This window comes from Metabacillus idriensis, from assembly GCF_050483325.1.
Taxonomy (GTDB): domain Bacteria; phylum Bacillota; class Bacilli; order Bacillales; family Bacillaceae; genus Bacillus_P; species Bacillus_P idriensis_A.
Genome location: NZ_JBCMYF010000008.1, coordinates 115,344 through 230,686, shown reverse-complemented (window position 1 = coordinate 230,686; position 115,343 = coordinate 115,344). Strand labels below are relative to the sequence as shown.

117 protein-coding genes and 1 pseudogene (2 of these 118 cut by a window edge) are annotated in these 115,343 nt (G+C 40.2%); 21 read left to right on the top strand and 97 right to left on the bottom strand.

What is annotated here, in order from left to right; genetic code table 11:
- The 3 genes in view from ABEQ24_RS05980 to ABEQ24_RS05970 are tightly spaced (at most 26 nt apart) and all read left to right on the top strand, a layout consistent with a single transcriptional unit that may run on beyond the window.
- A protein-coding gene (locus ABEQ24_RS05980; protein ID WP_430005904.1) for a translocation protein TolB crosses the window boundary here: on the top strand, positions 1-349 show its end. The gene continues 869 nt to the left of window position 1, outside the view; 349 of the gene's 1,218 nt are visible here — the last part of the coding sequence; its start codon lies off the left edge, out of view; its stop codon occupies positions 347-349.
- A gap of 26 nt (positions 350-375) precedes the next feature.
- Positions 376-651, top strand: a complete 276-nt coding sequence (locus ABEQ24_RS05975) for a hypothetical protein (RefSeq protein WP_430005903.1) — start codon at positions 376-378, stop codon at positions 649-651.
- Between the two features lie 20 nt (positions 652-671).
- Complete coding sequence (locus ABEQ24_RS05970) at positions 672-1,043, top strand: rRNA methyltransferase (protein WP_430005902.1); 372 nt, start codon at positions 672-674, stop codon at positions 1,041-1,043.
- Positions 1,044-1,591: 548 nt separating this feature from the next.
- Here the strand turns inward: ABEQ24_RS05970 and rbsK are convergent.
- From rbsK to ABEQ24_RS05890, 16 genes are all read right to left on the bottom strand, one after another.
- Positions 1,592-2,473 (bottom strand): ribokinase, encoded by an 882-nt coding sequence (gene rbsK, locus ABEQ24_RS05965; RefSeq protein WP_430005901.1) that lies wholly within the window; start codon positions 2,471-2,473, stop codon positions 1,592-1,594.
- 34 nt (positions 2,474-2,507) lie between these two features.
- On the bottom strand, positions 2,508-3,788 hold the full coding sequence (locus ABEQ24_RS05960) for a TRAP transporter large permease (RefSeq protein WP_430005900.1): 1,281 nt from the start codon (positions 3,786-3,788) through the stop codon (positions 2,508-2,510).
- Complete coding sequence (locus tag ABEQ24_RS05955; protein WP_430005899.1) at positions 3,789-4,289, bottom strand: TRAP transporter small permease; 501 nt, start codon at positions 4,287-4,289, stop codon at positions 3,789-3,791.
- Positions 4,290-4,352: 63 nt separating this feature from the next.
- Positions 4,353-5,423, bottom strand: a complete 1,071-nt coding sequence (locus tag ABEQ24_RS05950) for a TRAP transporter substrate-binding protein (protein ID WP_430005898.1) — start codon at positions 5,421-5,423, stop codon at positions 4,353-4,355.
- Positions 5,424-5,436: 13 nt separating this feature from the next.
- Positions 5,437-5,913, bottom strand: a complete 477-nt coding sequence (locus ABEQ24_RS05945; RefSeq protein ID WP_430005897.1) for an RpiB/LacA/LacB family sugar-phosphate isomerase — start codon at positions 5,911-5,913, stop codon at positions 5,437-5,439.
- 104 nt (positions 5,914-6,017) lie between these two features.
- Entirely contained in the window at positions 6,018-7,037 is a 1,020-nt protein-coding gene (locus tag ABEQ24_RS05940) for a LacI family DNA-binding transcriptional regulator (RefSeq protein ID WP_430005896.1), read from the bottom strand.
- Between the two features lie 293 nt (positions 7,038-7,330).
- Positions 7,331-7,636, bottom strand: a complete 306-nt coding sequence (locus ABEQ24_RS05935) for a Zn-ribbon domain-containing OB-fold protein (protein ID WP_430005895.1) — start codon at positions 7,634-7,636, stop codon at positions 7,331-7,333.
- A 5-nt stretch (positions 7,637-7,641) separates the two neighbouring features.
- Positions 7,642-8,778 (bottom strand): thiolase domain-containing protein, encoded by a 1,137-nt coding sequence (locus ABEQ24_RS05930; RefSeq protein ID WP_430005894.1) that lies wholly within the window; start codon positions 8,776-8,778, stop codon positions 7,642-7,644.
- On the bottom strand, positions 8,775-10,256 hold the full coding sequence (locus tag ABEQ24_RS05925; protein WP_430005893.1) for a class I adenylate-forming enzyme family protein: 1,482 nt from the start codon (positions 10,254-10,256) through the stop codon (positions 8,775-8,777). Before ABEQ24_RS05925 ends, ABEQ24_RS05930 begins: the two co-directional genes overlap by 4 nt.
- A complete protein-coding gene (locus ABEQ24_RS05920) occupies positions 10,244-10,732 on the bottom strand; it encodes a PPC domain-containing DNA-binding protein (protein ID WP_430005892.1) in 489 nt (162 codons plus the stop codon). Before ABEQ24_RS05920 ends, ABEQ24_RS05925 begins: the two co-directional genes overlap by 13 nt.
- A gap of 27 nt (positions 10,733-10,759) precedes the next feature.
- Positions 10,760-11,530, bottom strand: coding sequence for an SDR family NAD(P)-dependent oxidoreductase (locus ABEQ24_RS05915; protein WP_430005891.1), 771 nt, complete (start codon positions 11,528-11,530; stop codon positions 10,760-10,762).
- 32 nt (positions 11,531-11,562) lie between these two features.
- Positions 11,563-12,897 (bottom strand): TRAP transporter large permease, encoded by a 1,335-nt coding sequence (locus ABEQ24_RS05910; protein ID WP_430005890.1) that lies wholly within the window; start codon positions 12,895-12,897, stop codon positions 11,563-11,565.
- The gene (locus ABEQ24_RS05905) at positions 12,894-13,385 is read right to left on the bottom strand and encodes a TRAP transporter small permease (RefSeq protein ID WP_430005889.1); all 492 of its coding nucleotides are present in this window, start codon (positions 13,383-13,385) and stop codon (positions 12,894-12,896) included. Before ABEQ24_RS05905 ends, ABEQ24_RS05910 begins: the two co-directional genes overlap by 4 nt.
- Positions 13,386-13,402: 17 nt before the next feature.
- On the bottom strand, positions 13,403-14,404 hold the full coding sequence (locus ABEQ24_RS05900; protein ID WP_430005888.1) for a DctP family TRAP transporter solute-binding subunit: 1,002 nt from the start codon (positions 14,402-14,404) through the stop codon (positions 13,403-13,405).
- On the bottom strand, positions 14,404-15,165 hold the full coding sequence (locus ABEQ24_RS05895) for an IclR family transcriptional regulator (protein ID WP_430005887.1): 762 nt from the start codon (positions 15,163-15,165) through the stop codon (positions 14,404-14,406). The genes ABEQ24_RS05900 and ABEQ24_RS05895 overlap by 1 nt, the downstream gene beginning before the upstream one ends.
- A 331-nt stretch (positions 15,166-15,496) precedes the next feature.
- Positions 15,497-16,315 (bottom strand): glycerophosphodiester phosphodiesterase, encoded by an 819-nt coding sequence (locus ABEQ24_RS05890; RefSeq protein WP_430005886.1) that lies wholly within the window; start codon positions 16,313-16,315, stop codon positions 15,497-15,499.
- A 214-nt stretch (positions 16,316-16,529) separates the two neighbouring features.
- Here ABEQ24_RS05890 and ABEQ24_RS05885 point away from each other — a divergent pair, with 214 nt between their 5' ends.
- Positions 16,530-17,537: a hypothetical protein gene (locus ABEQ24_RS05885; protein WP_430005885.1), complete on the top strand. Its 1,008-nt coding sequence runs from the start codon at positions 16,530-16,532 to the stop codon at positions 17,535-17,537.
- Between the two features lie 44 nt (positions 17,538-17,581).
- Here the strand turns inward: ABEQ24_RS05885 and ABEQ24_RS05880 are convergent, their stop codons facing one another.
- On the bottom strand, positions 17,582-19,003 hold the full coding sequence (locus ABEQ24_RS05880) for an alanine/glycine:cation symporter family protein (RefSeq protein ID WP_430005884.1): 1,422 nt from the start codon (positions 19,001-19,003) through the stop codon (positions 17,582-17,584).
- A gap of 173 nt (positions 19,004-19,176) precedes the next feature.
- Here ABEQ24_RS05880 and ABEQ24_RS05875 point away from each other — a divergent pair, with 173 nt between their 5' ends.
- A complete protein-coding gene (locus tag ABEQ24_RS05875; RefSeq protein ID WP_430005883.1) occupies positions 19,177-19,485 on the top strand; it encodes a hypothetical protein in 309 nt (102 codons plus the stop codon).
- A 198-nt stretch (positions 19,486-19,683) separates the two neighbouring features.
- Here the strand turns inward: ABEQ24_RS05875 and parC are convergent, their stop codons facing one another.
- On the bottom strand, positions 19,684-22,104 hold the full coding sequence (gene parC, locus ABEQ24_RS05870) for a DNA topoisomerase IV subunit A (RefSeq protein ID WP_430005882.1): 2,421 nt from the start codon (positions 22,102-22,104) through the stop codon (positions 19,684-19,686).
- 4 nt (positions 22,105-22,108) lie between these two features.
- On the bottom strand, positions 22,109-24,073 hold the full coding sequence (parE, locus tag ABEQ24_RS05865; protein WP_430005881.1) for a DNA topoisomerase IV subunit B: 1,965 nt from the start codon (positions 24,071-24,073) through the stop codon (positions 22,109-22,111).
- 318 nt (positions 24,074-24,391) lie between these two features.
- On the opposite strand from parE, the gene ABEQ24_RS05860 reads away from it, so the two are divergent.
- Entirely contained in the window at positions 24,392-24,598 is a 207-nt protein-coding gene (locus tag ABEQ24_RS05860; protein ID WP_430005880.1) for a hypothetical protein, read from the top strand.
- 190 nt (positions 24,599-24,788) lie between these two features.
- Here the strand turns inward: ABEQ24_RS05860 and ABEQ24_RS05855 are convergent, their stop codons facing one another.
- Positions 24,789-25,202, bottom strand: a complete 414-nt coding sequence (locus tag ABEQ24_RS05855) for a CoA-binding protein (RefSeq protein WP_430005879.1) — start codon at positions 25,200-25,202, stop codon at positions 24,789-24,791.
- A gap of 115 nt (positions 25,203-25,317) precedes the next feature.
- On the opposite strand from ABEQ24_RS05855, the gene plsY reads away from it, so the two are divergent.
- The 3 genes from plsY to ABEQ24_RS05840 all read left to right on the top strand — a co-directional run bounded on the left by plsY (position 25,318) and on the right by ABEQ24_RS05840 (position 27,506).
- Entirely contained in the window at positions 25,318-25,902 is a 585-nt protein-coding gene (gene plsY / locus ABEQ24_RS05850; RefSeq protein ID WP_430005878.1) for a glycerol-3-phosphate 1-O-acyltransferase PlsY, read from the top strand.
- A gap of 112 nt (positions 25,903-26,014) precedes the next feature.
- Positions 26,015-27,133, top strand: a complete 1,119-nt coding sequence (locus ABEQ24_RS05845; protein WP_430005990.1) for a CapA family protein — start codon at positions 26,015-26,017, stop codon at positions 27,131-27,133.
- A 70-nt stretch (positions 27,134-27,203) separates the two neighbouring features.
- Complete coding sequence (locus ABEQ24_RS05840) at positions 27,204-27,506, top strand: HesB/YadR/YfhF family protein (protein ID WP_430005877.1); 303 nt, start codon at positions 27,204-27,206, stop codon at positions 27,504-27,506.
- Positions 27,507-27,517: 11 nt separating this feature from the next.
- On the opposite strand, the gene ABEQ24_RS05835 is transcribed toward ABEQ24_RS05840, so the two are convergent.
- From ABEQ24_RS05835 to acnA, 7 genes are all read right to left on the bottom strand, one after another.
- Entirely contained in the window at positions 27,518-27,820 is a 303-nt protein-coding gene (locus ABEQ24_RS05835) for a hypothetical protein (protein ID WP_430005876.1), read from the bottom strand.
- Between the two features lie 8 nt (positions 27,821-27,828).
- Positions 27,829-28,245 carry an acyl-CoA thioesterase gene (locus ABEQ24_RS05830; protein ID WP_430005875.1) on the bottom strand — a complete coding sequence of 139 codons (417 nt, stop codon included), beginning with the start codon at positions 28,243-28,245 and terminating at the stop codon, positions 27,829-27,831.
- Between the two features lie 121 nt (positions 28,246-28,366).
- Positions 28,367-28,597, bottom strand: a complete 231-nt coding sequence (tlp, locus tag ABEQ24_RS05825) for a small acid-soluble spore protein Tlp (RefSeq protein WP_430005874.1) — start codon at positions 28,595-28,597, stop codon at positions 28,367-28,369.
- A gap of 96 nt (positions 28,598-28,693) precedes the next feature.
- Complete coding sequence (locus ABEQ24_RS05820) at positions 28,694-28,837, bottom strand: acid-soluble spore protein N (protein ID WP_070877360.1); 144 nt, start codon at positions 28,835-28,837, stop codon at positions 28,694-28,696.
- 68 nt (positions 28,838-28,905) lie between these two features.
- Entirely contained in the window at positions 28,906-29,046 is a 141-nt protein-coding gene (locus ABEQ24_RS05815) for an FbpB family small basic protein (RefSeq protein WP_430005989.1), read from the bottom strand.
- A 108-nt stretch (positions 29,047-29,154) separates the two neighbouring features.
- Positions 29,155-29,667, bottom strand: a complete 513-nt coding sequence (locus tag ABEQ24_RS05810) for a redoxin domain-containing protein (protein WP_430005873.1) — start codon at positions 29,665-29,667, stop codon at positions 29,155-29,157.
- A 158-nt stretch (positions 29,668-29,825) separates the two neighbouring features.
- Positions 29,826-32,552, bottom strand: coding sequence for an aconitate hydratase AcnA (acnA, locus tag ABEQ24_RS05805; RefSeq protein WP_430005872.1), 2,727 nt, complete (start codon positions 32,550-32,552; stop codon positions 29,826-29,828).
- Positions 32,553-32,794: 242 nt separating this feature from the next.
- Here acnA and sspO point away from each other — a divergent pair, with 242 nt between their 5' ends.
- Positions 32,795-32,944, top strand: coding sequence for a small acid-soluble spore protein O (gene sspO / locus ABEQ24_RS05800; RefSeq protein WP_070877357.1), 150 nt, complete (start codon positions 32,795-32,797; stop codon positions 32,942-32,944).
- Positions 32,945-32,986: 42 nt separating this feature from the next.
- Here sspO and ABEQ24_RS05795 read toward each other — a convergent pair whose 3' ends face one another.
- A complete protein-coding gene (locus ABEQ24_RS05795; RefSeq protein ID WP_430005871.1) occupies positions 32,987-33,250 on the bottom strand; it encodes a hypothetical protein in 264 nt (87 codons plus the stop codon).
- 130 nt (positions 33,251-33,380) lie between these two features.
- On the opposite strand from ABEQ24_RS05795, the gene ABEQ24_RS05790 reads away from it, so the two are divergent.
- The 6 genes from ABEQ24_RS05790 (at position 33,381) to ABEQ24_RS05765 (ending at position 35,767) form a co-directional block, all read left to right on the top strand.
- Positions 33,381-33,527 (top strand): small acid-soluble spore protein P, encoded by a 147-nt coding sequence (locus ABEQ24_RS05790; protein ID WP_430005870.1) that lies wholly within the window; start codon positions 33,381-33,383, stop codon positions 33,525-33,527.
- A 261-nt stretch (positions 33,528-33,788) separates the two neighbouring features.
- A complete protein-coding gene (locus tag ABEQ24_RS05785; RefSeq protein ID WP_430005869.1) occupies positions 33,789-34,193 on the top strand; it encodes an Hsp20/alpha crystallin family protein in 405 nt (134 codons plus the stop codon).
- Between the two features lie 140 nt (positions 34,194-34,333).
- Positions 34,334-34,513: a hypothetical protein gene (locus ABEQ24_RS05780; RefSeq protein WP_430005868.1), complete on the top strand. Its 180-nt coding sequence runs from the start codon at positions 34,334-34,336 to the stop codon at positions 34,511-34,513.
- A gap of 256 nt (positions 34,514-34,769) precedes the next feature.
- Positions 34,770-34,928 (top strand): YflJ family protein, encoded by a 159-nt coding sequence (locus ABEQ24_RS05775; protein ID WP_430005867.1) that lies wholly within the window; start codon positions 34,770-34,772, stop codon positions 34,926-34,928.
- 147 nt (positions 34,929-35,075) lie between these two features.
- Positions 35,076-35,270 (top strand): hypothetical protein, encoded by a 195-nt coding sequence (locus ABEQ24_RS05770; RefSeq protein ID WP_070877352.1) that lies wholly within the window; start codon positions 35,076-35,078, stop codon positions 35,268-35,270.
- A gap of 71 nt (positions 35,271-35,341) precedes the next feature.
- Positions 35,342-35,767: a DUF2621 domain-containing protein gene (locus ABEQ24_RS05765; protein WP_430005866.1), complete on the top strand. Its 426-nt coding sequence runs from the start codon at positions 35,342-35,344 to the stop codon at positions 35,765-35,767.
- A 57-nt stretch (positions 35,768-35,824) separates the two neighbouring features.
- Here ABEQ24_RS05765 and ABEQ24_RS05760 read toward each other — a convergent pair whose 3' ends face one another.
- The 3 genes from ABEQ24_RS05760 to ABEQ24_RS05750 all read right to left on the bottom strand — a co-directional run bounded on the left by ABEQ24_RS05760 (position 35,825) and on the right by ABEQ24_RS05750 (position 37,597).
- On the bottom strand, positions 35,825-36,304 hold the full coding sequence (locus ABEQ24_RS05760; protein WP_430005865.1) for a CcdC family protein: 480 nt from the start codon (positions 36,302-36,304) through the stop codon (positions 35,825-35,827).
- Between the two features lie 110 nt (positions 36,305-36,414).
- Positions 36,415-36,774 (bottom strand): response regulator, encoded by a 360-nt coding sequence (locus tag ABEQ24_RS05755; protein ID WP_430005864.1) that lies wholly within the window; start codon positions 36,772-36,774, stop codon positions 36,415-36,417.
- 115 nt (positions 36,775-36,889) lie between these two features.
- On the bottom strand, positions 36,890-37,597 hold the full coding sequence (locus tag ABEQ24_RS05750) for a cytochrome c biogenesis CcdA family protein (protein WP_430005863.1): 708 nt from the start codon (positions 37,595-37,597) through the stop codon (positions 36,890-36,892).
- 268 nt (positions 37,598-37,865) lie between these two features.
- Between ABEQ24_RS05750 and ABEQ24_RS05745 the strand changes: the two genes are divergently transcribed.
- A complete protein-coding gene (locus tag ABEQ24_RS05745) occupies positions 37,866-38,045 on the top strand; it encodes a Spo0E family sporulation regulatory protein-aspartic acid phosphatase (RefSeq protein WP_430005862.1) in 180 nt (59 codons plus the stop codon).
- Between the two features lie 71 nt (positions 38,046-38,116).
- On the opposite strand, the gene ABEQ24_RS05740 is transcribed toward ABEQ24_RS05745, so the two are convergent.
- The 6 genes from ABEQ24_RS05740 to yneA form a co-directional block, all read right to left on the bottom strand.
- Positions 38,117-38,335: a YneF family protein gene (locus tag ABEQ24_RS05740; protein ID WP_070877347.1), complete on the bottom strand. Its 219-nt coding sequence runs from the start codon at positions 38,333-38,335 to the stop codon at positions 38,117-38,119.
- Between the two features lie 85 nt (positions 38,336-38,420).
- Entirely contained in the window at positions 38,421-38,867 is a 447-nt protein-coding gene (gene sirA, locus ABEQ24_RS05735) for a sporulation inhibitor of replication protein SirA (protein WP_430005861.1), read from the bottom strand.
- Positions 38,868-39,007: 140 nt separating this feature from the next.
- Positions 39,008-41,014 carry a transketolase gene (gene tkt, locus ABEQ24_RS05730; RefSeq protein WP_430005860.1) on the bottom strand — a complete coding sequence of 669 codons (2,007 nt, stop codon included), beginning with the start codon at positions 41,012-41,014 and terminating at the stop codon, positions 39,008-39,010.
- Between the two features lie 175 nt (positions 41,015-41,189).
- Positions 41,190-41,420: a DUF896 domain-containing protein gene (locus tag ABEQ24_RS05725; protein ID WP_430005859.1), complete on the bottom strand. Its 231-nt coding sequence runs from the start codon at positions 41,418-41,420 to the stop codon at positions 41,190-41,192.
- 63 nt (positions 41,421-41,483) lie between these two features.
- Entirely contained in the window at positions 41,484-42,134 is a 651-nt protein-coding gene (locus ABEQ24_RS05720) for a YneB family resolvase-like protein (protein ID WP_430005988.1), read from the bottom strand.
- Between the two features lie 13 nt (positions 42,135-42,147).
- A complete protein-coding gene (gene yneA / locus ABEQ24_RS05715; RefSeq protein WP_430005858.1) occupies positions 42,148-42,459 on the bottom strand; it encodes a cell division suppressor protein YneA in 312 nt (103 codons plus the stop codon).
- Positions 42,460-42,620: 161 nt separating this feature from the next.
- Here yneA and lexA point away from each other — a divergent pair, with 161 nt between their 5' ends.
- Complete coding sequence (gene lexA / locus ABEQ24_RS05710; RefSeq protein WP_070877342.1) at positions 42,621-43,241, top strand: transcriptional repressor LexA; 621 nt, start codon at positions 42,621-42,623, stop codon at positions 43,239-43,241.
- 95 nt (positions 43,242-43,336) lie between these two features.
- Positions 43,337-44,794 carry a hypothetical protein gene (locus ABEQ24_RS05705; RefSeq protein WP_430005857.1) on the top strand — a complete coding sequence of 486 codons (1,458 nt, stop codon included), beginning with the start codon at positions 43,337-43,339 and terminating at the stop codon, positions 44,792-44,794.
- 51 nt (positions 44,795-44,845) lie between these two features.
- Here the strand turns inward: ABEQ24_RS05705 and glnA are convergent, their stop codons facing one another.
- From glnA to hflX, 4 genes are all read right to left on the bottom strand, one after another.
- Entirely contained in the window at positions 44,846-46,180 is a 1,335-nt protein-coding gene (gene glnA, locus ABEQ24_RS05700; protein WP_430005856.1) for a type I glutamate--ammonia ligase, read from the bottom strand.
- Between the two features lie 66 nt (positions 46,181-46,246).
- Positions 46,247-46,651: a MerR family transcriptional regulator gene (locus ABEQ24_RS05695; RefSeq protein WP_430005855.1), complete on the bottom strand. Its 405-nt coding sequence runs from the start codon at positions 46,649-46,651 to the stop codon at positions 46,247-46,249.
- 86 nt (positions 46,652-46,737) lie between these two features.
- Entirely contained in the window at positions 46,738-48,006 is a 1,269-nt protein-coding gene (locus ABEQ24_RS05690; protein WP_430005854.1) for an aminotransferase class I/II-fold pyridoxal phosphate-dependent enzyme, read from the bottom strand.
- Positions 47,999-49,282, bottom strand: a complete 1,284-nt coding sequence (hflX, locus tag ABEQ24_RS05685; protein WP_430005853.1) for a GTPase HflX — start codon at positions 49,280-49,282, stop codon at positions 47,999-48,001. Before hflX ends, ABEQ24_RS05690 begins: the two co-directional genes overlap by 8 nt.
- Before the next feature lie 181 nt (positions 49,283-49,463).
- Here hflX and ABEQ24_RS05680 point away from each other — a divergent pair, with 181 nt between their 5' ends.
- Positions 49,464-50,066: a trimeric intracellular cation channel family protein gene (locus ABEQ24_RS05680; protein WP_430005852.1), complete on the top strand. Its 603-nt coding sequence runs from the start codon at positions 49,464-49,466 to the stop codon at positions 50,064-50,066.
- 96 nt (positions 50,067-50,162) lie between these two features.
- Here the strand turns inward: ABEQ24_RS05680 and spoVK are convergent.
- From spoVK to ABEQ24_RS05660, 4 genes and pseudogenes are all read right to left on the bottom strand, one after another.
- A pseudogene (gene spoVK / locus ABEQ24_RS05675) lies at positions 50,163-50,981 on the bottom strand (stage V sporulation protein K); the annotation flags it as partial.
- A gap of 356 nt (positions 50,982-51,337) precedes the next feature.
- Positions 51,338-51,562 (bottom strand): RNA chaperone Hfq, encoded by a 225-nt coding sequence (gene hfq, locus ABEQ24_RS05670; protein WP_070877335.1) that lies wholly within the window; start codon positions 51,560-51,562, stop codon positions 51,338-51,340.
- 27 nt (positions 51,563-51,589) lie between these two features.
- On the bottom strand, positions 51,590-52,540 hold the full coding sequence (gene miaA, locus ABEQ24_RS05665; protein WP_430005851.1) for a tRNA (adenosine(37)-N6)-dimethylallyltransferase MiaA: 951 nt from the start codon (positions 52,538-52,540) through the stop codon (positions 51,590-51,592).
- 112 nt (positions 52,541-52,652) lie between these two features.
- On the bottom strand, positions 52,653-53,030 hold the full coding sequence (locus ABEQ24_RS05660) for a YmaF family protein (protein ID WP_430005850.1): 378 nt from the start codon (positions 53,028-53,030) through the stop codon (positions 52,653-52,655).
- Positions 53,031-53,209: 179 nt separating this feature from the next.
- Here ABEQ24_RS05660 and ABEQ24_RS05655 point away from each other — a divergent pair, with 179 nt between their 5' ends.
- Complete coding sequence (locus tag ABEQ24_RS05655) at positions 53,210-53,689, top strand: hypothetical protein (RefSeq protein WP_430005849.1); 480 nt, start codon at positions 53,210-53,212, stop codon at positions 53,687-53,689.
- A gap of 35 nt (positions 53,690-53,724) precedes the next feature.
- Here the strand turns inward: ABEQ24_RS05655 and mutL are convergent, their stop codons facing one another.
- The 52 genes from mutL to ABEQ24_RS05395 form a co-directional block, all read right to left on the bottom strand.
- Positions 53,725-55,566 (bottom strand): DNA mismatch repair endonuclease MutL, encoded by a 1,842-nt coding sequence (gene mutL / locus ABEQ24_RS05650; RefSeq protein WP_430005848.1) that lies wholly within the window; start codon positions 55,564-55,566, stop codon positions 53,725-53,727.
- A 16-nt stretch (positions 55,567-55,582) separates the two neighbouring features.
- Complete coding sequence (gene mutS, locus ABEQ24_RS05645; protein ID WP_430005847.1) at positions 55,583-58,171, bottom strand: DNA mismatch repair protein MutS; 2,589 nt, start codon at positions 58,169-58,171, stop codon at positions 55,583-55,585.
- Between the two features lie 173 nt (positions 58,172-58,344).
- Positions 58,345-58,890 carry an outer spore coat protein CotE gene (gene cotE, locus ABEQ24_RS05640; RefSeq protein ID WP_070877329.1) on the bottom strand — a complete coding sequence of 182 codons (546 nt, stop codon included), beginning with the start codon at positions 58,888-58,890 and terminating at the stop codon, positions 58,345-58,347.
- 780 nt (positions 58,891-59,670) lie between these two features.
- Positions 59,671-60,102, bottom strand: coding sequence for a RicAFT regulatory complex protein RicA family protein (locus ABEQ24_RS05635; RefSeq protein WP_309191666.1), 432 nt, complete (start codon positions 60,100-60,102; stop codon positions 59,671-59,673).
- A gap of 3 nt (positions 60,103-60,105) precedes the next feature.
- Positions 60,106-61,635 (bottom strand): tRNA (N6-isopentenyl adenosine(37)-C2)-methylthiotransferase MiaB, encoded by a 1,530-nt coding sequence (gene miaB / locus ABEQ24_RS05630; protein WP_430005846.1) that lies wholly within the window; start codon positions 61,633-61,635, stop codon positions 60,106-60,108.
- Between the two features lie 256 nt (positions 61,636-61,891).
- Entirely contained in the window at positions 61,892-63,070 is a 1,179-nt protein-coding gene (locus ABEQ24_RS05625; RefSeq protein ID WP_430005845.1) for a glycine C-acetyltransferase, read from the bottom strand.
- Between the two features lie 154 nt (positions 63,071-63,224).
- The gene (tdh, locus tag ABEQ24_RS05620) at positions 63,225-64,265 is read right to left on the bottom strand and encodes an L-threonine 3-dehydrogenase (RefSeq protein ID WP_430005844.1); all 1,041 of its coding nucleotides are present in this window, start codon (positions 64,263-64,265) and stop codon (positions 63,225-63,227) included.
- Between the two features lie 201 nt (positions 64,266-64,466).
- Positions 64,467-65,333, bottom strand: coding sequence for a 2-oxoacid:ferredoxin oxidoreductase subunit beta (locus tag ABEQ24_RS05615; protein ID WP_070877325.1), 867 nt, complete (start codon positions 65,331-65,333; stop codon positions 64,467-64,469).
- Positions 65,334-67,073: a 2-oxoacid:acceptor oxidoreductase subunit alpha gene (locus ABEQ24_RS05610; protein WP_430005843.1), complete on the bottom strand. Its 1,740-nt coding sequence runs from the start codon at positions 67,071-67,073 to the stop codon at positions 65,334-65,336. It abuts the gene before it with no gap.
- Positions 67,074-67,308: 235 nt separating this feature from the next.
- Positions 67,309-68,226 carry a dipeptidase gene (locus tag ABEQ24_RS05605; protein ID WP_430005842.1) on the bottom strand — a complete coding sequence of 306 codons (918 nt, stop codon included), beginning with the start codon at positions 68,224-68,226 and terminating at the stop codon, positions 67,309-67,311.
- Positions 68,227-68,764: 538 nt separating this feature from the next.
- Positions 68,765-69,025 (bottom strand): stage V sporulation protein SpoVS, encoded by a 261-nt coding sequence (spoVS, locus tag ABEQ24_RS05600; RefSeq protein WP_029281188.1) that lies wholly within the window; start codon positions 69,023-69,025, stop codon positions 68,765-68,767.
- A 199-nt stretch (positions 69,026-69,224) separates the two neighbouring features.
- Entirely contained in the window at positions 69,225-70,019 is a 795-nt protein-coding gene (locus ABEQ24_RS05595; RefSeq protein WP_430005841.1) for a TIGR00282 family metallophosphoesterase, read from the bottom strand.
- Between the two features lie 92 nt (positions 70,020-70,111).
- The gene (gene rny, locus ABEQ24_RS05590) at positions 70,112-71,674 is read right to left on the bottom strand and encodes a ribonuclease Y (RefSeq protein WP_070877321.1); all 1,563 of its coding nucleotides are present in this window, start codon (positions 71,672-71,674) and stop codon (positions 70,112-70,114) included.
- A gap of 368 nt (positions 71,675-72,042) precedes the next feature.
- On the bottom strand, positions 72,043-73,080 hold the full coding sequence (gene recA / locus ABEQ24_RS05585; RefSeq protein WP_307435764.1) for a recombinase RecA: 1,038 nt from the start codon (positions 73,078-73,080) through the stop codon (positions 72,043-72,045).
- Between the two features lie 316 nt (positions 73,081-73,396).
- Positions 73,397-74,653 (bottom strand): competence/damage-inducible protein A, encoded by a 1,257-nt coding sequence (locus tag ABEQ24_RS05580; RefSeq protein ID WP_430005840.1) that lies wholly within the window; start codon positions 74,651-74,653, stop codon positions 73,397-73,399.
- Between the two features lie 25 nt (positions 74,654-74,678).
- Entirely contained in the window at positions 74,679-75,257 is a 579-nt protein-coding gene (pgsA, locus tag ABEQ24_RS05575; RefSeq protein WP_430005839.1) for a CDP-diacylglycerol--glycerol-3-phosphate 3-phosphatidyltransferase, read from the bottom strand.
- 72 nt (positions 75,258-75,329) lie between these two features.
- A complete protein-coding gene (locus ABEQ24_RS05570; protein WP_430005838.1) occupies positions 75,330-76,223 on the bottom strand; it encodes a helix-turn-helix domain-containing protein in 894 nt (297 codons plus the stop codon).
- Positions 76,224-76,241: 18 nt separating this feature from the next.
- Entirely contained in the window at positions 76,242-77,033 is a 792-nt protein-coding gene (locus ABEQ24_RS05565; protein ID WP_223442480.1) for a DUF3388 domain-containing protein, read from the bottom strand.
- Between the two features lie 465 nt (positions 77,034-77,498).
- Positions 77,499-77,756, bottom strand: coding sequence for a DUF3243 domain-containing protein (locus ABEQ24_RS05560; RefSeq protein WP_430005837.1), 258 nt, complete (start codon positions 77,754-77,756; stop codon positions 77,499-77,501).
- Positions 77,757-77,837: 81 nt separating this feature from the next.
- Entirely contained in the window at positions 77,838-78,560 is a 723-nt protein-coding gene (gene ymfI / locus ABEQ24_RS05555) for an elongation factor P 5-aminopentanone reductase (RefSeq protein ID WP_430005836.1), read from the bottom strand.
- Between the two features lie 84 nt (positions 78,561-78,644).
- Positions 78,645-79,931, bottom strand: a complete 1,287-nt coding sequence (yfmH, locus tag ABEQ24_RS05550) for an EF-P 5-aminopentanol modification-associated protein YfmH (protein WP_430005835.1) — start codon at positions 79,929-79,931, stop codon at positions 78,645-78,647.
- The gene (gene yfmF, locus ABEQ24_RS05545; protein ID WP_430005834.1) at positions 79,928-81,211 is read right to left on the bottom strand and encodes an EF-P 5-aminopentanol modification-associated protein YfmF; all 1,284 of its coding nucleotides are present in this window, start codon (positions 81,209-81,211) and stop codon (positions 79,928-79,930) included. The genes yfmH and yfmF overlap by 4 nt, the downstream gene beginning before the upstream one ends.
- A gap of 155 nt (positions 81,212-81,366) precedes the next feature.
- A complete protein-coding gene (locus tag ABEQ24_RS05540; RefSeq protein ID WP_430005833.1) occupies positions 81,367-82,584 on the bottom strand; it encodes an MFS transporter in 1,218 nt (405 codons plus the stop codon).
- 157 nt (positions 82,585-82,741) lie between these two features.
- Entirely contained in the window at positions 82,742-83,686 is a 945-nt protein-coding gene (locus tag ABEQ24_RS05535; RefSeq protein WP_430005987.1) for an ABC transporter permease, read from the bottom strand.
- A 15-nt stretch (positions 83,687-83,701) separates the two neighbouring features.
- Positions 83,702-84,748 carry an ABC transporter permease gene (locus tag ABEQ24_RS05530; RefSeq protein ID WP_430005832.1) on the bottom strand — a complete coding sequence of 349 codons (1,047 nt, stop codon included), beginning with the start codon at positions 84,746-84,748 and terminating at the stop codon, positions 83,702-83,704.
- A complete protein-coding gene (locus ABEQ24_RS05525) occupies positions 84,745-86,274 on the bottom strand; it encodes an ABC transporter ATP-binding protein (RefSeq protein WP_430005831.1) in 1,530 nt (509 codons plus the stop codon). The genes ABEQ24_RS05530 and ABEQ24_RS05525 overlap by 4 nt, the downstream gene beginning before the upstream one ends.
- 257 nt (positions 86,275-86,531) lie before the next feature.
- Positions 86,532-87,578 (bottom strand): BMP family lipoprotein, encoded by a 1,047-nt coding sequence (locus ABEQ24_RS05520; RefSeq protein ID WP_430005830.1) that lies wholly within the window; start codon positions 87,576-87,578, stop codon positions 86,532-86,534.
- 103 nt (positions 87,579-87,681) lie between these two features.
- Positions 87,682-88,407 (bottom strand): GntR family transcriptional regulator, encoded by a 726-nt coding sequence (locus ABEQ24_RS05515; RefSeq protein WP_430005829.1) that lies wholly within the window; start codon positions 88,405-88,407, stop codon positions 87,682-87,684.
- A 402-nt stretch (positions 88,408-88,809) separates the two neighbouring features.
- Complete coding sequence (locus ABEQ24_RS05510; RefSeq protein WP_430005828.1) at positions 88,810-91,173, bottom strand: DNA translocase FtsK; 2,364 nt, start codon at positions 91,171-91,173, stop codon at positions 88,810-88,812.
- A gap of 187 nt (positions 91,174-91,360) precedes the next feature.
- Positions 91,361-91,585, bottom strand: coding sequence for a YlzJ-like family protein (locus ABEQ24_RS05505; protein ID WP_430005827.1), 225 nt, complete (start codon positions 91,583-91,585; stop codon positions 91,361-91,363).
- Positions 91,582-92,334, bottom strand: a complete 753-nt coding sequence (locus ABEQ24_RS05500; protein ID WP_430005826.1) for a ClpP family protease — start codon at positions 92,332-92,334, stop codon at positions 91,582-91,584. The genes ABEQ24_RS05505 and ABEQ24_RS05500 overlap by 4 nt, the downstream gene beginning before the upstream one ends.
- A 125-nt stretch (positions 92,335-92,459) precedes the next feature.
- Positions 92,460-94,124 carry a ribonuclease J gene (locus tag ABEQ24_RS05495; protein WP_430005825.1) on the bottom strand — a complete coding sequence of 555 codons (1,665 nt, stop codon included), beginning with the start codon at positions 94,122-94,124 and terminating at the stop codon, positions 92,460-92,462.
- 434 nt (positions 94,125-94,558) lie between these two features.
- Positions 94,559-95,431, bottom strand: coding sequence for a 4-hydroxy-tetrahydrodipicolinate synthase (dapA, locus tag ABEQ24_RS05490; protein WP_430005824.1), 873 nt, complete (start codon positions 95,429-95,431; stop codon positions 94,559-94,561).
- Positions 95,432-95,467: 36 nt separating this feature from the next.
- A complete protein-coding gene (gene dapG, locus ABEQ24_RS05485; RefSeq protein ID WP_430005823.1) occupies positions 95,468-96,682 on the bottom strand; it encodes an aspartate kinase in 1,215 nt (404 codons plus the stop codon).
- A gap of 70 nt (positions 96,683-96,752) precedes the next feature.
- Positions 96,753-97,796, bottom strand: a complete 1,044-nt coding sequence (asd, locus tag ABEQ24_RS05480) for an aspartate-semialdehyde dehydrogenase (RefSeq protein ID WP_430005822.1) — start codon at positions 97,794-97,796, stop codon at positions 96,753-96,755.
- A gap of 139 nt (positions 97,797-97,935) precedes the next feature.
- A complete protein-coding gene (gene dpaB / locus ABEQ24_RS05475; protein ID WP_430005821.1) occupies positions 97,936-98,535 on the bottom strand; it encodes a dipicolinate synthase subunit B in 600 nt (199 codons plus the stop codon).
- A complete protein-coding gene (dpaA, locus tag ABEQ24_RS05470; RefSeq protein ID WP_430005820.1) occupies positions 98,532-99,434 on the bottom strand; it encodes a dipicolinic acid synthetase subunit A in 903 nt (300 codons plus the stop codon). The genes dpaB and dpaA overlap by 4 nt, the downstream gene beginning before the upstream one ends.
- Positions 99,435-99,694: 260 nt before the next feature.
- Complete coding sequence (locus ABEQ24_RS05465; protein ID WP_133311028.1) at positions 99,695-99,952, bottom strand: YlmC/YmxH family sporulation protein; 258 nt, start codon at positions 99,950-99,952, stop codon at positions 99,695-99,697.
- Between the two features lie 81 nt (positions 99,953-100,033).
- On the bottom strand, positions 100,034-101,275 hold the full coding sequence (locus tag ABEQ24_RS05460) for a M16 family metallopeptidase (RefSeq protein WP_430005819.1): 1,242 nt from the start codon (positions 101,273-101,275) through the stop codon (positions 100,034-100,036).
- Between the two features lie 56 nt (positions 101,276-101,331).
- Complete coding sequence (locus ABEQ24_RS05455; RefSeq protein WP_430005818.1) at positions 101,332-102,291, bottom strand: polysaccharide deacetylase family protein; 960 nt, start codon at positions 102,289-102,291, stop codon at positions 101,332-101,334.
- Positions 102,292-102,406: 115 nt separating this feature from the next.
- The gene (gene pnp / locus ABEQ24_RS05450) at positions 102,407-104,524 is read right to left on the bottom strand and encodes a polyribonucleotide nucleotidyltransferase (RefSeq protein ID WP_430005817.1); all 2,118 of its coding nucleotides are present in this window, start codon (positions 104,522-104,524) and stop codon (positions 102,407-102,409) included.
- A gap of 266 nt (positions 104,525-104,790) precedes the next feature.
- Entirely contained in the window at positions 104,791-105,060 is a 270-nt protein-coding gene (gene rpsO, locus ABEQ24_RS05445; RefSeq protein WP_070877293.1) for a 30S ribosomal protein S15, read from the bottom strand.
- A gap of 124 nt (positions 105,061-105,184) precedes the next feature.
- Positions 105,185-106,135: a bifunctional riboflavin kinase/FAD synthetase gene (ribF, locus tag ABEQ24_RS05440; RefSeq protein ID WP_430005816.1), complete on the bottom strand. Its 951-nt coding sequence runs from the start codon at positions 106,133-106,135 to the stop codon at positions 105,185-105,187.
- A gap of 41 nt (positions 106,136-106,176) precedes the next feature.
- A complete protein-coding gene (truB, locus tag ABEQ24_RS05435; protein WP_430005815.1) occupies positions 106,177-107,091 on the bottom strand; it encodes a tRNA pseudouridine(55) synthase TruB in 915 nt (304 codons plus the stop codon).
- A 76-nt stretch (positions 107,092-107,167) separates the two neighbouring features.
- On the bottom strand, positions 107,168-107,524 hold the full coding sequence (rbfA, locus tag ABEQ24_RS05430; protein ID WP_070877290.1) for a 30S ribosome-binding factor RbfA: 357 nt from the start codon (positions 107,522-107,524) through the stop codon (positions 107,168-107,170).
- A 15-nt stretch (positions 107,525-107,539) separates the two neighbouring features.
- Positions 107,540-107,818, bottom strand: a complete 279-nt coding sequence (locus ABEQ24_RS05425) for a DUF503 domain-containing protein (protein WP_070877289.1) — start codon at positions 107,816-107,818, stop codon at positions 107,540-107,542.
- The gene (infB, locus tag ABEQ24_RS05420; protein WP_430005814.1) at positions 107,815-110,001 is read right to left on the bottom strand and encodes a translation initiation factor IF-2; all 2,187 of its coding nucleotides are present in this window, start codon (positions 109,999-110,001) and stop codon (positions 107,815-107,817) included. The genes ABEQ24_RS05425 and infB overlap by 4 nt, the downstream gene beginning before the upstream one ends.
- A gap of 19 nt (positions 110,002-110,020) precedes the next feature.
- Positions 110,021-110,323: a YlxQ family RNA-binding protein gene (locus ABEQ24_RS05415; protein ID WP_070877287.1), complete on the bottom strand. Its 303-nt coding sequence runs from the start codon at positions 110,321-110,323 to the stop codon at positions 110,021-110,023.
- 4 nt (positions 110,324-110,327) lie between these two features.
- The gene (gene rnpM, locus ABEQ24_RS05410) at positions 110,328-110,603 is read right to left on the bottom strand and encodes an RNase P modulator RnpM (protein ID WP_133311035.1); all 276 of its coding nucleotides are present in this window, start codon (positions 110,601-110,603) and stop codon (positions 110,328-110,330) included.
- A 13-nt stretch (positions 110,604-110,616) separates the two neighbouring features.
- Entirely contained in the window at positions 110,617-111,750 is a 1,134-nt protein-coding gene (nusA, locus tag ABEQ24_RS05405; protein WP_430005813.1) for a transcription termination factor NusA, read from the bottom strand.
- Positions 111,751-111,786: 36 nt separating this feature from the next.
- Positions 111,787-112,260, bottom strand: coding sequence for a ribosome maturation factor RimP (gene rimP / locus ABEQ24_RS05400; protein ID WP_430005812.1), 474 nt, complete (start codon positions 112,258-112,260; stop codon positions 111,787-111,789).
- Positions 112,261-112,580: 320 nt separating this feature from the next.
- Positions 112,581-115,343, bottom strand: partial view of a PolC-type DNA polymerase III gene (locus ABEQ24_RS05395; RefSeq protein ID WP_430005811.1) — the 3' portion only. 1,539 nt of this gene lie beyond the right edge of the window; 2,763 of the gene's 4,302 nt are visible here — the last part of the coding sequence; the start codon falls outside the window, past its right edge; the stop codon is at positions 112,581-112,583.

Genomic DNA, 115,343 nt, shown 5'->3' with positions numbered 1-115,343 from the left:
ATATACACCAGCAGGTTATGTGGATCTTGATATTGAATGGCTGTCTAAGGACGAAGTCATTGTTTCACGGGCAAAAGAAAATAAAGAGTGGGAAGAGGGTCCAGTCCCGGAAATGAATACCTCTCTATATGTTGTTAACATAAGATCAGGAAATCAAAAGCAGCTTACATACCCTAATAAACATGAAGCAGATACAAACCCACAATTCGTTCATCCATATATTACTTGGATCAGAAAAGGCAGCAATGGAGAAGTTTGGATTAAAGAAGGAATACATGCTCCTGAAAAGCTTTGGCTAGAGAATGTGGATGGGGATTTGACATTTTATAAAAAAACTGACATATACTAACTGATTTCTATCCTTGATAATCGGGATTGATTGAAGGCGATGGCTGGGTACAAAAAACAGGATATGTTTTAAACATTACTACCGCAAGTAAGCATTTTGCTAATGGATTATTGTTAACGTTCCAAAATTGGGATCTTCGTTCTGAAAGTACGACTGTATTAAGTCAATCTAAAAATGTCATATATCGTGTTTGGGTTAAAGGAAAGTATGAACTACCTAAACTGGCAGAAATTATATATAATAACAATACTGTAATATATGATTCTCTAAAAAGAGAAAGAATGACACAGCGTCTAGACTAATTGAGCGGGAGAGAAAAAATATGTGGAAATTAGTAAACGGGAAATTAATTCAACAAACTGATACTTCAAGGGTGAAATTTAGAACGAACGTCAGCAAATCTATCATTGAACAATTAAATACATATGCTGCCGAACACAATTCACATCCTAATTACTTATTGGAAAGCGGATTACAAACTGTGCTGGATCAAGGTGTTATTACTTATAATAAAAAACTCAGACCAAAAGACAGAATTCAATTTAAAACAACTTACGATAAGGAATTACTGACAATGGTTAAAGAATTTGCTAAGACTCATGAATTATATGTTAATGACGTATTAGAATACAGCGTAAACTTTATAAATTTTGATAATCTCAAAAAGAATGGACATAAACACAGAATAGAGTAGGCTGGTTAGTAACCGGTTTAATTTATAACAACGCCCCCACCATAATATATATTATAGGTAGTTAATCTGTAAGATATATAATCCGTCTCACAAGCTAAGTAAACTTAAGATAGTGAGACGAAATGAAAAATTTAAGCATTTCTACTTTAGCTTCATTAAAATTATTAAATTGCTAAATTCATTTATTAACTACATTCAGCTTTAACTTGATTTTTTATTGAATGATAGTTGTATTTCAAATACTCTGGTTCGCTCCATTAGTTTGCGGCAGTTGCCAAACACACATTTAGTTGTAAGTTTGATCTTTATAATTTTTATATGTCCTCTCTTGTTTAGTTTAGTTAGTTTACATAATAAATCTGAATTTAATACATTTCATGAGTCTGGTCTTTTTTATTTTGTATACAGCAGCTTCTCTAATATTTGTTTTATCTCTTATTGTCTGAGAACAATGTTTATATGTTGTTTATTTAGAACATAGTTTAATTTAATTTTCAATTTGTAACCCATTCCGATAAATAAAAAAAACACTGCTTTCAGCAATGTTCTTAACCAAGTCTTTTATTCAATAAGATCTTTTTTACTTCTTCTATAAATGGCATGCCGCCTTGAGCCCCAAATTTCGTCACACTTAGAGCAGCTGCAGCATTTCCAAAACGGCATGCTTGTTCTAGTGAATCTCCTTTACTCAAAGATACTGCTAACGCTCCATTAAAGGTATCCCCGGCGCCTGTAGTATCAACAACTTTCACCCGGTGTGCCTCAATACATTTTTCTTTACCATTTTCAGTAAATATAACTCCTTTAGAACCGTGAGTTACGATCATTTTTTCCTGAATTGGTTTATTGTTTTTAAAATATGTCATTTCATGTTCGTTTGGTGTTAAATAATCAACCATCTCGAGCAGTGAGTTAGGAAGCTTCTCGATTGGAGCTGGATTTAATAAGATTTTCACACTATGTTTTTTTGCTAATTCCGCAGCTTTAATCACTGAGGAGAGCGGTATTTCTAATTGAAGTAATAACAGATCACTTTCAGCTATTACCTCTTCATTCTCACTTATCAATTCTGGGGAAAGAAGATCATTTGCTCCTGGAACAATTATGATGCTGTTATCTTGATTGCTTACTGTAATGGAAGCAATTCCGGTTGAACTTCCTTTTATTACATTCAGATGATCCACTTGAATATTTTCTTTATACAAACGGTCTTTTAACTCTTTTCCGAAATCATCAGACCCGACGCAGCCTATTAAAGTGACATTCGCACCAAGCCGGGAGGCAGCTACAGCCTGATTTGCTCCTTTCCCGCCTGGAAATGTTTTAAATGTTGAGCCTTTTATTGTTTCTCCCTGGACAGGGAAAGAAGAAGCTGTTGTGACTAAATCCATGTTTATACTTCCTACAACGGTTATTCTCGGCGTAATCAATCTTCCACCTCCAATTTATACACAAATATAACGATCATTCTTTTAACAATAAATCAGGTAAAAAAGTAATGATTTCCGGTACAAACATGAACAATAGCAGCAATCCTAACAAGGTCAGTAAAAATGGTATTATTTCTTTAGTGAATTCAATAATGCTGCTGTTTGATATTCCAGTTGCAACATACATAATAACACCTACAGGCGGCGTGATTGTGCCAATCATAACATTTATGGCAAGTATGACTCCATAATGCAGTGGATCAATTTGAAATTGAGCCAGTAAAGGAAGAACAACTGGCGTAGTAATAATAATGATTGCCGTACCATCTAAAAAGCACCCTAGAACTAGTAAGATTATCATTAACAAAAGCAAGATAATGATTGAGGAATCCGATATGGATTGAAATACTTCAAGCAGTCTTTGCGGACCCTGTTCAAAAGCCATGATCCATGCGAAAGGTGCTGATGCCGCTATAATGATGCCGACACTTGCTGTCATTTTAACAGATTCTAATAATTTTTTCGGTATTTCCCGCCATTTCAGATCACGATAGATAAAGATCCCGACAAATAAAGAATAAATAACAGCTATTACTGCAGATTCAGTTGCCGTAAATAAACCTGAGAAAATTCCGTAAATGATGATTATGGGCATTAAAAGTGCCCAAATGGCCTCTTTAAAAGCAAACATGATTTTTTTAAGGCCTGCCTTATTTCTTTTTTCAAGGTTTCTCTTTTTGGCAATAATATAGGCGATCACCATTAAAGACATACTCATCATCAGGCCTGGAATAGCACCTCCTAAAAACAGTTTTCCGATTGAAACTCCTGCTATACTGCCATATAAAATCATAGGAATGCTGGGAGGAATAATGGGGCCAACTGTAGCGCTGGCACCTAAAATCGCTGATGCAAATCCTTTGCCGTATCCTCTTTTTACCATAGAAGGTATCAAAGCTGTGCCTGTTGCAGCAGCATCTGCTACTCCTGACCCTGAAACTCCTGACATAAAAACATTTGATACAACAGTTACGTGTGCCAAGCTACCTCTTATGTGCCCAACAAGTGTTTCTGAAAAATTGATTAACCTCTTTGTAATTCCACCTGCTTCCATTAGTCCTCCTGCCAAAATAAACAAAGGTATGGCTAATATCGGAAAAGAATCCAATCCAAGTGCAAGGCGTTGCGGCAATGTCTCTAATGTTATTGATCCTCCAAATATTACGGCTATAAAGGAAGAACCTAATAGAGCAAAACCAACTGGAACGCCAAGAATCAGCAACAGCAGCAGTCCGCATATCAATAAAATCAGCATTTAGATTTCAACACCTTTGTTTATATTGTTGTTCAGAGTCCAGTCGCCTTTCCAAACACTGCAAGCATCAATTAATGTATAAATAAACATTAGGCTGCAAGAAACAGGTACTGATAAATAAATGATTCCGGTTGGGATTCCTAGACTTGTTGTTGGTACCATCCAGGTTTGTTGTGTTATCGTCCAGCCGTACACAATCATAAATCCAAATAAAGTCAGTAACCCAATTTGTATGGAAAAATAGATGCTTTTTTGTATTTTCTTTGGCAGAATGGTTAATAAAAAATCAATGGCTATATGTTTTTTACTTTTTAATGCAGCTACTGATCCCAATAGCACGTTCCAAATAAAGCAATACCTGGCCAGTTCATCTGTCCATACGATTTGCACCTCAAATAAACGGGCAAAAACTCCAAGTGCTACAGCTATGCACATGATGAGAAAAAATAGACAGGCCGTTATTTCTTCAATGTTTTTTAACATCCATTTTCCTCTAGTCATCTTTTTATCTCCTTATTATTAAGCTGAATCATCTTATGAAAGTTGATCCAGCTTAACATGATATTACTTTTGAGCATCCTTAATCTTTTCATAATATCCATTTCCTAATTTATCCTCAAAAGCTTTATAAGTATCTTTTGTCGCAGCTTTATAAGCTTCAATATCAACGTCAACAACCTTCATGCCACTTTCTTTTAAAAGATTTAATTCTTCTTCATTCGCTTTTAATTGCAATTCAGACATGTATTCACCAGATACAGCCATAGCATCAGTGATCATTTTTTTCTGATCCTTTGTTAATCCCTTCCACCAATTTAGATTAACTGCCGGCAATTCATTCTGTGTCATATGACCAGTTAAATTGACAACATTCTGTACTTCCTGAAACTTATTTGTATAAATTTGATTAATAGAGTTTTCCTGAGCTTCAATAGTCCCCGTTTTAAGAGACATGTATACTTCTGTAATATTCATTGGGGTGACATTTGCTTTTAATAATCTAAATGGTTCTGTATGTGCAGTTGCATCTGGAGTCCTGATTTTTAAACCTCTTATTTTCTCTGGTGTTTCAATTGTTTTATCTCTTGTTGTCACATGGCGATCCCCAACCCACCAGACCGCTTCAGGGAAAATCTCTAATCCAGCTTCCTTGCTTTGTAAAGCAATTTCTTTATAAGCATCTGTTTTTGCCAGTTTTTGAAAGTATTTATATTTTTCTCTTTCATTTTTCCCTTCGATTATATATGGAAGTGTTAATACCGAAGCCTTTGGTACAAAATTTGAAAGAACGGCTGCCGAGGGTATGGTCATATGAATTGTTCCGATCTGTGTACTTTCCACTAAGTCCTTTTCATTACCAAGCTGGCCTCCTGGTATGACCTGCACTTCCATTGTACCGTTTGATTTTTCTTCAATAATTTCTTTAAATTTTATGGACCCCTTATGGATGGCGGATTGGTCATTCGTTACATGTCCTAATTTTATGACCATTTTTTCAGAATCCTTAACTTTATTAGAAGAATTATTCCCAGAGGGTTCAGATCCCGCAGAATTAGCACCGCATCCGGCTAAAAGCAATGCAATAAAAAGAGAGACAAATAAATAGATTTTATACCTTTTCATAGGATTGTTCATTTGGACTCCTCCTCTATTTAGTATTCAGATTTACAATTTTTTGAGCATATTCATTCTCCATCAACTGCAGCTTCCTAACTCTTCTTCTAAATTCTTCTTCAGTACTGAATGCTGCGTTTAAAAAAGACTCAACAAGTTCTGTCATAATGACTGGGCCAATGATTTGAGCACCAATGCACATAACATTTACATCATCATGTTCAACACATTGATGAGAAGAATAAATATCGTGACAAACAGATGCCCGGATACCTGGAATTTTATTTGCTGCTATACATGCGCCTACTCCTGTTCCGCAAACTAAAATGGCTCTCTCTGCTTCACCGATTAGAACTGCCTCACATACTTTTTTCGTAATATCCGGGAAATCTATTGGATCACTGCTAAAACAGCCAAAATCCTCAACCTCATGCCCCAGTTTTTTGATAGCGTTTACAACTTCTTGTTTTAATGGAAAACCTGCATGGTCTCCTCCTACAATAATTTTCATTTTTTATCCTCCTTAAAAAATTATAAGTAAACAATTAACTGATTTAATCAAAAATCCTGTTAAATCAGTTAATCGATTAACTAAACTCACAAAAAATAGATTTATTAAATCTTACAACCGCAAGATTCCCTGATGATCATTGCGGGTTCTAAATAGATAACCTTTTGATTTGTAAGCTCTTTTCCATTAATATTAGCGATTACAAGCTCAGCTGCCTGTGTACCCTGTTCATATGCAGGCTGACTGATAGTGGATAAAGGCGGTTCAACTATGTCAGCCCAATCCGATTCGTCATAGCCGACAATTGCAAGATCCTGTCCTATCTTCAGGTTTGTTTCTTTAATATATTTATAAGCTCCTAAAGTCATAGAATTGTTTGCAATAAAACAGGCATCTGTTCTTTCACCGCTGTTAATAAGCTCCTTCATCAAATCATACCCGCTTTTGATATCAAAATTTCCTATTTTTATTAATTTCTCATCAATTGTCAGACCATAATCTTCCATAGCCCGCTTATATCCAATCAATCGATCTCTGCCAGTACTGTACGTTTGAGGACCTGATATGATTGAGATCTTTTCATATCCATGATTAATTAGGTGTTCAGCTGCAAGATAAGACCCTCTTATATTATTAGTCATGACCGTTTTCATTAAAGCGCTTTCAGGAGATCGGTTTAAAAATACGATAGGAATATTTGCACTTTCAAGGTGTTTTATGTATTCTTCTTTATTTCCTGATGATGAAATAATTAATCCATCAATTCTTTTGCCTATTAAGATATCTAAATACTCCTGTTCTTTCACTGCATTTGATTCAGTGTTGCATAGGAGGATATTATATCCATTTTTATTAGCTTCATATTCTATCCCTCTTACTACTTTTGAAAAAAACGGATTCGTAATATCTGATATTAGGACACCAATTAATTTTGTCTCTTGGACTCTTAAGCTTTTTGCTAAAGCATTTGGCCGGTAATTAAGCGTTTCCATTGCATCGAGTACTTTTCTTTTTACATCTTCACTTACAAACTTTGTATTATTTGTAACATTTGATACTGTTGCAGTAGATACTCCCGCTAAATTTGCTACATCTTTAAGTGTTGCTTTCATTTTCTTATCCAATTTGATCAACCTTCACTGTTATTTAATCGATTAACTAGAATTTATCTTATATTCTGAAAATTGTCAACACTTTAATCGTGGTTAACTTAAAATAAATTTGTTTTTAAAATTGATTTTCGCAGCTTGATCGTCTGCAGTTTTACATCTTACCTTCTTGAATACTCGTAAAATAAAAAAACAAAAGATATTCTCTTTTTGTTTTCCCTTATAATGGATAGGTATTAAATATATAAAAACCTATGGACCACTTAATGACAGTGATTCATAGGTTAAAACCTTTCATATTTTTTTATTCACAAATTAAAAGTGTAAACTCCATCTTCAAATGAAGTCAATTTAACACTGTCGTTTATGCTTACCTCATCTCTTATTCTCCCGGTAACCCGATCTCCCGAGGCTAAATCGACAACAACGATATAATAAGGAGTTAAATGTTTGAATTCTTCAGACGAGATATGAATCTTTGTGAACGAATAAACTTTGCCAGTTCCATCTGTTTGCTGCTGATTGAATTCTGTTGACTTGCATGCCGGACACACAATTCTGGATCGGACTGATGATTTACCGCATGATGCACATACAAACTTTTCAAAGTTCACATTGATCACCGCCTATTCTCGAAAATATGGACTGTTGAATAAGAGCCAGTTCCGCCTAGGTTTTGAGCAAGGCCGATTTTTGCACCGGCTACTTGATTACATGCGTTTCCTCTTAATTGACTTACGATCTGATAAATCTGCGCAATTCCGGTTGCTCCGATGGGATGTCCGCGTGAAAGCAGTCCTCCGCTGGTATTAACCGGCACCTTGCCGCCGTGTTTTGTTAAACCCTGTTCGACCGCTTTCCATCCCTCCCCTTTTTTTGCAAATCCCAGCGCCTCTATTGCCAGAATTTCAGTCATGGTAAAACAATCATGAATCTCGGCAACGTCGATATCATCCGGACCAAGTCCTGCCTGTTCATAGGCTTGTCCCGCTGATTCTTTTATTGCTGTTATAGTCAGAAGGTCTTCGATTTCCTGCGCTTGAGTAGGCCCTGAAGCTTGCGAGGATGAACGCACAACGATCCCCTTAACTCCTCTGGTTAAAATAATTGCTGCTGCTCCGTCTGTAATTGGCGAACAATCAAACAGTCCAAGAGGATCTGTTATCATTCTGGCATTCATTATTTCTTCCAGTGTTGCCGCTTCCCGATATTGCGCCTTAGGGTTGTGAATGGCATAGTCCCGGTTTTTCTTGGCTACCATGGCTAAATGTTTTTTTGACGCATCTGTTTCATAAAAGTACCGATTTGCTAAAATGCCGAAGAATCCCGGAAATGTAAGCCCTGCTTTTTTCTCATTGGATTCAGTGTCCATAGCACCGTTTATTGCCTGCATAACTGTTTCGGTTGATGCATGTTTCATTTTTTCGACACCAGCGACCAATACCGTGTCATAGACTCCGGCCCGTATCATTTCATAAGCATGCCTGAATGCGATTCCCCCGCTTGCGCATGCACCTTCCATCTTTGCAGTTGGAATTGGCCCTAAACCTAAATCATGCGCAATGACAGAACCCAGTATTTCTTGTTCAGCTAGAACACCAGACATGAAATTCCCGGCGAATACGGCGTCTATGCGTGGAAATTCTGCTTCCTTCAGTGCACTTAAACTGGCTTCTAAAAGCAGATCTTTTACTGACCGGTCTCGGTGTGTACCGAACTTGGTCATGCCTATCCCTGATACTGCTGCTTGATTCATGTATGAACACCTCCATGGAGCTGTTTTACTTCCCGCTTTAAAATTTTTCCGTATGGGCTTTTTGGAAGCTGATCTAAAATCCGAATGACTTTAGGCTTTTTAAAGCTTGCTAAATGCTGCATGCACAGATTGATGAGCTCTTCTTCATCTGCTGTTTCACCGTCTTTAAGAACTACGTATGCTGCGATCTTTTCACCCCATTGTTCACATGGCAGGCCGATGACACATGTTTCTTTTACTGAAGAATGCTTATTTAATACTTCTTCTATTTCACGGGGATAAATATTCAGCCCTCCTGAAATAATGACCTCTTTTTTTCTGTCAACAAGATGGAGGTACCCATTTTCATCCGCCCATCCTAAATCACCTGTGTAAAGCCAGCCATCCTTCAATGTTTCAGAAGTCGCTTCAGGATTCTCCCAATAGCCTTTCATCACGAGTGACCCCTTGCAAATGATTTCGCCGATTTTCCCCTGTTCAACGCTGTTCCCAGCTTCATCAACAATTTTCATTTCCACAAATGAACCTGTTAATCCACAGGATTCCAGGTGATTTTTAAGCTCTTTTCTCGGCATGACCGTAATGGTCATCGGAGCCTCAACCTGGCCGTATGTCTCTACAAAAATATCTCCCGCTTGAGAGATGGCGGCACTCAGTTTGCTTGACGCGATTGGAGAGCCGGCCATATTAATGGTTTTAACATACTGAAGTTTCTTTATATCAAATGCTGTGCTTTGAAATAATAAATTGACAATCGTGGGAACTAAAAATATGACGCTTACTTTGTCCCTGTATATATCCTCTAAAAAATCTTCAGGATCAAATTTGTCATAGACAATTTGAGTTAACCCAAAGATCCATGAAGCATGAGAAAGAAAATTGGAGCCATGAGTCAAAGGCGCAACATGGCCTATGACATCTCCCCATGTAATCTCACAAGACATAGCAAGAGATAAGGCACTTGAAATAATATTTCGGTGTGTCAGCATAACGCCTTTAGGTTTACCAGTTGTGCCCGAGGTGTACATGATGGCAAATACATCATCTTCATTTATTTGCTCGTTAATAACACACTTCTCCATTGCTGCAAGCAGGCCCTCATATTGGTTCGCGACACTGATTTTTCTTATGCCAGACTCTATTTGATTTAGAAGCTTATCTTCTCCGATGACAATTTTAGTCCCTGATTGCTTTAACATATACTCATGCTCTTTTGGATGCAGGCGATAATTAAGCGGAACTTTGATGAAACCGCCAAATGCACACGCCAGATCAAGTTCAATATGTTCAATTCGGTTTGACATTAATGCAGCTAACCGATCACCTTTCTTCATTCCCATGTTCCTCAGAATCGTTACAAGTTTGTATGCACGTTCTCCTAATTGAGCATAAGTGAATGAACGAAAACGATCTTTCACAGCCAATTTAGGACCAAACTGAATAATCGCCTTTTGCGCATAGCCAGCTATTGTTTCCATTCCGGCAGCTCCTCTTTTCCATAAAAATTAAAAATACGGAAGCCCATTTCAGGATCTTTCTCTCTTTTAACAACAGCATTTGAAACAACTGCAACTGTAAATTCAATCGTAATGGCCACCTTGTTTCCGCCTTCTATAAAATGTCCTCCGGATATGGTTCCTGTCTCATCTATAAAGACACCATGAAAATGGATATCTAACCTTCCATCTTCTTTGATTCCTATAAAACCTGTTCCATTTAGCAGTTCAACAGGTCTTGCTTCTTTTATTGGCTTTGTATAAGAAAGCGTGCCGTTTTCATGCTTGAGTTTCATATAGCTTACTGTTTTCAATGAACCTATACACGAAAAACTGCCTGCCTTTATGCCATGCAGTTCACACTGTCTTAAGATTCCTGTCAGCAGATCATCATCTTTTGAGAGCGTTCCTATCAGAAAACTGCTCTTTGCATCATAAACTGAATGAGATTTCCGCATTTCATTCCTCCTGATCTTATCTCTTTCTTAAGCAAAGACAGCTCCGCCGCATACTCTCAGGACCTGCCCTGTCGTGTAGCCTGCTTCAGGAAGGCTGAAGTAGAAGGCGGCTTCAGCAATATCTTCCGGAAGTCCCATCCTTTTTACAACCTGGTTGTCGAGATTATATGCAATTCCTTTCGTGATGGCGGATTCCACTGCTCCTGGTGCAACACTATTGCATGTAATACCATTAGAGCCAAGCTCTTTTGCAGCCCATTTTGTAAGAGCGATGACTCCGCCTTTGCTTGCCGCATAGGCTGGACCTGATCTGCCTTTTAAACTATCAGGATCAAAGCTTGAAACAGCCCCCCCATTTATTCCTGAAATTGAACTAATATTTATGATTCTTCCATAATTGCGTGAAATCATATGAGGGTAAACGACTTTTTGCATGAAGAAAAAAGTTGCTTTTAGATTTGTATTTAAATCCTGATCCCACATGTCTTCAGTCATTTCTTCCAAGTCGAACCTGCTGCATGTTCCTGCATTATTTACTAGAATATCTATACGGCCGAATTCTTGAATCGTCTCGTCTACTACCGTTTGAATCGCCGCAATATCACGGATATCAACTTGATGAGATCTAACTTGTATGTCTGGAAAATGATTTGTGACTTTATCAATCATTTCACTTGCCTCAAGCACATCTACAATCACGATATGAGCTCCTTCTCCTGCAAGACGATAGGCTATTCCCGCTCCTATTCCTCTTGACCCTCCTGTTACAATGGCTACTTGACCTTTAAGCTTTTCCATAAAATAACCTCCTATTTAGTAATAAAAATGGATTAAACTCCGAATAAATCAGGTAAAAATGTAGATATAGCAGGGATATACGTAAGTAACAGCAGCACGATGACAGCTGCGATTAAAAATGGCAGAATTGCTTTTGAAATATGATGAAGCTTTACATTGCCTATGCCACAGGCAACATACAGGTTTATGCCGACAGGCGGAGTAAATAATCCTATAGCCAGATTAACAGTCATAAAGATGCCGAAAACAGTCGGATCGATATTGAAATGAATAATGACTGGAATCAGGATAGGAACGAAGATGTAAAAAGCTGAAATAGCATCTATAAAGGCGCCGGCAATAAGTAAAATAAGATTAATAATCAATAAAATGATAATTGGATTTGAACTGATGGATAAAAGAGAATTGGCCATATTCTCAGCTATTTGTTCTGTTGTAATGATGTAGGCAAACAAAGAGGCAGAACTTACAATTAACATGATAACGGCTGTTTGAGCTGCAGATTCATAGAGGATGCGGTAAATAGTTGAAAATTTCAGTTCTTTATAAATAAAGATCCCTACAAAAAATCCGTAAAATACAGCAATAACTGCTGCTTCAGTTGGAGTGAAAATCCCGCCATAAATACCGCCAAGAATAATGATCGGCATCAGGAGACCCCAAATCGCATCCTTAAAGGCCTGAAATGTTTCTTTAGGTGTTGCTTTCAATCTCTCCTCAAGGGCTGCAGCAACTTCATTTACTTCAATATTTTGTTTCAATAAATCACGTTTTTTCACATAGATTGCGGCTGCAATAAATCCTGCTCCTAATAATAGACCAGGTACGACACCTGCAATAAATAATCTTCCGATTGAAACATTTAATTGATCGCCTGCTACAACAGCAAATACGATCATTGCTATACTTGGCGGGATAACAATGCCGATTGCGCCTGAACTTGCTAATAGAGCACTGGCAGATTCTTTCTTCATTCCATTCTTCACTAATGCTGGAATCAGAATTCCTCCAATTGCTGCTACTGTAGCGGGGCCAGATCCTGAAATAGCAGCAAAAAAGATAGCTGTAAAAACAGTAACCAGAATGATGCCGCTTTTATAATGCCCCACACATACATTTGCAAAATGAATTAACCGCCTGGAAATTCCCGCATACTCCATAATGACACCTGCAAGGATGAAAAATGGGATCGCAAGCAGAGTAAACTTGGCTATACTTGGATATAAAACATCAGGAAGCAAGGTTAAGCTTGACGGGCCCCAATTTAACAAGAGAACTGAAATAGAGGATGCCGCAAGTGCTATTGCGATAGGAATCCTGATCAGGACCAATAGTGCGAAGAGACCGAATAACAAAAGAGCATTCATGCTTTCACCCCTCTTTCTGATTGTTTAGTAATAGTTGCCCATTCGGCAGCACCTGCCTCAATGGCCCGATAGAGACAGAACAGACAGCCTATTGGGAAAACAAGTGAAAACATCCATTGATTGATTCCGAGAGAAGGTGTGATTAAGTTTCTTTCCATTTGAAAACGGACCATTTCATACCCATAATAAGCAAACAGGATAAAAACAGCTGAAATGAGAGCGGTTCCAAAAATAATCAGTATTTTTTGGCCTAACAGACCAGATTTCTCAAACAGCAAGGAAAAGCCAAGATGAGCATTTTTTCTAAGTCCTGCAGCAGCACCAAGGAAGGTGAGTAAGACAAAGAGGTTTATAGTAATCTCTTCTGTAAAGGATAGAGAGTAATGAAAAAAGTACCTGGTTATTACATTAGCAAACGTAATGACAGACATCGTCAGCATAGTTGCGGCAAGAAAAAAGTTTTCAATGCAGCTGATCACTTTTGACATAACCAATCATCTCCTTTTTATTTTTTAAATGCATCAAGCAGTTCTTTTCCCCAAACGTCTTCATACGCGTCATAAATGGTTTCAGATGCTTTTCGGAAGACTTCAAGTTCTTCCTCAGCAGGATAAACAAATTCCATTCCGGCTGCTTTTAATGCCTCAATTTGCTCTTTCTCTTTTTCTCTTGCAAGTTCAATTTGAAATTTATTGGCATGTTCTGCCGCTTCTTTTATGATTTTTTGGTCATCTGAGTGCATGCTGTCAAATTTTTCTTTGTTCATTCCGAAAATAAGAGGATCATAAGAATAGTTCCACATTGTAATATATTGCTGAATCTCTTCAAGCTTCGATGAACTGATGACATCAATTGGATTTTCCTGACCATCAATTGTGCCTTGCTGCAAAGCTGAAAATACTTCTGAAAAAGCCATTGTTGTAGGATCTGCTCCTAAGCCCCTCCAAAGATCTGAATACATCTTAATTCCCGGAATTCGTATTTTCATATTTTCAATATCTTCAGGAGTTTGAATCGGTCTGACACTATTTGTTACCTGGCGAAACCCATTTTGGCCAAAGCCTAAAGGCTCAATCCCGTTTTCAACAAGAATCTCATTTAACGCCTTCCCTCCTTCCCCATTCATTTTTTCATCCACTTCGTTTAAATCTTTAAATAGGAAAGGAGCGCTGACTACACCTAATCGTTTTTCAAAGACGGAATAAATAATTGGAGAATGATAACTAAAATCTGTTGAGCCTTTTAATAGCATCTCTACTCCTTTTGCTGAATCACCTGCAGATAGCTGTTCGTTTGCATATATTTTAGTTTTAATGCGGCCATCTGTCTTTTCTTCCACTTCTTCAGCAAATTTTTCAGCTGCAAGGTACCATGTTGATGAATCATTAACTGTTACTGACATTTTCAAATTATAGCTTTTCTTCTCATTAGAAGTGATTACACTGCTGCAGCCGGCTGCATTCAACAGGAAGATAGCGCTTACAAAAACAAACAGAATCTTTTTCATCAGATTAGAATTCCTCCTTTGCTCACATAACCCAATCTCTTTGAAATCTCTTCTGTGGCGCACAATGCAGGTTTGATAATATCCTCAATCTGTTCATCTGTAAAACGAAAAGCCAGACCGGCAATGCAGAGCGCCCCTGCCAATTCTTTTCTTCCGTTAAATATCGGGAAGGAAATCCCTTTTAACCCCTTCTCCCATTCTTCTTGATCTGTTGCATATCCATTTTCATATATCTTTTTTAATTCAAGAAGCAAGGTTTCTTTTTCAGTTATCGTGTTTTCTGTAAAAGACTTTAACGGATTTTTTGATAAATACCGCTCAAGAAGCTGCTGAGATAAATGAGCCAAGTACAATTTTCCTGAAGCTACACAATGAAGAGGCGCTTGTTTTCCTACATCAAGAACAATTCGGGCTGCCAGATTTGTTTCAACCTTTTCTACATAAAGCACCTGATCTCCAAGATACTGAGCTAAAAGCACGCTCTCCTGAACCTTGTTGGCAATGCTTTCTAAGAATGGCCTTGCCGTTTCAACAATATCAAGCTGATCTTGCGCCTGAAATGCCAGCTGAAACCATTTCTGCGATAAGATAAATTTTTCTTGGTTGTTTTTTGTGATATATCCCAGCTGCTCAAGTGAAGATAAAAATCGGTGCACAGTTGCTTTATTGCTGTCAAGCTTCTCTACTAATTCAATAAATGTCATCGGCTTTTGTGCAATCACTTCTAAAATTCCGAAGGATTTTTCTACTGTTTTAATCACCTCGCTGAAGATAAAAACCCCCTTTACAGTTTCACTATGTAAAACTTTAGTTCCAATATTAGGACAGACGCTAAATATTGTCAATATTAAGAATATTTACACTGTAATTTATTAGGCTCTTGTTATGTCTCATTTTATTCTTGCAAAATAAGAAATGTTTAGAGTCTTCATTCTGACAACGATAAAGGAATACATGTCATCATTTCATATCAGATTGAGTCTGAGCTGTGATTTTATTATTGATTATTTAGAACATAGTTTAATTAAACTATTTTTGGTTTTCTATTTCAAAAAAAGATCGAACCTTTTAAAAAAGGTTCGATCTTTTTTCTTATTTAGGATCCACATAATCCGGATAATCCGTAATAATTCCATCCACTTGCATCTCTATAAGAAAATCTGCCGTTTCTTGGCTGCGGACTGTCCAAGACTGAATTTTCATGCCTTCTTCATGTACTTGATTGACAAGCTCTTTTGTGACGATTGTATAGCTTGGGTTGAAATAGTCGGCGTAAGCACTGAATTCTTTTAATGCTTGCTGTGTCGTATGTAATCGGGATGATGTCAAGACTCCAATCGGTACTTTTGGAAGTAGATCATTCATTTTTTTCATAGATTCAAAATGAAAGGATTGGATAATTGTTTTTTCATTTTGAGGCTTATCTAAGTTTCTCTCTTTCAGTTCAAGAGCAACGCTCTCTTCAATACCTGGGTATAGCTCTGGTGCTTTAAGTTCGATCAATATTCCAACTTTTCCGTGATATCGATCAAGGATTTCATCAAATGACGGGATCTTTTCACCTGCAAATTCTGTGCCTTTCCAGCTTCCGGCATCAAGTTTTCTTAATTCATTGTACGTTAAACTTTGAACGGGGCCGCTGCCATCTGTTGTACGGTCTACAGTCGTATCATGTATCACAACTAATTCACCGTCTTTGCTTCTTTGAACATCAATCTCAATGTAATCAGCTTTCATTTCGACTGCTTTGTCAAAGGCAGCAATCGTGTTCTCAGGTGCATACCCCGAAGCTCCCCGATGTGCTACATTATCAATCTTTGTTTCAGCTGCCTCGGCAAGAGATGGCTGTGCGATTGGACTAATTAACAATGCGAGTGCTATACCCGCTCCCGCTGCCCATTTTTTATTCATGTTATCGTCTCCCATTCATTATTTTTTCCAGCATCATTAGTTTAATAGATCATTGTATATGCAATGTGAAGAGGATATATCAGGACCGTATTATTCCTGTGAATAAGTTTAGGAGATTCGGCATGCTTTCCTTTACAAACATTTATTGGAAAAATCATGCAGTCAAACTGAGTCTTCATGCGTGATAGAATGGGTTTTGAGGAAGTGAATAGGTATGAAAATGGTTCTAATTCTTCTTCTTTCTTTTCCGTTTCTGCTTAGCCTGGACCCTTTGGTCTATGATTCAGACTATCAGGCAAGCTATCAATCTCCTGAAGGAATTATGTTTCTAAGCTATACAGAAGCGTGGGATGAAAAGAAGCTCCAGGAGTTATACAAAGAGCTGATTCAAAATAAGCACGGAGATGAGCTTGACATGCTTCAAGAGGTGCGGATCAGAGGCGGTTCATTGGGAAAATCATCAACTAAAGGAAGCTTTCATGCATTAACAGACAGTATTACATTGTATCAAGGTGATAAATATACTGAAGTATCTTCATTCAAGGATACCCTTTCTCATGAATATGGCCATCATTTTGCTTATCACTACGTGTTTTCCCACCACCTGCCTTTTTCTAAATGGAGTAAAATCAGAGGCATTTCTGATTCTCCCGTCCGCTGGGATGCTTTTTGGAGTTATACAGAAGGTGATCACAAATGGTACCCTCAAGAGATCATTGCTGATGATTATGTCCTCTTATATGGATCTTCTGAAAAAACAGATGTACAAGAGGTCAAGGAAAGCAATGAACCTTTTTATTTAAGAACCCAGCACGAAAATGAACGCATTCCAAATGTGCTTACTAATAAAAAGATGTTTCACTACCTGGAAGAAGCAAGCGGTTTGAAAATCGATGATTCCCGCTACATCAAGACTCCTGAACTGCTTCGTATTAGCGATCAGGAACTGCGTTTTCGGATAGCGGATAAAGATCAAATAGCTTATAAACTCAATCTTGTTTATTATGAAAATGGCGTCAGAAAAGGATCAAAAGAAATTTTAAAAATTTCTTCCAAGGGAACAGAGGAATTAGCCGTATCATTAGAAGATGATTTAAGAGGATCAGCATATTCAGATGTTTCTCTATCGATTGATATCCTTGATTTAAATACTTCCAGAGGCTTTGAAACGGAAACATATCATTTGACGGTTGACCGTAACTTGCTGCTTTCTAAAAGATAGATATAAAAATAAAACACCGATTTTTATTATCGGTGTTTTAAAAATTATTTAGATTTTTCGATTTCATTGTCTCCCCAGCATTCCGTGTTTTTAAGCCCTTTAATGGAGCTTGCTCTAAATACAGGGTTCTTTCCTTCTTTCCGCTGGCGTCCATAATCTTTCAAAACAGCAAAGGCAAGCTTTGATAAGAGCATAATCGCTATAAGATTCGTAACAGCCATCAGACCCATGAATAGATCAGCCATGTCCCATATCAATTGGAAACCTGACACAGAACCGAAAATCACCATCCCGATTACGGCTAATCGGTAAACGAACAGCACTGATTTATTCCCGTTTAAAAATTCAATATTCGTTTCCCCGTAATAGTAATTTCCGATAACCGAACTGAATGCGAACAGAAGGATTGCAACTGCAAGGAATGTACCCGCCCAATCACCGATGTGTGATTGGAGTGCAGCCTGTGTAATCTGAATTCCGTCTAAAGCAGAGTCAGGAGTCGTATCAAACAAAAGAATAAGGAATGCAGTTGTACTGCAAATGATGATGGTGTCAAAGAAAACTCCAAGTGTCTGGATAAAGCCTTGTTTTGCCGGATGAGTTACGCTTGCCGTTGCAGCGGCATTAGGCGCACTCCCCATACCTGCTTCATTTGAAAACAAGCCTCGTTTAATTCCGTTTTCAATAGCTGCTCCAATTCCTCCGCCGACTGCCTGCTCAAAACCAAATGCATTTGAGAAAATCACGGCGATTACAGATGGAACCTCAGTGATATTTGAGATCACAACAACTAGTGCGACACCTATGTAAATTAAAGCCATGACAGGAACAATTATTTGGGCCGCTGCAGCGATGCGTTTCAGCCCTCCAAAAATGATGATTCCTGTAAAGACTGCCAGGATGATTCCCATAACGGTTTTGTTCACGTTAAACGCACTGTCAAATGCAAGAGCGATCGTATTGGCCTGTACCGCATTGAAGATTAATCCGAAACACAAAGTAATCAATACAGCAAACAGAACACCCATCCATTTTGCGTTAAGAGCTTTTTCCATATAGTAGGCTGGTCCGCCGCGGAACTGATCTCCGTCTTTTACTTTGTATACTTGTGCAAGAGTGCTTTCTACAAAACTTGTTGCCATTCCTATTATAGCAATAAGCCACATCCAGAAAACGGCTCCCGGTCCGCCGACTGCAATCGCAATTGCGACACCGGCCAGGTTTCCTGTACCGACACGCGAAGCTGCGCTGATAAAGAATGCCTGCAGGGAAGAAATGCCTCTTTTTCCTTCCTTAGAAGTCATGCCAGGTTCTTTTAAAAGCCTGAACATTTCTCCAAAATATCGAAACTGCACAAATTTTGAGCGAACAGTGAAAAATAATCCAATTCCTACGAGCATATAAATCAATAAGTAAGACCATAAAATGGTATTTCCGCCCGAAATGATGGCATTAAACAAATCCATATAAACCCTCCTGAAAATAATGAATATTTCGTTTTCATGTCAGTTCAGCTAACATGACAAAGGAATAGTATACCACTTTTTGTCGATTTGCAGAGAAAAAACAATAAACTTTTCCCTATGCTTATTTAAAAATGTGCGTTATGATAGTTCTATTATAAAAAAGGAGGAGTGTTATGAGACAATATCTCTTTCTTTTTCTCATTGCCCTGCTCCTGTCAGGTACAGTTCCGCAGGTGCATCATCATCACAATGCTGCTCCTGCTTTTGATCTTGAGGAGCATGTAAAACCATATTCTGCTGATGAAAAAGAGGATCTGAAATTTCCTTTTTTCATAGAACACAATCCGGCTGAAACTGTTTCTTCCCTTTTAGCTGCTGTCATTTCCATTGCCTTCCTTACGGGGTGGCATTTCAGGAAAAAATTTTTACTGGCTGTTTTTTACCAATCCTCTTATTTCGGAAAAACATCGCTTCCATCCTAAAGACTATTTGTAAAGGAGGGCGACGCGATGTTTTGGCTGAGACTTATTATGGTGACAGGTTTTTCATTAACAGCTGTCAGTCTATTTTTGTATCAGGGAATCGAGATTATGCATGCATTCACTGATTACTTTTCAAAAAACAAATAAAGACAATGAAAGACATCCTCTATTTTCTGAGGATGTCTTTTTTAACATTCATTATTTCGTTAAGCCCCATACTTCTTTTACTGATCCTGAATCTCCTTCATCTATGAAAAATGAACCGTTGCTGTAACGATCATTTGCTCTTAAGGTTTGAGGTGCAATTTCTTCAATCTGTCCTTTTTCTGTTTTGATCATAATCGTGACATCCGGCTGAATGATCTGCATGCCGACTAACCGGTGAGGGTTATTTTTAAGCTCGCGCAGCATAATCAGTCCCCGTTTAGCACGTGAGGTTTTTTCAAATTCCTTGAGTGACATTTTTTTAGCGGCCCCTCTTTGTGTAACAATAACCACTTGAGGGATTTCTCCCGCTCTGAATGCGGAACCTCCGACTACGGAATCTCCCTCTTTTAAGTTGATGCCTTTCACACCCGCTGCTCTTGCTCCTACGATGTTCACTTCTTCCTCTGAGAACCATAAGCCATAGCCGAACTGAGTAGCAATAAAGAGATCATCTTTACCAGACGTTACATGCACATCAATCAGGACATCATCATTTTTCAAGTTCAATGCCATTAATGCTTTCGAATATCGCTGTGCTTTATAAAGCTTTAACTCCGTTTTTTTGACCATGCCGTTTTTAGTGACAAACAGCAGGTATTGCTCAGTCGTAAAGTCTTTAACCGGAATGGCTTTTATAAGCTGTTCATCCCTCTCAAGATTCACGATATTGGCGATATGCTGACCAAGGTCCTTCCAGCGGATATCAGGCAGCTCATGAACAGGGCAATAGATGTAATTACCTTTATTCGTAAAGAGAAGAACGACTTCAGTCGTGTTGACGTCATACTTGGCAAGCAGACGGTCTGTTTCTTTCATTCCAAAGTCCTGTCCGTTTGATGCTGCATAGGATCGTCCGCTTGTGCGTTTAATATAGCCGTCTTTCGTTACCGTAACAATGACATCCTCTGAAGCAATCATCACTTCAAGATTGATTTTAATCTCCTGGATTTCATTTTCAATCACAGATCTTCTTTCATCAGCATATGTCTTTTTGATTTTTTTCAAATCCGCTTTGATGACTTGGTATAATCTTTTTTCATTGTTCAAAATTTCAAGAAGGGCTGTGATTTTTTCATCAAGCTCTTTTGCTTCATTTTGAAGGGCTGTAATATCCGTATTAGTTAATCTGTACAGCTGCAAAGATACTATAGCTTCTGCCTGAAGCTCTGTAAACTGAAATTTAGAAATTAAGTTATCTTTAGCATCCCGTTTGTCTTTTGAAGCACGGATTGTCGCAATTACTTCATCAAGAATCGATAATGCCTTAATTAACCCTTCAACAATATGCTGTCTTTCACGCGCTTTTTGCAAATCAAAGTTGGAACGGTTTGTGATAACTTCTTTTTGGTGGGCAATATACGCATCTAAGATTGCCGGAAGAGTCATTAAGGTCGGTCTTCTGTTATGAATGGCGACCATGTTGAAATTGTATGGCACCTGCAGATCACTGTTCTTATAAAGATAGTTTAAGATGCCCTGTGCATCTGCTTCTTTTTTCAGTTCAACCACGATTCGCATGCCTGTACGATCTGTTTCATCACGTACTTCTGCAATCCCGTCAAGCTTCCGTTCAATTCTGAACTCATCCATCCGTTTCACAAGATTGGCTTTATTCACTTCAAAAGGGATTTCGGTGATGACGATTTGCTGCTTGCCGCCTCTTATGCTTTCTATTTCTGCTTTTCCTCGAATGATAATCTTGCCTTTTCCTGTCTCATAGGCTTTCTTAATGCCTTCGATTCCCTGAATGATTCCTCCAGTCGGAAAATCAGGTCCTTTAATCACCGTCATCAGTTCATCCACCGAACAGTTCGGCTGATCGATCCGTTTCATGACAGCATCTATTACTTCACCGAGATGATGTGGAGGAATATCCGTCGCATAGCCTGCTGAAATCCCTGTTGAGCCATTTACAAGCAAATTCGGGTACATAGCAGGCAGGACGAGAGGCTCCTGGCTTGTATCATCAAAGTTTGGCACAAATTCAACGGTTCGTTTATCAATATCCCGCAGAAGTTCGGATGCAATCGGAGAAAGTCTTGCCTCTGTGTAACGCATCGCAGCCGGAGGATCTCCGTCATTGCTTCCGTTGTTTCCGTGCATTTCAATCAGCAGATTGCGGACCTTCCAATCCTGACTCATCCTAACCATTGCGTCATATACGGATGTATCTCCATGAGGATGGTAGTTGCCGATTACATTACCGACTGTTTTTGCTGATTTTCGGAAGTTTTTATCATTTGTATTTCCATCCACATGCATCGCATAAAGGATTCTGCGCTGAACAGGCTTTAACCCGTCGCGTGCATCAGGCAATGCTCTGTCTTGAATGATGTATTTACTGTAACGTCCAAAACGGTCACCTATCACATCTTCAAGAGGGAGATCGCGAAATTTTTCTGGCTGTGTCATTTAGTTATTCCTCCTCTGCGACGGATAAGTTCTCGTTTTCTAAGATGTTTGTTTCTTCATCTAATCCAAATGCAACATTGCTTTCGATCCATTTCCGTCTTGGCTCGACCTTGTCACCCATCAATGTCGTGACACGTCTCTCAGCACGTGCGGCATCATCAATCCGTACACGGATCAATGTTCTCGTCTCAGGATCCATTGTCGTTTCCCACAGCTGATCTGCATTCATTTCTCCAAGACCTTTGTAGCGCTGGATCATATAGCCTTTTCCTATTTTTTTCAGCACAACCTGCAGTTCTTCATCTGACCAGGCATATTCCACAATCGCTTTCTTCCCTGTCCCTTTGCTGACTTTGTATAAAGGAGGCAGTGCGATAAAAACTTTGCCTGCTTCAATGAGCGGCTTCATATAACGGTAAAAGAAAGTCAAGATCAGCACTTGAATATGTGCTCCGTCTGTATCAGCGTCTGTCATGATAATGACTTTGTCGTAATTGCAGTCTTCCACATTGAAGTCGGCTCCAACACCTGCTCCAATAGCATGAATAATTGTATTAATCTCTTCATTTTTGAAGATGTCGGCAAGTTTGGCTTTTTCGGTGTTGATGACTTTTCCCCGTAATGGAAGCACGGCCTGAAAGCGCCTGTCCCGGCCCTGTTTCGCTGAACCTCCGGCAGAATCACCCTCAACAAGATAAATTTCATTTCTTTGAGGATTTCTGGATTGTGCAGGGGTGAGTTTTCCGCTAAGCGTCGCCTCAGACCGTTTTCTTTTTTTTCCGCTTCTTGCTTCCTCACGGGCTTTTCTTGCAGCTTCTCTTGCTTGAAAAGCTTTAATCGCTTTTCTGACAAGAAGTGTGCTTGTTTCCGGATTTTCCTCTAAAAAGTAGGCAAGGTTTTCCGATACGACAGAATCAACGGCAGATCTTGCCTCACTTGTGCCAAGCTTCCCTTTAGTCTGACCTTCAAATTGCAGGAGCTCTTCTGGAATTCGAACAGAAATGATGGCTGAAAGTCCTTCGCGTATATCTGATCCATCAAGGTTTTTATCTTTTTCTTTTAAAATGCCGACTTTTCTGGCGTATTCATTAAATGCACGGGTCATCGCTGTTTTTGAACCAGACTCATGTGTTCCGCCGTCTTTTGTCCGCACATTATTTACAAATGAGAGGATGTTTTCTGAATAACCGTCATTAAATTGAAAAGCAAATTCCACTTCGATGCTGTTTTGTATCCCTTCAAAGGAAACAACATTGTGCAGAGAATCTTTTTCTTCATTCAAGTATGCGACAAAGGCTTCAATCCCTGTTTCATAGTGATAAACGTCTTTTGTCTGATTCCGTTCATCAATCAGCTCAATTTTCAGGCCTTTTAATAGAAATGCTGATTCCCGTAAGCGCTCGCTTAATGTCTCAGCGTTATAGGTTGTTGAACTGAATATAGATGGATCAGGTTTAAAGTGAATGATTGTGCCTGTCTTGCCTGATTTTCCGAGTTTCTCAAGTGTTGTCGCAGGTTTACCGCCATTTTCAAATCGCTGTTCATAGACAAATCCATCACGGTGGATGGTAACGACAACCCATTCAGACAGGGCATTAACTACAGAGGCGCCAACCCCGTGCAGACCGCCGCTCGTTTTATAGCCGCCTTGTCCAAATTTACCTCCGGCATGCAGGACAGTCATAATGACTTCCGCTGTCGGTTTTCCGAGCTTGTGCATTCCTGTGGGCATTCCTCGCCCTTTGTCCTGAACAGACACACTGTTATCTTTATGTATTTTAACGATTATATGATCTCCAAATCCGCCAAGTGCTTCATCAACGGAATTATCGACGATTTCATAGACGAGGTGATGCAAACCTCTCGCATCAGTGCTGCCGATATACATACCCGGTCTTTTCCGCACTGCTTCTAATCCTTCTAATACTTGAATCGCATCATCATTGTAATCAAACTGCTGCTTACCCAAACGATTTAAGCTCCTTTCAAAAAAACAATGTCACGTCAGAGATTGCTGTCATTTAAGAACGTATGTTTCTATATCATATCTCACCATCAGGCAACGTGACAAGCCATGCACCTTTACTCTCTTTCAAGTTTACCATTGTTTAGAAAAAGTGACGTATAAAAAATAAATCTCCAAGCTATATTTTATCTGTTGCTAAGGATTTCGCAAACTAAATCTTAGCAGATACAAGCTGAAATTGAAAATATTTTGGAAAAATGTTGAAAATAATGCCGATTATTTATATCAGTTTGATCCATTGATCCATAAGGAGGCACCTTATTGTCGATTGAACACCCTATTTTAGCAGTGATCAGGTTTACTCCCTCTGCAGGATACGAAATCAAAAGTGAATTTGAGACGATAGCTTCAAGTCTATTTTGGGGAATGAACTATGGGAGCTTTCATTGGAAGCAAAACAGTACTTCATTTATTAACAAGTATCGGAATGATTGTCATCCGCTATGCAAAAATGAACTTGGAAATTGAAATACGCTGGATAAATGTATCTGTTAAAAAGGTGGCTCTTCCGCCGTCCCAAGACCCCCGAAGCATGGAAAAAAACCTTATGGAGAGGCGCCAACGTCATATAAAATTCTGCAGGAGGTTATGCTGTGAAGGAAGGTCATTATAGACAGGCTCAAGCAATAGAAAAATCACAGGGTCACCCCCTGTGATTTCATTTTGTTAAAGCGTGTTCAACTTTAATGCAGCGGTCCATGATAACCGTATAGCCTTTATCTTTTAACAAATGATAGGCTTCCTCATTTACAAGACCTAACTGAGCCCAAAAAACATCGGCATCAATTTCTAAAAACTCCTCTGCAACAGGAAGCAAATGCTCTGACCTGCGAAAAACATTCACAATATCAATGTGACCGTCGATTTCTTTCAAGGAACCAACTGCCTTTACACCCAGAGCTTCCTTAATCGTAGGATTCACTGGAATGATTTCATACCCCGCATCCTGCATTGCTTGACTGACCATGTAAGAAGTGCGGTCTGGCTGATCTGACAGACCAACGACAGCAATTCGTTTGCTCTTTTTTAATATTTTTCCAATTTCTTCTCTGGATGGGATGGATATACTCATAGTAAAAACTCCTTTTGAATGAATTTTTTCCGTTTCTTTTTTATGACGTAGTCTTAAGTGCTAGTTACATGATAAAATAGGTTTATTCAATTATAGATTAAGGAGAGCGGATCCATTGATTATTGCAGCCATTATTATTTTAGCTTATTTACTCGGTTCCATTCCTTCTGGCCTTATTGTCGGAAAAGTAGGATACGGAATTGATATCCGTGAACATGGAAGCGGGAATCTGGGAGGAACAAATACATTCCGTACCCTGGGTGTAAAAGCAGGACTGCTTGTGACCATTGCCGATATTTTAAAAGGAACGCTTGCAGCATCCCTCCCATTCTTTTTTGGTCTGGAAAACGTGCATCCGCTGCTGATTGGAATCTTTGCTGTCATCGGCCATACGTACCCGCTGTTCGCCAATTTCAAAGGCGGCAAGGCAGTTGCTACCTCAGGAGGAATTCTCTTGTTCTCGGCACCGCTTATGTTCGTAACGATGCTTGCTGTCTTTTTCCTCTTCTTATACTTAACAAAGTATGTATCGCTGTCATCCATGCTTACTGGCATCTATGCAATTATTTTCAGCATTTTCATCGGTGATCCGGTATTGATTGTAGTGGTCAGCATTCTGTCCCTGTTTGTTATATACCGTCATCGCGCCAATATTAAACGTATAAGAGAAAAAACAGAACCTAAAGTAAAATGGATTTAAAGCTGCCACCTGGCAGCTTTTTTCACTTTTCGTCCAGCATAAATAGCATTTCCTTTTTTTATCCTATCGTTTATGATAAGGAAAAAGAATCATTATAGGAGAAAACAACATGATGAAGAAATGGATCCTCTCAGCTGTCGTTCTGCTGGCATTAATCGGAGCAGCATTCTTTCTATTGGCTGAACCAAAGGAAGAAAAAGAATACCCTGTGAAAGCGCATTCTGGAATGAATGTCAATCAGCCGCAAAAATCCTTCAAATCCACTGTCACACTCTCGGCAATCGGAGATATCTTAATTCACGGGCGTGTATACAATGATGCTAAAACAGAAAGCACTTATGATTTCAAACCAATGATAAAAGATGTAAAACCTTTGATCGGCAAGAGTGATATCACATTCGCCAATCAGGAAACAATGATTGGCGGTACTGAAATAGGATTATCCACTTATCCGTCATTCAACAGTCCATTTGAGGTAGTTGATGCTTTTCAGGATGCAGGTGTTGATATAGCCGGGATCGCCAACAATCACACGCTCGACCGCGGCGAAAAGGCCATATTGAATGCAACAGACCGCTATGATGAAATCGGGATGCCATATGTTGGCGGGTACCGCAGCAACCAAGATGCAGCTACACCGCGTGTCATCAATAAAAATGGCGTGAAATTAGGATTTCTGGCATATACATACGGCACTAACGGCATTCCGGTTCCAGAAGGAAAACCTCATCTCGTCAACTTAATTGATAAGCCCAAAATGATGAAAGATATTGAAGAGATGAAAAAACTTTCAGATGCTGTCATTGTAAGCATGCACTGGGGAGTAGAATATATCCGGCTGCCTAATGAAGAGCAGCAGGAGCTTGCACAGTTCCTGGCCGATCAGGGCGTTCATTTAGTGATCGGACATCATCCCCATGTCCTTCAGCCGATGGAATGGGTAAAGGGAAAAGACGGAAATAAAACATTTGTCGTGTATTCTTTAGGAAACTTCTTATCAGGCCAAGTTGGTGAGTACAAAGAAATCGGCGGGATTTTCTCCATAAATCTGACGAAAGCACTTACTAATGGAACGAAAACAATGGAACTGACAGACCCAGACTTTGTTCCGACAATTGTCGTTAATCAAAACAATCGCGCTTACCGTGTAAAAGAGCTGAAAAACGTTGATCAGACGCAAAATAAAGAGATACAAGAGCACATGTTTCAGCATTTAAATGAAGAAAATTAAAAGAAATCAGCATCATTCTGTTTTTGATTTGTCTTTTCGTGGTATCGTATGAGAGAAGGAGTGATACTCATTGAATATACATATTAGTGACAAAGCTGCAGAATGGTATCAGAAGGAAATGAATGTTGAAAGCGGAGATTCGTTTCGATTTTTTGTCCGTTACGGAGGAAGCAGCACGATCCAAAAAGGTTTTTCTTTAGGCGTAGTGAAAGATCAGCCAAAGGAAGCCGGTGCAAAAACAGAAAAAAACGGGATCATCTTTTTTATTGAAGAAAGTGACATATGGTATTTCGATCAGAACGACTTGGTCATTGACTTTGATGAAAAAAAAGGCGAACCCATCTTTGATTATAAAAAAACCGCAGATCAATAATCTGCGGTTTTTTAACGTAATCGGAAACGATTGATATGTTCAGCAAGATTATGTGCTTCTAATACCCGAATCTGGACATCTCCCATAAGGTCAAAATGCGGAAAATCCTTGTCATGATGAATCCACTCTTTCCTTAATCCAAATCTCTCTCCCCACTTGATGAGTTTTGGCAAATCAGAGCAGCCTGCTTTTGTAACCGCGTGTGAGGCAGGAAATCTTGGATCTGTCCAGAAATGGGTCAGAAATGCAAGCTCTCCTTTTGCTACCTGCCCTTTCCAATCAGCAAGTTCCTTGCGTTTAATTCCAAATGCCACACAAATCCCTACTTTTTCGCTTTTTCATATGCCGCGTGCCATTCCGGATATTTTTTGCGGATCTGAATCGGCTTGAAATTTTCTTTTTTAACGCACACATGGTTTGAAACGGCCTGAAGAGCCAGTTCTCCGTCAGGTTTGTACATTTCGTAGCCATATGCCACTTTGAAGCCGTTATATTCTTCTATCCAAGTATGTACTTTAACGGTCTCGCCGTACTTCATCGGTTTTTTATACTGAACCTGCAGATCAATAACGGGTGAGATGATTCCTTCTTTCTCCATATCTGCATATGAAAAGCCCAGATCTGAAATCAGCTGCGTTCTGCCCACTTCCATCCATATTAAATAATTGGCATGATAAACGACACCCATCTGATCTGTTTCTGCATACCTTACTTCTATCTCTTTTTTTGAAACATGCATGTGTGTTCTCTCTCCTTATAAAGCACCAAAATTTAGGTCAATGAATAAATATTATCATACCATATGCTCTCTTTTTCATAAAACAAAGGATGTCCGAGTTTTGGACATCCTTTGTTTTTTGTTATTTATAGCCATTTTCGCGTGCAGAAGACTCATCCCTGATTTCAGAACGGAATCCTTCAAGACTCTCTTCACGGCGCTGATTTTTAGCTTCAATGCGAGCTCTTTCTTCGCCGCTTGAAAACTCTGCCGTCTCTTGTGCTTTTTCAATATTTTCGATTGTGTTTTGAACCATATCCTGCAGCTTTTCAACATTATCTGAACGATCGTCTGGATTTGCTTTATAACCCATGTGAACACATCCTTTTTTAAATTTGATTAAAATCAGAAGAAATGCAAACAATATGGTAAGTTTACATAATAATTTTATGGAAACTTCGTTCTAGCATTACTCACCTTTTGTTTGCATTACCTGTGCATGTTCATGTGATTTATTTTGCATTTTTTTCCCTTTATTTCCGCCAAAACCTCTTGATTTCGTTCCAATATGGTTTGGTGTGAAATGGCTTTGTTTGTCATTTGAATTTGTCATGAGCTTTCGCCTCCTCACTACTATCTTCACCAGTTGAGCGGCAAACATGACAGCCAAGTGTTGGGGATTTAGCTGAGCTTATCCAGCAGCCTCTGCTCTACTCTCTCCTCAAGCCGGTTTAAAGCTTCCTGGTCCTTCAGCAGTTCCTTCTTATTTTCAAGAACCAATTCCTCAAATGTCATTTTTTTAATTTTTCTCAAGCTGGACACCTCCATACATAATATATTCAGTTTTGCCATAATCAAGAAAAATAGTACAAGTTTTTAGAAAAAACAAAAAAAGACTGTTCACATTAATAGGAACAGTCTCTCTTACAGTTACATTTCCAGCATCTTTTCCATTGTTTCCTTTGTCATTGCGCCGCGGGAAATATTCATAATGTTTCCTTCTTCATCAAGAAAATAAGTTGTGGGGTAGGAATAAACTTCATATTGAACACTTACTCTTCCGTCCTTATCCAAGGCTACAGGAAAGGTAAGGTTTCGTTTTGAGATAAAAGACTCAACATCTTCTCTGCTTTTTTCAGCATTTGTCATGTTTACAGCAAGCACAACTAAATCATCCGGATATTCATTCTGCAGCTTTTGCATTTCAGGCATTTCCGCTTCGCACGGCGGACACCAAGTAGCCCAGAAATTCACCATCACTTTTTTGCCTTTTAAGTCATCTAATTGAACATTTTCTCCACCTAACATTTCAAGTTCGAATTGGGGCGGCTTATTTCCAATCTCAAGCCCCTCTTTAGGTTCTTTAGGCAAGATTGCAAACCAGACTGCATAGCCCGCTAAAAATACAAGCAGACAAATGGCGAGTATTCGTTTCAATTTCATTTCCCCCTTGCTGCATATCCCTTATAACTCAATTATATGTATATTTGATGGCAGTAGGACAACCACCTGAATACGTTCTATTTTATTAAATCATCTCTTTTTAAAAAGGACAATAAAACAACGAAAAAAAAGGACGGAAACTCCGTCCTTTTCATCATTTAGCCCTTAATTTTTTCACGCAGCACCATTTGAAGAATGCCGCCGTGACGGTAGTAGTCAACTTCAACATCACTGTCAAAACGGACAAGCACTTCAAATTCTTTTACGTTGCCTTCTTCATCAGTTGCTCTTACTTGAACATGATCGCGCGGTTTAACTGTCTCATCAATCAGAACTTCGATTGTTTCTTTACCCGTTAAGCCAAGCACTTCAGCACTTTCACCCTGCTTGAACTGAAGCGGCAGAACACCCATGAAAACAAGGTTGCTTCTGTGAATACGCTCAAAGCTTTCAGCAATGACTGTTTTAATGCCAAGAAGGTTTGTGCCTTTTGCTGCCCAGTCACGTGAGCTTCCCATGCCATAATCTTTGCCGGCAAGAACGACAAGTCCTGTTCCGTCTTGTTTGTACTTCATGCAAGCGTCATAGATAGAAGTTACTTCGCCTGTTGGCCAGTAAGTTGTGTAGCCGCCCTCTGTTCCAGGTGCTACTTGGTTTTTGATGCGGATATTTGCAAATGTTCCGCGCATCATCACTTCATGGTTTCCGCGGCGGGAACCATATGAGTTAAATTCTCTCGGGCTGACGCCTTTTTCCTGAAGGTAACGGCCTGCAGGCGTATCTTTCCCGATCGAACCGGCTGGCGAGATATGATCAGTTGTAACAGAGTCTCCGAATTTTGCAACTACTCGCAAGTTCGTAAGCGGCTCAACTAGACCCGGCTCTGGATTTAAGTTTTCAAAGAAAGGAGGATTTTGAATGTAAGTGGAATCCTGATCCCACTGATACAATGCCTCATCTGTCGTCTGAATCGCATTCCAGCGCTCGTTATCATCAAAAACTCTGCCATATTCCTGACGGAAGAGCTCCGGTGTTACCGTTTGTTTTACGATCTCATTGATTTCGTCCATAGAAGGCCAGATATCGTTAAAGAAAACATCATTGCCATCCTTGTCTTTACCCAATGAATCATTTTTAAGATCAATATTCACTGTTCCAGCTAGAGCATATGCCACAACTAACGGAGGTGAAGCCAAATAGTTTCCTTTTACAAGAGGGTGAATTCTTCCTTCAAAGTTACGGTTTCCTGAAAGAACGGAAGTCACAAGCAAGTCATTTTCAGCAACAGCTTTTTCAATCTCTTCTGCAAGCGGACCAGAGTTCCCGATGCAAGTTGTACAGCCATAGCCGACAACATTGAAGCCCAATTGGTTCATATATGGAAGCAACCCAGAGTTCTCAAGGTAGCCTGTTACAACTTTGGAGCCTGGAGCTAAAGACGTTTTCACATAAGCAGGAACCTTCATGCCTTTTTCAATTGCTTTTTTAGCTACTAAACCAGCTCCAACCAGTACATACGGGTTAGATGTGTTTGTGCAGCTTGTAATCGCAGCAATAGCAATTGCTCCAGTTTTCATTTTTGTTTCTTCTCCGTTTGCAAGCGTTACGCTGATTTCTTTACTCGCTTCAGCTGCTTCTAAACCGAAGCCCTGATTGCCTGCTGGAGCAGCAAGAGCTGTCTGGAACGATTTCTGCATAGCTGACAGAGGAATTAAATCTTGAGGACGCTTAGGACCTGAAAGATTTGCTTCAATTTCAGAAAGATCAATTTCAACAACAGATGTGTAGACTGGCTCTACATCTGGTGAGAAGAACAATTCGTTTTCTTTGCAGTATGCTTCAACAACATCTACAAGCTCTTTGTCACGTCCAGTTAACTTCATATATTCAAGTGATTCATCATCTACTGGGAAGAAACCGCAAGTTGCGCCGTATTCAGGTGCCATGTTGGCAATTGTTGCACGGTCTGCAAGCGGAAGTTGAGGTACACCAGGTCCGAAGAATTCAACAAACTTGCCTACAACGCCTTTTTGACGAAGAACTTGTGTTACTTTAAGTGCAAGATCTGTTGCCGTAGTGCCATTTGGCATTTGGCCAGTCAATTTTACTCCAATTACTTCAGGTACAGGGAAATATGATGGCTGTCCAAGCATTCCAGCTTCAGCTTCAATGCCGCCGACACCCCATCCTAAAACGCCGATGCCGTTGATCATTGTTGTATGTGAATCTGTTCCTACAAGTGAATCTGGATATGTTTCAAATGTGCCGTCTGCACCTTCCACTGCATGCACAACGTTTGCCAGGTATTCAAGGTTTACTTGGTGAACGATTCCAGTTGCAGGTGGTACAGCGCGGTAGTTATTAAACGCTTTCTTTGCCCAGCTCAAAAATTTATAGCGCTCAGCGTTGCGTTCAAATTCAAGTTCCATATTAAATTGCAGGGAGTCCATTGTTCCCGCTTTATCAACCTGTACAGAATGGTCGATTACTAAGTCCACTGTAATTTCAGGGTTAATAACGTCAGGGTTGCCGCCGATATCAGCCATTGCCTTACGAAGTGAAGCAAGGTCTACTACTGCCGGTACACCTGTAAAATCCTGAAGAATAACACGTGATGGCTTAAATGGCACATCAAGCTCTTTTTGCTCTGCCGTTCCCCATTTTGCTAAATTTTCAACATGCTCTTTTGTAATGACTCTTCCGTCTACTTGTCTTAATACAGACTCAAGCAGAACCTTAATGGAGTATGGCAATTTTGAAATATTGCCGACTCCTGCATCTTCTAATGCTTTTAATGAGTAATAGTTGTATGTTTTTCCGCCTACTGTAAAACTTTTACGCGCTTGGAAAACATCGTGATGTGATAATTGCTGTTGTTTCGTCATATGTTTTCTCCCCTTTTAAATCAAAATCGACGTGTGTCGAAACCTCGGTCTCTCCCACCAAATTATTCGCACAATTTCATCTTAATACATGTTTTAACATAAGTAAATAACAATGCTGTTATCAAACTACATAAGTAGTTCTTATAGTTGTAAACTTCAGTACTTTTTTAATATATAGAATTGTAAACGTGCACATCATTTTCTTTAAGAAACAAACACTATATCCATGGGGGTGAAAGACAATGGCAAAACGCAAAGCAAACCATGTCATAGAAGGAATGAATGCTGCTTCTGCTCAAGGAAAAGGGACAGGATATAATGAGGAATTTTCAAATGAGCCTCTAACTGCCGCCCAGAAACAGAATAATAAAAAGCGCAAAAAAAATCAGTAAGAAAACAAGCAAAAAACGACGGGAAATCCGTCGTTTTTTGCCTTATTGATCCTCAATATTCACTTCTGCAACGATTCTTGAGAGATCTTTCCTGTATTGCTCTAATGTTGCACGCTGTGTTTCTGAGGCCACTTCAAGGGCATTGTTAATTTGTTCATATGCTTCATTCACTTCTTCTTTTAAGTGACTGAGCTGAATGCCATAGTCGGAACTGTCAGCTGATAGCTGCTGATACATATTTTCCGCCTGGGCTGTTCCTTGCTGAGCAGCCTGAAAAGCCTGCTGTTTATTCTTATGATAAGGCATATTATTCCCTCCTGTAGTCTTGCTGATATGTAGCTTATTGTTGATCATAAATGGTCATATTATGCAGGCTTTAGCTTGTATGTTTGCACCTTAAAAGTTTCATCCTATTTAGAAAGGATGGTGAAAAAACATGACCAATAAAAATGACAGCAAAGATATGCACAAAAATGCACCTAAAGGCGATAATCCAGGTCAGCCTGAACCTTTAAGCGGATCTAAAAAAGTGAAGAACCGCAACCATACCCGCCAAAAACACAATTCTCATCACGATATGTAAATAAAGCAAAATGAACGGCTCTGCAAAAGGCACCCGTTCATTAATTTTATTTCTTATGCCCAAGCATGAACGATCTTCATTAATAATAAAATGGTTTATATAGCCCCCTCCCATTTCAAAATTGCGTTTGAAAACTCTTCTGTTCATAATTGTAAACCCTTTCACTATTTCAACTCTTCTATATTTGTTTTACTTCCATTCACGCATTGTTTATGAACTGAATAAGATTTAAGTAGTATGGTTTTTGGAGGTCAATATGAGATGGATAAAAAAAAGCGTTCTAAGCCATCTGATCTAAGCTGTATTGAAGACTGGATGAATCAATTTTTCACAGATCCATTCTCAGCTCTGCTTGATTACCATTCTTTCCGTGTCGATTTATTTGAAACAAGTGATGAATACATTGTAGAAGCAGAATTCACAAATGTTAATCCAGAAGATATAAAAATAATAACCAATCAAGAAGCGCTAATTATCTCTGCCTATCCTTCTCTATCTGCAAATGATGACAAAGATCACCTGGAAAGATCCATTCTTCTTCCTTTTTCACTTGAGAAAAAAATGATAGAAGCCTTTTTTTCAAATGACATTCTGGAAGTGAAAATATGTAAAGAAGGCAGCTGTACCCGTTCCGGGTGTCACATCCCTGTCCAATTTACAAATTAAAGCAAGATATTGTCTTGCTTTTTGTTTTGTATAAATCATATAGAGATAGAAGAAAATCCATATTTCCATCTTGTCTAGGTTATGGTTTAGACAAGTCCTTTTCAATTTGCATATTAGTATTGAAAAGGAGCGTGAAGGGTTTGGGTGTATACATTAAAAGTCTCGTCATTCATCAAATTACAGGCGGAACGGTGAATTTCGGAAATTCCATTCATACAGGTACTAATGAAACAAGCGAGACCGTTCAGGATTCAGAGCAGGAAACGAGCGAAACGGCACCAGAAAAGATGCCGCCGTTAAGAGTCCGATTTCTTTTTTGATCCAAATTTTTTCGGTATATGGGTTTGAACATTTATTTCAATTTTTTTGATCTCTTTATGCCCGCAGCGGGTGCATTGTTGATTGTCATTTAAGAGCAGCATACAATTTGTACAATAATACTTCTCCATGTCTTAGCCTCCTATAGAGCAATATATGTCAGGGAGGCTTGAAAGTTTCTTTTTAATGAACAGTCCTAGTTCTGAAAGACCCCTTTTTATCATATTTTCTTCTAACTAAACAAAAAGGGGTTTTCTTATGGCTTATTACGGATCGAAAGGATGGTATGTTAAGAAATTGAGAGAAATGGGGATCACCAAACACCCTGTTGAAAGACGAAAATTGAAATTATACAAAACCTTCGTTCTCCGCAACCTCTATTTTCAGTTCACTCAAGAAACGGATGAAACTTCCTGAGATCAGGAAGTTTCTTTTTATAGGTAATTAGAACTAAATATATAAAATGATTTCATCAAATTTTTACAATAATAAGGAAAATAATTCTTTTTTATAGTCGTTTTTAATCATATAATAAATAAGAAACTGCTGTTAGGAGGAGCGTTTATGTCGTTACTGTATGAAATTCTGTACCTTCCCACAAATTCCGGCACTATTCGTATTGACCTGTCTTACAAGCGCTCTTTTTATATTGCACATGCTGAGCTGCTCGGACATATCTCATCAGGCAAGGACCGAAATAAACGCAATGCGATAAAAAAATCCCTGCTCGCGCTCTCAAAACAGGTTCAGTCCGGTTAAGACAACTTTTCAACCCCTTTTTCGTGGTGTATAATAAAGGCAGATTGCAGGCTGGATCGGGGGTTTAAAAGATGTTAGACGGCTGGTTCCTATGGTTTATCCTTTTTTGGGTCGTTTTCCTTGCAGGGATGCTCGGAATAGGCGGATTTTTTATGTTCCGCAAATTTTTAAAACGTTTACCTAAAGAGGATGGCAAATCAGACCTTGATTGGGAAGATTACTATATACAGCAAACAAGGCACCTGTGGGATGCAAGGCAAAAAGAACTTTTAGAAGACCTTGTTGAACCAGTGCCAGAATTATTCAGAGATATCGCAAGAGCTAAAATTGCAGGCAAAATCGGGGAAATAGCATTAAAGGAAAACGCAGATCAAATCACTCAGGACCTGGTCATTCGCGGATACATTACAGCCACGCCTAAACGAGATCATAAATTCCTGTTAAAAAGGCTTAAAGAAAAAGAAATCGACCATACGCCTTACAGAGCATTATTTTAAGAAAAACACCATATCCTTCTTAATTGAAAAACCCGCCGGAATCCTCTGGCGGGTTTTTCATGTAGCATGAATATTTGGCGGGTTGAGCTGATTTTCCAGTTTCCGGTAGGAAAGATACATGGCAATACGCCAGGGCACAATCATTCCAAATGCCAGAATCCAGAACATACCGCTCAGTTCACCAACGTCTATCGTATTGCTTAAGTAAAATTTCAATGCGATTCTAATAATCAGCAGACCAATTAATATAAACGCAAAAGCTTTAGATCTTTTTAAATAAATTTTGTCTTCCTTCACTTCAAATGTTGATGTTTTAATTAAAAAAATAGAGAAAATACATCCAAGCGTGATCGCTTCCAAAAATTCAAACGGAGTCACACGAAACATAGGATGCAAAAACATCAATGCACCTGTGCTCATAAAGATAGGCGGCAAGATAATCTTTCTGGCACTAGCAGGCTTTTTAGAAGCTCTCATGCGTATCATCATGACACCTAATGCCATAACAACTGCAATAATTGTTGAGAAAATGACCAACTTGATCAATCCTTTTCACGGAGTTCCTTATATTATAATATACTTAGTGAAAAATAAAAAACCATCTCGTCAAATTTCCGATGGTTCTTCGATTTCATTAGAGATTGAATTTAACCAAGAACACGATTGATGGCGTCGTACACTCTCGTTTCATCAAATGGCTTGATGATAAAGTCCTTTGCTCCAGCTTCAATTGCTTCAACGACCATTTTCTGCTGTCCCATCGCTGAACACATAATAATTTTCGATTCAGGAAATTCATTTGTAATTTCTTTTAATGCTTCAATCCCGTTCATTTCCGGCATTGTGATATCCATCGTAACAAGATCCGGCTGCAATAATTGATAAAGACGAACGGCTTCTGCTCCATTTTCAGCTTCTCCAGCAATTTCATGTCCATTGCTTGTCAGTATTTTAGATAATGTCACTCTCATAAACTTGGCATCATCTACGATCAGCACTTTAGCCATGCAAGCTCCTCCTCACAGTGTTACCGAAAGAAATACTACTATTCTATGAGTTATTATATCAAAAAAAGGAGCAGAAGATAGTAAAAACGACCCAAAAAAAAGAATTTTTTTAGGTCTAAAAGCCTGTAAACCCTCCAAACATTCTGCTGAAGACGATAATAATCTGTGTCATCCAGTTAAAAAAGAGCATGATTCCGATCACAATCATCAGAATGCCCCCAAACTTCATGATTTTCAAATTATGTTTACGTATCCATCCAAGTCTGCCAATAAAAAACGCTAAAATTAGAAAAGGGATGGCAAAACCAAGCACATATGCAAGCATATAGAGCATAGCAGATCCTGGATTGCTTAATGTAAGAGCGAATACAGCTGTTAAGATCGGCCCGGTGCAAGGGGTCCATCCAGCAGCAAAAGCAAGTCCTATAAGAACAGAACCGAAATATCCTGATGGTCTGTTTTTTAATTCAAAACGGTGTTCTTTCATTAAGAACTTTGGCTGGAAAACACCTATTATCACTAATCCAAAGAAAATAATGAGAATCGCGCCAATTTGTCTGATTAAATCCTTATATTCAAAGAAGAATTCCCCGATAAAAGAACTGCCAAAACCGAGCGCAATAAAGATCATTGAGAAGCCAAGCAAAAAAGACAGCGTATGGAGAAAACTCCTTTTTTGCAGCATAGCATTTTCTGTTTTGATCTCACCGACCGATACTCCAGTTATGTATGATAAAAAGGCAGGATATAAAGGCAGACAGCAAGGTGAAATAAAAGATAGAAAGCCAGCTCCAAACGCTAAAAACAAGTTCAAATCTGTCATCTGTGGTATCCTCCTTTCTTAGTTGAGTCACATTTCATTCTAGCAAATACATCCAAAGAATAATATGTTTCACTATGTGACATTTTTATGTCAATTCCTTAACATCTATGCAAAAGGATTTCTTCAAAGATCCGATACCTTTATAATAGTCATATACAAATTGATAAAATCCTTATTTTCCCTTCGAATTTTTTTCCAATTTAGGATATAATAGAAATTAATAGCAAGCGGATCGGTTAGAACTTACATACAGAAAGGACAAGTTTTCGTGTCTAAACAAGAATTATTGAAACTTATTGAAAAAAAACGGGCGGAAATGATCGATATCGCAACGAAAAATGGAATTAACTCAAACGTGTCCATTCAATACAGTCAGGAACTCGATCACTTGCTGAATGAATACAATCGTTATAGCTGCAATTCAATGAAAAGAGTGACTTATTCTTAAAAAAACCTAACAAAAAAGCACGCTCAATGCGTGCTTTTTATCATATAAAAATCCCGCATTATACGGAATTTTTATTTTGCTTGATTGTTCATCATTTTCATCATTTGGTTGATTTTCTTTTGGGATGGTTTCATACCCATTTGCATCATCATCATTTTTAACATTTGCTCGTTAATTGGCGGATTTTTCTTCAAGTAACTCATCATATACTGGCGAGCAATGAAAAATCCTAGTGCTACTCCAGCAATTAATGCCAGAACGCCTACTAGAATGACTACCCACAGATCCATCGTATTTCCTCCTTCATGTTGTCTATTTTACAGTGTACTAAACCATAGGATATTATACAACAAATACTCCATAATTTCTGCCTTTTTAGACAAATTTTCTTTCTTTTATCGGTTTTAGCCAGCCGTAACGTTTTGCTTCAAAATCCATAGCTAAAAAACAGGAGTCAATTTTCCTGAGTATTTCAAAAAAGATTGCTTCCATATCAAAGCTTCCAATTGAAGTAACTTCTATATATTGATCTCTTACGCGAAGCAAGGCATTCCCCTGCTTGGATTCACTGTCGATCCGATGATGACCTTCAATATGAGCATAATTGTACCTGTTGATTAAACTTGATTCAAGCATGTGATCTATAGATTCAGCTGAAATAGACTTCGTTACGTATCTGATTTGTTTATATAGGTGATTAAATTCCAGCTGCTCAGGGCTTGTCCGGAGATATTCCTGAAACAGATGGAACAGTTTCGCTTCTCGGCCAAAAAAGTGGTTCGCAAATTCCTCTTCTATTAAATAGACATAATAGTGCCTCATTCTTCCACTCCTCCGAAATGACTGTTATCGTCAATTATAAGGGAACGAAGTATTAGAAATTTGTCTAAATAACAGAGAGATGCAACACTTTTTTTGTCGAAAAAGAGAGAACGATCAAAATCGTTCTCTCTCAGCGGTAATTATAGTTCAAGAAGTGCTTTTACTCTTGCCATTACGTTTTCGACAGTAAAGCCGTATTCTTTCATAATTTTATCTCCTGGTGCAGATGCGCCAAACTGGTTGATGGCTAAAACATCGCCTTCATCACCTGTATAGCGTTCCCAGCCAAGCGGGGCTGCCATTTCAATCGCAAGACGCTTTTTAACCGTCTTAGGCAGAACGGAATCACGGTACTCTTTTGATTGGCTCTCAAATCGGTTCCATGATGGCATGCTGACAACAGCAACATCAATACCCTCTTTTAGAAGTGCATCCTGTGCTTCAACCGCAAGGCCTACTTCAGATCCTGTAGCTAATAACAAGGCATCCGCCGTTTCCTTATTGCTTGGTGAGATTGTATATGCTCCTTTTGAAACACCATCATAGGCAGTTTCAGAAGTGCCTTTTATTGTTTTTAAGTTTTGTCTAGTAAGAACAAGTGCAGTTGGAGACACTTCTGACTCCATTGCAATACGCCATGCTGCAGCCGTTTCATTGCCATCTGCAGGACGAATCACAGATAGGTTAGGCATTGCACGAAGAGAAGGAAGCTGTTCAATCGGCTCATGAGTCGGCCCGTCTTCCCCAACAGCAATACTGTCATGCGTGAATACATATGTCACAGGAAGTCCCATTAGAGCTGCTAATCTTATTGCCGGACGGAGGTAATCAGAGAATACGAAGAATGTTCCTCCATATACTCGCAGACCGCCATGAAGGGCCATCCCATTTAATGCAGCACCCATTGCAAATTCACGTACACCAAACCAGATATTTCGCCCGCTGTAATCCTCAGCCGTGAAATCTGCCGCACCTTTAATCGATGTGTTGTTAGAACCTGCTAAATCAGCCGATCCTCCAAAGATATAAGGAATGTTCTTAGCAAGACCGTTTAATACTTCACCTGATGAGGCACGTGAAGCAAGTGCTTTTCCTTCTTCATAAACAGGAACACCTGCATCCCAGTTTTCAAGCAGCTCGCCTTTAATGCCAGCGTTCAGCTGTTTAGCAAGCTCAGGATATTCTTTTTGGTAGCTGTCGAATAGAGAATTCCATTCTTTCTCTTTTTTAGATCCGAATTGTTCGGCAGATTCCTTGAAATGAGCATAAACTTCGTCTGGAACGTAGAAGTCTTCATCGAATGTCCAAGCGTATGCTTCTTTTGTCAATTTAATTTCGTCAATTCCAAGCGGCTTGCCGTGAACGTCAGACTTGCCTGACATATTTGGAGAGCCGTATCCGATTGTCGTTTTCACTTCAATTAAAGTTGGACGAGTTTCGTCTTGTTTAGCGGCTTCAATAGCTTTAGAAATCTCTTCTAAATTATTGCCGTCTTCAACACGGATAACCTGCCATCCAATTGACTTAAAACGATCTTCAACATTTTCAGAGAATGAGCGATCTAAATCGCCATCAAGAGAAATATCATTTGAATCGTATAATACAACTAATTTGCCAAGCTTAAGGTGACCTGCAAGAGATGCTGCCTCAGAAGAAATACCTTCCATTAAGTCTCCATCTCCGCAAATAGCGTATGTGTAGTGATCTACTACAGGATATGACTCTTTATTGTATGTATGTGCAAGATGACGTTCTGCCATAGCCATCCCTACAGCCATGCCGATCCCTTGTCCTAATGGGCCCGTTGTTGCATCAACACCTGCGGTGTGATGGAATTCAGGGTGCCCTGGAGTTTTACTTCCCCATTGTCTGAAAGATTTAATATCTTCCATTGAAAGATCATAGCCTGATAAATGAAGCAGGCTATATAAAAGCATTGAGCCATGACCTGCCGATAAAACAAAACGGTCACGGTTAAACCATTCCGGGTTTTCAGGATTATGATTCATATATTGTGTCCAAAGTGCATAAGCCATTGGAGCTGCCCCCATAGGCATTCCAGGATGTCCTGAATTTGCTTTCTCGATTGCATCGATCGATAAAGTTCGGATCGTAGCAATAGATAAGTCTTGAATTGAATGTGACATAATTTGATCATCCTTTCAGAAATAACATTCTACTTTCTTATCATAGCTGTACACTCTTTATCATACAACCATTCTGCATGAAATGTAATAGTGCAATAAGATGTGTAAGAAACTATTCTAATGTATTATGTGCAAATTGAAAAGGAATACATCATAAATTGACGTATTCCTTTTATTAATGAAGGTCCCGCTTCTTCTCATCTTTTAATTTTTGAGGTGTAACATCCGTTCCGTTTGGATCGAGGATTGTAACGCCCTTTAATGTATTTTTCATAGAGCCGCGGAACACCTGCAGGTATTCTTGTCTAAGGCTTTGCTGTTCTTTAAGTTCTTCAGCAGATAAACCGGCAGATTTAGCTTTTTTGGAAAGTTCATTAATTCTGGCCATTTTTTCTTTTGAAAGCATGCTGGTAACTCCTTTTTGTAGATTCACTATGCTATCGTACTAAAAACGGCCTGAAAAGACAACTTATTGATCTCCTGTCTGTTTCATATATTCCTGGTATCTTCTATGTACTGTTGCCTTTGAAACATCGTGGCCGAAACCTCTTAAAGTCGCGGCGATTTCGGCAAAAGTCAGTTTATTTTGCTTTAATCGCACGATTTCTGAAACAGGAAGCTCTTTTTTGTCCTTGCCGGGGCTTTCGTGGATATTAGAAAGGTTGTTTTGAGGCTTAAAGCCGTTTTTGACTGCCCGCTGCATACCTCTTTTGATTTTTAAATTGTGAATCTTTCTTTGGTATTCTTCGACAATGCTCACTATTTCAAGCACCATGGAATCAGCCTCTGATAGCAGAAGTCTGCCGTTATGAGTAACTGAGTAAAGAGTTATTCCCTCTTTAAGCAGAAAATGAATGAGAGCAATTCTGGCATTTCCTCTTCCAAGCCTTGTTTCATCCTGGATCAGGACTGCATCTACCTGCTGATTTTTGATGCAGTCGAACAGTTCAAATATCCCGTCTCTTTCTATATCATAGCCGCTGGCCTGTTCTTCAATGACTTTTACAATATTCAGGTTGTTCTGTTCAGAAAGCCTGATTAATTCTTCCTTTTGCCTGATAAGTGATGTTTCCTGTTCTTCTTTCACTGTGCTGACTCTGCAATAGATGATGGCGTTCAGTGTTCTCACTTCCCTATTTCTTGCTTGCTAATTGATTTACCTCATAATAAGCTGTCTTTTCAATTGGAATAAAGACTTGCTCACCAGCCTTAATGACTGCTGTTTCCATTCCGTTTTTTTCCTGGACCCACTCGACAAAATCTGTCTTAGACAGATTATGATGTTCTTTAAATTTATCAGCAATGCTCCAGATGCTGTCCCCTTCAGTAACTTCTATATTTACGTAATGATCCATGCTGTCTTTTTCACCAGTATAAGATAAAGCAAAGACAGCGACAATAACGACAATAAAAAATGAGAGTAAATAAGAAAATGATTCTTTCAACAAAATCCCCACCTTGAAATAGAATGTTTGTTCGCACTTTTGATATTTTCAGTATAATGCGAACAAATGTTTCTGTCAACGCATTTTTTCGAACTTATGTTTGTATGAGCAGGAAAAACATGCTATAATCAACATAAATTACAGGACGCGAGGTGCAAAAGATGACAAAATTATCAAAAAGACAGCAGGATATCTTAAACTTCATCAAATTAGAAGTTCAAAAAAAAGGTTATCCGCCTTCTGTACGGGAAATTGGCGAAGCTGTCGGCCTTGCTTCTAGTTCAACTGTACACGGTCACCTGGCAAGGCTTGAGAGCAAGGGTCTGATCAGACGAGATCCAACTAAGCCCAGAGCTATAGAAATTCTTGAAGAAGAGACTTCACATATTCCGAGAGCAAGCGTCATTAATGTTCCGATTATCGGTAAAGTTACAGCAGGTTCTCCTATCACAGCTATCGAAAATGTCGAGGAATATTTTCCGCTTCCTGATACATTCGCCGCGTCAGATGATCAAGTATTCATGCTCGAAATCATGGGAGACAGTATGATAGAAGCCGGAATTTTAGACGGGGATATGGTTATTGTTAAACAGCAGAAAACCGCAAATAACGGTGATATCGTGGTTGCCATGACAGAAGATGACGAAGCAACTGTTAAACGATTCTTTAAAGAAAAAGACTTCATTCGCCTTCAGCCTGAAAATTCAACAATGGAACCTATTATTCTGCGAAACGTAACCATTCTCGGAAAAGTTATAGGCGTGTACCGTAATATCCATTAAAAATCTTTGCTGCTCAGCAAAGATTTTTTATTTAGGGTTTTATGCACATTAGCAAGGGAAATATAATAGTTGATAAAATTTAGAAGAGGTAGCCTATGATATCTGAACTTAAACCTGATGAAATGATTGTTCAGCGGACAAATTCTCAATTTGTTTTTCCTTTTTCGTGGGCTAAGCACTCCATTAAGCCTTTAATTAAGGAACTCGAAACAAATGGACACGATTTTTTTTCAATCGAAAATAGCAGCCAGCAGACTAAATATTACGGCGGGAGCATTGATATCCCGCATAAACGCTTAAAGCATTATTTTATGCCTTACATTGAACAAATATTATTTCCTGATAAATTCAAAGAAAAAGCTATAAACCGCTATTCCAAACAGCTGAATTTGGAGTGCAGACTTGAGACTGCCCGAAATCTGATTTCCATGAAAGTACTTTCGATTGATATTTATCTTTGTCCATTCTCCATCGGCATGATTACAATTCGAACAGAACCATACAGCAGCGGGTCAGATCTCACCTTAAGCGATGCTCTTGACTATATGGACCATTTCAGAGTTCTCGAACCAGCAATTACGAAGGAAAAAGGAACTGTACTTTATTCAGGTGAAAAGCGGTTTGATAAAATTCAGGATTTTATCTTCCAGGAACTTTGCCCTTATATTGTTCCCTTTATTGAAAAAAACGAAAATGATCAATCAGCCTACTTAGGCAGCCTTCCCTATTTTATTGATGAAAGGATGTTTGTATCCAGTTTATTAATGACTGCTCCTGATGTGAAAATAACAAACAGCGATTTATTTCGAATCGGCCATATGAATGGTTATAATCACAAGAAACAACCATATATTTCTTCGAGTAATCAAAAGTATATTGATAAATACGTAAACGACCATGTTTATGACAGATGGTCCCCTGACAGTTTTCATATTATCAGCGACCATACATTTACGTGCATAAGCAGAGACAGTGAAACTGAAAAGCTGATCGCTGAAGAGATGTACGGCCAGCTTTATTACAATATGATTCTGCATTTATTTTATAAAATTGTTCTTTTAAAACTTTCTTACAGCTATTCACAGCTATATGTCGACCAAAAACAAGATAATATGGACAAATTGATCAGATCGATCACGAATTTCACCGCCAAATATATTTTTTCTGAAATCAGCAGCCGTTCTGAAGGACAAGAGCTCTCTGTCATGATGAAAGACCGCTTTAAAATAGAAACCCTTTATAAAGAAGTAAAAAACACGATGGACAGTCTCTATCAAAATCAGGAAAAGCTTGCAAGCAAACGTCATAATTCTTTATTGCTGATTTTAACGACCTATACCGTTATTTCCGGGATTTACGGAATGAATCTGGTGATTGAGGACTGGCGGGGGAAAATTGAGTGGAGCAAGCTTGCTGGATATTCCGTCTTTGAATATATTTCCCTCGTTGTAGCTTTATCTGGGATTGCGGTAGGAAGTGCACTTGCCGGGCTTGCCATCATGAGGCTGCTTAAAGACTATTTTGATAAGCGAAAATCAGAAAACCTTGACTGATAACGAATGAATAAAACCCCCTCAGCATCTGCTGAGGGGGTTTTAGCGATATTAATATTGAGACATATACTGTTCTCTTTCCCAAGGGTGTACTTGAGTGCGGAACATATCCCATTCAATTTCTTTTGCTTCCATGAAGTGCTCGAACAAATGCTCTCCAAGTGCATTGATGATGACTTCATCTGTTTTTAACAGATCAAGAGCTTGTGCAAGTGTAGCGGGAAGATCCACGATACCGTTTTCTACACGCTCTTCTTTTGTCATGACATAGATGTTGCGGTCAATCGGTTTTGGAGCGGCAAGCTTGTTTTTGATTCCGTCAAGGCCTGCAGCAAGCAATACAGACATTGCTAAGTATGGGTTTGCAGACGGGTCAACGCTTCGCACTTCTACACGTGTGCTTAGACCGCGTGAAGCTGGGATACGAATTAACGGACTTCTGTTTTGTGCTGACCATGCAACGTAGCAAGGTGCCTCGTAGCCTGGTACTAAACGTTTGTAAGAGTTAACTGTCGGGTTTGTAACAGCCGTAAAGTTCGGTGCATGCTTAATGATGCCGGCGATGAAATGTTTAGCTGTTTCGCTTAATTCAAGGTCGCTGTTTTTGTCATAAAAAGAATTCACGCCGTCAGTGAACAATGATAAATTCATATGCATTCCTGATCCGTTTACACCAAACAATGGTTTCGGCATAAATGTAGCATGCAGACCGTGTTTGCGGGCAATCGTTTTAACAACAAGTTTAAACGTTTGGATATCATCACAAGCTTTTACTGCACCGGCATATTTGAAATCAATTTCATGCTGTCCAGGTGCTACCTCGTGGTGAGAAGCTTCGATTTCAAAGCCCATCTCTTCAAGCTCAAGCACGATGTCGCGACGGCAGTTTTCGCCAAGGTCTGTAGGAGCTAAGTCAAAATAGCCGCCATGATCATTTAATTCAAGAGTAGGTTCGCCTTTTTCATCAAGTTTGAATAAGAAGAATTCAGGCTCTGGTCCAAGATTAAAATCAGTGAATCCAAGGTCTTCCATTTCTTTTAGCATACGTCTTAAATTGTTACGAGGGTCTCCGTCAAATGGAGTTCCATCCGGGCTGTAAATATCACAGATAAAACGGGCTACTTTTCCTTTTTCAGAAGTCCATGGGAAGATGACGAATGTATCGATATCAGGGAAAAGATACATATCAGACTCTTCAATGCGGACGAAGCCTTCGATTGAAGATCCATCAAACATACATTTGTTGTCTAAAGCTTTTTCAAGCTGACTTACCGGGATCTCAACATTTTTAATTGTTCCCAGGATGTCCGTAAACTGCAAACGGATATATTTTACGTTTTCTTCTTGTACTAATCGTACAATATCTTCTCTCGTATACTTTGCCATTTTGAAAAATCCTCTCCTAACACTACCAAGATATATTTATTTTAATTTAAGTGAAGCTCACATTCATCAGTGAAAAAATCTCGACATATCACCTTGTCTGAGAGATGATCTTTGAAAACGCCCTGCCTGCATAAGCTCAGCTTTCAGCAATTTTCGCAGTTCAGCATCAGAAAGATCCGGTTTTTCCACTTTCTTAGGTTGTTCATCATTCGGCAATTCAAATCGTTCTTCTTTTTTAGAAAAGATTTGCTTTATGCCAGCCATATTGACGCCTTGTTCAATAAGGCTTCTGATTTCAAGCAGTGTGTCTACATCATTAAATGAAAATAATCGTCTGTTTCCTTCTGTTCTTGCAGGAAAAATCAGGCCATTTTCTTCATAATATCGAATTTGTCTGGCAGAGAGCTCTGTCAGCTGCATGACAATTCCGATCGGGAATAAGGGCATCGTGCGTCGAATTGTATCACCCATTGTATTCCCTCCTTTTCTTAACTTATTCTTATTATATTCCATGTCATATAATGTGTCAATAACATGTTAGGAAAAATGACATCAATTTATATGCGGATTAGTTCTTTTTGCAGAAGATGATCTATAGCTGAACATATGGCAATTTTCACATGAGAATAAGTTAATCCTCCCTGTACATAGGCTGTAAATGGCGCACGCAGCGGTCCGTCTGCTGAAAGCTCAATGCTTGCACCTTGAATAAATGTACCTGCAGCCATTATGACATCATTTTCATAGCCCGGCATATAACTTGGATATGGTGTTACATGCGAGTTAATCGGGGAAGCATACTGAATGGCCTGACAAAAAGCAACCATCAAATCCGCCTGATTAAACTCAACCGATTGAATGAGATCAGTTCTGACAGCATCCCAGGATGGATTTGTTTTGAGCCCTGCCATTTCAAGGATTGCCGCAGTAAATACTGCCCCTTTTAGAGCTTGAGCGACCACATGAGGCGCAAGGAAGAAACCCTGATACATTTCCTGAAGACTATATAGAGAAGCACCCGCTTCTGCTCCGATGCCCGGTGATGTCATCCTGTAAGAGCATGCCTCAATTAAATCCGTTCTTCCTACTAAATAACCGCCTGTCTTAGCGAGTCCTCCGCCTGGATTTTTAATTAGAGAACCAGCCATTAAGTCCGCGCCTGCATGACACGGCTCCAGCTCCTCCACAAATTCTCCGTAGCAATTATCAACGAAAACCACAATATCTTTCTTTATTGATTTGACAAAATCAATCATTTCTTTAATTTCAGCAATTGTATATGACGGCCTGGTTGCATAACCTTTTGAACGCTGAATGCCGATCATTTTTGTTTTATCTGTTATAGATGCTCTGACTGCTTCAAAATCAACGCTTCCGTCAGCTTTAAGATCCACTGCTTTATAGCCAATTTTAAATTCACTGAGAGAACCGACTCCGCTCCCGCGAATTCCGACAATTTCTTCAAGAGTATCGTATGGTTTACCCGTTATGTAAAGAAGCTCATCAAATGGACGAAGAACTCCAAACAAGGCAATCGAAATAGCATGTGTGCCAGAAATTATTTGAGGGCGCACAAGTCCCGCTTCTCCCCCGAACACATCAGCGTATATTTTTTCAAGAGTGTCCCGGCCGTGATCATCATAACCGTAGCCTGTTGAAGGGATAAAATGCGAATCACTGACTCTGTGATCTCTGTAGCTTTTCAGGACACGATATTGATTGATTTCCATTCTTTCGTCGATTTCTTTATGAACCTGAGCGATTTTTTCTTCTGCCTGTTTAGAGAGCTGTGATAGTTTCTCACCAAATTTTAATTGTTTAAACATTGCTGCTGCCCTTTCTATTGTACATCTGTATATACCCGGCAACTGAGTGCGAGGGCAAATAATGTCCTTGTATTTCGTAGTGGTTAGTTTCTTCATTAAATATAAAATGACCGACCATCGTTTCAGTCTTTATAAGGGACAGCAGCCTGCCTTCACTTGCAGGAACTTCAATCCTGAATGGTTCCATTTGTTCAACTGATACAGATTGTATCTTCTTTTTAAGAAGGCTGATATCACTTTCACTGAAAGCACTGATTTGAACATGCTCAGCTTTAGGCGATGGAACAAATTCAACTGACTGTTTATCTTTTTTATTATACACTGTCAAAACCGGTATGGCTGAAACCTTCAATTCATCCAGCAGCTTGTACACCGTTTTTTCATGATTTTGATAATCATCGTTCGAACTGTCAACGATATGCAGAATGAGATCTGCTTCTTTTACTTCTTCTAAAGTGGAACGGAATGCGGCAACTAAGGTAGTCGGCAAGTCCTGGATAAAGCCAACGGTATCTGTAAGCAAGGCTTGATACCCAGAAGGAAGCGTCATTTTTCTGGTCATTGGATCCAGCGTAGCAAACAGTAAATCTTCTTCAAATGTGCCTGCATCTGTAATCCTGTTAAAAAGAGTGGATTTGCCTGCATTGGTATAGCCGACAAGGGCAATTTGGAATGCCTGATTTTTCTTTCGTCTTTCGCGGTAACGGTTGCGGTGGCTCACTATAGCAGAAAGCTGAACTTTGATTTCATGTATCCTGCTTCTAATATGCCTTCTGTCGGTTTCAAGCTGAGTTTCACCTGGTCCTCTTGTGCCGATTCCACCGCCTTGGCGGGATAAGTTGATGCCCTGTCCGCTCAGCCTCGGCAATAAGTATTGAAGCTGCGCAAGTTCAACCTGCAGCTTGCCTTCTCTCGATTTGGCGCGAGTCGCAAAAATATCAAGAATTAATTGTGTCCGATCGATGATTTTAATATCAAGTGCAGCCGTCAAATTACGCTGCTGGCTCGGGGAAAGCTCATCGTTAAAAATAATTAAATCCGGTTCAAGCTCTTCTGAAAGAGCAAGCAGTTCCTCAACTTTGCCTTTACCTATGTATGTAGCCGGATGTATTCTTTCTCTCTTTTGAGCCAGCTGAATCATCACTTCGCCATTTGCTGTTTTCGTTAAGGAAGCAAGCTCGCTCATTGTATATTGAAAGGCCTCGTCATCTAATTTAGGAAGCTGACAGCCAACCAGAATGACTTTTTCGGTTTCAGAATATATGTTCTCTTTCAAACGTGTATCATCCTTTTCAGCAATAATTTTGCATTACCATCATAACAAAAAAAACAAGAATTCACTAATTGTTTCCTATACACAAAGGTTTATGAAAGAAAATGGTTGCATTTCTCCATAACGCCATATAAAATCAAGACGGTTACATCTAGAGAGCGTATTGGCAAAGGGGATTCAGGCTATGACATGGGAAGTATTAAGCATCATTGGAACGATTGCATTTGCTGTCAGCGGAGCGATTGTTGCAATGGAAGAAGAATATGATATTTTAGGGGTCTATATATTAGGAATCGTTACCGCGTTTGGTGGCGGCGCAATCAGAAATTTGCTGATCGGGGTTCCGGTATCTGCGCTTTGGGAACAGGGAATGCTTTTTCAAATTGCTTTGATTGCGATGACAACCGTTTTTTTATTTCCGAATAACTTACTTAAACACTGGCAGAAATGGGGCAATCTAACGGATGCTGTTGGATTATCCGCTTTTGCCATTCAAGGTGCCCTATATGCAACACAAATGAATCATCCGATAAGTGCAGTTGTAGTAGCCGCTGTCTTAACGGGCAGCGGAGGCGGAATGATCCGTGACCTTTTGGCAGGCCGCAAACCGCTTGTGCTAAAATCAGAAATTTACGCAGTATGGGCTATCCTTGCAGGTCTTGTCATCGGATTTGATCTTGCAGAGTCTCCCATACAGCTGTACTCCTTATTTGTATTGATAGTGGTATGCCGAGTTCTCTCTTATACGAAAAAATGGAGTCTGCCGAATAAATCTCTGCATCATTAAGGTAAGCCGCGCCAGCCGGCTTGGAGTGCTGCATCTGATATGATTTTTTCAGTAAGAATAATTGCTGACACGAGAATAAAGCCGCAGATTGCGGCTTTATTCTTTTATGACGAGATCCTGGCTTTTGATGGTCACCAGGTCATCCCGCTGATATTGATCTGATGAAAGCAGTCTCATCGCCTGGGATCTGATTGATTTCTCGATGACATTACGGACGTATCTACCGTTTGAAAACTTGGCAGGAGCCATGTTTGTTTTAACCATGTTCAAATGGTCACGAAGTTTCCATTCTGCTTCTTTGCTGAATGAATATTCCCTTTCAATCATCATTCTTTTCGATATTTCCATCAGCTGTTCTACTGAATAATCCGGAAAATCCACGACAAGGGGAAACCTTGAATGAAGACCTGGATTAAGGGACAGGAAATGATCCATTTCTTTCGAATAACCTGCTAAAATCAGGACAAATTCATGCTGCTTATCTTCCATATGCTTAACAAGCGTATCAATCGCTTCTTTGCCGAAATCCTTTTCTCCTCCGCGTGCAAGTGAATATGCTTCATCTATAAAAAGAATCCCGCCAAGCGATTTTTTGATCAGATCTCTTGTTTTTTGTGCTGTATGGCCAATGTATTCTCCGACTAAATCTGCCCTTTCAGCTTCAATCAAATGTCCTTTCGAGAGCACATTCATTTGAAAAAACAATTTGCCTATCAGCCGGGCAACAGTTGTTTTTCCTGTTCCGGGATTTCCTTTGAACATCATATGAAGAGATTGTTTTCCTGCTTTTAGACCTTGTTCCTCACGCTTTTTGTTAATATAAATCCAGGCATAAATTTCTTTTAGCATCCGTTTCATTTCTTCCATGCCTACAAGAGTGTTTAATTCAGCTTCCATTTCATTTAGAATGACATGCTGAGGCTGTGTTTTCGGGATTTTTATTTCATAAGTTGATGTTTCGCTGATTTTCTCTTGATACGTCTTTTTTTGCCCATTTAAAATCACATTAATTTGACCATTGTTTTTAAATGTGACTGCTTGATCCAAAGATGTTCACCTCACATTCTTCTACTACTATACGTTGCACAGGGCAAAATCGTGACAAATGCCTATATAAAAATATGAAATTAATTTTTTGAGTTAAAAAAAATGTTGATACATGCGATGTTTTGTTGGATTATGCGCTTTCCCGAGAAATATTTTTCTTATTACCTGTAATTTTAAATCAAAAAAAAGCAGCCTCCAAAGTGCTGAAGGCTGTTTTCATCTCTCTATTCTAATTCAAGGGATACATTTTTCTGAGGTGCAAATGTTGAGATTGCATGCTTATAAATAAGCTGCTGCTTTCCTTCTGTTTCTAAAAGAACCGTAAAGTTATCAAATCCTTTGACCAGCCCTCTTAATTGAAAGCCGTTCAGCAGGAAGACCGTTACAAAGGTACCGTCTCTGCGGATATTATTTAATACTTGATCTTGAATATTTACTGTTGTTTTCATGTTTCGTCCTCCTCTTTTCTCTATGTGTTATGTATTCGCGCTTAAATTAAGCTTTCCTGCTATATATGTAAAAATTTCATTGAATCTCAGTTTCATATCCAGCGGCCCGCTCATATCAAACCATTTTACATCCATTTTATTGCGGAACCAGGTTAGCTGGCGTTTAGCATATCTTCTGGAATTTTGTTTAAGCTGCTCTTTTGCATCTTCAAGGGAAACAGCACCGTCAAAATAGGCATACAATTCTTTATAGCCTATCGCCTGAATCGATTGACAATCCCTGATACCAAGATCATAGAGATTTTTCACTTCTTTAATCAGGCCTTGATCGATCATCAGGTCTACTCTTAAATTAATTCTTTCGTAGAGCTGTTCTCTTTCCATTGTAAGACCTACAACCACGACATCATACAGCAGAACCTTCTCCTGTTCAGCAAGAAAATCAGTCATTGATTTGCCTGTACAATGAAAAATCTCAAGCGCCCTGATAACACGCCTTACATTATTGGGATGAATTCTTCCGGCAGACACAGAATCAATTTCAGCGAGTTTTTCGTGTATCGCTTCACAGCCAAATTCGGCCGCTTCAGCTTCAAGCTGTTTTCTGAATGCTGGATCAGAGGCGATGTCAGTGAACTGATAGTCGTATATGACAGATTGAATATATAGTCCGGTTCCCCCGACAATGATAGGCATTTTGTTTCTGGAATGAATGTCTGAAATTAATGGACGGACCATTTCCTGAAATTCAGCAGAAGAAAAATCCTCTTCTGGATTTTTAATATCGATAAGATGATGCTGTATGCCGTCCATTTCATCCTGACTTATCTTTGCAGTGCCTATATCAAGACCGCGGTATACCTGCATGCTGTCACCGCTGATAATTTCGCCGTTAAGTTTTTTTGCGAGCTGTACACTTAAATTGGTTTTGCCAACAGCTGTCGGTCCAATAATTACGACCAGCTTCTCTTTCTTCAACTTGCAACCACTCTTTCATTCCTAATAGTCTGCTTTTCAACATCTTATCACTTTAAATCAGTGAATACCAGTTTATTATTTCCAGTTTTCTGTTCTGCCAAACGATGGATAGTCAATAACCGATTGGTCCGCTTGTTCGTCCATTAAATAAATGCTGGTGAACAGGCTTCTGCTGTTCAGAATAGACAACGCCCCCAAATTCGACAGGCTCGGCTTCTGTATAGTTCCTGTACGTTTTCCCGGAAAATAAGTGATAGTGTGTTCCATCCAGCATTGGAATAGGAGGCCCTGTTTTTGCATAAAACCGGTGATAATGCTGATTATCAAACGTTGTTAATCCTTCAACATAATGAAAATGCCGGTCATAAGAATTTCCATTCAAAGGTTTTGAAAACCCAAGAACATAATGATAATGATTTTCTTTTAATTCAGTGACTCCCTGATAAAAATGGGCATGCGGAACCGGGAGCTGCTGCCTGTAATGGTCCAATTGAAAACACCCCTTTTCTCTTGCTCTTTCAGACTATGAATGAATAAGGAATTAGGCACATGATTGAGGTAAAAAAATGCTGCAGTCCAGGAAATATAGATTAATTATTATTTTTCAGTTTTAATCCGGAATTTGAGGGAATTTAATCAGTAAATTCATTTAGTAGGAGGTCCTGCAGCATGTTTCAGCTAGAGGATATGATCACATTTTTTTGGGCTTTCTTTTTTGTGCTGCCAATCGTAGCATTTATTCATCAGCTGGGACACTTTGTCTTCGTTTGGATGTTTGGAGGCAAAGCCGTTTTTATTCTCGGCAGAGGAAGACTTCTTTTCAGAATAGGGAAACTAGAAGTCAAACAATACTATTTTTTAGATTCCTTTTGTCAATACGACAGTTTGAAATGGGATAATCGCTACACACACGCATTTGTCTATGCAGGCGGGTCTCTGTTTAACCTATCAGCCATATTAATTGTCAACACAATGATTCATAACGGAATTCTCGAACCGCATATCTTTTTCTATCAATTTGTTTATTTTTCCGTTTACTTTGTATTCTTTTCCTTGCTGCCATTTAAATACTCAGAAAATCACTCATCTGACGGGCGGTCAATATATGATGTAATCAAGTATGGCAAAAGCTGCAGTCAGCTTGATTAGAAATAGATAAAAGGAAAGCCTGCCGGCTTTCCTTTTTACATGATGCGCTTAAACATCTTTTCCATCTCATACGTAGAATAGTGAATAATAATTGGCCTTCCATGCGGACAAGTAAAAGGATCTGTTGTTTTTCTTAGCGTTTCAAGTAAAGCAAACATGTCATCATTGCGGAGATGATGATTGGCTTTAATGGCAGCCTTGCAGCTCATCATGATCGCAGCTTCTTCACGCAGCTTTTTAATATCAGCCTGTTTATGATCAAGCACTTCCTGAATAATTTCCTCAATTAGCTCCCGCTCGTCTCCGCGCGGGAACCATTGCGGATGAGAGCGCACGATAAAACTATTTCCGCCAAATGGCTCAAGGAAGATTCCCACTTCAGACAGTGCCTGCATTTTCTCGGCTATGATCAATGCTTCATCTGCTGAATAGTGAATCGTAATCGGAACAAGGAGTTCTTGCACTTCCGTTGCAACTTGTCCAACTTTTTCTTTAAAGTATTCATAGTTGATTCTTTCCTGAGCCGCGTGCTGATCGATAATATATAAACCAGTCTCGTTTTGGGCAAGAATATACGTTCCGTGCATTTGGCCGATCGGATATAGAACTGGAACTCTTGGTTCAGCCTCTGCAGGTTTCGGTTCTTCTTCATAAAAATCAGCAGGCTGTTCCTCGTAAGGTTCAAATTCTTCTTCGATAACGGGAGGATTTTGTTCTTTGATAGCCTCTTCTGATTCCGCAGCTTCATCCAGTTCGATCACCGGCTTTTCCATGACATGCTGAACAGGCACAGCTGACATCGGCTTTTTTTCAGCATGACTGAACGTAAATGTCTGTTGTTCATCAAACCTTTTTTCTGTCCGCTTTGGAAGAACAGCTTCAGGAATCAGCTTTTGATGAGAGAATGCTTCTTTAATGCCTGCTGTAATCAGTTCATTCAATTCAGTCTCTTTGCTTAACCTGACTTCCATCTTGGCAGGATGAACGTTAACGTCGACCAAAATGGGATCCATGGTGATTTCCAGAAAGACAATTGGGAACCGGCCGATTGGAAGCAGGGTATGATAGCCTTGCTGAATGGCTTTTACAAGCGGATAGTTTTTAATAAACCTGCCATTTACGATTGTTGATATATAGTTTCTGGATGCTCTTGTGATTTCAGGCAGAGAAATATAGCCTTTCACTTCAAAATCAAGAGACTGTAAGTTAATAGGAATCATTTTCTTTGCGATTGACAGTCCATAAATGCCGGCAATAACTTGACGCACATCGCCGTTCCCGCTCGTATGCAGCATTTGCTTTCCGTTATGAGTCAGCTTGAACGAAATGGACGAGTTTGACAGGGCCAGACGGTTGACAACATCTGTAATGTTCCCAAGCTCGGTATGAACAGTTTTCACATATTTTAACCGGGCTGGTGTGTTGAAAAACAAATTCGTCACAGCAAGGTCGCTGCCTTTTCTGCTTGAAGCAGCCTCGTGGATCTCTACCTTTCCTCCTGAAAGAACCATTCTTGTCCCTGCACCAGACCCTGTGCTTGTTTTTAATTCTATATGGGAAACAGATGCGATACTCGGCAAAGCCTCTCCCCTGAATCCCAAAGTCCGGATCCGGAAAAGGTCGTTTTCGTCTTTGATTTTGCTTGTAGCATGTCTGTGAAAAGCATTCAGACAATCCTCAGGCAAGATGCCGTCTCCATTATCAATGATGCGGATCTTGCTTAAGCCCGCTTCTTCTATTTGAATTTCAATGACAGTACTGCCGGCATCAATGCTATTTTCCGTTAATTCCTTTACAACAGAAGCCGGACGTTCGACAACTTCTCCGGCGGCTATCTTATTTGATAGTGAATCGTCAAGGCGAATGATTTTCCCCATGCTGTTCACCTCTTCATTATTTTAATTTTTTTTGGATTTGATAGAGTTCATTCATTGCATCAAGCGGCGTCATTTCAAGCAGGTTAATGGCCCGCAGCTGCTCAAGCACCAGCATGTCTTTTTTCGGAACCTGTCTGCTCTCTTTTTTCGCAGGCTGTTCATTAAAAAACGAGAGCTGGGCATCATCGCTTTTAAACGCTTCTGTCTTCTCCATGACCGAAGCAGGGACCTTTACTGTCTGCTCGGCTTCAAGGCTTTCTAAAATTTCTTTTGCTCTCTCAATCAGTTCCGCCGGAAGCTCTGCAAGCTCGGCAACATGAATTCCATAACTTTTATCTGCCGGACCTTCCTTGATTTTGTGCAGAAAAACAACCTTGCCGTTATCTTCTATTGCCGATACATGAACATTCTGAAGCTGAGGCAATTCGTCAGCAAGGCTGGTCAGCTCATGATAATGTGTAGAGAACAGCGTTTTGGCACCGATATGATGGTGAATATGTTCAATAATGGCCTGGGCAAGTGCCATTCCATCATAAGTAGAGGTCCCCCGTCCAATTTCATCAAATAGAATTAAGCTGTTTTCCGTGGCATTGACTATGGCATTTTTCGCTTCAAGCATTTCAACCATAAAGGTACTCTGTCCTGAAATTAAATCATCAGCAGCGCCAATTCTGGTGAAAATCTGATCAAAGATCGGCAGGACAGCTTCTGAAGCAGGAACAAAACACCCGATTTGAGCAAGAATAGACGTCAAAGCAACCTGTCTCATATATGTGCTCTTACCGGACATATTTGGTCCTGTAATCAAGAGCATTCCGCGTTCTTTTGAGAAATAACAATCGTTTGGAACATATTCCTGGGAATTCATTACTTTTTCAACAACCGGATGTCTGCCGTCCTTAAGGAACAGCTCCTGATCTGAAAAAGAAGGTTTGGAATAATGTCTTTTTTCACTGATGACAGCAAAACACTGCAGCACATCGAGCTCACTTATGCATCTTGATAAAGATTGAAGTCCTGGTATATATTCCTTCACTTGCTCCCGAAGTGTCACAAACAATTCATATTCGATATCCACCATTTTTTCTTCTGCTTCAAGAATGAGGGTTTCTTTTTCCTTAAGCTCAGGTGTAATGAATCTTTCAGCGTTTGTCAGTGTTTGCTTCCGTGTATATCTGCCTTCTTCAAGCAAGTGGATATTCGCTCTAGTCACTTCGATATAGTAGCCGAATACTCTATTGAAGCCAATTTTCAGCGATTTAATGCCTGTACGCATCCGCTCTTGCTGTTCAAGCTCTGCTATCCATGATTTGCCGTTTCTGCTGGCATCCCTGAATTGATCGAGCTGTTCATGAAAGCCGTCTTTCATGATGTTGCCGTCTTTGATCGACAGCGGCGGATTCTCTACTAATGCTGCATCAAGCATGTCTGTCAGTTTTGTACAAGGATCAATTTTTTCTGCAATAGCATTTATTTGATTATGCTTTACTGATTGTAAGACTTCTTTTATTGCAGGCACCTGCTGCAACGATTTCTTCAGCTGGATTAAGTCTCTGGCATTCACATTGCCGAATGCCACTCTGCCGGCGAGCCGCTCAAGATCATAGACTTCTTTCAGCCGTTCTCTGAGGTCTTCGCGTTCAAAATAGTGATCAAGCAAGGATTGAACCATTTGAAGACGGCTTTCGATTTCATTTTTAGAAAGCAATGGCCGATCGATCCATTGCTTGAGCATTCTTGCCCCCATTGCGGTTTTTGTCTCATCAAGCAGCCACAGCAGCGACCCTTTTTTGCCTTTAGAACGAATCGTTTCCGTCAATTCCAAATTGCGCTTTGAATACAAATCAATTTTCATGAAATCCTGTAGCTGATAGACTTTTACTTTTTGCAGATGATCAAGGCTTCTCTTTTGCGTTTTCTGCAAATAGTTGTGAAGTCTGCCGAAGGTTTCTTTTAATCTAGTATCTTCCAGGTGACCAATGATCGCTTCCATTTTCTCTGTGCCCGCATCGATTTCAAACGAAACGGTCACTCTGGATCTTTCAGCGATTTTTTTTATATATGATTCCGGAAAATCAGGATGCACAACTAATTCCTTTGCACCCAGAGAATACATTTCATTAATAATGTCATCTATATGATTTAACAAGGTCACTTGGTTTTCTCCAGTGGATAGATCTGTAACGGCGAAACCAAACTTAGAAGGAAATTCAGTTACAGAAGCTAAGTAATTATTTTCCCGCTCCTGAAGACCTTTTCCGTTCATAACCGTTCCTGGCGTAATCAGCTGCACAACTTCGCGGCGGACAACACCCTTCGCCTGTTTTGGATCTTCTGTTTGTTCACATATGGCCACTTTGAAGCCTTTTTCAATTAATGATTCTATATATCCGGGAGCAGAATGATAAGGTACGCCGCACATTGGAATACGCTCGGCTCCCCCGCCATCTCTGCTCGTTAATGTTATTTCAAGTTCAGCAGATGCTCTTTTGGCATCTTCAAAAAACATTTCATAAAAATCGCCTAAACGAAAAAATAAAAAGGCATCCTGATACTCTGCCTTTATTTTTAAATATTGCTGTATCATCGGCGTATATGTAGCCATTGTAATCCCCCATTGCATTTGCGTACGTTTCAAAACAAACTTTATTATAACATACATAGGGGATTTTTTGCGGTGGCGAATCCCGGAAGGCTGTCCCAAAATATGCTGGAAATTTTTTAGAGAATCCTATAAAAAAAAGAAAAACCAGGAAGATAATTCTCCCTAGTTTCCTTTTATTCTTCGTCTCCGCCTACTAAAAATTCGGGATTCAGATCTTCAAATTCATCATCAAGATCTTCTTCCCAGTCTTCATCCGCTTCTGCAAAGGCTTCTGTATTAATTGCAACAACGACCTTTGTCTCACCGACCACTTCTGCTAAAAATTCACGCTCAGCCGAAACAACAACCTTGCTTCCATTTGGAGAAATATTAACCTCCATACAATTCGGCTGCTGCATCACTTTTGCAATGACTTCATGCTCATCGTCCAGAAAGTTGTTATCTTTATATTTCAACTTAATGACGTCCACATATGAAACTTTTTCAGTGACAACTTCTGTTTTCGTATTATCAGCATACGAATACCATACGTTGATGTCGTAAGTACCTTCAACCTCGACTGTTTTCCCAACCTTTTTTGCATCATATTTATGGTTGATCAACCAGCCTCCTAGAATGCTTGTTGGTTTTTGCGAAGGAGCAATGCTGTGCGTGGATTGAGTAAACTTCTTCCCTTTCGCAACTATCGCTTTTGTAATTATTTCTCTGTATTCAGCCATTCGTACATACCCTCCTCAATCAATCTTCATTTAATCCAATGCTGGGCTAGTATGGTTTGTGCTGCTAATATAAAGGAATAAATAATAGGTTCCACCAATACATGAATCGGTATAGTTCATTGTATGCGTGTACGCCCAGATATGTGCCTAAATTTTGAAAAGAAAAAGTGAAATTGTCCAGTCATTTCAGTTGGGCACTAAGGTTTTGGCAGCAAAGGGGTTCTTTCCCTTTGCTGCTGGCTTCTGGCTTATGTGATTATTTAGAACATAGTTTAATTAAATATCAATTAATTGAAATTGGTGTGTTTTCAGCTGTTTTTTTGAGATAAAAGCATAATGTTAATCTCGATGAACTCTTAATTCGAATACATTAGTTTAAAAGAATCTGCAAATTTGCTCTCTTAAATAAAAAGGCTCTTTTCGTAAGGATTGTTGTCTTTAGTCTAGAAGTTATAACCATAAGTGGTGCAGCGAAAGGAACTTCACTTCTTCTTGGAGAATAGATGGGATTGGATCATTTCATTTTACAGCTGGCATTCTGGAATTTTGTTCTCATAACAGGCGGTTGATTCCACTTTTCCGTGCAAAAATCAAAAGGGTGGAATCATAGCACGCGGTTGATTCCACTTTTCCGATCAAAAAACAAATTAGTGGAATCATAGCGTGCATTTGTTTCCACTTCTCTGCACAATAACCAAATTTATAGAGGATAATCAAAAACAACAATCTATGGGAAAAAGCCAATAAAAAAACACACTGTTTTAACAGTGTGTTCCTCTTTTAGTGACAGGCTGACCCTGGTGAATTATTTAGTTTTGAACCTGTTTCACCGCTTAACAGGTCTCCGCCGGTTGTGCGGATGATTTCATCTGTCACATGGTTTGAGATCGTGACTGCAATCAATTGAAGCAAATCGTTCACTTCAACTTGAGATTCTTTGAATTCCTGAATAATAGGAAGTTCATCTAATTCTGCCTGAATTTTATCGATTTTGTCTTCTACCTGCTTCAGTGCTTCCTGCTTGCTGTAATGCTGGAAGTTAACAGCCTGTTTTTGAAGACTTTTAATGCTTGCTACTTTTTCGCGGATTTTTTGGTTCTCATTGATTTGTGCTTCCGCTTTTTTGAAAAACTCAACTTCTTTCGTATCAGCAACCATTTGTGCTAATTCACGGGCTTTTGCTACGATTTCTTCTTTAGTATATAATGACATCCCCTATTTCACCTCAATCGCTTCTTCTACCATTTCCCCATCTAAAGACCACGTTTTTGCTTTGTTTATTTTCACTTTGACTATTTGGCCGACAGCAGACTTTGGACCTTTAAAGTTTACAAGTTTGCTTTTTGTTGTATAGCCTGCAAGTACTTCAGGGTTGTTTTTGCTTTCCCCTTCTACAAGCACTTCTACAACCTGGCCTTCGTATTCAAGCATTTTTTTTGCTGAAACTTCTTTTACAAGATCATTCAGCTTTTGAAGGCGTGCTTTCTTTACTTCCATTGGAACATTATCCTGCATTTTCGCAGCAGGTGTTCCTTCACGCGGAGAGTAAATGAACGTATACGCACTGTCGAATTCAACTTCACGGTACATAGACAGCGTTTCTTCAAATTGCTCATCTGTTTCATTTGGGAAACCTACAATGATATCAGTAGTTAAAGAAGCGGTTGGAATCGCTTCCTTAATTTTTTGCACTAAAGTCATATATTTTTCCCGGTCATATTTGCGAGCCATCAGCTTCAGAATCTCAGAGCTTCCTGACTGGACAGGCAAATGAATATGATCAAGCAGGTTGCCGCCTTTAGCGAGCACCTCAATCAGATGATCATCAAAATCACGCGGATGACTTGTTGTGAAGCGGACTCGGGCTACATCGATTTTCCGGATTTCATCCATTAAATCGCCGAGGCCGTATGAAATGTCCTCAAAATCCTTCCCATAGGCGTTAACATTCTGGCCAAGGAGTGTAATTTCCTTATATCCGCTTGCAGCAAGCTGACGCACTTCCTGAATGATTTCCTCAGGGCGTCTGCTTCGTTCTTTTCCGCGAGTATAAGGAACGATGCAGTACGTACAGAATTTATCACAGCCAAACATGATATTGACCCATGCTTTGACATTTCCTTTACGCTCTCTTGGAAGGTTCTCGATAACGTCCCCTTCTTTAGACCAAACTTCAATGACCATTTCTTTTGACATGTATGCGTCTTTAAGAATATTAGGCAGGCGGTGAATGTTATGCGTTCCAAAAATCATGTCAACATGCTGATGTTTTTTCATGATTCTTGTGACAACTGATTCTTCCTGGGACATACATCCGCAAACTCCGATTAATAATCCTGGTTTTTCTCTTTTTAGAGACTTAAGATGGCCGATTTCACCAAATACTTTGTTTTCTGCATTTTCACGGATGGCACATGTGTTCAGGAGAATTACATCTGCATCTTCTGTTGTGTTTGTAGCTTCATAGCCGAGTGCCATGAAAATTCCAGCCATGACTTCAGTATCGTGTTCGTTCATTTGACAGCCATATGTGCGGATCAGAAATTTCTTTCCGTTCCCAAGGCCCCTGAACTCTTCTGAAATGCTGAAATCATTTTGGTATTTCACTTCCTCTTTCCCGCGCTTTTTAGCATCCTTTAAGGAAGGAGGCATATAAACGGCTTGGAAATACTTACTGTAGTCCTTTTCGGATTTTTTGTCCGCCGGATTTACCTGTGTATTTTCCAAACGCTGCTTTTCATTCATGTAAAACAGTCTCCTTTCAAGCCCTTCTAACCCTACTCTCCAAGTGAGAGTATACCAATTTTATAGTATATATGTTCTTAATGAACAAAACAATATAGAAATCAAGAAAGGACATACATATATAGTAAATGAAACGGGTAAAAAAGAAAAGCGGAGCCTTCCGCATTGTCCGGGTTAAAGAGAAATCAGGAGCCATCATTTTTAGCTTCGCTGATTTTACAGCTCCAAAAAAGAGAGGCCAAAGCCTCTCTTTCCATTACTTCAAAATGTTTAATTCTTTTGCAGCTTTTTCAAAGATATCCAAAGCTTTCTGAAGTTCCTCTTTTGAATGCTCTGCCGTTACGATGGTGCGAACGCGCGCCTGTCCTTTTGCCACAGTCGGGAATGCAATCCCCTGTGCAAAGACGCCATATTCTCTGAGCTTATCAGAGAATTGATGAGACAGTGCTTCATCGCCCACGATGACAGGCGTTACAGGTGTTTCGCTTTTACCTGTATCAAAACCGAAATTTTCAAGGCCTTTTTTGAAGAATTTAGCGTTATCCCAAAGCTTATCTATCAGCTCAGGCTCTTCTATAAGAACGTTGATTGCTTCAATACAGGCAGCAGTTACTGCTGGAGGATGAGATGTACTGAATAAAAATGGACGTCCTTTTTGAATCAGGTAATCAATCAGTGTGCGCGTGCTTGCTACATACCCTCCAAGAACACCTACAGCTTTACTTAATGTCCCTACCTGAATATGCACACGTCCGTCAAGACCGAAATGGTTGACTGTGCCGCGGCCGTTTTGTCCAAGCACACCTGAAGCATGTGCATCGTCAACCATAACCAGTGCATCGTACTTTTCGGCAAGTTCAACAATTTCAGGCAGCGGTGCAATATTTCCATCCATCGAAAAGACGCCATCTGTAACGATTAAGCGGACTCTGTAGTCTGCTGATTCTTTTAACGCTCTTTCCAAATCTGCCACATCAACATGGTTATATACTTTGCGTGCAGCCTTTGTTAAACGGATGCCATCAATTATTGAAGCATGGTTCAGAGAATCTGAAATCACTACATCTTCTTTTGTCAAAATAGATGAAAGCACACCCTGGTTTGTTGTAAAGCCTGATTGAAACACAAGTGCTGCTTCTGTATGCTTAAATTCAGCAAGCTTCGATTCAAGCTCTTCATGCATGGTAAACGTACCGGCGATCGTTCTTACAGATCCGGTTCCGGCTCCAAATTTCTCTGCAGCTTTGATTGATGCTTCAACAAGTCTGGGATGGGTTGTTAAACCTAAATAATTGTTAGAAGATAACTGAATTAATTCTTTGCCGTCAATGACAACTTTTGAAGCCTGATCTGATTCAAGCGGAATCAGCGTCCGGAATGTTCCTTGCTGTTTCATTTCGTCAAGTTCTGCCTGCAAATATTCAAAGCCTTTCATCATAGCCCCTCCAATTTCATTCTGCTATTTTCCCTATAACAGTCAGTAAAGTCCCGGCTTTTTATGGTTATGTATATTGTTTTAAAACTGAGCCGGGTTTACTGCCAGTACAGCTTATCAACAGGGAGATGAATCCCCCTGCTGGAATAATATATTATGGGTGTAATACGACTTTACCACATTTCCCTTCGATCATTAAATCGAAGCCTTTTTTAAATTCATCTAAAGAAAAATGATGAGTAATCAATGGTGTTACATCAACTTGCCCTGATTTTAATAGTCTTGAAACCTGCTGCCATGTTTCATACATTTTTCTGCCTGTAATTCCTTGTACCGTGATTCCTTTAAACACGATATCGTTGGTAATATCCAGTTCAACCGGACGGACAGGAAGACTCAGGATTGAAACACGCCCGCCATTTGTGACCATTTTGAATCCTTGATCCATCGCAATTGGATGCCCTGACATTTCGCAGACGACATCCACTCCATTCCCGTCTGTTAATTCATTGATTCTAGCCAAAGGATCCTCGTTTTTTGAATCAATGACCGTTGTTGCTCCCATTTCTTTTGCTAAATTTAACCGGTAATCGTTCAAATCAAGCGCAATGACCTGAGAGGCTCCAGCTGCTTTTGCAACTCCGACAGCCATAATCCCAATAGGCCCGCATCCAATGACAGCAACACTTTTCCCTGCTACATCACCTGCTAAAACAGTGTGAACCGCATTTCCCATCGGTTCTTGAATGGATGCTACATCAAACGGCATCTCTTTTGGATTTTTCCAAAGATTCACTGCAGGCAAAGCCACATACTCTGCAAAGCAGCCGTCTGTATCCACACCAATTATTTTCGTGTTTTTACAAATATGATACTGCCCTGTTAAACATTGAGGACATTCGTAGCAGACTAAATGTGTTTCAGCGGAAACAAAATCTCCGATCTCAACGCTTGTTACTTTATTTCCTTTTTCAACAACTTCTCCAGAAAATTCATGGCCAAATATATAAGGAGGGTTCACTCTGCTTTCAGACCAAGCATCCCAAGTATATATATGAACATCTGTACCGCAGATTGAAGTTGCTTTTACTTTGATTAATACTTCATTTTCTTTAATCTGAGGGATGTCAACCATCTGCAGCTCAGCACCAAAACCTCTGTGATGCTTAACGATTGCTTTCATTTTTCCATTCACAATGAACACTCCTTGCTCCAAAAACCTTCTATTTTTATTAGTATATATGAAATTTTATCATCCATAAATATTGGTGTAAAGATGACTGTCCACCCTGTATAGACGTTTGAACACATGAGGGGAAATCTCGATTTTTTTTTTGTAAAACATAAACTAAGGGCAAAAAAAAAACGTCTATCATTAAGATAGACGTTTTTTTCATTACATAAACTCTGAAAGCAATTCATTGAATTTCTCTTCGCTGATTTGCAGATCAGCGTGTGATAAAGGCGTTTCACTGTAGTTATGAACAAGCTCCTGATAAGAAGGCTGATTCTTGTTCTGATAAATTAAACCAGTAACAAGTCCGTTTTTCTCCATCAGTGTCTGCATGGCTGTCATGCGGTTTGATGGATCATACCCTTCAATATCACTCAGCTTTGTAAGATTTTCTTTAAACCAGTCATACGTGTTGATTTTGTTGTAAGTGACACACGGACTGAAAACATTGATTAATGAGAATCCTTTATGATTGATTCCTGCTTCAATGATGGACGTTAAATCTTTCAAATCAGTTGAAAAGCTTTGTGCTACAAACGTCGCTCCTGCCGTAAGAGCCATCTCCATCACTGATAAGGAGGATTCGATTGATCCTTTAGGCGTGCTTTTCGTTTTGAAGCCTACATCACTACGCGGAGATGTTTGGCCTTTTGTTAATCCATAAATTTGATTGTCCATTACGATATATGTGACATCAATGTTTCTTCTGATGGCGTGAATCGTATGGCCCATTCCGATGGCAAATCCGTCGCCGTCGCCGCCAGATGCGATAACGGTCAAATCTTTATTCGCCATTTTGACGCCCTGTGCGATTGGAAGTGAACGGCCATGTATGCCGTGGAAACCGTATGCGTTAATATAACCCGAAATACGCCCTGAACATCCAATCCCTGAAACTACAGCAAGCTGATCTGGCTCAAGTCCCGCATTTGCAGCAGCACGCTGAATCGCCGCTTGTACGGAGAAGTCTCCGCAGCCAGGACACCAGTTAGGCTTTACATTGTTTCTAAATTCCTTAAACGTCGCCATTTAGAACAACTCCTTGCATTTTGAATGAACTTCATGCGGCAAGAGCGGATTTCCGTCATACTTTAAGATACTGGAAATTTTCTCTGCATGACCTACATTCATTTTTATTAGACTTGCGAGCTGTCCAGTTGCATTATTTTCAACAACTACAACCTTTTTAGCTGCCTTCACAAGCGGAAGCATCTCATCAGCCGGGAATGGATGAAGCAGACGTACGTGGGCATGATTTACCTTTACACCGTCTTCTTCAAGGCGGACCATCGCTTCTTCGATTGTGCCTCTAGTAGAGTTAAACCCTACAAATAATACATCCGGCTCAGGGTGAGTCAGATTTTGGTGGACAGGTGTGTCAAAACGCATATTGGACAGCTTCCGCAGACGTTTGTCCATCTGTGCTTTACGGTTCGTTGCCACTTCAGAAGGTTTGCCTGTTTCATCATGTTCAACTCCTGTAACATGGTGTATGCCGTTTTTCATGCCTGGCACTACACGCGGTGAAACGCCATCTTCTGTTACTTCAAATCGTTTAAAGTATCCTTTATTTTCAATCTCAGGCAACTCGCTGCCCTGTACAAGCTTTCCTCTTCGGATTTGGATTTTATCATATTGAAGCGGTTCTACTGTCTGTTTTCCAAGTGACAGCTGAAGATCTGTCAGCAAAATAACAGGACATTGATATTCCTCTGCTAAGTTGAACGCCTCAATTGTATCGTAAAATGCTTCTTGTACTGTGCTTGGCGCCATGACGATTTTCGGAATTTCACCATGCGTTCCGTAAATCATTGCCATTAAATCGGATTGCTCCTGCTTCGTCGGAAGTCCTGTACTTGGTCCCCCGCGCTGCGTATCAATGATGACAAGCGGCTGCTCTGTAATGCCTGAGAGTCCGATTGCTTCCATCATCAGAGACAGCCCCGGTCCTGCAGAAGCGGTTAATGTGCGCGTGCCTGCATAGTTTGCACCTATTGCCATGGTACAAGCGGCAATTTCATCTTCCGTTTGAATGACAGTTCCGCCGAAATCAGGAAGCTTTTTAATAAGATATTCCATGATTTCAGAAGCAGGTGTAATTGGATAGGCAGCCATGAAGCGTGCTCCGCCTGCAACTGCGCCAAGTGCGATCGCATCGTTGCCGATCATGAACATCCGTTTCATCCCGTCTGCTTTTTCCAGATACATGTCATCACGGTCAAAGTTCAGTTCTTGTTTCATATAATTTGAGCCTTTTTCAATGGCTTCTAAATTCTTTTCAACAATTTGCTGGCCTTTTTTGCCGTAAATCTCCTGTACAACATTTTGAAATTGTGCTGTTCCAAGATCAAGCACAGCACTGGTTGCTCCGATTGCAACCATATTTTTCATCAGTGACGTGCCTAATTCTGTCGCAATCTGGGTGAACGGTACGGAATATAATACTGCGCTGCAATCGTCAGGTATGACTGGATTAAATTTAGAATCAGCAATAACAAGACCGCCCTTGCGGAGTTCATATACGTTCACATCGATTGTTTCCTGATCAAAAGCTACTAATATATCAAGATCGTCCGATATGGCGCGAACTTGAGTTGTACTGACACGGATTTTATTATTTGTATGCCCGCCTTTAATTCGAGATGAAAAATGGCGGTATCCATATAGATAATATCCCATTCTGTTTAATGCGATTGAAAACACTTCTCCGGTACTTTCAATACCTTCACCTTGCTGCCCCCCAACTTTCCATGAAAGTTGACTGATCATGTGCCTTACACCCCTTCTTAAGAAACACTCCTATATTTTTCGCTCTTTTAGAGCTATTACACACATTATTAAATATTGTTAGAATATGTACTAAACGTTTACAATTGTAGAACGAACATGAGAAAAAAACAAGCGTTTAAAGGAAATAAACATGTTTTTTGTGTTATTTTTTTGATTTTTGCGAATTTTATATTCATTCATTCCAATATCCCTTATATGCAATAGAAGACTTGATTTAAAAAGGAATGGATTCAGCAAAATTTTTGTATATAAATTTTTCAACCTGGCTTTGTGAATAATGTTTTAAGAGTGTATTTAACAAGTAAGGATACTGCTCATACCCTTCAAGCCCTTCTATCGTTTCATCTATCCCGTCAAAGTCAGATCCAAGCCCTACTGCATTTTCGCCTGCAAGCCCGCATACGTAATCCAAGTGATTAAGAAGATGCTTCATGGAAGCCCTCGGCCTTGAAGAAGTGAATTGCGGCACGAACGTTATGCCGATCAGCCCGTTTTTTTCAGCAATTGCTTTAATTTGATCATCTCTTAAATTTCTTGGATGCGGACAAAGTGCATATGAATTTGAATGACTGGCAATCGGATGGTCTGCAAGCTGAATCACATCCCAGAAGCTTCTTTCAGAAAGATGTGACAGGTCTGTCCACATATGATACTGATTTAATTTCCGGACAACATCCCTCCCATAAAAAGATAAACCGGCATTTCTCGTCTCAAGAGCTCCATCAGCCAGTAAATTGGCAAAGTTCCAGGTCAGACCAGCAGACCTGACTCCAAGCTGCTGAAAAATGGCAAGAAGGCCTAAATCATGTCCAATCGGCTCACAGCCTTCAAGTGTTAAAATGGCTCCAATCTCATCCTCCTTTAATGCAAGGAGATCCTGTTTAGTCCGAATATGGATAATCTTTTCATATTTATTAATAATCCGATTAATGAAAATGGAGGCCTGAGCAAAAGCAACTTCTAATTTATTTGCGGCTTCAACAGGTATAAAGATGGCAAAACATTGGACTTTTGCTCCAAACTGAAAGAGCTTTTCAATAGTGACATGCAGATTCAGATCATTCCATTCACTGATTTCAGGCCTGCGCCACAATTGATAGAGCAAATCACAATGAGCATCAAAAATTCGCACGTCAGCATCTCTCCTAAAGATAAATAAGGGCTGTGATTGAAAAAAATGGCATTTACAGAAAAAATGGTCCCTCTCTGATCTTCATGCAGTTGTAAAAATCTAACCTATGGTGTTTTTGAAAGGCTGTTTTCGCATAGATTGTTGTTTTTGATTATTGTGCAGAATCAAATGCACGCTATGTTTCCACCTTTTTGGTTTTTGCACTGTAAGGTGGAATCAACCGCATGCTTTGTTTCCACCTTTTTGGTTCTTGCACTGGAAGGTGGAATCAACCGCATGTTATGTTTCCACCTTTTTGGTTTTTGCCCTGGAAGGGGAAATCAACCGCATGTTATGTTTCCACTTTTTTGGTTTTGCACTGGAAGGTGGAATTAACCACATGATATGATTCCACCCTTTTGTTTTTTGCACTGTAAGGTGGAATCAACCAATTCCCTCACTAAAAACAACAATCCTTAAGAAAAGAGCCTTTTGAATAGACTCAAATAAAAACAAACCTGTTTGCGTGACCCGCAAACAGGTTAATCATTTTGTCTATTTAACGTGGCTCAATAATTAATTTAATGGCCGTACGTTCTTCTCCATCAATGAGAATATCCGTAAAGGCAGGAATACAGATTAAATCCACACCGCTTGGGGCAACAAACCCTCTCGCAATAGCTACTGCTTTAACAGCTTGGTTAAGTGCTCCAGCTCCAATTGCCTGGATTTCAGCAGCGCCTCTTTCGCGCAGGACACCTGCTAGTGCTCCCGCTACAGAGTTAGGATTGGACTTTGCTGAAACTTTCAATATTTCCATTTCTAGTATCCCCCTTATTTTTCAATAGATCGTGAATGTACGTTGGATCATGCCTTATTAGATCTGTTCTGAGGGCCCATCCCCTTTATGAAGCCTTCTGAACCTCTTTCACAGTCATTCCATTGATACTATATTCACTAGAGGGAACTAGTATTCCTGCTTGTTTTACTATTTTTTCTAAAATTTCTAAATATACATTCTATTCAAAAAACATATGATCGTCATTAATTAAAATGCGGTCAATTTTAACAGCTTTGCCGGTTTTATCTTGAACATCAATGACGACAGCACTCAGCTGCGCCTTGCCTTCTGTAACTTCAAAACGCACAGGAAGGCTTGTGAGGAAGCGTTTTATGACAGCATCTCTTTCAACTCCCAGAATCCCATCATAAGGACCAGTCATGCCTGCATCTGTAATGTAAGCAGTTCCTTGATCAAGAATTCTCTCATCTGCCGTTTGAACGTGTGTATGCGTTCCGACAACTGCCGTTACTTTTCCATCCAAATACCAGCCCATAGCCTGCTTCTCACTCGTGGCTTCTGCATGAAAATCCACAAAAACAATGGACGTTCTTTTTTTTGCTTCTTCAATCAGCTCATCTGCTTTTTTAAACGGACAATCAATCGGCGCGAGGAACGTTCTTCCCTGTAAATTAATCACTGCGATTTCTTTGCCGTCGCATGTTATATATGTAATCCCCTTACCCGGCGTCCCTTCTGGAAAATTCGCAGGGCGAATCAAGTTAGGGTAATTATCAATGAATTCAAAGATCTCCCTTTTATCCCATGTATGGTTTCCCATTGTAACGACCTGAGCCCCAGCCTGATTCAGCTCGTGATAGATCTTTTCCGTAATCCCTTTTCCGTGTGCCGCATTCTCTCCGTTTACAATCGTCAGGGACGGTCTATATTTCCGTTTCAGCTTTGGCAAATATTCTTTAATCATCTCTCTACCTGGAGATCCGACTACATCTCCTACAAATAATAATTTCATGCTTCCATTAACCTTCTCTCAAAATAGTGTCTGCTTACCCTTAAGTTTTGCACAGTTTGCAAAAAAAATAAAGCGATGCAGAAGGCATCGCTTTATTTCGCATATTCAACAGCTCTCGTTTCTCGGATAACTGTTACTTTAATATGACCTGGATAATCTAATTCTTCTTCAATCCGTTTGCGGATATCCCTTGCTAAACGGTGTGCCTGAAGATCGTCAATCGTATCCGGTTTTACCATGATACGCACTTCACGGCCTGCCTGAATGGCGAACGATTTTTCTACGCCTTCGTAAGATTCGGAAATCTCTTCAAGCTTTTCTAAGCGGCGAATATAGTTTTCGAGCGTTTCGCTTCTTGCGCCGGGGCGTGCTGCAGATAAAGCATCTGCTGCCGCGACCAGTACGGCAATAACCGAAGTCGGCTCCTGATCGCCATGATGCGAAGCAATACTGTTGATCACAACCGGGTGTTCCTTGTACTTCGTAGCAAGTTCAACCCCAATTTCAACATGGCTTCCTTCTACTTCATGATCAATCGCCTTACCAATGTCATGCAATAAACCTGCACGTTTGGCGAGAGTAACATCTTCACCCAGTTCTGCAGCCATAAGTCCTGATAAATAAGCGACCTCCATGGAATGCTTTAATACATTTTGACCATAGCTCGTTCTGAATTTCAGACGGCCCATAATCTTGATTAAATCTGGATGAAGCCCGTGAACACCAACTTCAAATGTTGTTTGCTCACCAACCTCGCGGATGTACTCATCAACCTCACGGCGTGATTTTTCAACCATTTCTTCAATACGTGCTGGATGGATGCGTCCATCTTGAACAAGCTTGTCTAAAGCAATTCTGGCTGTTTCCCTGCGGATTGGATCAAATCCAGATAAAATTACTGCTTCTGGAGTATCATCAATAATGAGGTCAATACCAGTCAATGTTTCAAGTGTTCTGATGTTACGCCCTTCACGGCCAATGATGCGGCCTTTCATTTCATCATTTGGAAGGTTAACGACAGATACCGTAGTTTCAGCTACATGGTCTGCAGCACAACGCTGGATTGCAAGGGAAAGAATTTCTTTCGCTCGTTTATCCGCTTCTTCTTTCGCACGGTTTTCGCTTTCTTTAACAGTTACAGCGATGTCATGCGAAAGCTCATTTTCAACCTTTTCGAGAATGATCTGCTTTGCCTCTTCGCGAGTCAAGCTGGAAATACGTTCAAGCTCTGATTGCTGTTTACGCACCATCTCGTCCACTTTGCTTTCCATCTCTTCAATATGCTGTTGTCTTTCATTTAGAGAATCTTCTTTTTTCTCAAGCATGTTCTCGCGCTTGTCTAAAGATTCATCCTTACGATCAAGATTCTCTTCTTTTTGTAATAAGCGATTTTCTTGTTTTTGCAGCTCATTTCGTCGTTCACGAATTTCTTGCTCTGCTTCTGTCCGAAGCTTGTGAATATCATCCTTTGCCTCAAGCAACGCTTCTTTCTTCGTTGCTTCAGCATCACGCTTCGCATCTTCAAGAATTTGCTCAGCAGTACCTTTCGCACCGGCAATTTTCGCTTCTGCAATGGATTTACGAACAAAATAGCCAACAACTGCACCGACGATTAGGCCAAGCAAAATGGAGATGATCATTGTAATGGGATCCATCATTTCACCTCCTCTTGCTATGAACTTGTTTCTTGCTAGATTTAAGTGTCGGCATGTATATTGCAAAACGTTCTTCAACATACAGCACAAAGCTTAAGGGTTTCATGGAGACCTTGCAGCACCTGCTGCACAGATCAACATTTGCTTTCATAGTGCCTCGCTAAAAGTTCTAACAAAATAATAATACACCCTAATTGTAAATGTGTGAAATTTTCTTGTCAAGCCTGTCATTCAGGCGTTTTTAATGCAATTGGGAATTTTCAGGCATTGCCTTACATTTCTTGAACAGGAAAAGTCAGGATTCTCTATCGATTGGATCGTGAATTTTGATTTCTCATATACAAAAAAGAGGCGATAATCGCCTCTTTTTAATCTTCCAGTAAATCTAATTCTTCTTGACCATCAGGGGCAACGGCAACTTCATCCAGCCCGTAGTGGCTGCGGATCTTTTCCTGGATCTCTAAGCGGATGCTAGGATTCTCTTTAAGGAAGATCTTTGCGTTTTCTCTTCCCTGGCCTAAACGCTCTTCATTGTACGAATACCAAGAGCCGCTCTTTTGAACAATATCAATTTCTGTTCCAAGATCGATGATTTCGCCTTCTTTAGAGATTCCTTCTCCGTACATAATGTCAACTTCTGCAACACGGAAAGGAGGTGCAACTTTGTTTTTGACTACTTTGATTTTCGTTTTATTTCCGACCATCTCATTGCCCTGTTTCAGTGTTTCGGCACGGCGGACCTCTAAACGTACAGAAGAATAAAACTTCAGCGCGCGTCCGCCTGGAGTTGTTTCAGGATTACCGAACATAACTCCTACTTTTTCACGGATCTGGTTAATGAAAATGGCAATCGTTTTTGATTTGCTGATTGCTCCGGATAATTTACGCAATGCCTGAGACATAAGACGTGCCTGCAAGCCGACGTGAGCATCTCCCATTTCGCCTTCGATTTCAGCTTTTGGAACTAATGCTGCTACAGAGTCAATGACCAGAATATCCACTGCTCCGCTTCGGACAAGTGCTTCTGCGATTTCAAGCGCCTGCTCTCCGGTATCCGGCTGGGAGAGAAGAAGTTCATCTATATTTACACCCAGCTTTTGAGCATATACAGGATCAAGGGCATGCTCTGCATCTATAAATGCAGCCTGTCCTCCTTTTTGCTGTACTTCTGCAATCGCATGAAGAGCAACTGTTGTTTTACCCGAGCTCTCAGGTCCATATATTTCTATAATTCTTCCACGGGGATATCCGCCAACCCCAAGTGCTGTATCAAGTGCAAGTGAACCGCTTGGAGAAGTAGAGATCTTCCGGTCAGTCTGTTCACCGAGTTTCATAATTGAACCTTTACCAAATTGCTTTTCTATTTGTTTCAGTGCCATATCTAAGGCAGCTTGACGATCGCTCACTGAGTTTCCTCCTTTAGTTATCAACCTATTAATAATATACCTTTTATTTGAACGTTTGACAAGTAAAAAACGAACATTTATTCGGTTTTTTTACAGGCTGAATCAGACTGAAAATTCTCATTTCTCTTAAAGAAAATAAAAATTTGCTGCCTATTTAACAGCTAAAATACTAAATTGTGTTTTTTGCAGGAGTATCTTGTTGTTTCGATTATAAATGTTAACCGCTGCTTTCCGCCACAATCCACTAAAGTTTATAACATCTAGTTTAATAGCCGCAATGTTTACGAAAAAGCCAATAAAAAAAGAAAAATACAGCTTATTCCGCTGTATTTTCCAAAAGAGTTTTTATAAGCAAGTGACAGCCATATTTCACTGTACGCCTGCGAATGGCGTTGCGGCTGCCTGCAAGATGAAGGAGAACGACCTTAGCCGGCTGCCCTTTTAATGCCAGTCCGATATAGACGGTTCCAGGTTTTTTCCCTTCAACAGGATCTTCCCCGGCAATGCCGGTAAAACTTATCCCGATATCACTATTTGTCAGCTGCCTGATTTGTTCAGCCATTTCTTTGGCACATTGTTCACTGACAGCCCCGTGCTGATCAAGCGTTTCTTTAGATACATTTAATATGGATTGCTTTACTTCATTTGTGTAGCAGACAATTGTACCTTTAAAGACATCAGATGTACCTTTGACGGCTGTCAGCTGATCTGAAAAAAGCCCTCCGGTTAAACTCTCGGCTGCTGAAATTGTCATGCTGTTTTGTCTGAGATGCCTAAGCACTTCATCAGCAAGGGTTGTCTGGTCATATCCGTAGAAAAAGCCGCCAACCCTGCTGTTTATTGTTTTTTCCATTTCATTGATAAGCCGCACAGCCTCAGCCTCATTGTGATGGCGGGCAGTCAGCCTGAGCGTTACTTCCCCGTCACCCGCAAGAGGTGCAATGGTCGGATTGGATTGCGCATCGATCAAATCCTGGATATCTGTCTCAAGCTGCGATTCGCCTATGCCAAAATAGCGGAGTACCCTCGAGATAATTTTATCATTTTGGCCAAGCTTCTCTCTGAAGTATGGAAGTCCGAATTTTATAAACATCGGTTTCATTTCGCTTGGAGGACCAGGCAGCAGCATATAAATCCGGCCATCCGCTTCTATTGCCATTCCTGGCGCCATCCCGTGCTCATTTTTCAATACATGAGAATCCTCAATGATCCAAGCTTGTTTTTTATTGTTTTCAGACATGCTTCTTTTTACTTTAACAAAATAGTCTTCAATGCTGCGAAGGGCCTCTTCATCCGTGACAAGCTTTTTGCCAAGGATATTTGCGATTGTTTCTTTCGTTAAATCATCTTTAGTCGGTCCAAGACCGCCTGTAAAAATTATAACGTTCGAACGTCCTTTTGCAGTCTTAACTGCCTGCTCAAGTCTTGCAGGATTATCACCGACAACCGTGTGATAATAGACATTAAGACCGTTTTCAGCCAGCTGCTGAGATAAAAACTGGGCATTGGAGTTAACAATTTGCCCAAGAAGCAATTCTGAACCTACTGCGATAATCTCTGTTTTTGACGTCATTTGAACTCCTCCTGCGAATGAAGAATTACTTGGAATTCAGTAATGCGGCTTTGTTTTTTGCAAAATAGTCCCATCCTGAATATACCGTAAAGAATAATGCTACCCATAATGCGATGTCTGCAAACGGGAATGAAATGAAGACAAATGGAATATTGTGCAAAAGCAGGGCTGATATCGCGATAATCTGAGCCCATGTTTTAATTTTCCCGAGCATATTGGCTGCAACTACTTCACCTTCGCCTGCAAGCACAAGACGCAAACCTGTAACAGCGAATTCACGGCTGATGATGATAATCACAATCCAAGATGGTGCAAGGCCAAGCTCAACTAGGATAATCAGCGCTGCAGATACAAGCAGTTTATCTGCAAGCGGATCTAAAAATTTCCCTAAGTTTGTCACCATATTAAGCTTACGCGCATAGTAACCGTCTACCCAGTCCGTTGTAGACGCTATAATAAATAATATCGCTCCTGCCAGGTGTGTCACTGGAATGGGAGCATCTCCGATATATAAGGTGCCCCAGTCAAAAGGAGCGAGCATAATCACCATGAAGACTGGGATTAAGAGAATTCTTGAGATGGTAATGCGATTCGGTAAATTCATGTTTTTTCCTCCAGATAATAAAAGTATGTATCAGAAAATATAAAAGAAAGAAAAGCCATCTTGAAGATGACTTTACTCCTTAGTATATACAATCTGCATATCTTGTCTTACAGTTTTTTTCGGATCAATCTGATATTCCACAGGCTTTCCATTCACCTTAATTTCAGCAGCCGAAGCATTTCCGATGACGATAAATGCTTCTGTTTCATTCGTAAAGTCATGAGCCTCGGTTTGATCTTTCTTCAGCATGCCGCTGTAGAATTTTTTTCCAGATGCATTACGGATCTCAATCCAAGTCTGCCCTTTAGAGGTAACTTCAAGTTTAAATTCTTTGGCTTTTTTGAGTTCGTATACCGCTTTTCTGGCTGTCTTTTCTTTAAATGCAAGTTCAGAAGTCAGTTCTTCAGGTTTCTCCTCTTCAGGCTTTTCTTCTTTGGCTTTTTCATCATCTGCAGCTTTCTCTGCTGTTTCTTTGGAGTCAGCAGCATCTTCGCCATTATCAATTGAATCGTATTCATTTTCGCCGTTTGAAATTTGCTGAGCCTGATCTTCCGTTTCTTTTGCACCATCCGGCTTGTCCTTTTGGACAAAAATCCAGATCACGACCGCTACTAATAATACCAATACGATTATTAAGATCCTAGGCAAAATTTCCAAAGCCTTGGACGCTGACTTTGGCAGCTCTTTATGTGTTTTAACCCTTGAAAGCTCAGGAGTTTCATCTGAATGTACAACAGGTATTTCATTCTTATGCTCATCGAAAATCCGGTCCGGATCAAGTCCCACTGTTTCAGCATACTGTTTAATAAATGCCCGCACATAGAAATTCCCCGGCATGACGCCGTAATTGCCTTCTTCAATTCCAATCAGATACCGCTTTTGAATTTTTGTCATTGCCTGGAGATCGTCAAGACTTAACTTCCGCTCTTCTCTCGCCTGCTTAAGTCGATTTCCTAGTTCACTCAACCATAACACCTTCCATATCTAAAAATCAAACCCGGAAAAACTCGATTCATCAAACATTTGAGGGCCAGATGCTTCCTCATATGTAATCTTTTCATCCGGATCGTTTCGAAGTTCAATTATATAGTCAAAATCATCAAGTGTATACTCTGTATTTTGTACAAACATATCAGGATGCTCGACAACTTTTGTAGCAGACAGCCTCATGATTTCTCTCACAAGCTGCAAATGTTTTTCAGAGCCTCTTCTTGTGGAAACAATCCCATCAATAATAAATACATTATCAACACTGTATTCATCTGCAATGAGCTGGCTTCTGATTGTCTGTTTTAATAAAGTTGAAGACACAAAAAGCCATCTTTTGTTAGCACAAACACTTGATGCGACAATTGACTCTGTTTTGCCGACGCGGGGCATGCCTCTTATACCGATCAATTTGTGGCCTTCCTGTTTATATAATTCAGCCAAAAAATCCACAAGCAGGCCAAGTTCGTCTCTGACAAAACGGAATGTCTTTTTATCATCTGCATCACGCTGTATGTATCTTCCGTGCCGGACTGCAAGTGTATCTCTTAATTTCGGCTTGCGCAATTTCGTTACTTTAATATGATCCATCGTATTTAAAATAGATTCAAGCCTTTGGATCTGCTCGTTATTAGAACACTTAAGCAGCAATCCCCTGCGGCTGTCATCCACACCATTTATTGTCACAATATTTATAGAAAGCATCCCGAGAAGCGAAGAAATATCGCCAAGAAGTCCGGGACGGTTTTTTTGAATTTCATACTCTAAATACCATTCCTGCATCTCCAAAAAAGGACCCCCTTTAAAAACCAGGTCTGTTACACCTATATCCTTATCATAAAGCATTTTGTTGAAAGAGGAAAGAATAATTCCTTGACAATAAAAAAGGGGGTATGAGGACCTAGAATGCACTGTTTGTTTTACCAGTTACTGGTCTATTGCTTTTCCCATCGAACAAAATGAAAGAGAAAAAAAGAATGTTGTTTTTTCTTTAATATATAAGGCTCTTTTCGTAAAAATTGTTGTTTTTAGACGAGATGATAAACTATAAGTGGATTGCAGCGGAAGGAACTTGACTCCTGCGGGAAAATAGAGCGAAATGGAAGACCCCGCAGGCTCGCCGAGGAGGCTTCCACGCTCCCCGCGGAAAGCAAGTTCCTGTAACGGAAAGGAACGGGCAGCATTATTAATCAAAAACAACAATCAATGCGAAAACAGCCATATATAAAAAAAGAGAGGACCTGCGTCCCCTCTTTATCTTGTACCGTTATTTTGCACAAGCTTAACCATCATGTTTGCGATGGCATGCTGCTCGTCTTTAGAAGCTACGCTCCAAAGATCAGCAAGAACTCTTTCCTGATCATTTTTCGGATCAACTTGTTTCGCTAAGTAATCGCCGATTTCGTAAGCCAAGTCATTAACAGCTTCCGTTTTCATGCCATCTCCTTCAGCGTGGTGCAGACGGTCGCCGAGGAAGTTTTTCCATGAATCCCAGTTTTCTAAAACAGACATTATAACCCCTCCTAATTAAGTGGAATACAATGTTAGTTTGTCTTGCATGAACCGATTTATACGGTTAGGCTAAAGAAAAATTTATGTATGCCATCCGCCGTTTACAGAAAGCACTTGCCCTGTAATATAGCTTGCCCGCTCTGATGATAAAAACAAAACAGCTTCTCCAATCTCCTCCGGCTTTCCGATTCGGCCCATAGGAATTTCATCTTTAAGATCAGAGAGCTCATCCTCTGAAAAAGCCTGAAGCATGTCTGTGGCAACCGCTCCAGGCGCAATCGCATTTACCCTGATGCCCGAAGGAGCCAATTCTTTTGCAAGAGCTTTTACAAATGTATTTTGTCCGCCTTTAACCATACTGTATAAGACTTCACATGAAGCACCAATTTCTCCCCAAATGGAAGAAATAACTATGATGCTGCCTCTTTTGTTTCTAACCATTCCAGGAATCAGTTCTTTAGTAAGCATATATGGACTTGTTATTTGAAGCTGAACCATCTGGTGAATTTCCGCGTCTTTTAAATCTGTCATTAAACCGTAGAAACTCTTCCCGCTGTTTAAAACGAGCAAGTCGATCGGATGATCTAGCTGATCGCAAAGTCTTTTTACGCCTTCCGCCTCTGAAAGATCTGCTTTTACCGGTATGCAGTCACCTGTCAGCTCCAGTTCCTTCATAAGCTGTATCACACTGTCTTCATTCTTGTGATAATGCAGATATAATTGATATCCTTCCCCTGCAAGCTTTTTGGCAATAGCTTTTCCGATTCCGCCGCTTGCACCAGTAATCAATGCTGTTTTTTTCATTTTTTTCTCCTTAAAATATTAGCTGTCATCTCTTTTTTGCTTTATAGATCAGCCAGATAAAAAAACATCCTTTAAAAGGATGCTTTACTTCGGCACTACTTGACAGACTGAAAATAAATTCTCGTCAATTACTTGATTCAGCGTATGGTGAATATCGTCATTTGTCAATTGTTCAAGCGTCGGGACAACATCAAACAAATTCATTTCGTTAAAGGAATAACGTGTAAACTGGTTCGCGATGTATTCCGGTGAATTAATTGCTCTTAAAAAAGAGCCGATTTTCTTTTTCTTGGCGTTATCGAGGCGATCTGCAGGAATACCGTCCTGTTTAGCTTTCAGCAGCGTGCTCTTTATTTCTTCAGCAAGCTGATCGGGCTGATCTGTATCTCCGCCTATCATTGCAAATCCAAAACCGCTTTCTTCCGTGTAATCAAAACTGAACGTGTCATCAATAAGTCCATTCTCATAAAGGTGGGTATAGGTGTCTGTGCTTTTGCCGAAAACCATATCAAGAATCAGGTTCATGCACAGTTCGTGTTTTAATAGCTCATCACCTGACCGGTCTGCCTGTTTAGCCTTCAGCCCGACTAAACACTTAGATGACTGCACATTCATTTTCAGCTTTTCTAATGGTTTTGCTACAGTATCCGGTTCATCCACTTCAGCACGCTTGATTTCAGATTGAGGTTTAAACTCTTTTTTATCCTGATTTTCACGGATTTGAGAGAGAATTTGTTCAGGGTCAATTGGACCTACAACAAAAAGCAGCATATTGCTTGGATGGTAGAACGTATTGTAGCACTCGTAAAGAAGATCTTTCGTAATTTTGGAAATCGATTCAACGGTTCCGGCAATATCAATACCTACCGGATGGTTATGAAACATATTCTGAATTAGTCCAAAATAAAGTCTCCAGTCAGGATTGTCATCATACATATTGATTTCCTGTCCGATGATGCCCTTTTCTTTTTCAACCGATTTTTCAGTAAAATACGGCTCTTGAACGAAATCGATGAGCGTTTCTAAATTTTTTTCAACATTTGACGTACTTGAAAATAAGTAAGCCGTTCGGGTAAACGAGGTAAAGGCATTAGAAGAAGCACCCTGTTTGCTGAAATCCTGAAAAACATCGCCGTCTTCTTTTTCAAACAGTTTATGCTCTAAAAAGTGAGCGATCCCATCCGGAACTAATTTCATTTCATTTTGATCAAGAGGCACAAATTGATTATCGATAGAGCCGTATTTTGTTGTAAACGTTGCATATGTCTTATTAAACCCTTTTTTAGGAAGAACATATACATCAAGTCCATTTTTCATTTTTTCATAAAAGAGCTCTTCCTGAAGCTGATCAAACTTTATGGATTTTGTCATTGTGCACCCTCCATTCCTTTTAAGAAATAGATCGTATCCAGCTGGATTTTCTTAGCCGCTGCGATGATTTCCTCTTTTGTTACCTTTTCAATTCCCTGCAGATATTTATCAAAAGGTTCATTAATATTGGAAAGAACATTATGATATAGAACTTCAACAGAGCCGTATGATGTATCGATTGTTTCAAGCAGCTGATTTTTAATGACTGCTTTAGTCTGATCGATGTCTTTATCTTCAAAATCTCCATTTTTCATAGCTTCGAGCTGTTCTTTGATAATCGTTACCGCCCGCTCATAATTCGCAAATTCAATTCCAGACATCACCATTAAGAGCCCTTTATGACTCTCGACTCTGGATGCCGCATAATAAGCAAGGCTTTCTTTTTCGCGGACATTGATAAATAGCTTTGAGTGCGAAAATCCGCCGAAAATGCCATTGAACACTTGCAGTGCATAATAAGTGTGATCTCCATAAGTGCAATTTGTGCGGTAGCCGATGTTCAATTTACCCTGTTTAACATCCTGATCTTCCATTACTTCATTCGGTTCTGTGATCTCTTTTTCGGTAATGGATTTTTCTACAGTCTGATGAGAATTTTCATTAAAAGCGAAAAACCTTTTTGTATATTCACTGACTTCATCAGCGGAGACATCCCCGACAACATACAAATCCATTTTATCTTCTTTTAAGGCTTTTTTATAATACTCATACAAACTTGAAGAAGTAATTTTTTCAAGATGATCGATTTCTCCATTGACATGCAGGCGATAAGGTTCATCTTTGCACATTTCCTGGACAAGTCTTAAATTGGAATACCTCATTTTGTCATCATATACAGCCTGAATGCGCTGTTTCAGTGTGCGTTTCTCCTGATTAATAATTTCATCAGGAAAAGAATCTTCTTTCACTACAGGAGACAATATGATTTCCGACAGCAGCTGCAGCGCTTTTTCAAGCAAGGGTGTCTGATCTGATAAAAAGCGTTCATTTGCAACTTCAATCCGGATCGAAATGATATGATGATCGCCTTTTTTAGATAAATCTACAAACAAAGTTGCCCCGTAAAGCTCATCTAGATGCTTTCTTAGCTCTGTGCTCGTCGGAAAAGATTTTGTTCCCCGCTGCAGCACATAAGGAAGCAGAGCTCTGAATGTGACATCCTCTTCGTTCAGCGGTGCAAGCATTTTAAATACAAGTGAATTTGTTTTGAATTTATTCGTTTGAACGGTATGCAATGTTAACCCATTAATTGATTCTATTTGTTCTTTTAAAAATTCCATTGTGACCCTCCTCGCGTGGCAGATTCCATTTTATTTTTTCCTGTTTTCTAATTTAGCGTATGGATTCATTCTAGTAATTATATCAACTTTAGGATAATTAAGGAAATGTTAACCCTGAATTAAAAAGAAAAGACGCAATGCTGGAAAATTGCGTCCTATGCTTGCTTTAAGGCAAGTTTCGATTCTTTAGAAGGTTTGATAAAGAAAAGCGCAATTAAAACAGCAAGCAAACTCACACCAGCAGAAACATAATAAACTAAATGATCTCCTGCTGACATAATGTAGGCATAAACAGGCGGTCCGGCCGCAACCCCTATAAACCTCATTGAACTGTAAATCGATGTAATGGTTCCCCGTTCTTCCTTTTCCACTCCTTCTGTAATCAGAGCGTCAAGTGCAGGCAAAGAGACCCCGATTCCAATTCCGCTGATAATTAAAAAAAGTATTAAAAATGTAAAACTATGCTGTATTCGGATGGCAATAAAAGAGACAGTCAGAAGTGCCATTCCAAACGAAATGACAACTTTCATAAGCTGTTTGTTCTGACCGATTTTTCTGCCTGCTATAAAAGAGCTGATCGATAGCGCAAGCAGAGGAACGGCAAGCATGGCTCCTTTATAAATTCCTTTAATGTTATATTGCTTTTCCAGTGTATCAGACAAATAAAAAAGCACCCCAAATAAGATAAACATAATAAAGCAGCCGATTGCAAAAATAGCATAGAGCCATCTGCCCTTTTCCTTAAAAATCCCTCTTACGCAGCTTAAAAATTCTTTAATGGACTGATTCTCTTTTTCCTGTTTTGGTATTTTCACCAAAAAAAAGACAAGCGCTACACTGATCAGACTGAAAAAAGGAATAAACCAAAAGGGCAAAAACCAAACAAAGGTTGCAAGCAGCGCGCCGATGATCGGGCTTAAGACTTTTCCGGCTGTATTTGCTGTTTCAATAAGCCCGAGTCCTGAACTCACTTCTTCATCTTGTTCAAACATATCGCCGATAAGAGGAATGACTACGGGAGCAGCTCCCGCTGACCCAATTCCCTGCAGAACACGTCCGAGAAGAATAATCTTAAAAGGATCATCCATTGTCCATGAAGCCCAGCCTGATACGGCCCCGCCTGCACCAGCAATAAGCAGACACGGAACCATGACTAATTTTCTTCCGAAACGGTCAGACAAATAGCCTGCAACAGGTATGAGGAGAATGGCAACAACTGAATATACGGTAATGATGAGAGACACTTGAAATGATGAAATCCCCAGCTGTTTTTCAATCAGGGGCAATACTGGTATTAACATGGAATTTCCAAGAGTCATCACTAATGGAACAGAGGATAACGCGATTAAATCAAGCTTCTTTTTTGCTCCCATTCTTTTCACCTTTGCTTCTTAGTATCTTGCATTTGCATTGATTAGATTTTGCCTCTAAATAAAAAAAGTATACTCTGATCCTGATAAGACATACTTTCTCTTGATATAAAAAAAGCGGCCAAGCCTCATAAACTTGAGGCCTGACCGCTTCTGCTGATCAGCGTTTTCCTTTTTCGTAAGGAGTTCCCAGCGCTTTTGGTGCATCCGCACGTCCTATAAATCCAGTTAAAGCTAAAATGGTTAAAACGTAAGGAGTAATTAACAAGTACATAGTCGGTATTCCTTCAAGCAATGGCAGCTGTCCGCCGATCACGCTCAGACCTTGAGCGAGCCCGAAGAATATGGCAGCACCCATAGCACCAAGCGGATGCCATTTACCGAAGATAAGAGCAGCAAGAGCCATGAATCCCTGTCCGCTGATTGTTGCATGGCTGAAATCACGGGCAATGATTGTCGCGTATACAGCACCGCCGACACCAGCAAAAGCCCCGCTTAAAATAACGCCGATATAGCGCATTTTCACAACATTTATCCCCATAGTATCTGCAGCCATCGGATGTTCTCCAACTGCACGCAGACGAAGTCCAAATGGCGTTTTATACATAACGAACCAAACAGCAAACGCCGTGATAATGGCAATATATGTTGTTATATATCCGTTTGAGAAAAATAACGGTCCAATAACAGGAATATCGCTGAGGAAAGGGATATCCATTTTGCTGAAACTTTCTGCGATGCGGTCTGTTTGTCCTTTTCCGTAGAACAATTTTACAAGGAAAAGAGATAAACCAATGGCAAGAAAGTTAATAGCTACCCCGCTTACAACCTGATCGGCACGGAATGTGATGGATGCTACTGCGTGAAGAATGGAAAGCACAGCTCCGGCAGCCATTGCAACTAAAATAGACAGCCAGGGAGTTGCATCCCCAAGTGCATCGGCATATGTCAGGTTAAAAACGATGGCAACGAAGGCTCCAATAACCATCAATCCTTCAAGCCCAATATTAACAACTCCTGACCGTTCACTGAACATGCCTCCAAGTGCAGTGAAAATAAGCGGAGCGGCAACGAATAACGCTGTAGGGATGATGAGTTCTAGCATCTGTAGTATGCTCACTTATTTCCCCTCCTTTTTGAAACGCAGTAAAATCCAGCGAATGAAATAGCTTGAAGCAACGAAAAGAATAATCAAAGCAATGACAATTTCAACAAGCTCATATGGCACGCCGGCCTCAGATGGCATATTCAGCGCACCAACCTTCAATCCGCCGAATAAGGCGGCTGCGAAAATGATGCCAAGTGCTGTGTTTCCTCCTAAAAGAGCTACAGCGATTCCGTCAAATCCAACACCTGTAAACCCGCCTTTAACAGAAACATACTGGAATGTTCCAAGCCCTTCCATCGCACCGGCGATTCCTGCAAATGCTCCGGAAATGACCATCGAAAGAATAATATTGCGGCTGACATTCATACCTGCATATTGTGCAGCATCCTGATTAAATCCAACTGATCTGAGTTCATATCCTTTAGTTGTCTTCTCAAGCAGGAACCACATGACTAGAGCTCCAATCAAAGCAAGGAATATTCCATAGTGCATTCTTGAATAGTCTGTCATTGTCTGAAAGAATTCAGAGCTTAATGAAGCAGAAGGGAAAATGTTTTCCGACTTATCCCCTTTATCAGATAAAACATACTGAATTAAATGATTTGTTAAATATAAGGCAATATAGTTCATCATAATTGTCACAATGACTTCGTGAACCTTAAATTTTGCTTTTAATAACCCTGGAATGAAACCCCATAGTGCACCTGCAGCAGCAGCAACGATGATTGCAAGCGGCAAATGGATGATTTTTGGAAGCTCAAATGCAACTCCTACCCATACAGCTGCAAACCAGCCTACAATCAGCTGTCCTTCTACACCGATATTAAATAAACCCGTTCGGAATGCAAAAGCGACAGCAAGTCCTGCAAAAATATATGGAGTTAACTGGCGGATTGTTTCGCCGATATAGTAGGTATCTCCAAAGATTCCGTTCCACAATGCTGAGTAGCCGGCTACTGGATCATATCCGGTTACGAGCATGATGACCGCTCCGCAGATCAATCCCAGGAAAACGGCAATTACGGGTACGATAATATTAAAATAGCGCGCTATATTCATGATGATGCACCTGCTTCCCTGCGGCTGCTTCCTGCCATAAGCAAACCAAGCTCCTGCTCAGTTGTTTCTTTCGGACTCACAATCGCAACGATTTTTCCTTCATAGATAACTGCGATCCTGTCGCTTACATTCATGATTTCCTCAAGCTCAAATGAAATGAGAAGGACGGCTTTACCTTTATCTCTTTGTTCAATTAAGCGTCTGTGAATAAATTCAATCGCACCGACATCAAGACCCCTTGTCGGCTGTGCAGCAATCAATAAATCAGGATCTCTGTCAACTTCACGGCCAATAATGGCTTTTTGCTGATTTCCTCCTGACAGGGAACGTGCATTTGTTGAACTGCTTGGAGTTCTGACATCAAATTCCTTGATCAGTTTTTCTGCTTTGTCATAAATCGCTTTAAAATTCAGCACGCCTTTTTTTGAATAGGGCTTTTGATAATACGTTTGCAAAACCATATTTTCTCCGACCGGAAAATCAAGAACCAAGCCATGTTTATGACGGTCCTGTGGAATATGGCCGACACCGGCTTCAGTTATCTGACGGGGACGCTGATTTCTGATGTCTTTTCCATTTAATAGAATGGAACCAGACTCTGAATTCATTAATCCGGTAATTGCTTCAATCAATTCAGATTGACCATTGCCGTCCACTCCCGCGATTCCTACAATTTCACCTGCTTTAACTGATAGATTCAATGAATCTATCACCGTTACATTTCTGCTGTCTTTGACAGTTAAGTCTTGGATTTTCAGAACTTCTTCAGCTGGAACAGCTTCTGTCTTTTGAGTCGTAAAAAGAACTTCTCTCCCAACCATAAGTGCTGCGAGTTCGTTTGGATTTGTCTCAGCAACATTTACAGTGCCAATGCCTTCTCCTTTTCGGATAACCGTTACGCGGTCACACACTTCCATAATTTCTTTCAGTTTATGAGTAATCAGTATGATTGATTTGCCTTCTTTGATCAGTGTTTTCATAATGCCGATTAATTCTTTTATTTCTTGCGGTGTAAGGACTGCAGTCGGTTCATCAAAAATTAAAATTTCAGCTCCCCGGTACAGCGTTTTCAGTATTTCTACACGCTGCTGCATTCCTACTGAAATATCACTTATTTTTGCAGATGGATTAACAGCAAGTCCATATTTTTCTGAGATTTCTTTTACTTGCTTTTCTGCATCCTTTAAGTTGATTTTTCCTGTTTTAACAGGTTCATTGCCAAGAATAATATTTTCAGTTACGGAAAAATTATTGACAAGCATGAAATGTTGGTGTACCATACCTATTCCCAGATCATTAGCAATGTTAGGGTTAGTAATGTTTACTTTTTTGCCATTTACACGGATTTCACCTTTTTCAGGCTGATATAGACCGAATAAAACGTTCATTAAAGTGGATTTCCCTGCGCCATTTTCACCCAGAAGCGCGTGAATTTCACCCTTTTTGACCTGTAAATTGATATTATCGTTTGCGACGATTCCCGGAAATTCTTTGCGGATTCCAAGCATTTCAATGACATATTCCAACATGATCACTCCTTTTCCTGAAGCTCATTGATGATTAAGATGATAGATGTTAGGAAATTTATGTTTACCCTTACATAACCAGTTAATTGACTCCCTTTTTACTTTTAAAATCACCAACTAAAAATCTATAATTCCATCACTCAAAGATGTGCAAATCGACCTAGTTTTCTATTATAGACTTTTAGTCAGGCGACTTTTCAGGCTAATAAAAAGGCTAGGAACAAACTAGCCTTTTTATCAGTAATATAGTTCAGTGCTTATTCAAATGGTACTTTAATTTCACCGTCGATGATTTTTTGCTTGTATTCATCAACTTTAGCGATAACTTCTTCAGAAAGGTTATCTTGTGTAGGGGCAATTCCTACACCGTTTTCTTTAAGTCCGTACTCAATGATCTCTCCGCCAGGGAAGTCGCCGCCTTTAGCTTTTTCAGCTAAGTCTTTAACAGCAACGTCAACGCCTTTAACCATAGAAGTAAGTGTTACGTTGAAGCCGTCGCCTTCGCCAAGCTCATGCTGATCGCGGTCAACTCCGATAACCCATGCGTCTTTGTCCGGATTTTTCGTTTTTAAGTCAACTGCTGCAGTGAATACGCCGTTTCCAGCTCCGCCTGCTGCGTGATAAATGACGTCTGCGCCTTGACCGTACATGATTTCAGCAACTTGCTGCCCTTTAGCTGCATCACTGAATGTTCCTGCATACTGAACGATAACTTCTGCATCAGGATTAGCCGCTTTAACGCCTTCGACAAATCCAACTTCAAACTTTTTGATTAATGAGCCTTCCATGCCGCCAACAAATCCTACTTTGTTTGATTTTGTTGAAAGTCCTGCAGCAACACCGACAAGGAATGAGCCTTCATGCTCTTTAAATGTGATGCTTGCAACGTTAGGCTTGTCTACTACACTGTCAACGATTGCAAAGTTTGCATCTTTTTGCTGATCCGCAATTTTAGTCACAGCATCTGTCATCAAGTAGCCGATTCCATAAACTAAATCAAATTTTTGACGAACTAGTTTGTTTAAGTTTGTTTCATAGTCTGCGTCGCTTTGAGATTGAAGGTAATCAAATCCGCCTGTTCCTTTTTCAAGGCTGTTGTCTTCACCGTAAGACTTAATGCCTTCCCATGCAGACTGGTTAAATGATTTGTCGTCAACTCCGCCTGTATCCGTTACCATTGCAACAGAATAGCCTTCTTTTTTGTCTCCGCCTGCATTGTCTTTATCTTCAGATGATCCGCAAGCGCTCAGCAATGTTCCTGCAGCAAGTACAAGTGACAATGTTAAACCTAATCGTTTTTTCACTTTCATTTTCCCCCTATTATTCATTTCAAATGTTTGTTAACAAGAGCCTTTGTCCAAAACACCTTCGTCCTTGGAACCACCTCCTTAAAATAGCAAACGTTTATTACAAGCGCTTTCTTACTACATGGAAACTAAATTGATCAGCGCGGAAGTAATTCAGTGAGAATAAAACGGGTTGATCATTTTCATCAAAATGCATTTGTTTTAAACACAGCAAAGCGGTTTCAGGATCACATTCAAGGATTGGGGAAATCTTATCGTGGTACCCGATTGGTTCTATATGAGTTACGGCATACGAAATATAGCGGCCAGCCTCGTCATGGAGCAATTCAAACAGCGATTCCTGCTCATGAATGAATGACTGTGGAAGAATCTGTCTTGGAATTTTGTCAAGACAATAAACGACCGGCTTTCCATTCGCCGTTCTGACGCGTTCAAGCAGAAAGATATCGTCGTTTGGACGGCATTTAAAGCGTTTTACATCTTCCTCGGTAGGGCTGTTAACTTGTGAGGATAAAAAGATTGTGCCAGGAACCATATTGGCCTGTTCGATCATTTCTGTAACACTGTTAAGCTGCTCAATTCCAGAAGTAAACAGCGGTTTGGAGTTGATGAACGTTCCGACGCCATGGCGGCGAATGATAACGTTCTCTTCTTCGAGAATGCGAAGCGCTTCTCTTAATGTTGCGCGGCTGACTCCGAGTTTTTTTGAAAGCTCAAATTCAGATGGAAGTTTTTCTTTTTCTACATATGTTCCATTTTCAATATCTTCTTTAATTTTATCAATTACTTGCAAGTATAAATGACGGTTATCTGTTTTTATGGTCATATTAAGCCTCCGTCTAATCGTTTCAATCCAGAGATCAGACATCTGATGTTATACCCTTTCTCTAATCGAAAATAATATACCATGTATTCTGAAATAAATAAATAGAAATTTATTAAATTTGTCGAAAATTGATAGCCCTTTCTCACTAGTGTTTCTCTTTTCCTAGAGATTTCATCACAAAATATGCTCTATTATTCTATTCATTATTTACTATTTTCAGTTATTTTTTTTCATTTTATAAAAGATTGTGTTTAAAGGTAACCGTTGCTTTCCGCGGTCCGGCATTACGCCTCTGCCTCCCGCAAAAGTCATTGTCCATGCAGCACAGATCCAATCAAGAATTAAATAACAGCACAAGTTAAGAAAAATTGCCTAAAAAAAAGAAAGGCACAGCGCCTTTCTTTACGAACTTACTTCATCATAATGATCTTTTGACAGCAGCACTTCTCTCGGCTTGCTTCCTTCATACGGGCCGACAACCCCTCGGTCCTCCATTGCATCAATAAGTCTTGCGGCTCTCGTATACCCTACTCTGAATCGTCTTTGCAGCATGGATACAGAAGCTGTCTGCATTTCCAGAACGAGCTGAACGGCGTCATCGTAAAGATCATCACTGACTTCTTCCTTTACTTCCGGAGTTTCGCCAGGTATCATTTCCTCCTGATATTGAGCTCTTTGCTGAGAAATGACATAAGAAACAACCTGCTCGACTTCTTCATCTGATAGAAATGCTCCCTGCACCCTGACTGGTTTTGATGCCCCTACAGGGAGAAACAGCATATCTCCTCGGCCAAGAAGCTTCTCTGCGCCGCCCATGTCAAGAATGGTTCTTGAATCAGTCTGTGACGAAACGCTGAATGCAATTCTGGATGGAATATTGGCTTTAATTACTCCCGTAATAACATCAACAGAAGGACGCTGTGTGGCAATAATTAAATGTATGCCCGCTGCCCGAGCCATCTGTGACAGACGCGTGATGGAATCCTCTACATCAGATGAAGCTACCATCATGAGATCTGCAAGCTCGTCCACGATCACGACAATATATGGGAACTCAGGATTTTTTGTTCCTTCTTCCAGGTTGGATCTTCTAATATAATCATTGTAGCCTTCAATATTTCTTGTCCCTGTATGAGAGAAAAGCTCGTATCTTCTTTCCATTTCATTGACAACCTTTTTTAAAGCTTGAGATGCTTTTTTAGGGTCTGTCACAACAGGCGCAAGCAGATGCGGAATTCCGTTATACACATTCAGCTCTACCATCTTCGGATCGATCATCATCATTTTTACTTCATGAGGCTTTGCTCTCATCAGTATGCTTGTAATAATGCCGTTGATGCACACACTTTTCCCGCTTCCAGTAGAACCGGCAACTAGAAGATGAGGCATTTTATTCATTTCTGCAAGGACGGCATCTCCTGATATATCTCTGCCAAGTCCCATAAGAAGCTTAGCTTCAGGACGGTCATTTGCTTTTGATTCGAGAACTTCGCGCAGGGATACCATGGCGATTTCAGAATTAGGAACTTCAATTCCAATGGCTGATTTCCCTGGAATCGGCGCTTCTATCCGAATATCTTTAGCAGCAAGCGCAAGAGCTAAATCATCGCTAAGATTCACAATTTTACTTACCTTAACGCCTACATCAGGATATACTTCATATTTCGTAACCGCAGGACCTAAGTGAACCTGCGTCACTTTTGCTTTCACGCCAAAGCTTTGAAATGTTTTTTCAAGCTTGCGCGCATTTTCATAGATATTCTTTTTATCTGTTTGCTGGCTGTTGACCTTGGGCTGTGACAAAAGGTCCAGGGAAGGCAGCAAATAAGATTTATTTTCTACTTCAGTAAATGTAATCGGCGGGACTGAAGGTTCATCAGCCGTTTCGGTTTCAGTTTTCTTTTTCGGTGTTCTGACAGAAGGTTCGGGTTTAACCTGTTCCTGTTCCTGCTCTTGATCAAACGCTTTGATTTCCAGTTCATTTCTGTCTGCAAAACTTGAAATAATCGGCTCAACATGAATGATTTCTGCCTCTTCTTCCTCTGCAGGATCCTCCTTATGCCTTCGCTCTTTTTTTGCCTTTTTAGGTTTCACAGCTTCTGCTTTTTTCGCATTTTTAATCGATTGCGGCAGATTTTTCATATCCTCGTAAAAAGCGATTGCCTGTGTTTTCATAAAACGAAGAAATGGCGCAACGATTTTCCCTAGTGTAGAACCGAGAGATCTTCCGGTAATCAGCACAATGCCAATTAATATTAATATAAAAGAAATAATGCGGGACCCCGCTGCTGCAAATAAATAATAAGATGCTGCAAAAAGAATGGCTCCAATCATTCCTCCCCCAAGATCAGGCGTTCTTATCTGTCCATTAACCTCCATGAAAAAAAGTTCCCATGTATTTGTTATGACACTCGGAGAAGAGAGGGCGCCTTTTTTGGTAAGCATCTGAAACAGCGTGACATGACTTAAAAGCAGGATAGCGGACAAGATGCAATACAGGCCGACAATCTGCCTTGAAAATAATGACGGCCATCTTCGGTTCCACATCACATAACCTGATAGAACGAGCATGCCGATTAAAGCTGCCATATACCATTCACCAATAAAAAATCTGAATAAGTGAACGAACGTTTTTCCGACAAATCCTAAATTTGAAATCGCAATCAGCGAAATTGCGAGCAGGACGAGCCCGATAAGTTCAAATTTGAGCGTCTGCCGCCAGTCATCCCCTGTTTTTTTCTTTTGTCTCCGTTTTTGTTTTGCCATTAGTTATCACCTATGTATAAAATTTGCTAATGGCTGATTTCGCATCAACAGCTGTGAATCAGTCCAAGCATTTTAGTAAATATCCTATCAGAAACAGATACACTAGCGAAAAAAGCCTTTTATAAACAAAGAAAGCAGCCAATTGCAGGCTGCGGGCATGTTTGTGTAAAGATATTATAGCATATTATCAGGAAAACGAGAATGTCATAGAAATTTTTTGTCCGGGAGAATATTGTTCATTTAGATAATCTTGCGGATCTGTGCTTAAAAGCCTGACAATTTCATATTGGTTCTGTTCTGTCTGTCTTACTACCATTTGCAGACCATTCATTTCAATGGTTGAAACACTCTCAAAATCAGCTGTTTGTACTGGGAAAATGAGCTCTTCAGGCATGGATGTGTATAATATCATTGCAGCATTTGCTCCTCGCCTGATTCGTCTTTCTTGCCGATTAATTCATTCAGCTTCATAATCGCCTGGCCGACACCGCCGACTCCGTCAATAAGTCCATAATCTACAGCATCATTTCCAACGACATTCGTTCCAATATCCCTTGTTAAGTTGCCTTTTGAAAACATAAGTTCTTTAAACTTTTCTTCTGTAATATTTGAATGTTTCGTAACAAAATTAACAACGCGGTCCTGCATTTTGTCCAAATACTCAAACGTCTGCGGCACTCCAATGACCAGTCCGGTTAATCTGACCGGATGAATCGTCATAGTCGCTGTTTCTGCAATAAAAGAATAGTCGCATGAAACGGCAATCGGCACGCCAATGGAGTGGCCTCCTCCTAAAACAATGGAAACAGTAGGCTTTGATAAGGATGCAAGCATTTCTGCTATTGCAAGACCTGCTTCAACATCTCCCCCAACCGTATTCAGCACAATCAGGAGTCCTTCTATTTTAGGATTTTGCTCAATGGCCACGATTTGCGGGATAACATGCTCATATTTAGTTGTTTTATTTTGAGGAGGAAGCTGGATATGCCCTTCAATTTGCCCGATGATTGTCAGGCAATGAATTCTTGCATCCTGGGATAATTGCGGAACATTCGTCTGGCCAAGCTGCTGTATTTTTTCAACTAAAGAAGGTTCTTTCCCCTCTTGTTTATCCCCATTTGGTTCAGAATTTTCCTGTATGTAGCGGGAATCTTTGCTCATGTAGCTTCACCCTTTCTTTCTTCAATGACTTTATTATTCGCAGGTATTCCTGAAAACATTCGAAAGGGGATAAATTAAGACTTGCATTTCAGACAAAAAAAAGAGCCTTAAAAAAGGCTCTATCATTAAATCTCCATGATAATCGGCAAAATCATCGGTCTGCGCTTCGTTTGTTCAAATAAGAAACGGTTCAGCGCCTCACGGATATTTAATTTAAGTGCAGACCATTCAATTCCGTGGCCCTGCATGCTCTTTTCTACAATTTCTGTCACCATCTCAGAAGCTTTTAAAATCAGTTCTTCCGATTCCCTTACATAGACAAATCCTCTCGAAATGATCTCAGGACCTGAAATCATCACTTTTTTAGAGCGGTCGAGGGTGACAACGACAATGAGAATCCCATCCTGGGAAAGAAGCCTGCGGTCTCTCAATACGATGTTCCCGATATCTCCTACTCCAAGACCGTCAATCAGTACATTTCCTGAAGGAACTTTGGAAATGGATTTCACTTTATGCTGAGAGAACTCAATGACGTCGCCTTTTTCAACAACGAAAATATTTTCTTCTTCCATGCCGGCGGATTTTGCAAGTTTAGCATGTGCTTTTTGCATTTTGTACTCGCCGTTGATCGGAATAAAGTATTTCGGTTTCATCATATTCAGCATTAATTTTAATTCTTCCTGACTGCCGTGGCCTGATACATGGATTTGTTTTTGTCCGAAAATGACATTCGCTCCAGCACGGTACAGCTGATCGACTGTTTTGGAAAAATGAAGCTCATTTCCCGGTACAGGTGTTGCAGAGATGATAACAGTATCATCTTTTTCAATCCGAATTTGTTTATGAGCACCTTTTGCCATACGGGTTAAAACCGTGAGAGGTTCTCCCTGATGGCCTGTTGTCAGAATGGCTACTTCATTTTTAGGATATTTATCGATATCTTGGACGGGTATGATTAAATTTTCACTTTCAGTGATGTATCCTAAATTTTTCGCAATTTCATAAATATTTTTGATTGAATTTCCAAGCAGGACAAGCTTTCTTTTATTGTCAGATGCAGCTTCAATCACTTGGACGATGCGATTGATGTTTGAAGCATAAATCGCCACAATCATTCTTCCATTTGCATTGTACATCGCATCTGAAATTTCATTGCCAACAACTGTTTCCGAGGCTGTAAACCCTGGACGCTCTGCATTTGTACTGTCTGATAGGAGGCACAGGACGCCTTTTTCTCCAATCAGCGCCATTTTGCCTAAATCAGAGCTTGTATTAAGTACAGGTGTAGTATCAAATTTAAAATCCCCTGTATGTACAATTGCTCCAAGTGAAGTGTGGAAGCAAACTCCGACTGAGTCAGGAATACTGTGAATCGTTCTGAAGAAAGACACATGAACCCCATCAAAATCTAAAACAGTAGAAGAATCAACTTCTTGATAATCTGCTTTTTGCTTCGGATTTAGTTCTTTTACCTTTTGTGACACTAACGCAAGAGTCAATTTCGTGCCATAGACTGGAATCGACAGATGTCTCAGCACATAGAAAACGCCGCCAATGTTCTCGTCGTGACCGTGAGTTAAAAAGATCCCCTTCACCCGATCTGCATTCTCCCGCAAGTATGTAATGTCAGGAATGACCATATCAATCCCTAACATCCCGGCTTCTGGATACATCAATCCGGCATCAACGATAAAGATGTTATGATCGATTTCAATGACATACAAATTCTTGCCGATTTCTCCAACTCCGCCTAGGGCAATAATCTTGATGTTTTCTGTCTGTTTATTCAATTGGTAATCCTCCTTGAACCCGTCCAATACAACTAATGCCTATTATAACTGATGAAAGAAATGGAATACAAGGAAATAATCTCTTGGGAGCTCCGGAAATGAAAAGAAAACGAGTCCATTTTCATATTTTGAGATCAAAAAAGAGATTGGGACATAACGATAATCTCCTGAATTAAAGCCGAACATTGAGCAGTGCATAAACCATTAAAGAAAAGGACCATTTTCGCATAGGTTGTTGTTTTTCACGATAAATAATGTCCGATCTTTTGCTGCAATCCTCTTTAGCTTTCTAAGATTCAGTACTGCAGCAACAATATTCATGAAAAGAGCCAAAGAAAAAAATCCGAACTAAAACGAAATTCATGTTGGAATTTCACATAATAGTTCGGATTTTCTTTGGCTAAAAACCTTTTTGTCCCAGTCTCTTCTTATTTTCAGATGGAATGGATGACGTTCGTCAATTCATTTCGTTCTGTTTCAGTTAATGAGACGAGCGGCAATCTTACAGGTCCTACGTCAAGTCCTTTGAGCTGAAGAGCCGTTTTAACAGGTGCCGGATTTGGTGCTTTGAATAGCTGTTTCATTACAGGAAGCAGCTGGCGGTGAATTGCGCCCGCTCTTGCATTTTCTCCCGTGTTAAAAGCAGTTATCATTTCCTGCATTTCGTTTCCGATCACATGTGATGCTACAGAGACAACCCCTGCCCCCCCAATAGAAAGAACTGGAAGAGTCAAACCGTCATCTCCTGAATATAAAGCGAAGTCCTCCGGTGTTTTTGAAATTATTTCTGCCATTGCATCCAAATCACCGCTTGCTTCTTTCACAGCAGTCACATTTGGAAGCTCTGCAAGGCGGGCGATCGTATCTGGAGAAATACTTACTACTGTACGTCCAGGTACATTGTAAATCATAACAGGAAGCGCAGTTGCCTCTGCAATTGTTTTAAAATGCAGGTAAAGACCCTCTTGATTCGGCTTATTGTAGTAAGGTGCTACAAGCATCACTGCGTCCACTCCTGCAGCCTCTGCTTTTTTTGTCAAATCAATTGATGCTTTCGTGTTGTTGCTTCCTGTGCCTGCAATAACAGGCACTCTGCCGTTTACTTCAGATACTACATGCTTAAATAAAGCGATTTTTTCTTCTGAAGTAAGTGTGGGAGATTCCCCTGTCGTTCCTGCCACAACTAATGAATCTGATCCATTTTGAATTAGGAAATTCACCAGCTGTGATGTTTTAGCAAAATCAATGTTTCCATTTTTATCAAATGGGGTTACCATGGCTGTAGATATCTTACCAAAGTCAATCATTGTGACACTCCTCTTTTTTTCACTTGAATCTTAGTGTTAGTCCGAGAGATCAAATGCTTCATGCAAAGCGTTGACTGCATTAATCATATCCTCTTCTTTTACCAATACCCAAATTGTTGTATGACTATCTGCGGATTGAAGAATTTGTATGCCCTGTTCAGACAGTGCGGTTACAATTTTAGCCGTTACACCGGGCACTCCGGCAATACCCGCTCCAACGGTAGAAACTTTTGCACAATGCCTTTTGACGGCTGGTTCATAATCCATGCCTCTTAAAATTTCAATCGCAGCATCTGTTACATCTTCTGAGACCGTATAGATGACAGATCTTGGCGTGATATTGAAGAAGTCGACACTGATTCCAGCACGCGCCATGGCTTTAAATACCTCAGTCTGCACCTCGTATTGCCCTTCTTTGGCAGATACATGAATCTGTGTGACATTTGAAACGTTGGCGATGCCTGTGATCAGTCTGTCATTAATGTCACTCCCGAGATTTTCGGAATGATGGGAGGTAACAAGTGTTCCAAGACCATCTGAATAGGTTGAACGGATTCTGATTGGCACTTTTGCCTGCATGGCAATTTCAACAGCCCGCGGGTGAATCACTTTAGCCCCCTGATAAGCCAGGTTGCAAATCTCTGTATAGGTGACCGTTGTAAGAGGCTTTGCATTTTCGACTATTCTTGGATCTGCAGTCATGACACCTTCTACATCCGTAAAAATATCAATGAATTCTGCTTCAAGAGCTGCTCCGAGCGCAGCTGCGGATGTATCGCTTCCGCCTCTGCCGATCGTCGTGATGTCCCCGCTTTTAGTTGCACCCTGGAAGCCGGCAACAACGACCACATCATTGTAGTCAAGCTCTCTTCTGAGACGCTCGCATTTCATATCAAGAATCTTTGCATTTGTATAGTCTTCATTTGTTAAAAATCCTGCCTGTGCTCCGCTCAGTGAAGACGCTGCAATTCCTTCTGACTTCAGCATGCTTGTGAAAACAACTGAAGAGATTGTTTCACCGCATGATAAAAGCATATCCTGTTCTCGCTTTGAAATCGAAGCAGAACCGCCGTATAAAAGATTTAAAAAAGAATCTGTTGCGTACGGGTCTCCGTTTCTGCCCATTGCTGAAACAACTGCAACTACTTTATACTGCTCTTTTAATGCATCACTTATATGTTTTAATGCCATTTTCCGGCCATGATCATCTTTTACAGATGTTCCGCCGAATTTTTGAACGATTATTTTCATCCTTACACCCCGACTCTATACGTAAGAGAAGAGAGCAGGTATTATGTACCCTCGCTCTCTCCTATCCTGCTTATACTAATTTCAATTTAACAAGACTTTCTGCAATCTGAACAGAGTTCCATGCAGCACCTTTTAAGAGATTATCAGACACGACCCACAAATGGAAGCCATTTGCACGATCAGGATCTTTGCGGATGCGTCCGACAAATACATCATTTTTCCCAACACAGTCAGCAGGCATTGGATATGTTTGTGTAAGCGGATCATCCTGAAGAGTAACTCCAGGTGCAGCTTTTAATAGTTCATGAATGTCAAGTACACTGACAGAATCTGAATCAAGTTCAATGTAAACAGATTCAGAATGACCCGTCACAACCGGAATTCGCACACATGTAGCTGCAATTTCAAGGTTTGGCATGTGCATGATTTTTTTCGTTTCATTCATCATTTTCATTTCTTCGAAAGTAAAGCCATTTTCTTCAAACTTGTCAATTTGAGGAATGGCATTAAAAGCGATCTGGAAATGCTTTTTGTCGCCTTTTACAGGGAGAATTTCAGGAGTGAATTCTTCGCCTTTCAAGATTGCTTCTGATTGAGTTTTTAATTCTTCAATGGCAGCAGCGCCGGATCCTGATACTGCCTGGTATGTCGATACGATTACTTTGTTTAAGCCGTGAGCCTGACGCAAAGGTTCGAGGGCAGCAACCATTTGGATCGTAGAGCAGTTTGGATTGGCGATAATGCCGTTATGTTCGTTTAAATCTTCCTCATTTACTTCTGGAACGACAAGCGGTACATGTTCATCCATGCGGAAGGCACTTGTATTATCAACAACAATTGCCCCGTGCTTGACAGCTTCAGGAGCAAACTCTTTAGAAACACTGCCGCCTGCGCTGAAAAGGGCGATTTGAACACCTTCGAAGCTGTCAGGACTTGCAGCCTGAACTTCATATTCCTCTCCTTTAAACATCACTTTTTTGCCGGCTGATCTTGCAGAAGACAATAAAGTCAGTTTAGAAATAGGAAAGTCCCGCTCTTCCAAAGTCTGCAGCATTTGCTGTCCCACTGCGCCTGTTGCGCCAAGGACAGCAACATGATATCCATTAGTATTCATGAATCAAAACTCCTTCCGCGAATATCCGTATACAACCCGGATTAACTTCATCTCATAATGTGTATTAGTTTATCATAGACCAGGTGTATTCATTATACAACCATGATTTTTCTTGCCTTCTATTCTATCAAGAAGCAGGCTATTCGTCATCACGAAATTTTTCAATGATCACCGGCTGAAATTGTGAATGGTCTAATGCTGCTTCTACTGTTTCTAATAATAAGTCCATTTTAGCCACTAAAGAATTCGGCTTTTTAAAAGGGGCATCCTGGCCAAACGGAATAAAATAAATATTCTTTGCGGCCATCAGCTTCATCAGATTGGCACCGTTTAAACCAAGTCCGTCATTCGTCGAGATGCCAAGTACTACCGGTTTGTGATTTCTTAAAGTAGCCTTTGCGGCCATCAGCACCGGTGATTCTGTCATCGCATTTGCAAGCTTGCTCATTGAATTTCCGGTCATAGGGGCAACAACCATGCAGTCAAGCGGAATTTTCGGCCCGAGGGGTTCTGCTCCTACAATGGAATCAATGACTTTATGGCCTGTCAGTTCTTCAATCTTCTTTATCCACTCCTCACCTTCGCCAAATCTTGTGTTAGTGAATTTCACCGTATTTGTGACGACAGGCATGACATCTGCTCCTTCGTCAATCAATCGTTTAATCTGCGGATAAACGGCATCATATGTGCAGTGTGACCCCGTTAGCCCAAATCCGATTCTCTTGCCTTTAACCTTCATGATGATGACCCCTTTCTTTTGGAGAATTCCTCTGTAAGCAGCGCCGCCAATACATTTGCCACAATCTGGCCGGCCGTTTTTGGAGCGACTATCCCCGGAAGTCCCGGTGCGAGCAATGCTTTTATGCCCCTTTTTTCAGCATATTTAAAATCCGTTCCCCCAGGCTTTGATGCAAGGTCAATGATCAATGTGTGAGCCGGCATTTTTGAAATCACTTTTGCCGTCACGATGTGATAAGGAATTGTATTAATGCAGATGTCTATTTGAGAAACTTCTTTTTCAAGATCCTCAAGCTGAAAAGACTCAAGTCCCATTTCTATAATTCGTGCTATATGTGAAGACTTTCTTGCTCCCACCTTCACTTTTGCGCCAAGTGCTGAGAATGTGCGCGCAACACTCATACCTACCCGTCCGAGTCCAAGTACGGCAATTCTTGAACCGTGGATCGTAAAATCAGTGTGCTGAATAGCCATCATAATGGTTCCTTCTACGGTCGGAATAGAATTGTATATCGCAACATCATCTCTTTCAAAAAGCTGAACAAGTTCTCGGTTTGTTCCATCAATTATTCCATCTAAGTATGGATTGCTGATTCCAGAATAAATGATGCAGTGAGGAGGTGTTCTTGCAATCATCTCCTCCGTTAACACTACTTCTTCATTTGAGAAGATTGTATCGACGTGCCCTTCTAAATTCGTTCCGGGAACAGGCAGAATAATGACATCTAATCCTTCAAATTGCACTTCGGCAAGCTTTAATTTCGCGGCTCCGGTAAATCCATGATCCAGCTGGTCAAAGCCTACTAAAAAAAGCTTTGCATCAAGTTCAGTCAATTTCCGTATGACCTCCAGCTGCCGGGCATCTCCTCCAATGACTGCTATGTTAAGTCCTGTTAACATACGGCCCTTTCACCTACTTTTTCGCGATGTATATATTCATATTGATTAAATCCTGATTGAACTTACTTAAACATCTTATGTAATATCAGCGGGCGGGGTGATAGACTTTCCTGCATATAATTATGAGTCAGGCAGTTAACTTTCAGCATGTTAAAATCAGCAGCAGAAAAGCTTCGGACGGCACAGAAATAAGGGTTCGGTTTTCTGCATGCTCTCAGAAACTGATTCCATAGAAAAAAGCGATTGGCGTCCAATCGCTTTCACTCTAAAAGTTTTATTTGCTCATCTTCAATGTCTAGAATAATCATATCTGTGCCGATCTTTTTAATGTGAAGCCAAGGGACTCTTATTTCGCCTCCCTGCTTTCTGAACCCAAACCATTTGACAGACGGAATGACAAGGGCGGTTATTTGACCGGTCTGTTCATTAATCTCAAGGTCGGTCTGTCCTAAAATCCCCAATCTCTCAGCTCTTTTCACATCAACAATTTCTTTACCGCTCAGCTCGCTCAGCCGCATGAAATCACCATCCTTTTTATCATATATATCCATTTGGACATAAAAAAGACCTGCAGGAGAATACCTGCAGATCTTAACTGATTATTGGTTTAAAGCAGAAGGAAGCTTTCCGTCCGGGCTGATCAGAGCAATAGAGTAGTCATCTGTAAATAATTGTTTTGCGAGTGCATTTACATTATCTGCAGTAACTTCATTAATCTTCTCAATCATTTCATCCAGGCTGCGGTGACGGCCAAGAAGAAGTTCGTTTTTACCGTTTCGGCTCATACGGCTGTTAGTGCTCTCTAAGCTGAGCATCAAATTGCCCTTCATTTGCTCAATGCTGTTTGTGAGCTCTTTTGAAGTGATGCCTTCTTTTTTCAATGTAGCAAGTGTTTCCTGGATCGTTTCAAACAGAACATCAAGCTGAGCACGTCCTGTGCCGCCATAAATCGTAAGCATGCCATTATCCTGGTAAGAAGAGTGATAAGAGAAAACGGAATAAGCAAGCCCTTTTTGCTCACGGACATCCTGGAACAGTCTTGAGCTCATGCTGCCGCCAAGTACGTTATTTAATACGATCAGGTCATAAATTTTTTCGTGGCCGACTTGAAGTCCGTCAAAGCCGATGCAAAGATGAGCCTGCTCTGTATCTTTTTTGCGCGCAAGCTTATGAGTCATGAAATCAGGTGCACCAATTTCAGTTCCCTTTTGAGACGTCTCAAACGAACCGAATTGTCTTTCGACCTCTGAAATGAAGCTTTCTGATATATTGCCTGCTACAGAAATCACGACGTTCTCTGGAGTGTAATATTGATCCATATACTCTCTCAATGTGTCGCTCTCGAATTTAGCAAGCGTTTCTTCAGTTCCCAATATCGGATATCCGAGCGGATGATCGCCGTATGTTGCTTTGCTGAGCAAATCATGAACGATATCGTCCGGAGTATCTTCATACATTTTAATTTCTTCGTAAACAACATTTTTCTCTTTTTTCAGCTCAATGTCATCAAACGTTGAGTTGAAGAACATATCTGCAAGCACTTCAAGCGCATAGTCAGAATGTTCATCAAGCACTTTTGCATAATAGCACGTGTATTCTTTTGAAGTAAAGGCGTTTACTTGACCGCCGATGCTGTCAAATGATTCAGCAATTTCCCGTGCTGATCTTGTTTTTGTGCCTTTGAAAAACATATGCTCTAAAAAGTGGGAAATCCCATTGTTTTTTTCATTTTCGTTTCGTGAGCCTGTGCCAATCCACACCCCGATTGCAACTGATCTAACGTGGGGAATATTTTCGAGCACGATTCTTACACCATTTTGGCATGTATACTTTTTAATCAAACTTGTTCCTCCTATCTATCTGTAAGCTCCAAGGATCTGTAATTGTTGTGAACATGTTATTTAGATGCAGGCAGCCGTTCTTCATCCATGAGCATTGAGACAGAACCGAAAGAATGGCCCTTCCGTTTTATTGACTGAATCAATGTTTCTAAACTTCTAGACGAGGAATCAGTAGGGTGCATGAGAATCATAGCACCATTATGAACCTTTTTAAGGACGCGTTCAACTAAAACACCGGGTTCGGGCTTTTGCCAGTCAATCGTATCAACTGACCAAAGGACCGTATCCATCTTAAATTCATCTGCTGCTGTAATCACGTCCTGCCTGAAGCTTCCGCTTGGAGGTGCGAACCAGACTGGGACAGTGCCTGTTATCTCTTTAATGACTTCATTTGTTGAACCAATCTGTTTACGGATTTGGTCTGTTGTGATTCTTGCCATATCAGGATGTGAATAGGAATGATTCCCGATTTCATGACCTTCTTCTTTTAGTTTTTTGACAAGTCCCGGATTTTCTTTTGCCCATCTTCCTTCAAGGAAAAAAGTAGCTTTTACTTCATGCTTTTTAAGCACTTCAAGCATAGCTTGCAGATATTCATTTCCCCAGGCAACATTAATGAGAAAAGCAACCATGGATTTATCAGGGTGCCCTCTGTAAATGGGAGCAGGCGGCAGGTCGGCTAAGTGAACTTTAGGCTTGATCTGTCTGAAGACAAGCTGCTTTTCATTGAACTTCCCTTTTTTCTTCATTTTTTTATACGATTCATCAATATCAACGGTTATGCCATTGTAGCCGGGAGTAGCTTTCCAGACTGTATGTATATGAGCATCCTGTGCAGGCTTTTCATAGTCCTTTGCCTTTGCAGCTATCGCCTGATAAAGCTCATCGGGCTGTTTTACAGCAGAAACCTCTTCAACTTTTATTGTAGACACATAGGCTGATGTATATGGATTCTGTATAACAGCACCTGTTACGATCATAATGAGCGCAATGCTTACTAAATGGAATCTCTTCATGTTTGTCATCCCCCTTTTTACTAGAAAATATGTACAAAGGGGACAAGGTAGAACATGATGAAATACAGGAAAAAATGCAAAAAGAAGCCAGACTAGTTTCTCTGGCTTCTACACTTTAAGAATTTTGCTTTTCTTTTTCTTTCTCCTCACGAAGAACTGCTTTTCTAGAAAGATTGACGCGACCTTGTTTATCAATTTCAGTTACCTTCACAAGCAACTCATCACCGATTTTAACAACATCCTCAACTTTTCCAACGCGCTCTTCTGCGAGTTCAGAAATGTGTACTAAACCGTCTTTGCCATTGAATATTTCAACGAAAGCACCGAACTTTTCAACGCGCTTCACTTTTCCTAAATACATTTGTCCAACAACAACTTCACGGACAATGTCTTCAATAATTTGCTTCGCTTTTTGATTCATTTCCTCATTCGTTGACGAAATAAAGACCGTTCCGTCTTGTTCAATGTCAATTTTAACGCCAGTTTCTTCGATGATTTTATTGATTTGTTTACCGCTAGGTCCGATAACATCGCGGATTTTATCAGGATTAATCGCCATCATTAAGATTTTAGGAGCATATTGAGACAGCTCAGTGCGAGGCTCTTTGATCGTTGCAAGCATTGATTCAAGGATTTCCATGCGTCCTTTTTTAGCCTGAAGAAGAGCTTCTTCTAAAATTTCACGGGATAATCCCTCAATTTTAATGTCCATTTGAAGGGCAGTTACGCCTTTAGCCGTTCCTGCGACTTTAAAGTCCATGTCTCCAAGATGATCTTCCATTCCCTGAATATCAGTCAGCACTGAGTAATGCTCTCCTGATTTTACAAGCCCCATTGCAATCCCTGCTACAGGAGCTTTAAGAGGAACACCTGCATCCATCATGGCAAGTGTGCTTGCACAAATACTTGCCTGTGAGGTTGAACCGTTTGATTCAAGCACTTCTGATACAAGACGGACTGTATACGGGAAATCCTTTTCAGAAGGAATGACAGGCTCAAGTGCTCTTTCGCCGAGTGCGCCATGTCCGATTTCACGGCGTCCAGGTCCGCGCATAAATCCAGTTTCCCCTACGCTGAACAGCGGGAAATTGTAATGATGCATAAAACGTTTTGTTTCTTCAATGCCAAGACCGTCAAGAATCTGCACATCTCCAAGTGCTCCAAGCGTACAAATGCTCAGCGCCTGAGTTTGTCCGCGTGTGAACAGACCTGAACCATGTGTGCGGGATAATAATCCAACTTCAGAAGAAAGCGGGCGGATTTCATCAATTCTCCGTCCATCCGGGCGGACTTTATCTTCCGTGATCAAACGGCGGACTTCTTGTTTAACTAATTTAGAGAGAATTTCTTTCACTTGTTTAAGAGTGTCAGCTTCTGCTTCCTGCTCTTCAAAATGAGCAACGACTGTTTTCTTCACTTCATTAATCGCTTCTTCGCGTGCATGTTTTTCCTGCACTTGAATCGCTGAAAGCAAGTCTTTTTCAGCCATTTCACGGATGCTTGTCTCAAGATCAGCATCCAGAACATATAGTTTCACTTCTGATTTTGCTTTTCCTACTTGAGCTGCAATCTCTTCCTGGAATGCAATCAGACGCTTAATTTCATTATGACCAAACATAATCGCTTCAAGCATGATTTCCTCAGGAACTTCATTTGCTCCTGCTTCTACCATGTTAATGGCATCTTTTGTGCCTGCAACAATTAAGTTGATATCGCTTTTATCCATTTGATCAACTGTCGGATTGATGACAAATTCATTATCCACACGGCCGACAACAACGCCTGCAATCGGACCTTCAAACGGAATGTCAGATACAGTCAACGCAAGGGATGAACCAAACATTGCAGCCATTTCAGATGAACAGTCCTGATCGACACTCATTACAATACTGACAACCTGTACTTCATTGCGGAAACCATCTGCAAACAGCGGACGCAATGGACGGTCAATCAGACGGCTTGCAAGAATTGCTTTTTCACTTGGGCGGCCTTCACGTTTAATAAATCCTCCAGGAATTTTCCCGACGGCATACAGGCGCTCTTCGTAATTGACAGTCAACGGGAAAAAGTCAACTGTTTTAGGTTCTTTTGATGCTGTTGCTGTACTTAATACAGCTGTGTCTCCATAGCGGATCAGTGCCGCGCCGTTAGCCTGTTTTGCCAGCTGGCCAACTTCTACGGTCAATTCTCTTCCAGCCCAATCAATGGAGAACACTTGTTTTTCTTGTCCCATATAAGAATGAACTCCTCTCGTCATATAAGTCACAACATACAATTATGTATTATTATGAACCATTTAAATTCAACATATCAATGTTATTCCGGTATGTAAATAGATCGTGTGAAAATCTTATTGTTTATTCTTATAGAATATTTAAATTTTCGCATTCATTCAAAAGCAAGCGCCTGAAACCCCAGTCTGAAATGATCAGACCAAAACACTCCGCTTTTCTTATTTTAATACACTAAAAAAGCGGGAATTCTCCCGCTTTTCAAAGATTATCGGCGTAAACCAAGCTTGTTGATTAGATCGCGATAACGAGTTACGTCATTATTGCGCAGGTACGTCAAAAGATTACGGCGTTTACCTACCATTTTCAAAAGACCGCGACGTGAATGGTGGTCTTTCTTATGAACACGTAAATGTCCATTAAGATTGTTAATATCCTCAGTTAGGATAGCGATTTGAACTTCTGGAGAACCAGTGTCCGTATCATGCGTTCTGTACTCAGTGATAATTTCATTCTTACGTTCTTGAGTGATTGCCATCCTATTCACCTCCTTCATTTAAAAACCCCAATTACCGAGCAAACGTTGGTGAATCGTTTTGCCAAGCAATGGTTATAAAAGTTACAAGTATTAGAATACTATTATTCGCGGAATAAGGCAAGTGTTAATCTTGCAGATCTTGAAAAAATTGCTCAGCGGAAGCTTTGTCTTTTCCGATCTGCTGGATCAGTTCGTCAATGGAACCGAATTTTTGCTCGCTTCTTATCCGTTTATACCAGAATATAGAAACATTCTTTCCATATATAGATTTATTAAACTCAAAAATATGGACTTCTATGCTTGGTTTTAGTTTTTTTTCATCGTAAAAAGTAGGTTTGTAGCCAATGTTGCATACTCCATTGTAAATCTCTTCCCCTAATTGAAATCTGACAGCATATACCCCTGTAGGCGGGATGATATATGCCCCGTCAAGCTCTACATTAGCGGTTGGAAACCCGATTGTTCTCCCGCGCTTATCTCCGTGTATCACAGTTCCGTTTACCTTGTGAGGCCTGTTCAGAAGACGTGATGCATACTCCACATCCCCGTTTCTCAGTACCTCCCTGATCAAAGTTGAACTGATTTTCCGGTCATGATCTGTCTGCTTCGTAATTGTCGTCTGTTCAAAAGCGCTTCTTGAATGAAACGGCAAGGTTTCCATCGTTCCTTTGCCAAGTCTTCCATAAGAATAATCAAAGCCTGCAATCACGTGTTTTACATTCAGGCGGATAATATATTGGTCTACAAATTCCTGGGGAAGCAATGCTGCAAATTCTTCGGAAAATTGAACGATAAAAAGATAATCAATTTTAAGCTTCTCAACTAAATCAATTTTGTCCTGGATGGTTGTAATCGCTTCGACGTGCTGAATATTTTTTCTTAAAACGACCGAAGGATGAGGATCAAACGTCATAACTGCACTTTTTAATCCTTTTTCTTCTGCAGTTTTTTTTGTTGTCAATATAACTTCCTGATGCCCACGATGAACGCCGTCAAAATAGCCAAGCGCCATTGCCAGCTGGGGCATTTCTAAGTCGTTTAAAGAGTGCGGATGCGTTAGTTTGATCGTTTTCACTCGTGTTTCACCTTTTCTGTATCAGCTTTCTTCCCCCCGTGTCAGATGACAAGGACTTTGGAAGGTTTAAGGAAGTGGTTTTTTTCAGGATGCTGCTTGTAAATAGCAAGGCAGGTTCCCTGTTCATCATATACGGCAATGGATTCCTCAGGCCCATACTGTTCAAAACCAGACGGAACCTCAAGCACCGCACCATTTTTCACTTTCTTTGCTAATGTATCATTTATGGACAATTTGGGCAAATGATTTAAAGCTGTACTGATTGGGATGAGTATGTCCTGCAGTCTGCCCTCTTCTGCCATTTCCTCGATGTCTTCAAAGGTGTGGCATTGATCAATTAAAAACGGTCCTGAAGCTGTTCTGATTAAATGAGACATATGGGCAGGAAAGCCCAATTTTTCACCAATCATGACAGCAAGCGTTCTTACATATGTACCCTTGGAACATTGAACTTTAAAACGGAAAGAAACGGTCTCTTCTTTGATTTCTATGTCAGATAATAGGGTCATTTCGTGAATCGTGATTTTTCTGGATGGGCGCTCAATCGTCTGCCCTGCTCTTGCATATTCGTACAGTTTTTTTCCGCCTATTTTTACCGCTGAATACATCGGAGGCACCTGATCGATTTCACCTGTAAGAGACTTCAGCACTTCTGCGGCATCTTCTTTAGTAATAACCGCATCCACTTTCTTCTTTTCCACAACTTCACCGGAGGAGTCCTCTGTCGTTGTGGAGAAGCCAAGAGTAACTTCTGCTTCATATGTTTTTGATGCTGCCGTTAAATATTCTACAATCTTGGTTGCCCGTCCAAGGCAGACAGGTAGAACTCCTGTGACATCTGGATCAAGCGTTCCGGTATGACCGACTTTTTTGGTTCTGGCAATTCGTCTCATTTTAGCCACACAGTCATGTGATGTCATTCCGGCAGGTTTATTTATTAATAAAACACCTTCCATTGCACGGTTTCCGCCCTTCTTCATCTAAGTAAGATTACATAAACGAAAAGGATAGACTGATGTCTATCCTCTCCCATTAATCTTCCTGCTTGTTTTCTTGATTAATTTCGTGGATCAATGTTTCGATCCGGTTTCCATAATCAACGGATTCATCAAATTCAAAAAGGATTTCAGGTGTTTTTCTCAGCCTTATGCGCTGTCCGATTTCAGAACGGATAAAGCCTTTTGCTTTTGCTAGGCCTTTTAAAGTATTTTCTCTTTTTTCTTCATCTCCAAGAACTGAAATGTAGACTTTTGCAATTTGCAGATCTCCAGACACTCTTACATCTGTTACAGTAACAAATCCAATCCGGGGATCTTTAATTTTCCGGCTGATAATCTCGCCTAATTCTTTTTTCATTTGTTCGCCGACTCTGTTCGCTCGTAAACTCATGCTATCACCTCACTGTTAAAGCCAATCAAACGAGGTTACAGTGCGTTCAATCTCCGGAAAAGAATCAATCATAGCGAGAGCCTTGTTTAATTCTTTTTCAGTTTGAACTTTATTTGATGTGATGGCGACGATGCCAATCTTGGTTCTCTGCCATGTGTCCTGAAAATCAATTTCTGAAACAGAGACATTGTGCCTCTGCTTCAGTCTCATCAAAATGCGCTGTAAAACAGCCCGTTTGTCTTTCAATGATTGTGCATCATAAATCATGCACTCACATTCTGCATATCCAATCACTTGCGCTCAATTTCTTCCATGACGTATGCTTCGATGATATCTCCTTCTTTGATATCATTGAAGTTTTTAATCGTGATTCCGCACTCATAGTTTTGCGCAACTTCTTTTACATCATCTTTAAAACGTTTCAGAACGTCTACTTCACCTTCAAAGACTACAACTCCGTCGCGAATAACACGGATGCTGCTGTCGCGGGTGATCTTTCCGTCTGTCACATAAGAACCGGCAATTGTACCGATTTTAGATACTTTGATTGTTTGACGGACTTCGACTTGACCGATGACTTTTTCTTCAAATTCAGGGTCAAGCATTCCCTTCATCGCTGCTTCAATTTCTTCAATTACTTTGTAGATGATGCGGTGAAGACGGATGTCTACTTTTTCTGCATCAGCCGTTCTCTTAGCATTCCCATCAGGACGCACGTTAAATCCGATAACAATCGCGTTTGAAGCAGAAGCTAAAATAATGTCAGATTCTGTGATTGCTCCAACGCCCGTAAGGATGATTTTCACTTTCACGCCTTCTACATCAATTTTTTGAAGAGAAGCAGCCAAAGCTTCAGCAGAACCTTGAACATCTGCTTTCACGATCAGGTTGATATCTTTGATATCGCCTTGTTTAATTTGTTCAAACAGATCATCAAGGCTTAATTTCGCGCCTTCTTTACGCTGTTCATCAAGCTGTTTGCTTGCACGCGCTTCTCCAACCTGGCGGGCTTTTTTCTCATCAGTGAAGACCATGAACTGATCTCCTGCCTGAGGAACGTCGTTAAGACCTGTAATCTCAACCGGAGTTGAAGGTCCTACTTCTTTCACACGGCGTCCAAGGTCATTGACCATTGCACGGACACGTCCGAATGTATTGCCCACTACGATTGAGTCGCCTACGCGGAGTGTGCCATTTTGAACAAGGAGTGTTGCAACTGAACCGCGGCCTTTATCAAGCTGAGCTTCAATAACCGTTCCTGTTGCAGCACGGTTTGGATTTGCTTTCCATTCTTCTACTTCACTTACAAGAAGGATCATTTCAAGCAATTCATCGATTCCGTCGCCTGATAAAGCTGAAAGCGGAACAAAGATTGTGTCCCCGCCCCATGCTTCAGATACTAAACCGTATTCAGTCAGTTCCTGCATCACGCGGTCAGGGTTTGCCGATTCTTTATCCATTTTGTTTACAGCAACAATGATTGGAACCTCAGCCGCTTTAGCATGGCTGATTGCTTCCACTGTTTGCGGCATAACGCCGTCATCAGCTGCTACGACAAGGATTGTGATATCTGTTACTTGAGCACCGCGGGCACGCATTGTTGTAAACGCAGCATGTCCTGGAGTATCAAGGAATGTAATTTTTTTGTTGTTTACAACAACCTGATAGGCGCCGATATGCTGAGTGATTCCTCCAGCCTCGCCTGCTGTTACTTTTGTATTCCGGATTGAGTCCAGTAAAGTTGTTTTACCATGGTCAACGTGACCCATAATTGTAACAACCGGAGGACGGATTTGAAGCTGATCTTCTTGATCCTCTGTTGCATAGCCTTCAAATTCAGTTACGTCAAACACGATAACTTCTTCAACTTCCACACCATACTCGCCTGCAATCAATTCGATTGAATCTTTATCAAGATCCTGATTGATTGTTGCCATGACGCCAAGCATAAATAATTTTTTAATGATCTCAGAAGGCTCTTTATGAAGCTTTCCTGCCAATTCTCCTACTGTAAGGCTGCCTGTGAAAGTAATTTTGCTCGGCATTTCCTTTTTAGGCTGAACAGGTGCTGCTCCCTGAGGTCTGCGCTGATTATTATTGCTGTTGTTTTTCTTATTGCCGAAATTTTTCTTGTTATTATTGTTGCGGTTATTATTGTTGTTTGATTTTCCCTGCTGGCTGAAAGGCTTGCTGCCGCCTTTTGCTGCTGGTTTAGATGGATTTGCCGGTTTTGTGTTGTTAGTATTCTCTTGTTTTTGCATAGGCGTTTTGTGATCTTCCCTTTGTTTGACAGAAATGGATTTAGTTGTTTCTTTCTTATCTGCCTTGTATTTTCCGTCCAGTTTGACAATGATATGATCGTCAATTGTTGACATATGGTTGCTGACTTCAACATTCATACCCTGCAGGGCTGTAATAACATCCTTGCTTGATATGTTTTGTTTTTTTGCATATTCGTAAACTCTCATTTTCGTCATATGGTCACCCCCAAGAAATTTAATCGAGCAAGGTTTTCATTTTTGCAGCAAAGCCTGCATCAACTAATGCCACAACTACTCGAGCATCCTTTCCAATCGCCTGACCTAACAGGTACCGATCCGGGACCGAGACAACAGGAATGTTGTAAAAACTGCATTTATCATGAACCTTTTTAGCAGTATTTTCTGATGCATCTTTTGAGAGCAGAACAAGTTTTGCACGTGATTGTCTAACTTCTTTGATGACAAGTTCTTCTCCTGAAACAATCTTTCTTGCCCGATTTGCTAAGCCCAATAAGGACATCCATTGATGCTTTACCATACCATTAATGTTTCTCCTTCTCAGCTAGCTGAAGCAATTCTTCGTAGATGGCATCTTCAATTTTTACTTGCAGGTGATTAGCCAGTACATTCTTCTTTTTAGCTTGTAAAATACAGTCTTTATCAAGTGAGAGGTAAGCTCCGCGCCCGTTCTTCTTGCCTGTCGGATCAACGGAAACTTCTCCTTCTTTTGAACGGACAATACGAACAAGTTCTTTTTTCGGCTTCATTTCCCCAGTTGCCACGCATTTGCGCAGCGGAACTTTTCTTTGATTGTTCACATTGCCTCACCTCTTACTTATCTAATTCATCTTGATTGAAAGAAAAAAGCGGCTCATCTTCATCGCTTTCCTCAAGCGGAACATTCGCACCTGCACGAGGATAAATGCCCATTTGAAGTGCATCTGTCTCGCTTTTAATATCAATCTTCCAGTTAGTCAATTTTGCCGCTAAACGTGCATTTTGACCTCTTTTTCCGATAGCAAGCGATAATTGATAATCAGGAACAACCACTGTTGTCGCTTTATCATCTTCGTTCACATTAACATCAAGAACTTTAGATGGACTTAAAGCATTAGCCACAAACAGTACAGGATCGTTTGACCACTTTACAATGTCAATCTTTTCGCCTTTTAATTCATTTACAATTGCCTGCACACGCTGGCCTTTAGGACCTACACATGAACCGACTGGATCAACCTCAGGATTGTCTGAGTGCACAGAAATTTTCGAACGGTCGCCGGCTTCGCGCGCCACTGATTTAATTTCTACTGTGCCGTCATAAATTTCAGGAACCTCAATTTCAAATAATCGTTTTAATAAGCCAGGATGAGTGCGTGAAACGAAAATTTGAGGTCCTTTTGTTGTTTTTTCAACCTTTGTAATAAATACTTTAATGCGGTCATGAGGCTTGTATTTCTCATTTGGCATCTGTTCGCTTACAGGAAGCAGCGCCTCAATTTTGCCAAGGCTCACATAAATAAATTTAGAATCAATTCTTTGGACAATGCCAGTCATGATATCTTCTTCGCGATCTACAAATTCAGAGTAGATCACACCGCGTTCTGCCTCGCGCACACGCTGCGTTACAACCTGTTTGGCTGTTTGAGCGGCAATGCGGCCGAAGTCTTTAGGCGTAACTTCCATTTCAAGAACATCATTTACTTGATAGCTTGGATTTACGCTTTGAGCTTCTTCAACAGAAACTTCAAGTCTTGGGTCATACACTTCATCAACTACATCTTTTCTTGCAAAGACTCTCATTGTTCCTGTGTCGCGGTTTAAATCAACGCGCACATTTTGAGCCTGGTTAAAATTTCTCTTATAAGCTGAGATCAAAGCAGCTTCAATGGCTTCAATGATCACTTCTTTACTGATGCCTTTTTCTTTTTCAAGAATTGTTAAGGCATCTAAAAGTTCATTACTCATCTTATCGGTTTCCCCCTTATCCATCTAACAGTTTATTTAATTGAATGTGACAGCGAGCCGGGCACTGGCGATTTTTTCGTATGGTATTTGAATTTGTTTTTTGCGTGTTTTAATTAAAATTGTCACAATAACATGCTCACCGTCAAAAGCAGTAAGCACTCCTTCAAATACTTTAGAGCCTTCAAAAGGCTCATATGTTTTAATATAAACATTTTTGCCGATTGATTTTGTGAAGTCAGAGTCCTTCTTAAGCGGACGCTCAGCCCCAGGCGATGAAACTTCAAGAAAATAATTTTGTTCAATTGGATCTGTTTCATCTAATTTTTCACTTAGTTTTTCGCTGACAATTGCGCAATGCTCAATGTCGATACCATCACTTGAATCTATGAATACGCGCAAAAACCATTCTTTTCCTTCTTTTACGAACTCGACATCCACTAATTCCAATGTTAATTCATCTAAAATCGGCATAGCTAATTCTGCTACGATTTCAGTAACTTTTTTGCTCATCCCGTTCCTCCTTGTGAAATAGAAGCAAATATGACACTAATAGTTGCTGAAAAACCCTGCTTCATATTGAGCAGGGAATGTATGTACACAACACGCGATCCGAATGAAGAGACAATAAAATCTCTACTCAATACGAAAGAGTGGGTTGCCCCACTCTCTGCCTCTAACTATCGTTAGCATTTCCATAAAAAATATAACATAACCGGCCATTTTTTGCAAATTAAAATCAAACTGCGTAAGGCATTTCAGGAGATATTGCAAGATTTTTCTCCCGAAAAAATTCAGTTAATATTTCCCAATTCACACGTCTGTCAAAAAAATTAAAACAGAGACAGCTGGTTTTGATCAGGAAGCGACTCGAGACAGCCTTGTTTGTCAAGATATTCAATAATTGTCTTAGAAACCTTTCCGCGCTGCTGAAGGTCTTCTTTGGAGAGGAATTCTCCGTCCTGTCTTGCCTTCACGATATTTATAGCAGCGTTAGTTCCAAGCCCTGGAATGGAATTGAAAGGCGGAATTAAAGTATTCCCGTCAATCAGGAAATCCGTTGCGCTGGATCTGTACAGATCTACTTTTTGGAACGAATAGCCGCGCTCGCACATTTCAAGCGCAAGTTCAAGAACTGTCAGTAAACTCTTTTCTTTAGGAGATGCCTCAAGCCCTTTTTGATTAATCTCAACTATTTTCGCTTTAATTGGCTCTGACCCTTTTACCATCGTTTCGATGTCAAAATCATCGGCACGGACTGTGAAGTAAGCAGAATAATAAAGCAGGGCGTGATGCACTTTAAAATAGGCAATGCGTACAGCCATTAAAACATAGGCTGCAGCATGGGCTTTTGGAAACATGTACTTTATCTTAAGGCATGAGCTGATGTACCAGTCTGGCACCTCATTCTTTTTCATTTCTTCCACCATTTCCGGTGTAAGTCCCTTCCCTTTACGAACTGACTCCATAATTTTAAAGGCAAATGAAGGTTCAAGCCCCTGATAAATTAAATAAACCATAATATCATCACGGCACCCGATCACTTCGCTCAGAGTACAAGTATTATCGTGAATTAATTCCTGTGCATTCCCAAGCCATACGTCCGTTCCGTGGGAAAGTCCCGATATTTGCACGAGCTCAGAAAATGTAGTCGGCTTTGTGTCTTCAAGCATTTGGCGGACAAAGCGGGTACCGAATTCCGGAATTCCGAGTGTACCGGTTTTACACATAATCTGTTCTTCTGTTACGCCAAGGGATTCTGTCCCGCTGAATATTTTCATTACCTCTTTATCATCTGTCGGAATTGTTTTTGGATCAATGCCGCTCAGATCCTGAAGCATCCTGATCACTGTCGGGTCGTCGTGTCCGAGAATATCAAGCTTCAGCAAATTATCATGAATGGAATGAAAGTCAAAGTGAGTCGTTTTCCATTCAGAACCTGTGGCATCAGCTGGAAACTGAATCGGTGAAAAATCATATATATCCATATAATCCGGGACAACGATGATTCCGCCCGGATGCTGGCCGGTATTTCTTTTAACGCCTGTACAGCCTTGAACAAGCCGGTCGACTTCTGCATTTCTGAGCATTAAGTTGTTGTCTCCAGCAAAGCCTTTCACATATCCGTAGGCTGTTTTCTCAGCGACTGTACCGATGGTTCCGGCGCGGAACACGTTATCTTCCCCAAAAAGGTCCTTCGTGTAATTATGAGCTCTCGGCTGATATTCTCCCGAGAAGTTCAAATCGATATCGGGTACTTTATCTCCTTTAAAACCAAGGAACGTTTCAAACGGAATATCATGCCCATCTTTATGATATTTAGCTCCGCATTCGGGACAGTCCTTATTCGGAAGATCAAACCCGGAACCCACAGAACCATCATTAAAGAATTCTGAATGCTTGCAGTCAGGACATACATAATGAGGAGGCAGCGGGTTAACCTCTGTTATCTCCGTCATGGTTGCAACAAGGGATGATCCGACAGAACCCCTTGATCCAACAAGGTATCCATCATCAAGAGATTTTTTAACAAGCTTGTGCGATATCAGATAGATAACGGCAAAGCCGTGGCCAATGATGCTTTTCAGTTCTTTTTCGAGCCTTGCTTCGACGATTTCCGGAAGCTGATCGCCATAAATGCTTCTCGCCATACTGTAGCTCATTTCACGGATTTCATCATCTGCACCATCAATTTTTGGTGTATAAAGGTCATCTTTAATAGGTTTAATTTCTTCAACTAATTCTGCTACACGATGTGTATTGTCAATGACAATTTCACGTGCTTTCTCTTTCCCGAGAAAACTGAAGCAGTCGAGCATTTCATTCGTTGGCCTGAAATGAACGTTTGGAAGCTCGTGGCGGTTCAGCGGATTCGCACCGCCCTGAGAGTTTACTAGAATCTTGCGGTAAATTTTATCTTCAGGCTGAAGATAGTGTACGTTTCCGGTCGCAACGACCGGCTTTTCAAGCTTTTCGCCAAGATTCACCAAGTTCGTAATAATTTCTTTTAGAGCCATTTCATCCTTAATATACTCCATCTGAATTAAGTGGCGGTATACTTCGGGAGGCTGAACCTCAATGTAGTCATAGAAGGCTGCTATATCTTCAACTTCCTCTGGAGACTTTTGCATCATGCCTTCAAATACTTCCCCGCGGTCACAGGCTGAGCCGACAAGGATCCCTTCGCGGTGCTTAGTGAGCTGAGATCTCGGCACTCGTGCAACACGGTAGAAATAATCAATATGAGAAAGCGAAACAAGTTTAAACAAGTTCTTTAAGCCAATTTCATTTTGAGCAAGCAAAATCGCATGATAAGGACGAGCTCTCTGATAAGCATTTCCCTGCCCCATATTATCGTTTAGCTGATTATGGTTCTCTATTCCTTTTTCTGAAGCATCCTTCAGCATTCTAAGCAGAAGATATCCGGTTGCTTCTGCGTCAAAAATTGCGCGGTGATGCTGAGTGAGCTCAATATCAAACTTTTTGGCAAGTGTATTTAATCTGTGGCTTTTCAGCTCAGGGTATAAAAATCGGCCTAGTTCAAGTGTATCGATGACAGGGTTGGCTGCTTTACCTTCTCCAAGCAGCTGTTTATA

Excerpts from the sequence above, each read along its gene's own strand:
- mutL (WP_430005848.1), bottom strand. The coding sequence starts at position 55,566 with ATGGGGAAAATCATTCGCCTTGACGATTCACTATCAAATAAGATAGCC.
- pnp (WP_430005817.1), bottom strand. The coding sequence starts at position 104,524 with ATGGGACAAGAAAAACAAGTGTTCTCCATTGATTGGGCTGGAAGAGAA.
- ABEQ24_RS05785 (WP_430005869.1), top strand. The coding sequence starts at position 33,789 with ATGGATAAAAAAAAGCGTTCTAAGCCATCTGATCTAAGCTGTATTGAA.
- ABEQ24_RS05610 (WP_430005843.1), bottom strand. The coding sequence starts at position 67,073 with ATGATCAGTCAACTTTCATGGAAAGTTGGGGGGCAGCAAGGTGAAGGT.
- spoVS (WP_029281188.1), bottom strand. The coding sequence starts at position 69,025 with ATGGAAATATTGAAAGTTTCAGCAAAGTCCAATCCTAACTCTGTAGCG.
- ABEQ24_RS05750 (WP_430005863.1), bottom strand. The coding sequence starts at position 37,597 with ATGACAGATTTGAACTTGTTTTTAGCGTTTGGAGCTGGCTTTCTATCT.
- dapA (WP_430005824.1), bottom strand. The coding sequence starts at position 95,431 with ATGATTGACTTTGGTAAGATATCTACAGCCATGGTAACCCCATTTGAT.
- ABEQ24_RS05505 (WP_430005827.1), bottom strand. The coding sequence starts at position 91,585 with ATGATATTATACACATCCATGCCTGAAGAGCTCATTTTCCCAGTACAA.
- ABEQ24_RS05855 (WP_430005879.1), bottom strand. The coding sequence starts at position 25,202 with ATGAGTATATCCATCCCATCCAGAGAAGAAATTGGAAAAATATTAAAA.
- ABEQ24_RS05875 (WP_430005883.1), top strand. The coding sequence starts at position 19,177 with ATGAGACAATATCTCTTTCTTTTTCTCATTGCCCTGCTCCTGTCAGGT.
- ABEQ24_RS05795 (WP_430005871.1), bottom strand. The coding sequence starts at position 33,250 with ATGCCTTATCATAAGAATAAACAGCAGGCTTTTCAGGCTGCTCAGCAA.
- ABEQ24_RS05810 (WP_430005873.1), bottom strand. The coding sequence starts at position 29,667 with ATGAAATTGAAACGAATACTCGCCATTTGTCTGCTTGTATTTTTAGCG.
- rny (WP_070877321.1), bottom strand. The coding sequence starts at position 71,674 with ATGGATCCCATTACAATGATCATCTCCATTTTGCTTGGCCTAATCGTC.
- yfmH (WP_430005835.1), bottom strand. The coding sequence starts at position 79,931 with ATGACAAAATCCATAAAGTTTGATCAGCTTCAGGAAGAGCTCTTTTAT.
- yfmF (WP_430005834.1), bottom strand. The coding sequence starts at position 81,211 with ATGGAATTTTTAAAAGAACAAATAGAATCAATTAATGGGTTAACATTG.
- ABEQ24_RS05615 (WP_070877325.1), bottom strand. The coding sequence starts at position 65,333 with ATGGCGACGTTTAAGGAATTTAGAAACAATGTAAAGCCTAACTGGTGT.
- ABEQ24_RS05635 (WP_309191666.1), bottom strand. The coding sequence starts at position 60,102 with ATGTCATTATATACTAAAGAAGAAATCGTAGCAAAAGCCCGTGAATTA.
- hfq (WP_070877335.1), bottom strand. The coding sequence starts at position 51,562 with ATGAAAACAACAGTAAATATTCAAGATCAAGTATTAAATAATATCCGC.
- dpaA (WP_430005820.1), bottom strand. The coding sequence starts at position 99,434 with ATGTTAACAGGACTTAACATAGCAGTCATTGGAGGAGATGCCCGGCAG.
- ABEQ24_RS05885 (WP_430005885.1), top strand. The coding sequence starts at position 16,530 with ATGAAAATGGTTCTAATTCTTCTTCTTTCTTTTCCGTTTCTGCTTAGC.
- rpsO (WP_070877293.1), bottom strand. The coding sequence starts at position 105,060 with ATGGCAATCACTCAAGAACGTAAGAATGAAATTATCACTGAGTACAGA.
- ABEQ24_RS05880 (WP_430005884.1), bottom strand. The coding sequence starts at position 19,003 with ATGGATTTGTTTAATGCCATCATTTCGGGCGGAAATACCATTTTATGG.
- cotE (WP_070877329.1), bottom strand. The coding sequence starts at position 58,890 with ATGGCTGAATACAGAGAAATAATTACAAAAGCGATAGTTGCGAAAGGG.
- ABEQ24_RS05535 (WP_430005987.1), bottom strand. The coding sequence starts at position 83,686 with ATGCTAGAACTCATCATCCCTACAGCGTTATTCGTTGCCGCTCCGCTT.
- ABEQ24_RS05625 (WP_430005845.1), bottom strand. The coding sequence starts at position 63,070 with ATGAAAGGCTTTGAATATTTGCAGGCAGAACTTGACGAAATGAAACAG.
- ABEQ24_RS05900 (WP_430005888.1), bottom strand. The coding sequence starts at position 14,404 with ATGAAAAAGATTCTGTTTGTTTTTGTAAGCGCTATCTTCCTGTTGAAT.
- ABEQ24_RS05465 (WP_133311028.1), bottom strand. The coding sequence starts at position 99,952 with ATGCGGCTGAGCGAGCTGAGCGGTAAAGAAATTGTTGATGTGAAAAGA.
- ABEQ24_RS05970 (WP_430005902.1), top strand. The coding sequence starts at position 672 with ATGTGGAAATTAGTAAACGGGAAATTAATTCAACAAACTGATACTTCA.
- sspO (WP_070877357.1), top strand. The coding sequence starts at position 32,795 with ATGGCAAAACGCAAAGCAAACCATGTCATAGAAGGAATGAATGCTGCT.
- mutS (WP_430005847.1), bottom strand. The coding sequence starts at position 58,171 with ATGGCTACATATACGCCGATGATACAGCAATATTTAAAAATAAAGGCA.
- sirA (WP_430005861.1), bottom strand. The coding sequence starts at position 38,867 with ATGAGGCACTATTATGTCTATTTAATAGAAGAGGAATTTGCGAACCAC.
- ABEQ24_RS05705 (WP_430005857.1), top strand. The coding sequence starts at position 43,337 with ATGATATCTGAACTTAAACCTGATGAAATGATTGTTCAGCGGACAAAT.
- ABEQ24_RS05890 (WP_430005886.1), bottom strand. The coding sequence starts at position 16,315 with ATGAATAAAAAATGGGCAGCGGGAGCGGGTATAGCACTCGCATTGTTA.
- glnA (WP_430005856.1), bottom strand. The coding sequence starts at position 46,180 with ATGGCAAAGTATACGAGAGAAGATATTGTACGATTAGTACAAGAAGAA.
- ABEQ24_RS05770 (WP_070877352.1), top strand. The coding sequence starts at position 35,076 with ATGTCGTTACTGTATGAAATTCTGTACCTTCCCACAAATTCCGGCACT.
- ABEQ24_RS05950 (WP_430005898.1), bottom strand. The coding sequence starts at position 5,423 with ATGAACAATCCTATGAAAAGGTATAAAATCTATTTATTTGTCTCTCTT.
- ABEQ24_RS05500 (WP_430005826.1), bottom strand. The coding sequence starts at position 92,334 with ATGAGCAAAGATTCCCGCTACATACAGGAAAATTCTGAACCAAATGGG.
- ABEQ24_RS05515 (WP_430005829.1), bottom strand. The coding sequence starts at position 88,407 with ATGACCATAAAAACAGATAACCGTCATTTATACTTGCAAGTAATTGAT.
- truB (WP_430005815.1), bottom strand. The coding sequence starts at position 107,091 with ATGGAAGGTGTTTTATTAATAAATAAACCTGCCGGAATGACATCACAT.
- ABEQ24_RS05775 (WP_430005867.1), top strand. The coding sequence starts at position 34,770 with ATGGCTTATTACGGATCGAAAGGATGGTATGTTAAGAAATTGAGAGAA.
- infB (WP_430005814.1), bottom strand. The coding sequence starts at position 110,001 with ATGACGAAAATGAGAGTTTACGAATATGCAAAAAAACAAAACATATCA.
- ABEQ24_RS05680 (WP_430005852.1), top strand. The coding sequence starts at position 49,464 with ATGACATGGGAAGTATTAAGCATCATTGGAACGATTGCATTTGCTGTC.
- ABEQ24_RS05540 (WP_430005833.1), bottom strand. The coding sequence starts at position 82,584 with ATGGGAGCAAAAAAGAAGCTTGATTTAATCGCGTTATCCTCTGTTCCA.
- ABEQ24_RS05960 (WP_430005900.1), bottom strand. The coding sequence starts at position 3,788 with ATGCTGATTTTATTGATATGCGGACTGCTGCTGTTGCTGATTCTTGGC.
- ABEQ24_RS05530 (WP_430005832.1), bottom strand. The coding sequence starts at position 84,748 with ATGAATATAGCGCGCTATTTTAATATTATCGTACCCGTAATTGCCGTT.
- ABEQ24_RS05955 (WP_430005899.1), bottom strand. The coding sequence starts at position 4,289 with ATGACTAGAGGAAAATGGATGTTAAAAAACATTGAAGAAATAACGGCC.
- ABEQ24_RS05820 (WP_070877360.1), bottom strand. The coding sequence starts at position 28,837 with ATGACAAATTCAAATGACAAACAAAGCCATTTCACACCAAACCATATT.
- ABEQ24_RS05765 (WP_430005866.1), top strand. The coding sequence starts at position 35,342 with ATGTTAGACGGCTGGTTCCTATGGTTTATCCTTTTTTGGGTCGTTTTC.
- rimP (WP_430005812.1), bottom strand. The coding sequence starts at position 112,260 with ATGAGCAAAAAAGTTACTGAAATCGTAGCAGAATTAGCTATGCCGATT.
- pgsA (WP_430005839.1), bottom strand. The coding sequence starts at position 75,257 with ATGAATTTACCGAATCGCATTACCATCTCAAGAATTCTCTTAATCCCA.
- ABEQ24_RS05740 (WP_070877347.1), bottom strand. The coding sequence starts at position 38,335 with ATGGATCTGTGGGTAGTCATTCTAGTAGGCGTTCTGGCATTAATTGCT.
- parC (WP_430005882.1), bottom strand. The coding sequence starts at position 22,104 with ATGACACAGCCAGAAAAATTTCGCGATCTCCCTCTTGAAGATGTGATA.
- ymfI (WP_430005836.1), bottom strand. The coding sequence starts at position 78,560 with ATGAAAAAAACAGCATTGATTACTGGTGCAAGCGGCGGAATCGGAAAA.
- asd (WP_430005822.1), bottom strand. The coding sequence starts at position 97,796 with ATGAATACTAATGGATATCATGTTGCTGTCCTTGGCGCAACAGGCGCA.
- ABEQ24_RS05930 (WP_430005894.1), bottom strand. The coding sequence starts at position 8,778 with ATGAATCAAGCAGCAGTATCAGGGATAGGCATGACCAAGTTCGGTACA.
- ABEQ24_RS05830 (WP_430005875.1), bottom strand. The coding sequence starts at position 28,245 with ATGCATGTTTCAAAAAAAGAGATAGAAGTAAGGTATGCAGAAACAGAT.
- ABEQ24_RS05905 (WP_430005889.1), bottom strand. The coding sequence starts at position 13,385 with ATGTCAAAAGTGATCAGCTGCATTGAAAACTTTTTTCTTGCCGCAACT.
- ABEQ24_RS05845 (WP_430005990.1), top strand. The coding sequence starts at position 26,015 with ATGAAGAAATGGATCCTCTCAGCTGTCGTTCTGCTGGCATTAATCGGA.
- miaB (WP_430005846.1), bottom strand. The coding sequence starts at position 61,635 with ATGAATGAAAAGCAGCGTTTGGAAAATACACAGGTAAATCCGGCGGAC.
- ABEQ24_RS05560 (WP_430005837.1), bottom strand. The coding sequence starts at position 77,756 with ATGTCTGTTTTAGAAAACTGGGATTCATGGAAAAACTTCCTCGGCGAC.
- ABEQ24_RS05455 (WP_430005818.1), bottom strand. The coding sequence starts at position 102,291 with ATGAAGAGATTCCATTTAGTAAGCATTGCGCTCATTATGATCGTAACA.
- ABEQ24_RS05915 (WP_430005891.1), bottom strand. The coding sequence starts at position 11,530 with ATGGAAAAGCTTAAAGGTCAAGTAGCCATTGTAACAGGAGGGTCAAGA.
- nusA (WP_430005813.1), bottom strand. The coding sequence starts at position 111,750 with ATGAGTAATGAACTTTTAGATGCCTTAACAATTCTTGAAAAAGAAAAA.
- dapG (WP_430005823.1), bottom strand. The coding sequence starts at position 96,682 with ATGAAAATAATCGTTCAAAAATTCGGCGGAACATCTGTAAAAGATGAT.
- ABEQ24_RS05910 (WP_430005890.1), bottom strand. The coding sequence starts at position 12,897 with ATGAATGCTCTTTTGTTATTCGGTCTCTTCGCACTATTGGTCCTGATC.
- tlp (WP_430005874.1), bottom strand. The coding sequence starts at position 28,597 with ATGGGTTATAAAGCAAATCCAGACGATCGTTCAGATAATGTTGAAAAG.
- tkt (WP_430005860.1), bottom strand. The coding sequence starts at position 41,014 with ATGTCACATTCAATTCAAGACTTATCTATTGCTACGATCCGAACTTTA.
- lexA (WP_070877342.1), top strand. The coding sequence starts at position 42,621 with ATGACAAAATTATCAAAAAGACAGCAGGATATCTTAAACTTCATCAAA.
- dpaB (WP_430005821.1), bottom strand. The coding sequence starts at position 98,535 with ATGAAGGTTAAAGGCAAGAGAATCGGATTTGGGCTAACGGGGTCACAC.
- ABEQ24_RS05755 (WP_430005864.1), bottom strand. The coding sequence starts at position 36,774 with ATGGCTAAAGTGCTGATCGTAGATGATGCCAAGTTTATGAGAGTGACA.
- ABEQ24_RS05415 (WP_070877287.1), bottom strand. The coding sequence starts at position 110,323 with ATGGTAAAGCATCAATGGATGTCCTTATTGGGCTTAGCAAATCGGGCA.
- ABEQ24_RS05690 (WP_430005854.1), bottom strand. The coding sequence starts at position 48,006 with ATGTTTAAACAATTAAAATTTGGTGAGAAACTATCACAGCTCTCTAAA.
- ABEQ24_RS05595 (WP_430005841.1), bottom strand. The coding sequence starts at position 70,019 with ATGAAATTATTATTTGTAGGAGATGTAGTCGGATCTCCAGGTAGAGAG.
- rbfA (WP_070877290.1), bottom strand. The coding sequence starts at position 107,524 with ATGAGTTTACGAGCGAACAGAGTCGGCGAACAAATGAAAAAAGAATTA.
- ABEQ24_RS05725 (WP_430005859.1), bottom strand. The coding sequence starts at position 41,420 with ATGCTTTCAAAAGAAAAAATGGCCAGAATTAATGAACTTTCCAAAAAA.
- acnA (WP_430005872.1), bottom strand. The coding sequence starts at position 32,552 with ATGACGAAACAACAGCAATTATCACATCACGATGTTTTCCAAGCGCGT.
- ABEQ24_RS05790 (WP_430005870.1), top strand. The coding sequence starts at position 33,381 with ATGACCAATAAAAATGACAGCAAAGATATGCACAAAAATGCACCTAAA.
- ABEQ24_RS05925 (WP_430005893.1), bottom strand. The coding sequence starts at position 10,256 with ATGGAAACAATAGCTGGCTATGCGCAAAAGGCGATTATTCAGTTTGGT.
- ABEQ24_RS05920 (WP_430005892.1), bottom strand. The coding sequence starts at position 10,732 with ATGCGGAAATCTCATTCAGTTTATGATGCAAAGAGCAGTTTTCTGATA.
- ABEQ24_RS05580 (WP_430005840.1), bottom strand. The coding sequence starts at position 74,653 with ATGACGTCAAAAACAGAGATTATCGCAGTAGGTTCAGAATTGCTTCTT.
- ABEQ24_RS05510 (WP_430005828.1), bottom strand. The coding sequence starts at position 91,173 with ATGGCAAAACAAAAACGGAGACAAAAGAAAAAAACAGGGGATGACTGG.
- ABEQ24_RS05945 (WP_430005897.1), bottom strand. The coding sequence starts at position 5,913 with ATGAAAATTATTGTAGGAGGAGACCATGCAGGTTTTCCATTAAAACAA.
- ABEQ24_RS05695 (WP_430005855.1), bottom strand. The coding sequence starts at position 46,651 with ATGGGTGATACAATTCGACGCACGATGCCCTTATTCCCGATCGGAATT.
- ABEQ24_RS05655 (WP_430005849.1), top strand. The coding sequence starts at position 53,210 with ATGTTTCAGCTAGAGGATATGATCACATTTTTTTGGGCTTTCTTTTTT.